The 115,343-nt window shown below is 58.2% G+C and carries 105 protein-coding genes, 4 tRNA genes, 1 rRNA gene and 1 riboswitch (1 of these 111 running past the window's edge); of the genes, 74 read left to right on the forward strand and 36 right to left on the reverse strand.

Going from position 1 to position 115,343, the window contains the following annotated elements:
• Positions 1-141 (reverse strand): 16S ribosomal RNA (locus tag A9G06_RS09580); the annotation flags it as partial.
• 620 nt (positions 142-761) lie between these two features.
• On the opposite strand from A9G06_RS09580, the gene A9G06_RS09590 reads away from it, so the two are divergent.
• Entirely contained in the window at positions 762-1,253 is a 492-nt protein-coding gene (locus A9G06_RS09590) for an RNA-binding protein (RefSeq protein WP_069555079.1), read from the forward strand.
• A 7-nt stretch (positions 1,254-1,260) separates the two neighbouring features.
• On the opposite strand, the gene murI is transcribed toward A9G06_RS09590, so the two are convergent.
• From murI to A9G06_RS09605, 3 genes are all read right to left on the reverse strand, one after another.
• Complete coding sequence (gene murI, locus A9G06_RS09595) at positions 1,261-2,064, reverse strand: glutamate racemase (protein ID WP_069555080.1); 804 nt, start codon at positions 2,062-2,064, stop codon at positions 1,261-1,263.
• A gap of 111 nt (positions 2,065-2,175) precedes the next feature.
• Complete coding sequence (locus A9G06_RS09600; protein ID WP_069555081.1) at positions 2,176-3,999, reverse strand: TonB-dependent receptor; 1,824 nt, start codon at positions 3,997-3,999, stop codon at positions 2,176-2,178.
• A gap of 51 nt (positions 4,000-4,050) precedes the next feature.
• Positions 4,051-4,229, reverse strand: a riboswitch (cobalamin riboswitch).
• Positions 4,230-4,264: 35 nt separating this feature from the next.
• The gene (locus A9G06_RS09605) at positions 4,265-5,167 is read right to left on the reverse strand and encodes a LysR family transcriptional regulator (RefSeq protein ID WP_069555082.1); all 903 of its coding nucleotides are present in this window, start codon (positions 5,165-5,167) and stop codon (positions 4,265-4,267) included.
• Positions 5,168-5,276: 109 nt separating this feature from the next.
• Here A9G06_RS09605 and A9G06_RS09610 point away from each other — a divergent pair, with 109 nt between their 5' ends.
• From A9G06_RS09610 to A9G06_RS09625, 4 genes are all read left to right on the forward strand, one after another.
• Positions 5,277-6,203, forward strand: coding sequence for a sodium-dependent bicarbonate transport family permease (locus A9G06_RS09610; protein ID WP_005342109.1), 927 nt, complete (start codon positions 5,277-5,279; stop codon positions 6,201-6,203).
• Positions 6,204-6,207: 4 nt separating this feature from the next.
• Positions 6,208-6,510 (forward strand): transcriptional regulator, encoded by a 303-nt coding sequence (locus tag A9G06_RS09615; RefSeq protein WP_069555083.1) that lies wholly within the window; start codon positions 6,208-6,210, stop codon positions 6,508-6,510.
• Positions 6,511-6,573: 63 nt separating this feature from the next.
• Positions 6,574-7,083 (forward strand): 5-(carboxyamino)imidazole ribonucleotide mutase, encoded by a 510-nt coding sequence (gene purE, locus A9G06_RS09620; protein ID WP_069555084.1) that lies wholly within the window; start codon positions 6,574-6,576, stop codon positions 7,081-7,083.
• Complete coding sequence (locus A9G06_RS09625; protein ID WP_069555085.1) at positions 7,080-8,204, forward strand: 5-(carboxyamino)imidazole ribonucleotide synthase; 1,125 nt, start codon at positions 7,080-7,082, stop codon at positions 8,202-8,204. Before purE ends, A9G06_RS09625 begins: the two co-directional genes overlap by 4 nt.
• Positions 8,205-8,277: 73 nt before the next feature.
• Here the strand turns inward: A9G06_RS09625 and A9G06_RS09630 are convergent, their stop codons facing one another.
• The 6 genes from A9G06_RS09630 to fabV form a co-directional block, all read right to left on the reverse strand.
• On the reverse strand, positions 8,278-9,468 hold the full coding sequence (locus tag A9G06_RS09630; protein ID WP_040069602.1) for an MFS transporter: 1,191 nt from the start codon (positions 9,466-9,468) through the stop codon (positions 8,278-8,280).
• Positions 9,469-9,577: 109 nt separating this feature from the next.
• Positions 9,578-10,321 carry a LytTR family DNA-binding domain-containing protein gene (locus A9G06_RS09635; RefSeq protein WP_069555086.1) on the reverse strand — a complete coding sequence of 248 codons (744 nt, stop codon included), beginning with the start codon at positions 10,319-10,321 and terminating at the stop codon, positions 9,578-9,580.
• Between the two features lie 129 nt (positions 10,322-10,450).
• A complete protein-coding gene (locus tag A9G06_RS09640; protein ID WP_069555087.1) occupies positions 10,451-12,124 on the reverse strand; it encodes a sensor histidine kinase in 1,674 nt (557 codons plus the stop codon).
• A gap of 81 nt (positions 12,125-12,205) precedes the next feature.
• A complete protein-coding gene (locus tag A9G06_RS09645) occupies positions 12,206-13,390 on the reverse strand; it encodes an NAD(P)/FAD-dependent oxidoreductase (RefSeq protein ID WP_083243762.1) in 1,185 nt (394 codons plus the stop codon).
• Positions 13,391-13,539: 149 nt separating this feature from the next.
• Complete coding sequence (ftnA, locus tag A9G06_RS09650; protein ID WP_005339225.1) at positions 13,540-14,064, reverse strand: non-heme ferritin; 525 nt, start codon at positions 14,062-14,064, stop codon at positions 13,540-13,542.
• A 92-nt stretch (positions 14,065-14,156) separates the two neighbouring features.
• Positions 14,157-15,344 (reverse strand): enoyl-ACP reductase FabV, encoded by a 1,188-nt coding sequence (fabV, locus tag A9G06_RS09655; protein ID WP_069555089.1) that lies wholly within the window; start codon positions 15,342-15,344, stop codon positions 14,157-14,159.
• Positions 15,345-15,756: 412 nt separating this feature from the next.
• On the opposite strand from fabV, the gene A9G06_RS09660 reads away from it, so the two are divergent.
• Together A9G06_RS09660 and trpS are read left to right on the forward strand one after the other, a co-directional pair.
• Positions 15,757-16,194, forward strand: coding sequence for a universal stress protein (locus tag A9G06_RS09660; protein WP_005339229.1), 438 nt, complete (start codon positions 15,757-15,759; stop codon positions 16,192-16,194).
• A gap of 192 nt (positions 16,195-16,386) precedes the next feature.
• Complete coding sequence (trpS, locus tag A9G06_RS09665) at positions 16,387-17,400, forward strand: tryptophan--tRNA ligase (RefSeq protein WP_069555090.1); 1,014 nt, start codon at positions 16,387-16,389, stop codon at positions 17,398-17,400.
• On the opposite strand, the gene A9G06_RS09670 is transcribed toward trpS, so the two are convergent.
• Positions 17,379-18,338 (reverse strand): LysR family transcriptional regulator, encoded by a 960-nt coding sequence (locus A9G06_RS09670; protein WP_069555091.1) that lies wholly within the window; start codon positions 18,336-18,338, stop codon positions 17,379-17,381. The genes trpS and A9G06_RS09670 overlap by 22 nt on opposite strands.
• A 91-nt stretch (positions 18,339-18,429) precedes the next feature.
• Between A9G06_RS09670 and A9G06_RS09675 the strand changes: the two genes are divergently transcribed.
• Together A9G06_RS09675 and A9G06_RS21925 are read left to right on the forward strand one after the other, a co-directional pair.
• The gene (locus A9G06_RS09675) at positions 18,430-19,329 is read left to right on the forward strand and encodes an EamA family transporter (RefSeq protein WP_005357113.1); all 900 of its coding nucleotides are present in this window, start codon (positions 18,430-18,432) and stop codon (positions 19,327-19,329) included.
• Entirely contained in the window at positions 19,314-19,475 is a 162-nt protein-coding gene (locus tag A9G06_RS21925; RefSeq protein WP_005339236.1) for a hypothetical protein, read from the forward strand. The genes A9G06_RS09675 and A9G06_RS21925 overlap by 16 nt, the downstream gene beginning before the upstream one ends.
• A gap of 124 nt (positions 19,476-19,599) precedes the next feature.
• On the opposite strand, the gene A9G06_RS09680 is transcribed toward A9G06_RS21925, so the two are convergent.
• Complete coding sequence (locus A9G06_RS09680) at positions 19,600-20,058, reverse strand: DUF6314 family protein (RefSeq protein ID WP_069555092.1); 459 nt, start codon at positions 20,056-20,058, stop codon at positions 19,600-19,602.
• A 42-nt stretch (positions 20,059-20,100) separates the two neighbouring features.
• Here A9G06_RS09680 and A9G06_RS09685 point away from each other — a divergent pair, with 42 nt between their 5' ends.
• A complete protein-coding gene (locus A9G06_RS09685; protein WP_069555093.1) occupies positions 20,101-20,955 on the forward strand; it encodes a carboxylate/amino acid/amine transporter in 855 nt (284 codons plus the stop codon).
• 6 nt (positions 20,956-20,961) lie between these two features.
• On the opposite strand, the gene A9G06_RS09690 is transcribed toward A9G06_RS09685, so the two are convergent.
• Complete coding sequence (locus A9G06_RS09690) at positions 20,962-21,825, reverse strand: sensor domain-containing diguanylate cyclase (protein WP_069555094.1); 864 nt, start codon at positions 21,823-21,825, stop codon at positions 20,962-20,964.
• Positions 21,826-21,894: 69 nt separating this feature from the next.
• On the reverse strand, positions 21,895-22,608 hold the full coding sequence (locus A9G06_RS09695; protein WP_005339249.1) for a 3-deoxy-D-manno-octulosonic acid kinase: 714 nt from the start codon (positions 22,606-22,608) through the stop codon (positions 21,895-21,897).
• Positions 22,609-22,830: 222 nt separating this feature from the next.
• Between A9G06_RS09695 and A9G06_RS09700 the strand changes: the two genes are divergently transcribed.
• From A9G06_RS09700 to A9G06_RS09740, 8 genes are all read left to right on the forward strand, one after another.
• Positions 22,831-23,883: a glycosyltransferase family 9 protein gene (locus A9G06_RS09700; RefSeq protein ID WP_069555160.1), complete on the forward strand. Its 1,053-nt coding sequence runs from the start codon at positions 22,831-22,833 to the stop codon at positions 23,881-23,883.
• A gap of 303 nt (positions 23,884-24,186) precedes the next feature.
• Positions 24,187-24,813 (forward strand): guanylate kinase, encoded by a 627-nt coding sequence (gene gmk, locus A9G06_RS09710; protein ID WP_069555095.1) that lies wholly within the window; start codon positions 24,187-24,189, stop codon positions 24,811-24,813.
• A gap of 79 nt (positions 24,814-24,892) precedes the next feature.
• Positions 24,893-25,168 (forward strand): DNA-directed RNA polymerase subunit omega, encoded by a 276-nt coding sequence (gene rpoZ, locus A9G06_RS09715; protein ID WP_005307060.1) that lies wholly within the window; start codon positions 24,893-24,895, stop codon positions 25,166-25,168.
• 131 nt (positions 25,169-25,299) lie between these two features.
• Complete coding sequence (gene spoT / locus A9G06_RS09720) at positions 25,300-27,417, forward strand: bifunctional GTP diphosphokinase/guanosine-3',5'-bis pyrophosphate 3'-pyrophosphohydrolase (protein WP_005339255.1); 2,118 nt, start codon at positions 25,300-25,302, stop codon at positions 27,415-27,417.
• A gap of 44 nt (positions 27,418-27,461) precedes the next feature.
• Positions 27,462-28,193 (forward strand): tRNA (guanosine(18)-2'-O)-methyltransferase TrmH, encoded by a 732-nt coding sequence (trmH, locus tag A9G06_RS09725; RefSeq protein ID WP_042063570.1) that lies wholly within the window; start codon positions 27,462-27,464, stop codon positions 28,191-28,193.
• Positions 28,193-28,852 carry a CatB-related O-acetyltransferase gene (locus A9G06_RS09730; RefSeq protein WP_069555096.1) on the forward strand — a complete coding sequence of 220 codons (660 nt, stop codon included), beginning with the start codon at positions 28,193-28,195 and terminating at the stop codon, positions 28,850-28,852. Before trmH ends, A9G06_RS09730 begins: the two co-directional genes overlap by 1 nt.
• Entirely contained in the window at positions 28,852-29,892 is a 1,041-nt protein-coding gene (locus A9G06_RS09735; RefSeq protein WP_069555097.1) for an alpha/beta fold hydrolase, read from the forward strand. The genes A9G06_RS09730 and A9G06_RS09735 overlap by 1 nt, the downstream gene beginning before the upstream one ends.
• 89 nt (positions 29,893-29,981) lie before the next feature.
• Positions 29,982-30,797 carry a Cof-type HAD-IIB family hydrolase gene (locus tag A9G06_RS09740; RefSeq protein ID WP_005339262.1) on the forward strand — a complete coding sequence of 272 codons (816 nt, stop codon included), beginning with the start codon at positions 29,982-29,984 and terminating at the stop codon, positions 30,795-30,797.
• 35 nt (positions 30,798-30,832) lie between these two features.
• Here A9G06_RS09740 and A9G06_RS09745 read toward each other — a convergent pair whose 3' ends face one another.
• From A9G06_RS09745 to A9G06_RS09765, 5 genes are all read right to left on the reverse strand, one after another.
• Positions 30,833-31,348: a ricin-type beta-trefoil lectin domain protein gene (locus tag A9G06_RS09745; RefSeq protein WP_069555098.1), complete on the reverse strand. Its 516-nt coding sequence runs from the start codon at positions 31,346-31,348 to the stop codon at positions 30,833-30,835.
• A 179-nt stretch (positions 31,349-31,527) separates the two neighbouring features.
• Positions 31,528-31,604, reverse strand: a tRNA-Pro gene (locus A9G06_RS09750).
• 76 nt (positions 31,605-31,680) lie between these two features.
• Positions 31,681-31,766, reverse strand: a tRNA-Leu gene (locus tag A9G06_RS09755).
• Between the two features lie 20 nt (positions 31,767-31,786).
• Positions 31,787-31,862, reverse strand: a tRNA-His gene (locus A9G06_RS09760).
• Positions 31,863-31,913: 51 nt separating this feature from the next.
• Positions 31,914-31,990, reverse strand: a tRNA-Arg gene (locus tag A9G06_RS09765).
• Between the two features lie 232 nt (positions 31,991-32,222).
• Between A9G06_RS09765 and A9G06_RS09770 the strand changes: the two genes are divergently transcribed.
• The 10 genes from A9G06_RS09770 (at position 32,223) to A9G06_RS09815 (ending at position 48,986) form a co-directional block, all read left to right on the forward strand.
• Complete coding sequence (locus tag A9G06_RS09770; RefSeq protein WP_069555099.1) at positions 32,223-32,819, forward strand: TetR/AcrR family transcriptional regulator; 597 nt, start codon at positions 32,223-32,225, stop codon at positions 32,817-32,819.
• Positions 32,816-33,949, forward strand: coding sequence for an efflux RND transporter periplasmic adaptor subunit (locus A9G06_RS09775; RefSeq protein ID WP_005339268.1), 1,134 nt, complete (start codon positions 32,816-32,818; stop codon positions 33,947-33,949). The genes A9G06_RS09770 and A9G06_RS09775 overlap by 4 nt, the downstream gene beginning before the upstream one ends.
• Positions 33,950-33,964: 15 nt before the next feature.
• The gene (locus tag A9G06_RS09780) at positions 33,965-37,045 is read left to right on the forward strand and encodes a multidrug efflux RND transporter permease subunit (protein WP_005355755.1); all 3,081 of its coding nucleotides are present in this window, start codon (positions 33,965-33,967) and stop codon (positions 37,043-37,045) included.
• A gap of 118 nt (positions 37,046-37,163) precedes the next feature.
• On the forward strand, positions 37,164-39,131 hold the full coding sequence (locus A9G06_RS09785) for an ATP-binding protein (RefSeq protein ID WP_069555100.1): 1,968 nt from the start codon (positions 37,164-37,166) through the stop codon (positions 39,129-39,131).
• 76 nt (positions 39,132-39,207) lie between these two features.
• Complete coding sequence (gene gorA, locus A9G06_RS09790) at positions 39,208-40,557, forward strand: glutathione-disulfide reductase (RefSeq protein WP_005355760.1); 1,350 nt, start codon at positions 39,208-39,210, stop codon at positions 40,555-40,557.
• Between the two features lie 562 nt (positions 40,558-41,119).
• A complete protein-coding gene (gene kdpA, locus A9G06_RS09795; protein WP_069555101.1) occupies positions 41,120-42,814 on the forward strand; it encodes a potassium-transporting ATPase subunit KdpA in 1,695 nt (564 codons plus the stop codon).
• A gap of 67 nt (positions 42,815-42,881) precedes the next feature.
• Complete coding sequence (gene kdpB / locus A9G06_RS09800) at positions 42,882-44,939, forward strand: potassium-transporting ATPase subunit KdpB (RefSeq protein ID WP_069555102.1); 2,058 nt, start codon at positions 42,882-42,884, stop codon at positions 44,937-44,939.
• A 62-nt stretch (positions 44,940-45,001) separates the two neighbouring features.
• A complete protein-coding gene (locus tag A9G06_RS09805) occupies positions 45,002-45,529 on the forward strand; it encodes a potassium-transporting ATPase subunit C (protein WP_069555103.1) in 528 nt (175 codons plus the stop codon).
• A gap of 126 nt (positions 45,530-45,655) precedes the next feature.
• Positions 45,656-48,244 (forward strand): sensor histidine kinase KdpD, encoded by a 2,589-nt coding sequence (locus A9G06_RS09810; protein ID WP_069555104.1) that lies wholly within the window; start codon positions 45,656-45,658, stop codon positions 48,242-48,244.
• 58 nt (positions 48,245-48,302) lie between these two features.
• Positions 48,303-48,986, forward strand: a complete 684-nt coding sequence (locus A9G06_RS09815; RefSeq protein ID WP_033115265.1) for a response regulator — start codon at positions 48,303-48,305, stop codon at positions 48,984-48,986.
• Between the two features lie 4 nt (positions 48,987-48,990).
• On the opposite strand, the gene A9G06_RS09820 is transcribed toward A9G06_RS09815, so the two are convergent.
• The gene (locus tag A9G06_RS09820; RefSeq protein ID WP_069555105.1) at positions 48,991-50,118 is read right to left on the reverse strand and encodes a multidrug effflux MFS transporter; all 1,128 of its coding nucleotides are present in this window, start codon (positions 50,116-50,118) and stop codon (positions 48,991-48,993) included.
• Positions 50,119-50,210: 92 nt separating this feature from the next.
• On the opposite strand from A9G06_RS09820, the gene A9G06_RS09825 reads away from it, so the two are divergent.
• On the forward strand, positions 50,211-51,035 hold the full coding sequence (locus tag A9G06_RS09825; RefSeq protein ID WP_069555106.1) for a helix-turn-helix transcriptional regulator: 825 nt from the start codon (positions 50,211-50,213) through the stop codon (positions 51,033-51,035).
• Here the strand turns inward: A9G06_RS09825 and A9G06_RS09830 are convergent.
• Positions 50,965-51,198, reverse strand: a complete 234-nt coding sequence (locus tag A9G06_RS09830) for a hypothetical protein (protein ID WP_069555107.1) — start codon at positions 51,196-51,198, stop codon at positions 50,965-50,967. The genes A9G06_RS09825 and A9G06_RS09830 overlap by 71 nt on opposite strands.
• Positions 51,199-51,491: 293 nt before the next feature.
• On the opposite strand from A9G06_RS09830, the gene A9G06_RS09835 reads away from it, so the two are divergent.
• Entirely contained in the window at positions 51,492-52,742 is a 1,251-nt protein-coding gene (locus A9G06_RS09835; RefSeq protein WP_069555108.1) for a valine--pyruvate transaminase, read from the forward strand.
• A 72-nt stretch (positions 52,743-52,814) separates the two neighbouring features.
• On the opposite strand, the gene A9G06_RS09840 is transcribed toward A9G06_RS09835, so the two are convergent.
• Together A9G06_RS09840 and A9G06_RS09845 are read right to left on the reverse strand one after the other, a co-directional pair.
• Complete coding sequence (locus A9G06_RS09840) at positions 52,815-53,255, reverse strand: Hsp20 family protein (protein ID WP_005339297.1); 441 nt, start codon at positions 53,253-53,255, stop codon at positions 52,815-52,817.
• A 92-nt stretch (positions 53,256-53,347) separates the two neighbouring features.
• Positions 53,348-53,761, reverse strand: a complete 414-nt coding sequence (locus tag A9G06_RS09845; RefSeq protein ID WP_005339298.1) for an Hsp20 family protein — start codon at positions 53,759-53,761, stop codon at positions 53,348-53,350.
• Between the two features lie 280 nt (positions 53,762-54,041).
• Between A9G06_RS09845 and A9G06_RS09850 the strand changes: the two genes are divergently transcribed.
• The 4 genes from A9G06_RS09850 to A9G06_RS09865 all read left to right on the forward strand — a co-directional run bounded on the left by A9G06_RS09850 (position 54,042) and on the right by A9G06_RS09865 (position 57,077).
• Complete coding sequence (locus tag A9G06_RS09850; RefSeq protein WP_069555109.1) at positions 54,042-54,812, forward strand: MBL fold metallo-hydrolase; 771 nt, start codon at positions 54,042-54,044, stop codon at positions 54,810-54,812.
• A 91-nt stretch (positions 54,813-54,903) separates the two neighbouring features.
• On the forward strand, positions 54,904-55,863 hold the full coding sequence (locus A9G06_RS09855; protein ID WP_069555110.1) for a helix-turn-helix domain-containing protein: 960 nt from the start codon (positions 54,904-54,906) through the stop codon (positions 55,861-55,863).
• A gap of 65 nt (positions 55,864-55,928) precedes the next feature.
• On the forward strand, positions 55,929-56,633 hold the full coding sequence (locus A9G06_RS09860) for a YafY family protein (protein WP_069555111.1): 705 nt from the start codon (positions 55,929-55,931) through the stop codon (positions 56,631-56,633).
• 66 nt (positions 56,634-56,699) lie between these two features.
• Positions 56,700-57,077: a VOC family protein gene (locus A9G06_RS09865; RefSeq protein ID WP_069555112.1), complete on the forward strand. Its 378-nt coding sequence runs from the start codon at positions 56,700-56,702 to the stop codon at positions 57,075-57,077.
• Between the two features lie 123 nt (positions 57,078-57,200).
• On the opposite strand, the gene gyrB is transcribed toward A9G06_RS09865, so the two are convergent.
• The 4 genes from gyrB to dnaA form a co-directional block, all read right to left on the reverse strand.
• A complete protein-coding gene (gene gyrB / locus A9G06_RS09870; protein WP_005357188.1) occupies positions 57,201-59,612 on the reverse strand; it encodes a DNA topoisomerase (ATP-hydrolyzing) subunit B in 2,412 nt (803 codons plus the stop codon).
• Positions 59,609-60,712 (reverse strand): DNA replication/repair protein RecF, encoded by a 1,104-nt coding sequence (recF, locus tag A9G06_RS09875; RefSeq protein WP_069555113.1) that lies wholly within the window; start codon positions 60,710-60,712, stop codon positions 59,609-59,611. Before recF ends, gyrB begins: the two co-directional genes overlap by 4 nt.
• Before the next feature lie 2 nt (positions 60,713-60,714).
• Positions 60,715-61,818, reverse strand: a complete 1,104-nt coding sequence (gene dnaN, locus A9G06_RS09880; RefSeq protein WP_005339306.1) for a DNA polymerase III subunit beta — start codon at positions 61,816-61,818, stop codon at positions 60,715-60,717.
• Between the two features lie 83 nt (positions 61,819-61,901).
• Positions 61,902-63,272: a chromosomal replication initiator protein DnaA gene (gene dnaA / locus A9G06_RS09885; protein WP_042063291.1), complete on the reverse strand. Its 1,371-nt coding sequence runs from the start codon at positions 63,270-63,272 to the stop codon at positions 61,902-61,904.
• Positions 63,273-63,581: 309 nt separating this feature from the next.
• On the opposite strand from dnaA, the gene A9G06_RS09890 reads away from it, so the two are divergent.
• From A9G06_RS09890 to A9G06_RS09925, 9 genes are all read left to right on the forward strand, one after another.
• Complete coding sequence (locus A9G06_RS09890) at positions 63,582-64,340, forward strand: amino acid ABC transporter substrate-binding protein (RefSeq protein WP_005339308.1); 759 nt, start codon at positions 63,582-63,584, stop codon at positions 64,338-64,340.
• Positions 64,341-65,009, forward strand: a complete 669-nt coding sequence (locus tag A9G06_RS09895) for an amino acid ABC transporter permease (protein ID WP_019445518.1) — start codon at positions 64,341-64,343, stop codon at positions 65,007-65,009.
• A 12-nt stretch (positions 65,010-65,021) separates the two neighbouring features.
• A complete protein-coding gene (locus tag A9G06_RS09900) occupies positions 65,022-65,756 on the forward strand; it encodes an amino acid ABC transporter ATP-binding protein (protein WP_069555114.1) in 735 nt (244 codons plus the stop codon).
• Positions 65,757-66,026: 270 nt separating this feature from the next.
• Positions 66,027-66,161 (forward strand): 50S ribosomal protein L34, encoded by a 135-nt coding sequence (gene rpmH / locus A9G06_RS09905; RefSeq protein ID WP_005307156.1) that lies wholly within the window; start codon positions 66,027-66,029, stop codon positions 66,159-66,161.
• Complete coding sequence (gene rnpA, locus A9G06_RS09910) at positions 66,161-66,520, forward strand: ribonuclease P protein component (protein WP_005342318.1); 360 nt, start codon at positions 66,161-66,163, stop codon at positions 66,518-66,520. The genes rpmH and rnpA overlap by 1 nt, the downstream gene beginning before the upstream one ends.
• A complete protein-coding gene (yidD, locus tag A9G06_RS21465; RefSeq protein WP_075116235.1) occupies positions 66,487-66,735 on the forward strand; it encodes a membrane protein insertion efficiency factor YidD in 249 nt (82 codons plus the stop codon). Before rnpA ends, yidD begins: the two co-directional genes overlap by 34 nt.
• A 5-nt stretch (positions 66,736-66,740) precedes the next feature.
• On the forward strand, positions 66,741-68,387 hold the full coding sequence (gene yidC, locus A9G06_RS09915) for a membrane protein insertase YidC (protein ID WP_069555115.1): 1,647 nt from the start codon (positions 66,741-66,743) through the stop codon (positions 68,385-68,387).
• Positions 68,388-68,486: 99 nt separating this feature from the next.
• Positions 68,487-69,848, forward strand: coding sequence for a tRNA uridine-5-carboxymethylaminomethyl(34) synthesis GTPase MnmE (gene mnmE, locus A9G06_RS09920; protein ID WP_042063286.1), 1,362 nt, complete (start codon positions 68,487-68,489; stop codon positions 69,846-69,848).
• A 162-nt stretch (positions 69,849-70,010) separates the two neighbouring features.
• A complete protein-coding gene (locus tag A9G06_RS09925) occupies positions 70,011-71,150 on the forward strand; it encodes a site-specific integrase (RefSeq protein WP_069555116.1) in 1,140 nt (379 codons plus the stop codon).
• Positions 71,151-71,351: 201 nt separating this feature from the next.
• On the opposite strand, the gene repC is transcribed toward A9G06_RS09925, so the two are convergent.
• From repC to A9G06_RS09940, 3 genes are read right to left on the reverse strand one after another with little or no spacing between them, the layout of a single operon-like run.
• Positions 71,352-72,191 carry a replication protein C, IncQ-type gene (repC, locus tag A9G06_RS09930; RefSeq protein WP_083243764.1) on the reverse strand — a complete coding sequence of 280 codons (840 nt, stop codon included), beginning with the start codon at positions 72,189-72,191 and terminating at the stop codon, positions 71,352-71,354.
• Positions 72,178-73,050: a helicase RepA family protein gene (locus tag A9G06_RS09935; protein WP_367141881.1), complete on the reverse strand. Its 873-nt coding sequence runs from the start codon at positions 73,048-73,050 to the stop codon at positions 72,178-72,180. The genes repC and A9G06_RS09935 overlap by 14 nt, the downstream gene beginning before the upstream one ends.
• A complete protein-coding gene (locus tag A9G06_RS09940; RefSeq protein WP_069555118.1) occupies positions 73,037-73,372 on the reverse strand; it encodes a helix-turn-helix domain-containing protein in 336 nt (111 codons plus the stop codon). The genes A9G06_RS09935 and A9G06_RS09940 overlap by 14 nt, the downstream gene beginning before the upstream one ends.
• A 250-nt stretch (positions 73,373-73,622) precedes the next feature.
• Here A9G06_RS09940 and A9G06_RS09945 point away from each other — a divergent pair, with 250 nt between their 5' ends.
• The 8 genes from A9G06_RS09945 to A9G06_RS09980 all read left to right on the forward strand — a co-directional run bounded on the left by A9G06_RS09945 (position 73,623) and on the right by A9G06_RS09980 (position 84,537).
• Complete coding sequence (locus A9G06_RS09945; RefSeq protein WP_253182324.1) at positions 73,623-74,219, forward strand: restriction endonuclease subunit S; 597 nt, start codon at positions 73,623-73,625, stop codon at positions 74,217-74,219.
• Between the two features lie 39 nt (positions 74,220-74,258).
• On the forward strand, positions 74,259-75,824 hold the full coding sequence (locus A9G06_RS09950) for a type I restriction-modification system subunit M (protein WP_069555120.1): 1,566 nt from the start codon (positions 74,259-74,261) through the stop codon (positions 75,822-75,824).
• Entirely contained in the window at positions 75,814-76,971 is a 1,158-nt protein-coding gene (locus A9G06_RS09955) for a restriction endonuclease subunit S (RefSeq protein ID WP_083243765.1), read from the forward strand. Before A9G06_RS09950 ends, A9G06_RS09955 begins: the two co-directional genes overlap by 11 nt.
• Positions 76,968-77,657: a UPF0149 family protein gene (locus A9G06_RS09960; protein ID WP_069555121.1), complete on the forward strand. Its 690-nt coding sequence runs from the start codon at positions 76,968-76,970 to the stop codon at positions 77,655-77,657. Before A9G06_RS09955 ends, A9G06_RS09960 begins: the two co-directional genes overlap by 4 nt.
• Positions 77,658-77,722: 65 nt before the next feature.
• A complete protein-coding gene (locus tag A9G06_RS09965) occupies positions 77,723-79,669 on the forward strand; it encodes an RNA-binding domain-containing protein (RefSeq protein WP_069555122.1) in 1,947 nt (648 codons plus the stop codon).
• On the forward strand, positions 79,662-82,952 hold the full coding sequence (locus A9G06_RS09970; protein ID WP_069555123.1) for a type I restriction endonuclease subunit R: 3,291 nt from the start codon (positions 79,662-79,664) through the stop codon (positions 82,950-82,952). The genes A9G06_RS09965 and A9G06_RS09970 overlap by 8 nt, the downstream gene beginning before the upstream one ends.
• A gap of 24 nt (positions 82,953-82,976) precedes the next feature.
• Positions 82,977-83,708 carry a M48 family metallopeptidase gene (locus A9G06_RS09975; protein ID WP_069555162.1) on the forward strand — a complete coding sequence of 244 codons (732 nt, stop codon included), beginning with the start codon at positions 82,977-82,979 and terminating at the stop codon, positions 83,706-83,708.
• A gap of 511 nt (positions 83,709-84,219) precedes the next feature.
• Complete coding sequence (locus A9G06_RS09980) at positions 84,220-84,537, forward strand: hypothetical protein (protein WP_069555124.1); 318 nt, start codon at positions 84,220-84,222, stop codon at positions 84,535-84,537.
• 2 nt (positions 84,538-84,539) lie between these two features.
• Here the strand turns inward: A9G06_RS09980 and A9G06_RS09985 are convergent, their stop codons facing one another.
• A complete protein-coding gene (locus A9G06_RS09985; protein ID WP_069555125.1) occupies positions 84,540-85,157 on the reverse strand; it encodes a recombinase family protein in 618 nt (205 codons plus the stop codon).
• A 907-nt stretch (positions 85,158-86,064) separates the two neighbouring features.
• On the opposite strand from A9G06_RS09985, the gene A9G06_RS09995 reads away from it, so the two are divergent.
• From A9G06_RS09995 to A9G06_RS10020, 5 genes are all read left to right on the forward strand, one after another.
• The gene (locus A9G06_RS09995) at positions 86,065-86,319 is read left to right on the forward strand and encodes a helix-turn-helix domain-containing protein (protein WP_021140474.1); all 255 of its coding nucleotides are present in this window, start codon (positions 86,065-86,067) and stop codon (positions 86,317-86,319) included.
• Positions 86,319-87,644, forward strand: a complete 1,326-nt coding sequence (locus A9G06_RS10000) for a type II toxin-antitoxin system HipA family toxin (protein ID WP_069555127.1) — start codon at positions 86,319-86,321, stop codon at positions 87,642-87,644. The genes A9G06_RS09995 and A9G06_RS10000 overlap by 1 nt, the downstream gene beginning before the upstream one ends.
• Before the next feature lie 26 nt (positions 87,645-87,670).
• Positions 87,671-87,958 (forward strand): hypothetical protein, encoded by a 288-nt coding sequence (locus A9G06_RS10005; protein ID WP_069555128.1) that lies wholly within the window; start codon positions 87,671-87,673, stop codon positions 87,956-87,958.
• 269 nt (positions 87,959-88,227) lie between these two features.
• Positions 88,228-89,340, forward strand: a complete 1,113-nt coding sequence (locus A9G06_RS10010) for a type VI secretion system PAAR protein (RefSeq protein ID WP_069555129.1) — start codon at positions 88,228-88,230, stop codon at positions 89,338-89,340.
• A gap of 476 nt (positions 89,341-89,816) precedes the next feature.
• The gene (locus tag A9G06_RS10020; protein WP_069555131.1) at positions 89,817-90,098 is read left to right on the forward strand and encodes a hypothetical protein; all 282 of its coding nucleotides are present in this window, start codon (positions 89,817-89,819) and stop codon (positions 90,096-90,098) included.
• Positions 90,099-90,659: 561 nt separating this feature from the next.
• Here A9G06_RS10020 and fhuB read toward each other — a convergent pair.
• From fhuB to A9G06_RS10045, 5 genes are all read right to left on the reverse strand, one after another.
• Positions 90,660-92,642 carry a Fe(3+)-hydroxamate ABC transporter permease FhuB gene (fhuB, locus tag A9G06_RS10025; RefSeq protein WP_069555132.1) on the reverse strand — a complete coding sequence of 661 codons (1,983 nt, stop codon included), beginning with the start codon at positions 92,640-92,642 and terminating at the stop codon, positions 90,660-90,662.
• The gene (locus A9G06_RS10030) at positions 92,639-93,523 is read right to left on the reverse strand and encodes an ABC transporter substrate-binding protein (protein WP_069555133.1); all 885 of its coding nucleotides are present in this window, start codon (positions 93,521-93,523) and stop codon (positions 92,639-92,641) included. The genes fhuB and A9G06_RS10030 overlap by 4 nt, the downstream gene beginning before the upstream one ends.
• A 33-nt stretch (positions 93,524-93,556) precedes the next feature.
• Entirely contained in the window at positions 93,557-94,321 is a 765-nt protein-coding gene (locus A9G06_RS10035; protein ID WP_069555134.1) for an ATP-binding cassette domain-containing protein, read from the reverse strand.
• Positions 94,322-94,367: 46 nt separating this feature from the next.
• Positions 94,368-96,014 (reverse strand): multidrug ABC transporter permease/ATP-binding protein, encoded by a 1,647-nt coding sequence (locus tag A9G06_RS10040; protein ID WP_069555135.1) that lies wholly within the window; start codon positions 96,012-96,014, stop codon positions 94,368-94,370.
• 79 nt (positions 96,015-96,093) lie between these two features.
• The gene (locus A9G06_RS10045; protein WP_069555136.1) at positions 96,094-98,190 is read right to left on the reverse strand and encodes a TonB-dependent siderophore receptor; all 2,097 of its coding nucleotides are present in this window, start codon (positions 98,188-98,190) and stop codon (positions 96,094-96,096) included.
• Positions 98,191-98,586: 396 nt separating this feature from the next.
• On the opposite strand from A9G06_RS10045, the gene mioC reads away from it, so the two are divergent.
• The 18 genes from mioC to A9G06_RS10135 form a co-directional block, all read left to right on the forward strand.
• Positions 98,587-99,036 carry an FMN-binding protein MioC gene (gene mioC, locus A9G06_RS10050; RefSeq protein ID WP_069555137.1) on the forward strand — a complete coding sequence of 150 codons (450 nt, stop codon included), beginning with the start codon at positions 98,587-98,589 and terminating at the stop codon, positions 99,034-99,036.
• A 508-nt stretch (positions 99,037-99,544) separates the two neighbouring features.
• A complete protein-coding gene (gene mnmG / locus A9G06_RS10055) occupies positions 99,545-101,434 on the forward strand; it encodes a tRNA uridine-5-carboxymethylaminomethyl(34) synthesis enzyme MnmG (protein ID WP_069555163.1) in 1,890 nt (629 codons plus the stop codon).
• Between the two features lie 21 nt (positions 101,435-101,455).
• Positions 101,456-102,082: a 16S rRNA (guanine(527)-N(7))-methyltransferase RsmG gene (gene rsmG / locus A9G06_RS10060; RefSeq protein ID WP_041202839.1), complete on the forward strand. Its 627-nt coding sequence runs from the start codon at positions 101,456-101,458 to the stop codon at positions 102,080-102,082.
• A 26-nt stretch (positions 102,083-102,108) separates the two neighbouring features.
• Entirely contained in the window at positions 102,109-102,912 is an 804-nt protein-coding gene (locus A9G06_RS10065) for a ParA family protein (RefSeq protein ID WP_005357226.1), read from the forward strand.
• Positions 102,909-103,817, forward strand: a complete 909-nt coding sequence (locus A9G06_RS10070; RefSeq protein WP_005342343.1) for a ParB/RepB/Spo0J family partition protein — start codon at positions 102,909-102,911, stop codon at positions 103,815-103,817. Before A9G06_RS10065 ends, A9G06_RS10070 begins: the two co-directional genes overlap by 4 nt.
• Before the next feature lie 190 nt (positions 103,818-104,007).
• The gene (locus A9G06_RS10075; protein ID WP_019445506.1) at positions 104,008-104,418 is read left to right on the forward strand and encodes an ATP synthase subunit I; all 411 of its coding nucleotides are present in this window, start codon (positions 104,008-104,010) and stop codon (positions 104,416-104,418) included.
• 8 nt (positions 104,419-104,426) lie between these two features.
• Positions 104,427-105,209, forward strand: a complete 783-nt coding sequence (gene atpB, locus A9G06_RS10080) for a F0F1 ATP synthase subunit A (RefSeq protein WP_005342348.1) — start codon at positions 104,427-104,429, stop codon at positions 105,207-105,209.
• Between the two features lie 58 nt (positions 105,210-105,267).
• Entirely contained in the window at positions 105,268-105,510 is a 243-nt protein-coding gene (gene atpE / locus A9G06_RS10085) for a F0F1 ATP synthase subunit C (protein WP_005307205.1), read from the forward strand.
• Between the two features lie 54 nt (positions 105,511-105,564).
• Complete coding sequence (gene atpF, locus A9G06_RS10090) at positions 105,565-106,035, forward strand: F0F1 ATP synthase subunit B (RefSeq protein ID WP_005339336.1); 471 nt, start codon at positions 105,565-105,567, stop codon at positions 106,033-106,035.
• Between the two features lie 13 nt (positions 106,036-106,048).
• The gene (gene atpH, locus A9G06_RS10095) at positions 106,049-106,582 is read left to right on the forward strand and encodes a F0F1 ATP synthase subunit delta (protein WP_005339341.1); all 534 of its coding nucleotides are present in this window, start codon (positions 106,049-106,051) and stop codon (positions 106,580-106,582) included.
• A gap of 15 nt (positions 106,583-106,597) precedes the next feature.
• Complete coding sequence (gene atpA, locus A9G06_RS10100) at positions 106,598-108,139, forward strand: F0F1 ATP synthase subunit alpha (protein ID WP_005339342.1); 1,542 nt, start codon at positions 106,598-106,600, stop codon at positions 108,137-108,139.
• 43 nt (positions 108,140-108,182) lie between these two features.
• Complete coding sequence (atpG, locus tag A9G06_RS10105) at positions 108,183-109,049, forward strand: F0F1 ATP synthase subunit gamma (RefSeq protein ID WP_005339343.1); 867 nt, start codon at positions 108,183-108,185, stop codon at positions 109,047-109,049.
• Positions 109,050-109,082: 33 nt separating this feature from the next.
• A complete protein-coding gene (gene atpD / locus A9G06_RS10110) occupies positions 109,083-110,471 on the forward strand; it encodes a F0F1 ATP synthase subunit beta (protein ID WP_005339344.1) in 1,389 nt (462 codons plus the stop codon).
• Between the two features lie 18 nt (positions 110,472-110,489).
• Positions 110,490-110,918, forward strand: coding sequence for a F0F1 ATP synthase subunit epsilon (locus tag A9G06_RS10115; RefSeq protein ID WP_005339345.1), 429 nt, complete (start codon positions 110,490-110,492; stop codon positions 110,916-110,918).
• 94 nt (positions 110,919-111,012) lie between these two features.
• A complete protein-coding gene (gene glmU, locus A9G06_RS10120) occupies positions 111,013-112,380 on the forward strand; it encodes a bifunctional UDP-N-acetylglucosamine diphosphorylase/glucosamine-1-phosphate N-acetyltransferase GlmU (RefSeq protein ID WP_069555138.1) in 1,368 nt (455 codons plus the stop codon).
• 20 nt (positions 112,381-112,400) lie between these two features.
• Positions 112,401-113,804 (forward strand): undecaprenyl-phosphate glucose phosphotransferase, encoded by a 1,404-nt coding sequence (locus tag A9G06_RS10125; protein WP_069555139.1) that lies wholly within the window; start codon positions 112,401-112,403, stop codon positions 113,802-113,804.
• Positions 113,788-115,146: an outer membrane beta-barrel protein gene (locus A9G06_RS10130; protein ID WP_069555140.1), complete on the forward strand. Its 1,359-nt coding sequence runs from the start codon at positions 113,788-113,790 to the stop codon at positions 115,144-115,146. Before A9G06_RS10125 ends, A9G06_RS10130 begins: the two co-directional genes overlap by 17 nt.
• 1 nt (position 115,147) lies before the next feature.
• Positions 115,148-115,343: the 5' portion of a polysaccharide biosynthesis/export family protein gene (locus A9G06_RS10135; RefSeq protein WP_069555141.1), read on the forward strand. 344 nt of this gene lie beyond the right edge of the window; only the first 196 of its 540 coding nucleotides appear in the window; the start codon lies at positions 115,148-115,150; its stop codon lies off the right edge, out of view.

Consider the following 115,343-nt stretch of genomic DNA (forward strand, 5'->3'; position numbering starts at 1 on the left):
TTGGGCAGATCCCCAGGCATTACTCACCCGTCCGCCGCTCGCCGGCAAAAGTAGCAAGCTACTTTCCCGCTGCCGCTCGACTTGCATGTGTTAGGCCTGCCGCCAGCGTTCAATCTGAGCCATGATCAAACTCTTCAATTTAAGTTTGGTTGCCACTCTTTGTTACCAAGGAGTTGGCGGCTCAATGAATTGCTGAATTAACTGCTGCAACTAAAAGTTGCTTTGGTCACTTCATCAGACATTGAAAATCAAAAATTGTTTTTGATGCTCGATGCTGTGAGTGCCCACACAGATTGCTTGATTCAAATTGTTAAAGAGCGTCACGCTTATCGCGTTGAGGAGGCGCATATTACGCTTCTCACTTCGAAAGTCAAGCGATTGTTTTCGCTTTTCTTTGCGGCGCCGGATTCGCTAGGAAGCGGGCTCATCAGGTTGGCGTGTTCCGCCGTGCTGGTAGGGGCGCATTATAGGGAGCCGCGCCGCGATGACAATAGTTTTTTTGAAGAAAATCACGAAAATTTCAAATTATTCAATTAGAAACAGCTTATTCAGTGTATATATACAAGGTTATCCACAATCCAGCTGTTTCACTCCCCTTTTAGCGTCATTTATATCGCCGCCAGAGCCTTTGGGAGTGCCATACTGGAGCCGATAACCTCTTCCGAGTGGACCATGGTAGCGCCAATCAGGAAAGCTGGTTACCATGGAGGTGAATACAGTGTTGCACCTTTTTTGCTTTCATTTACAAAAGGTCTTTTAAGATGAATTTATCCAAGTTTCCCGTCTATATGCAGGCCGCAATCCTTGCTCTGGTATTGGCAGTGGTTGGCTACCTGGTTGCCCAGGCCCTGCAATTCTCTTTGAAAGCGGAAGTCATTTTTGCAGCAGGTCTGGCGATTGGCGGTTTTGTGGTACCGCTGCTCCTGAAAAGAACCCCGGCTAATGCAGCCGAAGCGATCGCCAATCAGGAGACTTGCACCTTATATGTAGGCAACCTGCCATATCGCGCCAATGAGATCGCAGTGCGCGAATTGTTTGCCGAACAGGGCCAGGTAATTTCCGTGCGGTTGATGAAGGACAAGGCAACCGGCAAGCGCAGAGGTTTCGGTTTCGTGGAGATGCCCGCCGCCGATGCCGCCAAGGCGATTGCCGCGTTGAATGATAAAGAGTACCAGCAGCGCACCCTCAAGGTGCGTGAAGCGAATGACAAACGTGATAAAGAGGAAAGAGAAGGTAGCGAAACTGACGCCTAACCGCTCGTCAGTACTTCACCTCTTCCAGTGATGACAGCCCCCATGCTTGCAAGGGGGCTGTCGGTTTTTGAGCCTCCCCATCCAGCCGGGTACAGTAAGCCCTGGCAATTACCTCTTCTATATGTACAGGCTGCACGGTGGCATGCCCGCCATTACTCAGCAACCAGGCCACCCGTTTGGCAACTGCACTGCCTGAGTCGATCAGCTGACATTGCGGCATCAGCTGCCCAATCTCTTCATTGAGTAGCGGGAAGTGGGTACAACCGAGCACCAGCGTATCCGGCTGCTCTTCCCCCTCCAGCCAGTCAGCCAGCACTTCACGCAGCAGCGCCATATTGACCGGTAGGCCCGCCAGCTTGTGCTCTGCTTCTATTACCAGCTCGGTGGTGCCCTTGAGCAACACCCGCTTGCCGGGAGCAAACTGGGCGATCAGTTCGTGGGTATAGTCGCGGCTGACGGTACCCGGTGTGGCCAGCAGACCGATACAACCGTTGCGAGTCTGCGCAGCTGCGGGCTTGATGGCTGGCACCACCCCCACCACGGGAATATCCAGAGCCTCGCGCAGGGCCGGCAGCGCTATGGTGCTGGCCGTGTTGCAGGCAATCACCACAAGATCGATCTGATGACGGGCCACCATGGTAGTAACCAAGCGGGAACAGGCTGCGATGAGAGCGGGCTCACTCAATTCACCATAGGGGAAGTTGGCATTGTCGAAGCAGTAGAAATAGTTGTGTACCGGCAGAACGCGACGGATCTCGCGGTAGATGGTCAGGCCACCCATACCGGAGTCAAACACGAGAATATTGGCCACTTGACCTCCCCCTTTGGTGCAAGGCGGCGATCATACTCCCGCCTGCCGCCAATAGAAAAGGCCCTGCCAATGGCAGGGCCTCGGTTTTTCAAAGATGAACCGAATAAAGCATCAGAAGCGATAATCGGCAGTCACTTTGAACTCGGTACCCGGTGAGGCATAACCATAGGCAGGGGCGTAATCACGATCGAACAAGTTATCTATACGCCCCCCCAAGGTAAATTGCTGGGTCACCTCGTAACTGGCGGCCAGGTTTAACAACGTATACGCACCGAGCTCTACCCGTTGGTTTGTCGCCCAGTTATTGTCATAGCGCTTACCGACATAGAGCAGCTCAGTCGTCAGTGTTGTGGCATCGAATCGGGTTTCTGCGATCCAACTACCCTTATGCTTGGCTCTGCGCAGCAACTGCAAATCCTGATTACCCTTGTCTTTAGCTCTGGTGTAGTCGTAACTCAAACGATGATGCACGGGCCCGGTATCGATACCGATTTCCGTTTCCACCCCTTTGATATCCGCCGTGGTATTTTTGGGATTGCATGTGTAGCTCATGCTGGTCAGGCAATAAATCAGATTATCGATGCGGTTGCGATACAGATTTACAGACCAGTCCCAGGCCGAATAGCGGCCTGACAGACCCAGCTCCAGGTTTTTGCTCTCTTCCGGCTTGAGTGTCGGATTCTCAGACCCTGGATAATAGAGCTGGTTGAAGGTGGGCGCTTTGAAGCCAGTACCGTAGCTCAGCCGGACATTATGGTTTTCATCGATATCCAGCCCGCTGGCCGCAGACCAGGTGTTGTGACGGCCATATTGCTGGTTGTCATCGGTACGACCTGACAGCTCCCACAGCAGCGCCTGCCAACGGTAGCTCCCCACGGCAAACAGACCGGTATTGTCGCGATCAGGTGCGCTGAAGGTTTTGCCATAGCTGCGGGAGTCTGATTTCATCTCCTCACGCTGCCAATCTGCGCCACCGGTCAGATTCATCCCTTCGATGCCGCTCCAACTGTTAATCCAGGAGAAGCGGGTTAAACCTGTATGAATAGGCTCACCGCTAGCCTCTCCTTTAGCCTCCTGCCAAGTCTTCAGCTTGTTCTCACCGTAACTGGCTTCAAGTCGACTGATCAGATCCTTACCCTGGAACTTGAGACCACCATCATATTGGAAAGCCTGTACCCGACTCTGGTCCGTGCTGCCATCTGTGTCGGTGAGATTGTCATAGCCCTGAGCATTGAAGTCCGCACTCCAAGCATCATTAAAAGCGTGGTTCAAACCAATTTGGCCATTACGGCTAGCAAAACCATCCCGATCCGGCTGTTTGGTATTGGCTACGACATCAAAACCATCGGTACGCTCGTAGCCGATCAGCATGTTCATATCGGTTTTTTGACCCAATGACTGAACCGTTTTGAGCTCGCCCTGACCATAGCCATGGCTCCCAGCACCGCCCTTCAGATGTGTCTCGCTGCCATTCTTGGCGGATGTTTTGGTGATGAGGTTGATCACCCCGCCGATGGCATCGGAGCCATACACAGCCGCGCGTGGGCCGCGGATATACTCGATGCGCTCGATATTGCCGAGCGGGATTTGGCTGAGATCAGGCGTGCCCGCCACCATGGCGGCAATCGGACGACCATTCATCAAAACCAGCGAGTGGTTGGAGTTGGTTCCACGGATAAACAGGCTGCTGATGTGACCCCGGCCTCCCAGTGTCGCCATCTGTACACCGGGCAGGGTCTTCAGCAGATCGGGCAAACTCTGAACCTGACGAGATTCGATCTCTGCGCGATCGATCACCACAACGGGCGCCAGCACCGAGCTGACCGGTTGTTCCACGCGGTTGGCCGTAATGACCAGAGTTGGATTGATGGGGATGGTGGTTTGGGCAAACGCCGCCGTCGGCAACAGGGCAGCCGCCAAAAATTTCTTCGACATGAGAGATCCTTAAGTTCGCGTAAGTATCTACTTCGTGGCCGGTTTCTCTCGGCCCGAAATACGAACTCTGGCAGGTCTTCGGGCTCGGGGGCTGATAGCCTACGGCGACGGCTTCCCGCCTGACGGCAGTGCCCTGATGTCGCTTCGTTCCCCCTTACCGCTGCGCGCCAGCTCCGGATTCTCACCGGATTCCCTATTAAGCATGATGCGCCAAAGCGGGAGGATTATAGGCAGAGCAAAGCTGGATGTATAGCCATCCAGATTTCTATTTATTGCCAGCCAGCACCGCCAGCCGCTGTTGGGCCCCCTCCATCACCGCCTGCACCCCGGGATGAGAGAGATGGCGCCCTGCCGAGACCAGATAGTAAGAGAGGGTAACGTCGGCCAGAGTCGCAATCCGCTCCACTCCGTAGAGGCGGCCAATCTCGTCGGCCATCGCCAGCGGCGCTGGGAAGATCCCCATCCCTGCCTTGCCGAACGACTTCATCAGGGTGGAGTCATCAAACTGCCCCACCAGATGGGGATGAATGCCCTGCTGACGATACCACTCCAGCAGCCGATCGTGGGTGGCCGACTTCTCTCCGGGGATCAGCAACGGCAACCCCTCCAGCGAGGCGGGAAAGCCGTCCCGCGCCCGCGCCGCCAGCTCCGGGCTGGCAAACAGCGCCAGCGGGCTACGCCCCAGCTCGTGGTTATAGCCACGCACGCCGCTGTCGGGAGGGAGCGGGCGATCAATCAGCACCATATCCAGCTTGTGACGGGCCAGCTCGCTGAACAACTGCTCGGCCCGCTCCTCGTGACACACCAGCCGCAGCGGCGTCGCCAGCGCCATGGCGGGAGCCAGCAGCTCAAACGCCAGGGTGCGAGGGACCGAGTCGGCGATCCCCACCTGCATGGTCAACTCCTCACTGGCGTGGCGTAGGGTATGCTCCAGCTCGGCGCCGAGCGAGAAAATCGCCCCCGCCTGCTCCTGCGCCTGCCGTCCGGCGGCGGTCAGCACCAGACGCCGACCCACCCGGTTGAACAGCGCCACACCTAGGGACTGTTCCAGATCTGCAACCTGACCGCTGATGGTCTGCGGCGTGAGATGCAGCTGTTCGGCGGCCTGCGTCACGCTGCCGCTGCGTGCCACATGCCAGAAGTAGTAGAGCTGTTTGTAGTTGAGCATGTCGTTCCCTATCAGTTTTTATCGAACAACTATCAGCGAGAATCTGATTTTATCGAAACATTGCGGGCTCTAGCATGCAACCATTATCTGAACTGCCCTGCGAACCATCATGCTGGACGTTGTTGTACTCTTCTTTCTGTTTGGTCTGCTGGCCGGTCTGGTGCGCTCCGAGCTCAAGCTGCCGCCCGCCCTCTACGACACCCTCTCTCTCTTTCTGCTACTGGCCATCGGCCTCAAGGGCGGCGTCGGTCTGGCCCAGCAATCCCTGCAACCCCTGCTGCCGCAACTTGCGCTGGTGATCCTGCTCGGCGTGGTGCAGACCCTGCTCGGCTTTGCCGTGCTGCGCCTCAAGATGAACCGGGTGGATGCCGCCGCCACTGCCGCCCACTACGGCTCGGTCAGCGTCGCCACCTTCGCGGTCGGAGTGAACTGGCTCACCGAACGGGGCATCAGCTTTGAATCCCAGCTATCCATCTTTCTCGCGGTGATGGAGATCCCCGCCATTCTGGTGGGCATAGTGCTGGCCCGCGGCATCAGTCGCGAGACCCGCTGGCGCATGCTGGCGCACGAGACCTTCCTCGGCAAAGGGGTAACCCTGCTGCTGGGCGGCATGGCCATCGGCTATCTGGCCGGGCCGGATGGAATTGCTCCGCTCAAACCGCTGTTTGTCGACCTGTTCAAGGGGGCGCTGGCGCTGTTCCTGCTGGAGATGGGCCTCATCGTCGCCCGCCAGTGTCAGGATCTGCGCCGCCATGGCCTGTTCCTGCTCGGCTTCGCCCTGTTGATGCCGCTCGCCTCGGCGGGACTGGGACTGGCTGCTGGCCAGCTGATGGGGCTCTCCCTCGGCGGCCTGACCCTGCTGGCCACCCTGGCGGCAAGCGCCTCCTATATTGCCGTGCCGGCCACCATGCGCATCGCCGTGCCTCAGGCCAACCCGGGGCTCTCTCTCAGCGCCGTGCTGGGGGTCACCTTCCCGTTCAACATCATGCTGGGGATCCCGCTCTACCACAGCTGGGCCCGCCACTTCACGGAGTAGCCACATGCAGACCGAGACCCGCACCCTGCTGACCATCATCACGGAAGCCAATCTGGAGCCGACCCTGCTGCGCACTCTCACCCGCGAGGGGCTGCGCGGCTACACCATCACAGATGCCCGCGGCAGGGGGGATCATGGCGAGCGCAACGCCAGCTGGAGCGAGAGCGGCAACATCAGGCTGGAGGCGATCTGCAACCGGGAGCAGGCGGAGCGGCTGCTGGCCCACCTGCAGAGTCGTTACTACCCCGATTACGCCATGATCGCCTTTCTGCAACCGGTCGAAATCGTGCGACCCGAGAAATTCTGAGCCGGCTTGCCGGCTCTTTTTGTTTACCAAAAGCAAACGTTTAACAACAAGGATTCAGAGAAAATGAACACCCCTCCCCTGATCGGCCTGGTAATGGGCTCCGACTCCGACTGGCCCGTGCTGCAGGCTGCCGCCCGCATCCTCAAGGAGCACGGCGTACCCTACGAGGCGCAGGTGGTCTCGGCCCATCGCACCCCGGATCTGCTGTTCGAGTATGCCGCCACTGCCCGCGAGCGCGGCCTGCGCGCCATCATCGCCGGAGCCGGTGGCGCCGCTCACCTGCCGGGTATGGTCGCCGCCAAGACCACATTGCCGGTGCTGGGGGTGCCCATCCCCTCCCGCCATCTCAAGGGAATGGACTCCCTGCTCTCCATCGTGCAGATGCCCAAAGGGGTACCGGTCGCAACCTTCGCCATCGGCGAGGCGGGGGCTGCCAACGCAGCCCTGTTTGCGGTCTCTCTGCTCTCGGTCGCCCGGGATGACGACGCCCCCCGCTACCGGCAGCAGCTCGACGACTTCCGCACCCACGAGCGAGATCGGGTGCTGGCGCTGCAACTGGAGGAGCCGACATGATCCTGCCTCCCGCCACCCTCGGTATGCTCGGTGGCGGTCAGCTTGGCCGCTACTTTGTGATGGCCGCCCACCGCCTTGGCTACAAGGTGGTGGTGCTGGATCCCGACCCGGCCAGCATCGCCGGTGCCGCCGCCGATCACCATATTGTCGCCCCCTATGACGACCAGACCGCCCTGCACCAACTGGCACTCCGCTGCGATGCCATTACCTGCGAGTTCGAGAACGTGCCCGCCGCCCCCCTCGCCCTGCTCGAACAACAAAAGCCGGTACGCCCGGGCGCCAGCGCGGTGCGCATCTGTCAGGATCGCCGTGAAGAGAAAGCCTTTCTGCGCGGAGCTGACATCACGGTCGCCCCCTATCTGGCGCTACTGCCGGAAGAGCCCATCCCCGCACAGGCCAGCGAACTCTTGCCCGCCATTCTCAAGACGGCCCGCGAAGGGTACGACGGCAAGGGACAGTGGCAGGTGAGTAATCTGGATGAGCTGGCGAGCGCGCTGGCAGCCAGTGGCGTGCCCTGCGTGCTGGAACAACGGCTGGCACTGGAGGGGGAATTTGCCCTGACCCTGGCCCGCAGTCCGAGCGGCGCCATCAGCGCCCTGCCGCTGGTGCAGAACTGGCACTGCGGCGGCATCCTCGATCAGACTCGCTCCCCGGCCAATGTGCCGGTGCTGGAGAGCGAAGCCAAAGGAATCGCTGAGCGGCTGATCGCTGCCCTCGATTACGTCGGGGTGCTGACGGTGGAGTTCTTTCTGGTGGAAGGCCGCCTGCTGGTCAACGAGCTGGCGCCCCGCCCCCACAACTCGGGTCACCCCAGCCTCGACAACGCCGCATGCAGCCAGTTCGAGTTGCAGGTGCGGGCCCTGTGCGATCTGCCGCTGCCAGAGCAGATCGCCGTGCGCCCCGCCCTGTTAATCAACCTGCTGGGGGATCTCTGGCAAAACGGCACGCCAGACTGGGCTGCCCTGCTGACGCTGCCCGGCCTGCATCTGCACCTCTACGGCAAGGGCGAACCCCGCCCCGGCCGCAAGATGGGCCACATCACGGTAACCGGTGACGACTGGTCAACGGTGGAGGAAACCTGCTGCAAAGCCCGCCAGCTGCTGGGACTGGCGCCACGCTGATCGAGCATCGGAAATGCAAAGACCCGGGCATGGCCCGGGTCTCTGTTTTTGCTTGCGGTGGCAGGGAGGCTTGTCAGGCCCGCTCGACCGCTACCGGTGCCGGCAGGCGAATGGTGAGGGAGAGCACCAGCGCCACCACCAGCAACACCAGGATCAGGTGGAAGGTCGCCATAAAGCCGCCAAACAGAGAGGCCACGATGGAGCCGATGATGCTGCCCAGACCAAAGCCCAGATAGATGACGCCGTAGTTCTTGGTCAGGTTGTTGAGACCGAAGAAGTCGCTCACCAGCGAGGGGTAGACGGTGATGGTACCACCGAAGCTGAACGCCACACAGGCCACCGCCACGAAGAACAGATTGGCATTGAGCGGCACGAACAGCAGCAGCGCCATGCCCGCCAGGGTAATCAGCTGGGCAATGGTGATAACCCGGATGCGGGACATCTTGTCGGAGAGGATCCCCAGCACCAGACGGCCACCCAGGTTGGCCATGGCGATGATGGCGACGGCATTGGCAGCCACCACTGCTGGCAGACCCACCATCTTCTCGCCGATATCCTTGGCCACGCCGATGACATAGAGGCCGCTCATGCAGGCGGTGAGGAACATCAGCGCCAGCATCCAGTACTGCGGCTTGCGCATCGCCTCGGCCAGAGTGAAGTCACGGCTCTCGCTCTGCTGCACGGAGGCGGCCTGCTTGGGCGCATCCTTCATCAGCATGCCGCCCACCAGCACCATGGACATGGCGATCAGCCCCCACAGCTGGAAGGTGGTCTCAAGGCCGGAGCTGGAGAGCAGCAGCAGGTTGATGTATTTGAAACCGAGACTGCCGAGACCATAGGCCCCGATGGAGCAGGCGGAGATGAGCCCCTTGCGCTCCGGGAACCACTTCACGCAGTTGGAGAGGGTCATCAGGTAGCCGGTACCGTCGGCAAAACCGACCAGAATGCCCGCGCAGAGGTAGAGCATCGCCAGATTGCTGGCATGGGCGGTGAGGAAGAAACCGATGCCGAGCAGCACGCCAGCGCCCAGGGTCACGTTGCGCACCCCGAACCGCTCCTGCAGCTTACCCGCCATGGAGGAGGCGACAGCCAGCGAGAGGCTGAGCAGGCCGAAGGCGAAAGCGACCTGACTCACCGGCTCGTCCAGCTTGTCGGAGAGCTGGGCGTTGAACAGGCTCCAAGTATAGACAGAACCCAGTGCAAACTGGGTGATGATGGTACCGATCAGTGTCAGGTACCGGGTGCGGTTCATCTCTTTGGTCATGATGCGTCTCGGTCGATGGCCTTAAGGAAATTGAGGCCACTATAGGCAAGGCGCAGCTCGCGCCGATCGATTAAGGCATGAAATGCAGATCGGCGGGAATGAATGACAATCAGAGCCGCATCAGCTGACGGAACGCCTTGATGTTGCTGCGACTGACCGGCACCTCGAACGGCAGATCATGGAGCCGGATGAGATAGGTGCTGTTGAACCAGGGGACGATTTCGCGGATCTTGTTGATGTTGACGCAGTAGGAGCGGTGACAGCGGAAGAACCCCTCGGCTGGCAGCCGGCTGACAAACTCGCTGATGGTCATGGTCATCACGTAGCGATCGTCGCGGGTGTAGACATAGGTGAGCTTCTCGTCGGCTTCCGCGTAGTAGATCTGCTCGCAGGGGGTGACGATGATGCGCTCCCCCTTCACCAGATTGACGGTGCGATTGTGGGGGCTGCTCCCCTCGCCGCTCGCCTCCCCTGTGGTGGCTGGCTGCGACTTGCCCGCATGCTCGAGCTTTTGCAGCAGATTGATGATGCGGGGCTCGTTGTAGGGCTTGAGGATGTAGTCGAACGCCTCCAGCTCGAATGCCTCCACCGCGAACTCCTTGTAGGCGGTGACGAAGACGATGTGGGGCGGATGGCTCGACTTGTGCAGGTTCTTGGCCAGCAGCAGGCCATCGATGGAGGGGATCTGGATATCCAGGAACACCACATCCACCTCGTGATCCTGAAGATATTTGAACGCCTCCAGCCCATCCTCGAAGCTCGCCACTATCTCGATGGTGCTGTGCTGGTTCACCAGATAGGCCAGCTCCTCGCGAGCCAGATATTCATCTTCCACTATGATCGCTTTCAGCATGAGATTGCCCCCTGAAGGAGCACAGTTGAGGCAAGCTCCTCCCGTATCAAACATTCGTCTTCCACAATGATCGCTTTCAGCATGACAACACCTCTCGCGGCACACACTTATCCTCAACCATGATGGCACTCAGCATGGCATCGACTCCTGATCCGGCAGATAGAAACTCACTTCGGTACCCGGTTCCAGCCGTTTGAGGTGCAGGCCATCGCCATAGAGCAGCTTGACCCGCTGATGTACGTTCATCAGGCCGATGCTGCGGCTCTCCACCCGCCCGGCAGCCACCCCGTCGATCACCTCCTGACTGATGCCGTAACCGGTATCGCGCACCGATACCCGGATGCCGCCCGCCAACTGTTTCACCTCGATGGTGACCCGGCCCGGCGCGCTGCGTGGCTGGATGCCGTGCAGGATGGCGTTTTCCACCAGCGGCTGCAACAGCAGGCTCGGCACCTGAATGTGCACGTCGTCCACCTCGAACACCACCTCCAGCTTGTCGCCGAAGCGGGCCTGCTCGATGGCCACGTAGTCGCGCACCTGCTGCAGCTCCTCCTGAATGTCGATGAGTTCATCCCCCTTGTTGAGGTTGTAGCGCAGGTAATCCGCCAGATTGGCGATGAGCTGGCGCGCCTGCTGGGGCCGGATGCGGATCAGCGACGAGATGGCGTTGAGGGCATTGAACAGGAAGTGCGGGTTGATCTTGCTCTGCAGGGCGGTGAACTCCGCCTTGCGGGTCATCTCTTTCAACTGCTCGATGCGTGACACCTCCATCTGGGTGGAGATGAGCTGGGAGAGGCCGACCGCCATCTCCCGCAGCGAACTGGTGATGCTGTGGGTGCGGCGGTAGTAGATCTTGAGGGTGCCGCTGACGGCGCCGTTCTCCCGCAGCGGAATAATGATGACCGAGTGGAAGTCCGCCAGATGGTACTGGCGCAGATCGTTGTTGATGATGATCTGGTCGAGCAGCACCGCCTGCTGGGTCATGCCGCTGATGGCGTGGTGCTCCTCCAGCTCGTAGTAATCCTTGCCCACCCCGACATAGGCCAGCACGTCATGGGTATCTGTGATGGCCACCGCATCGGCGCTGATGTCGCGCCGAATCACATCGCACACCTGACTGAGGGAGTGGCGATCGATGTTCTGGAAGAAAGGCAGCGTCTTGTTGGCGATATCGAGCGCCAGCTTGGCCTGCTTGGCAGCAATCAGCTCCTTCTCGTCATCCAGATCCTGCACCAGCTTGATGATGAGGCCGATGCAGAGCGCCCCTGCGATCATCGGATAGGCGATATGGTTGACGATCTCCACCCCGACTTCGTGGGGCTCGGTCAGCAGCCAGATCAGCAGCATGGTCAGCCCTTCGCACAGCATCCCCGCCAGAATGCCGTAGAGCCAGAGCCGCGACTTGCGGCAGCGCAGGTGCAGCCAGGTGGCGAGCAGGCCGGCAATAATGCTGGCGATAAGGCAAGGGATGGAAGTGTGACCATCCATGTCGATGAGATAGCGGTGCAGACCGGAGATGACCCCGGCCGGAATGCCGACCCAGGGGCCGAACAGGATGCCGCCGGAGATGATGGCAATGATCCGCACGTTGATCAGCGCCCCCTCAACCGGAATACCGGTGTAGGTGCTGAACACCGCAAACAGACAGAAGATGGCGGCCACCAGCACCAGCTCGGCCGGGGTGTGATCCCGCTTCTGGAACAGCCGCTGGAACGGCCGGGTGCGGGTCAGGAAGAAGAGGGTCATCAGCATCAGCGCCGCCCGTTCGAACACCGCCAACAACATCATCTGATTCTCAAGCATCTGCGCCCCCTTGCGGCAACCCGACCGATCACCATAACCCTGACCAATAAATCGGGGCCGGATAAACCAGCCCCTGTGACATCAACAGTACTGACCGGCCACCCAGCCGGAGGACCAGGCCCACTGGAAGTTGTAGCCACCCAGCCAGCCGGTCACATCCACCACTTCGCCGATGAAGTAGAGGCCCGGTACCTTGCGCGCTTCCATGGTCTTGGAGGAGAGCTCGTTGGTATCGACGCCGCCCAGGGTCACTTCGGCGGTGCGATACCCCTCAGTGCCGTTGGGCAGGATCTGCCAGTCTCCCAGCAGGGTGGCGATGGCCTCCAGCTCCCGCTCGTTGTACTGGCGCATCGGCTTGCTGTCGAGCTGGCCCATCTCCACCAGCTTGTCGACGAAGCGCTTGGGCAGCTCGCGTCCCAGCACGGTTTTCAGCTCCTGGGCCGGATGGGCCTGCGCCCACTCACGCAGGGCGGCCGGAATATCCCGCTCCGGCAGCAGGTTGATATGGATCTTCTCGCCGGCATGCCAGTAGGAGGAGATCTGCAGGATGACGGGGCCGGAGAGGCCGCGATGGGTGAACAGCATCGCCTCCTTGAAGCGAGTCCCATCCTCGGCGGTCACCGCCACCGGCAGGCTGATGCCCGCCAGATCGGCGAACGCCTCTTTCTCCGCCTGATGGAGGGTAAAGGGCACCAGACCGGCGCGGGTCGGAATGACCTTGAGGCCAAACTGCTCCGCCAGCTTGAAGCCATAAGGGGTCGCCCCCAGCTTGGGCATGGAGAGGCCGCCGGTGGCGATGACCAGCGAATGACAGCCGATCTCCCCCTTGCTGGTCGTCAGCACGAAGCCCTCGTCCTGCTTGCTGACGGTGAGGATCTCGGTCTGGAACTGCAGGGTCACCCCGGCCCAGTCGCACTCGGTGAGCAGCGCATCGACGATCTCCTTGGCGCTCTCGAGACAGAACAGCTGCCCCAAAGTGCGCTCGTGATAGTTGACCCCGTGGCGATCCACCAGATCGATGAAATCCTGCTGGGTGTAGCGAGCCAGCGCCGACTTGCTGAAGTGGGGATTCTCCGACAGGTAGGCGTGAGCGCCAGCCTGATGGTTGGTGAAGTTGCAGCGACCGCCGCCACTGATGAGGATCTTGCGGCCCGGCTTCTTGGCGTTGTCGAGCACCAGCACGGAGCGGCCACGGTAGCCCGCCTGCGCCGCACACATCAATCCGGCCGCACCGGCCCCGATCACCACCACATCGACCTGCTTCATCATCACTCACTTATCAAAATAGAAACGGCACCTGGCCAGAACCGAGATTGCCTCTGGCTGACATCACAACGGTGACTGCACACCAGAATAAACAACGGCCCTTAAAAGGGCCGTTATTGTACTGGCTGAACACTAAGTGTCCACGACTATCAGGCGTTGCTGTCCATGATGCTGGCAGGAGCGCCCTTGGCCAGTTCGGCCAGCTCCTTGTCGATGAAGTAGAGGCCTTTGCCATCTTCACCCACCAGACCGAGACGGTCGACGATGCTCTTGAACAGCTTCTCCTCTTCATGCTGCTCGGCCACATACCACTGCAGGAAGTTGAAGGTGGAGTAGTCCTGGGTGGTGAAGGCCACGTGGGCCAAGCCATTGATGCATTTGGTGATGTGATACTCGTGCTCCAGGGTGGTACGGAACACGTCGCCCAGCGACTTGAACTCGTGGGGAGGGGCATCGATGGCACCCAGCTTGGGCATGGCGCCGGTCTCGCTCACATAGGTGAACAGACGCTCCATGTGCTGGCGCTCCTCGACGGCGTGCTGGCGCAGGAAGGTCGCCGCCCCTTCAAAGCCCTTGTCTTCGCACCAGGCGCTCATCTGCAGATAGAGATTGGAGGAGTAGAACTCCAGGTTAATCTGCTCGTTCAACTTCTCGATCATGGCTTGGGCCAGCATCTTGTTTCTCCTCAGTGATTTGGTATCGATTGTCGCCACACTCCCGCCGCGAATCAACCCGCCAACGAGAGGGAGATCCCGTTTCTTTCAGCTCAGGGGGTCAGCTCCCCAAGGGAGGCGACATCCACCGGCGCAGCATAATCGACGCCCGGCAGCTCGAAGCCGTTGAGTTGCATGAAGTCCTGCCGCAGCCCTGCAAAGTCCCCCAGCGCGTGGAAATTGTCCGGCGTCACCTTGGGCCAAAGCGCCGAAACGGCAGCCTGAATGGCCGGGTCGAGCTCGTGGTCATCCATCCGGATCAGCCGGTTACCATCGGCCACCACCCCATTGGGCCCGTACATCTTGGCGGCGAACAGTCGCTGCATCTGCTCGATGCAACCCTCATGGACGCCGCGCTCCTTCATTACCCCCATCAGCAGGCCCAGATAAACCGGCAGCACAGGAATATAGGCGCTCGCCTTGGTTACCAGCGCCTTGCAGACCGACACCCAGGCGTGGCCGCCAATCTCGGCCAGTTGCAGGTTGATGGTCTCGGCGGTGGCATGCAGATGCTCCTTGGCATAACCGATGGTGCCATCCCGATAGAGGGGATAGGTGGATTCGGGGCCGATATAGGAGTAGGCCACGGTTTGCGCGCCGGGAGCGAGACAACCGGCCTGCTGCAACGCCTGCATCCAGAGCTGCCAATCCTCGCCACCCATCACGGTGACGGTATCGCGGATCTCCTCCGGCGTGGCAGGCGCAAGCGACTGCTGCACCAGCGTATCGCGCTCCAGATCCAGCCCCCAACCGCTGAACGGCTGGCCGGTGGTCTTGAGCACCGAACGCACTTGCGTACCGTCGGGCAGCACCCGGATGCCGCTCGCCAGCGAATAGATCACCAGATCCACCTGCCCCAGCTGCTGGCGGATGGTGTCGATGGCCTGCTGGCGCATGCCGTCGGAAAAGGCATCACCAATCAGGTTGATGGCGATACGCCCCTCTTGCTCCGCCTCCTTGCGAAACCAGATGTTGTTGTACCAGCCGGCGCTACCCAATCCTTTGTCGGAGGGGCCACGCTCGAAGGAAATGCCGATAGTGTCGGCACCGGCACCGAAGGCGAGCGCAATGCGCGACGCCAGTCCGAACCCGGAGGAGGCCCCCAGCACCAGCACCCGCTTGGGCCCATTGAACGGGCCCGCGGCCTTGATGCGTTCGATCTGCTGCTGCACGGCGGCGCGACAGCCGATGGGGTGACAGTTGCGGGCAACACAACCTTGAATCTGGGGATGAATGATCATGGGAAGGCCTCCAAAGAAACTGGCTACAGCATAACCAAATCGCAGGAGATTAACTTGATGCCGGATCGCTATCAGTCAGAAAACGGCAAGAAAAGCAGCAGGAAATGAGGCAGAAAAACAAAAGGGAGCACGTGGCTCCCCAAAGCGGTATTCAGATGCTTTTTGTTGTTTTGTGTTCATTGCGAAGCACGGGCCCATCCTATGCCTCCCCCCCCTGATCGGCAAGCCGAGGGGTGTGACCGGCGTCAAACTCTTGTTTAATTTATAGGCGAACAGTGGTTAATAACTGAGTGGCTGACCCTGTATCACACGTCATTAAACTCATTTAAATCCCAAAACTGTGCCTGAGGCACCATTTTAGTTTCAGCAGAGATTGGTATAGTGGGCTGAAGGATCGGTAAGGAGAACCCCCATGAGTGGAACAACCTATTACAAGCATATTCTGGCCGCGATCGACCTCTCTGAAGACAACCGCAAGGTGATCGACAAGGCGGTGGACAGAGCCCGCTCCAACGGCGCCAAGCTGTCGGTTATCCATGTCGATGTGGACCTCAAGGATCTCTACACCGAGATGATCGATATCGACATCGACAACGTGCAGGATCAGGTGATCGCCGAAGCGAAAGAGAAGCTGGAGGCATTTCTGGCCTCGGTGGACTACCCCATCGAGAAGAAGCTGGTGATCTGCGGCGATCTGAGCGAGCGGGTCAATCAGGCGGTCAAGGAGTACGAGATCGACCTGCTGGTGTGCGGCCATCGCCAGAGCTTCTGGAGCCTGCTCACCTCCAGCGCCCGTCAGCTGATGAATACGGTGCCCTGCGATCTGCTGGTCGTCCCCTTGCAGAAGTAATGAAACCGGCGTAGTTTGATTTGCCATGAATATGACCTCATTCAATCACAACTACTGGTGGTGCTGCTCCTAAACAGGCGGCACCGCGTTTCTATTGTAAATTTCCCAAAGAAAACACCGTGACCGCCGAGAGGCGGTCAACTGTTTTTATCCCTTTGTCGCCTCCCGGCTCACCCAACTGGAGAGAGTGACATGCACAACCCCGTAATCCTGACTGGCGATCGTCCCACCGGCAAACTGCACATCGGCCACTATGTCGGCTCCCTGCGCCAGCGCGTCGAAGCCCAGCACCACTACCGTCAATTCGTGATGATCGCCGACCTGCAGGCGCTGACCGACAACGGCCACAACCCGGCCAAGGTGACCGACAACGTGCTGGAGGTGATGGCCGACTATCTGGCGGTCGGCCTAGACCCGGCCAAGACCACCTTCTGTTTGCAGAGCGCCCTGCCCGCCCTCGCCGAGCTCACATGCTACTACCTCAATCTGGTCAGCGTCGCCCGGCTGGAGCGCAACCCCACCGTCAAGGCAGAGATCCAGCAAAAAGGGTTCGAACGCACGCTGCCGGCCGGTTTTCTGGTCTATCCGGTCAGTCAGGCCGCCGACATCACCGCCTTTCGCGCCAGCCATGTGCCGGTCGGGGAGGATCAACTGCCGATGCTGGAGCAGACCAACGAGATCGTCCGCCGCTTCAACTCTCTGGTAGGCAAAGAGGTGCTGACCGAATGCCAGCCGATCCTGAGCGACACCGGCCGCCTGCCCGGCATCGACGGCAAGGCCAAGATGTCCAAATCCCTCGGCAACACCATAGAGCTCGGCATGTCGGCGGAAGAGGTCAAGCAGGCGGTGTTCGCCATGTATACCGACCCCAACCACCTCAAGGTGAGCGATCCGGGCCAGGTGGAGGGAAATACGGTGTTCGCCTATCTCGATGCCTTCCACCCCGACAAGGAGCTGGTCGCCGAGATGAAGGCTCACTACCGGCGCGGCGGACTGGGGGATATGCGCTGCAAGCAGGTGCTGAACGACTGCCTGCAGACCCTGCTCGCGCCGATGCGGCAGCGCCGTGCTGCGGCCATCGCCGACAAGAGGATGCTGCTGGAACTGCTCTATCAAGGCACCGAGCAGGCCCGCATCATCACCGATGAGGTGTTGGCGGAGGTGAAAAGCGCCATGGGGCTCGACTACTTCGCCAACATCCGCTGAGCGGGCGTACCGAGCGCATCGGCGCCGTAGAGGTCGAACACCAGCTGGTGCAGCAGGCTCTTGAACCAGCCGATCGCCTCGTCGTGGGCGGTGAGCGGGTGCCCTGCCATCAGGTAGACGATCGGGATGGCGGGGTCGAGCTGGTGCATCCGCAGCGGGTAGTAGCGGCAGAAGTGGCGCCCGATCATCTCGGGCACCACCACCAGATAGCGGCCGGTCGCCATCAGCGGCGGCACCGCCATAAAGCTCGGCAACCGCACGCCCAGCTCCCGCTCCACCCCGAAGCGGGCCAGCCAGAGCTCCACCATCGCCTGACTGTGACCCCAGCTGGAGGTGTGGATGTGGGGACGGCTCACCAGCTCGACCGGTGTCAGCACATCGGGCAATTCGCTGCCGAGCGGCGACAGGCAGACCAGCGGGTTGTTGAACCACTCCTCCCGCCATAAGCGGGGTGAGAGATGATTCGCCCCGGCGAAACCGATCACCAGATCCAGCTCACCCTTTTCCAACTCCCGCTCGTAGTTGCTATCGGCCAGCTCGCACACCTCAAGCCGACAGTGAGGGGCCTGCCGATGGAGCCGCTCCACCAGCACCGGCACCAGCCCGTGCTCCACCGAGCCCGGGGTGGCGATGCGGAAAATCCGCCGCGCAGTGGCTGGATCAAACCCCTTGGCCTGCCGCAATCCCTGCTCCAGCATCGCCAGCGCCTGGCGCACCGGCCCTGCCAGCGCCTTGGCCCGCTCGGTCGGCATCATCTCGCGCCGACTCATCACGAACAGCGGGTCATCCAGCGCCACCCGCAGCCGCCCCAAGGCGTGACTGACGGTGGATTGGGAGAGATGCAGCCGTTCGGCGGCACGGGTGACGTTGCGCTCCTGCATCAGCATGTCGAATACGGCGAGCAGGTTGAGGTCGAGACGGGCGAGCGAGCTATCCATCGATATTAGCCATAGTTAAATGCCAACAATTCATTTTTACCATAGTAACAGATTGCCTAGAATGCGCTGGCTTAATACATCGGAGATTCAAATGCGTAGCTATCTGTTATTGCTGGCCATTGGCCTGCTGTGGGGTTCCCAATTCATTTTCATGCACCAGGCCGTTGCCGAGTTGCCACCCATTCTGGTGGCTGCCGGTCGTGCCCTGTGCGGCAGCCTGACCCTGGGTCTGCTCTGCCTGTTCATGCGGCTCAAGAGTGAGCACACCCCGTGGCGCACCTATATGCTGATCGCCCTGCTGGATGCCACCATCCCCTTCATCATGGTCGCCTGGGGCCAACAGTATGTGGATAGCGCCATCGCCGCCGTGGTCATGGGTTGTATCCCGTTTGTGACCATTCTGGCTGCACCGCTGTTTATTTCTGGTGAAAGAATCACCAAAACCGGCCTGCTTTCCGTGATCATCGGCTTTGCCGGTGTGCTCACCCTGTTCTGGCCGAAACTCTCCCAGGGCATGAACGCCGGTCTGCTCGGTGCCATGGCCATCCTGCTGGGTGCCAGCTGCTTCGCCATCGGCCTGCTGATGATCAAGCGCTTCGCCAAGGACCATCCGGTCGTGGTCGCCCGCAATATCCTGATCTCCTCGGCAATCCAGTTGCTGCTGGTCGCCCCCTTCATGGTTGACCTCGGCAGCCTGACCCTGCCGAGCACCCAGGCTCTGAGCGCGATCACCGTGCTGGGTACCCTCTGTACCGGTCTGGTCTATTTCCTCTACATGGCGCTGATCCAGAAGGCCGGCCCGACGTTCGCCTCCTTCAGCAACTATTTGGTGCCGTTGTTCGGCGTGATGCTGGGTGCCCTGTTCCTTGGCGAGCAGATCCACCCCACCACAGGTGTTGCTCTGGCCCTGATCCTCGGCTCGGTCGCCATGAACCAGTGGGCGCAACAGCGTCGCATGCAGCGCGAGGTCTCCCTATGTCAGGCATCCTGACCACACTGTGCGGTGGTCTGGTACTGATTGCCGGCTGGCAATATCGCCAGCGGCTGGCCGGGATCCTGGGCCTGCTGATGGTACTGCTGCCCTGGTTCTTCGATAGCAAGCTGCAAGCCATGCTGAGCTATGCCCTGAATGCCTGAAGTCCATCTCTGAATGTGTGACGAGAGTCTATCTCTCCTGTTTTTGGGACTGTTTTAAAAAACCTCCGATTTGTCCCCCGCTACCGGCGCTCTGCGCCGGTTTTTTTATGCCTGCCAGCCGGCGTCAGACCAGATAGCGATAGCTGAGTCGCTCGTTCTTGCGCGGCCCGGTGATCTGCCAGCTCAGCAAAAAACCGCCGTCGATCTCCGTGAGCTCGGCGCTGTAGTGATCCGCCCCGCACAGATGGGGCTCGGCGGTCAGCCAGCGGCCATCCCCCTGCGGCAGCAGCTCGAACAGTTCGACCGGCGCTTGATAACGCAGATGGGAGAGACGGATCCCCCGTTCGCTGCGCTGCCACCAGAAGCGGTTGTGCATGGCGAGCTTCCTACCATGAGGCGTGATGTAACGGCCCTGCTCGTTAAACAGCCAGCCCCCCTGATGATCGGTCACCGCCACAACCCCCTCGCCGCGACCATTCCAGTCGGTCGCCGACCCCTCGCCATTGCTGGCGGTAAAGGAAAATGCTCCGACCTGTGGCAATCGCGCCCATAAACGCTGGATTGCCGCTTCCATCTCGGCCATCATAGCCCCCTTAAAATTGACAACTGACGATAAATCAAACACATGAACTACTTGATAGGGGTCACCCTGCTCTGGTCATTCTCCTTCAGCCTGATCGGGGTCTACCTCGCTGGTCAGGTCGATGCCTACTTCTCGGTGCTGACCCGCATCGCCCTCGCCAGTCTGGTGTTTCTCCCCTTCCTGCGCCGCCGCTGGCTGCGCCCCGATCTGGTGGCCAAGCTGATGGCGCTGGGCGCCATCCAGCTCGGCATCATGTATCTCTTCTACTACCACTCCTTTCTGCTGCTGACGGTGCCGGAAGTGCTGGTCTTTACCATCTTCACCCCCATCTACGTCACCCTGCTCCACGATCTGCTGGAGGGGCGCTTCAAGCCCACCTATCTGTGGGGCGCCCTGCTGGCGGTGCTCGGGGCTGCCGTCATCCGCTTCGACGGCCTGACCGAAAGTTATGTGCTGGGATTTCTGGTGGTGCAGGGGGCCAACCTCTGTTTCGCCCTGGGTCAGGTGGGCTACAAGGTACTGCTGGCGCGGGAGGCGGAGCAACCACCGCAACTGGCGGTGTTCGGCTGCTTCTATCTGGGGGCGCTGGTGATCGCACTGCCCGCCTGGTGGCTGCTGGGCAAGCCGCAATACCCAACGTCAGGGTTGCAGTGGGGCATTCTGCTCTGGCTGGGGGTGGGTGCCTCCGGCCTGGGCTACTTCCTCTGGAACAAGGGGGCGACGCTGGTCACCAGCGGGGTGCTGGCCATCATGAACAATGCGCTCATTCCGGCCGGCTTGCTGGTCAATCTGCTGCTCTGGGGCAAGGACACCGACCTGACCCGGCTGACCATCGGCGGCCTGCTGATGCTGGCCTCGCTCTGGGTCTGCCAGCGTGACAAGCGCGGCCAGCCCTGACCACACTCAGCCGACGACGGTGTTGTGCTCCCGTCTGGCCTGACTGTGACAGCTGGCCAGCCGGGCCAGCAGATGATCGAGCTGCTCGCCGGTCTGGCTCTGCACCAACCCGATGCTGACGGTGACCGGTCGCTGTGACAGCAGGCTGGCATCGGCAATCTCGAGGCGCAGCCGCTCGGCGATCTCCAGCGCACTCATCCGCTCGGTCTGGGAGAGCATCAGGATAAAACCGTCTTCATCCCAGCGGGCGAAGGGATCTTCCCGCCGCAGTTCGTGACGTACGATACGCGCCAGCTTGGCCAGCATGGCGTCGCAAGCCACTTCACCAAACAACTGCTGGATTTTGGCCATGTGATCGACCGAAAACTGCAGCAGACTGAAAGTGCCGCTCTCGGTCGCCAGCCGCTCTTCAAGCAGTTGCTCGAAACGGCCACGGCTCTCCAGTCCGGTCAGCGGATCGGTGCCATGTCGCTCCTCCACCAGCACGGCAGCGGGATCGAGGTGACGGACAACCCCCAGCAGATAGCCCCGCTCATCGCGACGCATCCGCTCTTCCAGCCGGATGTAGTGACCGTGATGATGCAGAATGCGGTATTCGAGGCGCAGACCGCTGCTGCGGCCGCTCTGGCAGGCGAGCAGGGCATCTTCCAGCCGGGCAACATCGTCGGGATGCACCCGATCCAGCCAGCCGAGATCATCCGGCCAGCACTCTCCCAATCCCAACAGGCGCAGGCAGGAGGGATCACGCTGCAACCCATGTTGGGCTGACCAGGTCCAGATCCCCGCCTCCAGCAGCGCCATGGCATCAGACAGCAGACCCGTATCAAGCCGGGCAGTCACATCGACCAAAGGTGTCTTGAGCATTTCCATGGAGCGCCTCGAAACAGGATCTGATATCTGCTCAATAAGTAACATTGGCGTTCACGCCGAGCAACAGGGTCAGAGCGCTTTTCCCTGATACCCGTTCATCAAGGTCTGCCAGTTCTCCGGTACGAAGTGGAAACTGGTATGCAGTTGAGACTCTTTATTGAATGAACGGAGCAAGCGTTCCAGATTGGCCTTCTGCCATTCGCCGGGGGAGCGGATCGCCCCCTTGTCAAAATCGATCACCCACACCTTGCCCTCTTTATCGAGCAGCAGGTTGTGGCTGTTGAGATCGGCGTGATAGACCCCGGCATCGTGCAGTTGGCGCACCGTCTGGCCTATCTTGTGCCATACCTCGGTCGCCACCGGCCCCTGCTTGAGCAGCGCCACCATATCCTTGGCACCGCGAATTCGCTCAATCAGGATATCGGCACGATAGAAGGGGCCCTGTTTGACCATGCGGGCACCAAACGGACGCGGCACCGGCAGCCCCAGCTCGCACAGCTTGGCCAGCAGGGTGTATTCGGCCATGGCACGGCTCGACTCGACCCCTTCGAACCAGAAGCGATCCCGCACCACCTTGCCCACCATGCCGCCGCGATAGTAGTGGCGCAGCACCAGATGGCGGGACTCATCCTTAACGAACCAGGTCACCCCCCGCCCGATGGAGGTTCCCACCACCTGACGGTTGTTCTGCCACCAGGCAGGATCGAATAACTGGGGAGAGGGGTCGCGAAAGGCCCCTTCGGCATACCAGCAGATCTGGTTGTGTTCGGTCTGTACTCGCATCGTGGAGATCCCGCTCGGTGGGTCATGGATCGCAATTTTTCAATTGGCGATGAGGCTGCCGCTCTGGCATGCCCGCAATAGTGGCCTTTAATCAACGACGTGCAGAAACAGGTCATGGCGCAGGGCCCGGCCTATCCCGGTTGACGATTGTGCGCAATTTTACAATCCAGAGGGGAGTTTGCATAATGCCATCCACCCTTTTTGCCAGCCGTGCGCCACAACATGCCGCTATTTCAAACGCCCCCCTCCTCCATCTGCATCCTGCGGCTCTCCGCCATCGGGGATTGCTGCCACGCACTGGCGCTGGTGCGCGTCATCCAGCGGGAGTGGCCACAGACCCGCATCACCTGGATCACCGGCAAAATCGAGGCAACCCTGTTTGCTGATCTGCCCGGCGTCGAAGTAATCCCCTTAGACAAGAGCAAGGGGTGGCGCGGCTATCGCGATCTCTGGCATACCCTCAAGGGGCGCAAATTCGATGCCCTGCTCCACCTGCAGGCAGCGATGCGAGCCAGCATCGCCACCCTCGGCATCAGCGCCAAGGTCAAACTCGGGTTTGATCGGGAACGGGCCAACGACGGCCAGTGGCTGTTCACCAACCACAAGGTGCCTTCGCCTGCCTCTCCCCATGTGCTGGACGGTTTCCTCGCTTTCGCCAAAGAGCTCGGCATCAAGGATCTGACCCCGGACTGGCAACTGCCCATCAGCGCCGATCATCAGGCGTGGGCAAGGGAGAAGATTGGCGGCAAACCGACTCTGCTTATCTGCGCAGCCGCCAGCAAGGCATTCAAAAACTGGACGGCCGCAGGCTATGCCGCGCTGGCAGATCACGCCGCCAACAAGGGCTTTCAGGTCTATCTCTGTGGCGGGCCTGCCAAACTGGAGCGGGATCTGGCTGCCGAGATCCAGCGCTTAAGCCAGAGCAAACCGGTCGATCTGGTGGGGCAGACCAACCTCAAGCAGCTGCTGGCGCTGATTGGTGAGGCGAGTCTGGTGCTGGCCCCCGATACTGGCCCAACCCATATGGCTACCATAGTGGGCACGCCGGTGATCGGCCTCTATGCCCATCACAATCCGGCGCGTACCGGCCCATATCTCTGCCGCGACTACGTGGTCAGCGTCTATCAGGAGCTGGTCGAGCAGGAGACCGGCAAGCCGCTGGCCGAATTGAGCTGGCGCACCCGCCTCAAGGATCCGGAAGCCATGCGAAACATCACCAGCGAGCAGGTTATCGCCGCGTTCGAGCGGATCTGTGCAGATCGCCAGCTGCCGTAGTGACAGAGCACCTCGGGAATTCCGAGCCATCAGGCAGGGATAACCTGATAGCCTCTGCCCTCAGCCAAAGGCACAATGCAGGCTGATGTGGGTTACGCTCCCGCAGCAAGCTACGAATACTTTGATCGGCTGGAATATGATTCCGGCCGTTTTTTTATTCGCCGCATTCTGGTAAAATTCGCCGCCTTTACATCCTCCTGACTCAAGAATTTTCCGCGTTTTGCGTTTGGCTGTCTCCCTTTCGGGCACAAGACGGCGGTCTCTGCTACAACCAAAACAGCGGTTTCGATTAAAGGTAATAATATGGCGCAACAAGGCACTCTCTATATCATCTCTTCTCCGAGCGGCGCGGGTAAATCCAGTCTGCTCAATGCCTTGCTGACCAACCACAATCAAGCTGGCAAGATGCAGCTGTCGGTTTCCCACACCACTCGCGCCACCCGCCCTGGCGAAGAGCACGGCGTACACTACCACTTCGTCCAGGTGGAAGAGTTCAAGGCGCTGATCGAACGCGGTGATTTTCTGGAGTGGGCCGAAGTGTTCGGCAACTACTACGGCACCTCCCGCGCCGCCATCGAAGCCTGCCTGGCCAAGGGGATCGACGTATTCCTCGACATCGACTGGCAGGGTGCCCGCCAGATCCGCGAGCAGATGCCGACCAAATCCATTTTCATCCTGCCCCCCAGCCGGGAAGAGCTGGAACGCCGCCTGATTGGGCGCGGTCAGGACAGCGCCGAAGTGATTGCTGGCCGGATGGCGAAAGCCATTGCCGAAATGGTGCACTACGACGAGTATGACTATGTCATTATCAATGAAGAGTTCGAGCAGGCGCTGTTCCAGCTCAGGTCCATTATTGAGTGCCAACGGCTGGAGATGCGTCACCAGCAACAGGCTCAAAAAAACTTGCTGCAACAGCTACTGGCAGAGTAAGCCAAAAACAAGTAAACTTTTGCGTCATTTTTAAACACTGCTTTTCTAAATACAGAAAGCCCAAACACTGGAGTCCTGCATGGCACGCGTTACTGTAGAAGATGCTGTAAAACAGGTAGGTAACCGTTTTGACCTGGTGCTGGTCGCCGCGCGCCGCGCTCGTCAAATCGCGGTACAAGGCAAAGATCCCCTGGTCGACGAAGAGAACGACAAGCCGACTGTGATCGCCCTGCGTGAGATCGAGCTGGGTCTGGTGAACAATCAAGTGATGGACACCCAGGACCGCTACGAACAGCAAGAGCAGGAAGCCGCCGAGCTGGCTGCCGTTGCTGCCATCGCCGAAGGCCGCGGTTAAGTTATTCCTCCGGTTGGCACCCGCCCGGGTGCCGACTGTTCATCCCCATTTACAACCGCTCGAAAACCTCGCAAACTCAGGGCTATACCCTCAATTCCACGAATTGCCGTTTCACCGCTGCGGGGACTGTCTTGTATTTATTTGAAAACCTTAAAGAAATAGCCAGTTCCTACCTGCCGCCAGAGCAGGTTGAGAAGCTCAAGCAAGCCTATGTGGTGGCCCGTGATGCCCACCAGGGCCAGATGCGTTCCAGTGGCGAACCCTATATCACCCACCCCGTTGCCGTTGCCCGAATCCTGGGTGACATGCGCCTCGATCATGAAACCCTGATGGCCGCCGTGCTGCACGACGTCATCGAAGACACCTCTGTCACCAAAGCCGATCTAGCCGAACAATTCGGCAATGCGGTTGCAGAACTGGTGGCCGGGGTCTCCAAGCTCGACAAGCTGAAATTTCGCGATCGCAAAGAGGCGCAGGCCGAGAACTTCCGCAAGATGGTGATGGCAATGACCCAGGATATCCGGGTCATTCTGATCAAGCTGGCCGACCGCACCCACAATATGCGCACTCTGGGTTCCCTGCGCCCGGACAAACGCCGCCGCATCGCCCGGGAAACCCTCGAAATCTTCGCCCCCATCGCCAACCGCCTCGGTATTCACACCATGAAGAACGAGCTGGAAGAGCTGGGCTTCGAGGCGCTCTATCCGATGCGATCCCGCGTGCTGCGCGAATCGGTGCGCCGCGCCCGTGGCAATCGCCGCGAGATCATCGACTCCATCCAGAGCGAAATCAGCGGTCGCCTGAAAGAAGCGGGGATCGAACATCAGGTCAGTGGCCGCGAGAAGAACCTGTTCTCCATCTACAACAAGATGGAGAAAAAAGAGCTGCAATTTCATGAGGTAATGGATATCTACGCCTTTCGGGTAAAAGTGAAGGACATAGATACCTGTTACCGGGTGCTGGGGCAGATGCATAGCCTCTACAAGCCGCGCCCCGGCCGCTTCAAGGATTACATCGCCATCCCCAAGACCAACGGCTACCAGTCGCTGCACACCTCTCTGGTGGGGCCGCACGGGGTACCGGTCGAGGTGCAAATTCGCACCGAGTTCATGGATCAGATGGCCGATAAAGGGGTTGCCGCCCACTGGGCCTACAAGCAGGATGGCGACAGCTCGGGCACTACCGCCCAGATCCGCGCCCAGCGCTGGATGCAGAGCCTGCTGGAATTGCAGCAGAGCGCCGGCAGCTCCTTTGAATTTATCGAAGGGGTCAAGACCGACCTCTTTCCCGACGAAATCTACGTCTTTACCCCCGAAGGGCGCATCATGGAGCTGCCCGCCGGCGCCACGCCGGTGGACTTCGCCTACACGGTGCACACCGATATCGGCCACGCCTGCGTCGGTTCGCGGGTCGACCGCCACCCCTACCCGCTCAGCAGCCCGCTGCACTCGGGTCAGACGGTGGAGATCATCACGGCGCCAGGCGCCCGCCCCAACGCGGCCTGGCTCAACTTTGTGGTGACCACCAAGGCACGCTCCAAGATCCGCCAGTTCCTCAAGAACCTGCGCACCGAAGAGTCGGTGGTGCTGGGTCGCCGCCTGCTCAACCATGCGCTGGGCGCCAAGAATATCGAAGACATCCCCGAGCCGCGCATCAAGCAGGTGCTGGCCGATACCAAGCACGAGAACCTGCAGGGGCTGCTGGCCGATGTGGGCCTCGGCAACGCCATGAGCGTCATGGTGGCGCGCCGCATGCTGGGGGATGAACTGCCGCCGGAAGAGCAGCCCAAAACCAGCAGCAAGAAGATGCCGATCAAGGGTGCCGACGGCATGCTGGTCACCTTCGCCAACTGCTGCCGCCCGATCCCGGGAGATGCCATCATCGCCCATATCAGTCCGGGCAAGGGTCTGGTGATCCACCAGGAAGCCTGCCGCAACATCAAGGGCTACAGCAAGGAGCCGGACAAGTACTTGCCAGTGCAGTGGGAAGTGGACAAGGAGCAGGAACAGGAGTTCCGCACCGGTATCAGCATCGAGATCGTCAACCATCAGGGTGCACTGGCCGAGCTGGCCAACGTGATTGCCGCCACCGGCGCCAACATTCACGCCATCAGCACCGAAGAGAAGGATGGCCGGGTCTATCAGGTCAGCCTGCTCATCACCACCAAGAGCCGCATCCACCTGGCCAACATCATGCGCAAGATCCGCGTGATGCCCAACGTGCTCAAGGTGAGCCGACAGAAGAACTGAACACAGGCGGCGCAAGCCGCCTGCTGCTTTTATAGAGACAAGCCATGACCCCCGAACGCTTCAAGCGCATCACCGACATGCTGGCCCAGCGTCAGCTCGATTTGACCGTCTGCATGGAAGAGGTCCATAAACCTCACAATCTGGCCGCCATCGTGCGTACCGCCGATGCCATCGGCATCCACCGGGTACATGCCGTCTGGCCCAAAACCTGGATCCACAAGCGCAAGGGCACCGCCCGCGGCAGCCAGAACTGGGTCGATGTAAAATTGCACCCGGATATCGGCAGCGCGGTGGCCGAGCTGAAAGCCTCCGGCATGCAGATCCTGGCGACCCACCTCTCCGACAGCTCGGTCGATTTTCGCGCCATCGACTACACCAAACCGACCGCCATCCTGGTGGGTCAGGAGAAGCACGGCATCGGTGAAGAGGCGCTGGCGCTGGCCGATCACCATATCGTCATCCCCATGGTCGGCATGGTGCAGTCCCTCAACGTCTCGGTGGCCGCAGCCGCCATCCTCTACGAAGCGCAGCGCCAGCGCGAGCTGGCCGGCTGCTATCAGCGCGGCTGCCCGCTCACGCTGGAGGAGCAAAACAGCATCCTGTTCGAGGGGGGTTATCCTATCTATGCCCAGCTCTGCAAAGAGAAAGAGATGCCCTACCCCCAGCTCGGCCCGGCCGGTGAAATTCTGGCGGACGAAGAGTGGTGGCAACGGATGCAGCTGACCCGCAAAGGGTGGGCGCAGCAGAGCGAGCAGGACGATCCGCAGGAGGAGTGATGGATAACCCTTTTGGCAGCTGGCTGGAATCGCAAATCATCCGGGATCACCTGACCAACCCGAACATAGAGGCCGGCGACTACAGCTACTACTCCGGCTACTACCACGGCAAGCCGTTCGAGGATCACTGCGTCCGCTACCTGCTCGGCGATGGCTCGACCCGCGACACCTGGGAGAGCGGCCTCTGGGGCGAGGTGGATCGGCTGCTCATCGGCAAGTTCTGCTCCATCGGCTCGGGCGCCACCTTCATGCTGGCGGGCAATCAGGGCCACCGGCTGGATTGGGTTTCCACCTTCCCGTTCAACCCCGACACCTTTGGCGAAGGGGCCCGCGGCGGCTTTCTGCGCAAGGGGGATACCCGGATTGGCAACGATGTCTGGATCGGCTCGGAAGCGATGATCATGCCCGGCATCACCATAGGTGATGGCGCCGTCATCGCCACCCGCGCCGTGGTGACCAAAGATGTGGCCCCTTACACCATAGTCGGCGGCAACCCGGCCCAGCCGATCCGCCGCCGCTTCAGCGATGAGCAGATCGCCATGCTGCAAGAGATGCAGTGGTGGGACTGGCCCCTGCCCCGCTTGCAAGCCAGCATGGCGCTACTCTGCTCGGGGGATATCGCCGCCCTTTATCACCATTGGCAACAGGAGTGTGCCTGATGAAACCCCTCTCTCTTTCCCTGTTGGCCCTGACCCTGTTTTCTGCCGGAGCCCTTGCCGTGACCAATACCTATCAGCTCACCAGCGAAGCCGATGTACCCAGCCTCTACCAGCAAACCCTGCCCGACTTCTGGCGCCAGCATGCGGTTGAAGGGGAGTTCAAGGGCAAGGATGGGGTGACAATACGCTATGCTGCGCTGCGGCAAGCCAAGGTCGATCGCGCCATCCTGATCGTCAATGGCCGGGTCGAGAGCTACCTCAAGTATCAGGAGCTGGCGTGGGATCTCTGGCGTCAGGGCTACAGCCTCTATCTTATCGACCATCGCGGTCAGGGGATGTCCGGCCGGATGCTGAATGACCCGCAGAAGGGATATGTCGACAAGTTCGACGATTATGTGGTCGATCTCAAGCAGTTTCACGACCAGATCATCATGGTGGACCAGCCAGCCAAGCTGTTCCTGCTGGCCCACTCCATGGGCGGCGCCATCTCGGCCCGCTATATGGAACGCTGGCCCGATGATATCAAGGCAGCCGTGCTCTCCTCCCCCATGCTGGGCATCAATCTCGGCGGTCTGCCCAAGTGGCTGGCCAAGGGATTGGCCAGCACCATAGGCACGGTCGGCGGCTGGCTTGGCGAGCCCCCCTACGGCCCCGGTCAGGGCGCCTATCAGGATCACGGCTTTGCCGACAACGAGCTGACTCACAGCCAGTCCCGCTATCAGGTGTTCCGCCAGCTCTACGAACAGCATCCGCAGATCAAACTGGGTGGCGCGACCGCCCACTGGATTTATCAGGGGATCACAGGTGCCGATGCCGCCATCGCCGATGCAGGCGCCATCAAGACGCCGCTGCTGGTGCTGCAGGCTGGCAACGACAGCGTGGTGGACAATGCCGCGCAGGATCGCTTCTGCACCATTGCCAAGTGCGAAGGGGGCAAACCACTGCGCATCGAGGGGGCCTGGCACGAGCTGTTTATCGAATCCGATGACAAGCGCCAGCCCGCCCTGACCGCGATGGTCGACTTTTTCGCCCGCTTCTGAGCTGGCTATTTTTTGTAACCCTAAATAAATGGGGTGACAGTGCGGGCTAAGGTAAACTGCCCCTGTTTTCAATCGATGCCGAGGTAATGATGTTCAAAGTAGTTGTATCCGATCTCGATGGCACTCTGCTCAACAAGCAGCACCAGATCTCTCCCCGTACCCGGGATACCCTGCACCGCCTGGTAGAACAAGGTGTGAAATTCGTGGTCGCCACCGGCCGTCATCACGTTGACGTACGCAGCTTCCGCGATGCGCTGGGGATGGACATCTACCTCATTACTTCCAATGGCGCCGTGGTCCATGACAAACAGGATCAGCTGATTTTCAACCAGCCGCTGCCGACCGAAATCGCCGCCGAGCTGATTGCGCTGGAGCGTGACCCCTCTATCCACCTCAATGTCTATCAGGGTGATGACTGGGTGGTGGAAGAGGAGCTGCCCTGGCTGCTGCAGTTCCATGACGAGTCAGGGTTCACCTACCGCCTGGTCGATGACCTGAAGCAGGAACCGAAAGAGCAGATCAACAAGGTGTTCTACATCGGCGACCACGAGAAGCTGCTGAAGATCGAGGCGCACCTCAACCAGCGCTACGGCGACCAGCTCAACGTCACCTTCTCCCTGCCGGACTGCCTCGAAGTGATGCACGCCGGGGTGCATAAGGGCAATGCGGTGCGCGCCGTACTGGAGCAGAACGGTTTCGACATGTCGGAGGCGATCGCCTTCGGCGATGGCATGAACGACTTCGAGATGTTGACCATGGTGGGACGCGGCATCGTGATGGGCAACGCCCATGATCGCCTGAAAATGGCGCTGCCGGAGTATGAGCAGACCCTCACCTCTGATGAAGATGGCGTCGCCGTCTATCTGGAAAAACTGTTCGAGCTGGAGAGCGTCAGCGCCGCCTGATCCTCTTCAATCCCGACATTCGAATCAACAAAGCCTCACCATGTGAGGCTTTGTTTTTTCAGAGTCTCCAGCCAGGGATTGGGCCGCTGCCAGCTGAAGCTCTGGTTCGCTCCGCCGTAGCATTCGGCCAGCCGCAGCGGCGTGCCGGGGGTATGGCGTCGACCGGCCACATCGAGGCAACGGGCAACCTTGCTGTTGAACAGCCTGTCTTTCTGCCACTCCCACTGCGCCTGACCGTCACAGGGTGCCAGCATCACTTCGCTGTCGTTTTTGGCTTGCAAACAGAGATCCTGCAGGCGCAACTCACCCAGATCCCACTCGAACAGTTGATCGTCTTTTCCGCTGCAAGGTTGTGCCAACACCTTCTGCTGGGACACCGCAACGCAAAAATCACCGCTGGTCAGCAAGGGGGAGAGAGAACGCTCCTCCTGCGGTTGTGATGCAATGGAGCCCATCATCACATCGGTGGATGGCGGCTTGATGGTACAGCCACCCAGCAGCAAGGCAGCCAGCAGGGCGGGAGAGCAAGAAAAGGAAATTTTGTTATTCATGGAAAAATGCCTGAAATGGGCCGATGACATCCGCTTGTCAGTGACTCGAGGCTGAAGCATAACCGAAAGGCGGGGTGCGCTGCCCAAATAGAGTGTAAACAGACGTAACAGGGAGAGAGTGCTGGCGCAGCGGAGGCCAGAAAGCAAAAAACCTCGCCGAAGCGAGGTTTTTCTAAATGTGGTCGGTGATAAAGGATTCGAACCTTTGACCCTCTGGTCCCAAACCAGATGCGCTACCGGACTGCGCTAATCACCGAGGCTATTTCTTTCAAAATAGTTTACTTCAAAAAAACAAAGACGACCTGATGGTCATCCTCGTCATACAGCAAGTATGGTGCGAAGAGAGGGACTCGAACCCTCACACCCGGGGGGCACTAACACCTGAAGCTAGCGCGTCTACCAATTCCGCCACCTTCGCGTACCTGACAAGCTGTAAAATGGGGTGGCTGATGGGGCTCGAACCCACGACAACCGGAATCACAATCCGGGACTCTACCAACTGAGCTACAGCCACCACAGCTGTTTTCGTTCCACAACAACGCCCGTTTAACCGACGCACTTTTGATGGTGCGCCCGACAGGATTCGAACCTGTGACCTCTGCCTCCGGAGGGCAGCGCTCTATCCAGCTGAGCTACGGGCGCTACGCTGTCGAACGGGGCGCATTATTAATGATGGTTGCTGGTTTGTCTACACTTTTCTGTCACCGAAACACTGTTCGTTGTTTTTTCAAGCACATTGCGCACTTTTCTTCCACTATTCCCCAGCTGACAGCCGAAAAGGGGCAGATCGCAGTCGCAAATCGCCTTGCTGCCTTGACTTGATTTGATGCCCATCTAGAATGAATGAACGTTCATTCAATCGAAAGTCACACTGATGATTCTGGATAAAAAAGAGAGCATCTTCAACGCGGCCCATGAGGTGCTGGGTGAACGGGGTTTTCATGGTCTGTCGATTGCAGAAGTCGCCAAGAAGGCCAATGTTGCCACCGGCACAATCTATCGTTACTTCAGCGACAAGGATGATCTGATCCGGCAACTGCACCAGCACACTATCTTGCAGTGTGTGCCCATGGTCATGGCCGATGTAGCAATCGATAAAGTTTCATTTCAACAATTTCGCCAATTATGGCTCAATATTCATGCCATTTTTGTTAACGAACCCAACGCTATCCGGTGCAAATTGCAGTACGAGAGCTCTCCGCTAGGGGCAGAATTGGAGACCAATCCTGTCATTCTGGCTGCCTGGGAGCCTCTGGACCGATTTTTTGAACAGGGCGTTGAACAAGGATTGTTTATTGATTTACCGATACGGGCACTCCAGGTGTTGAGTCTGGACAGTGTCATGCATCTGGCCCTGCAGTGCAGGGTGCACAACATCACGCTGACCGAATCGCAGTTGGAAACCGCGATCCGGGCCAGCTGGAATGCCATTTTATCCCCCAATCTTTCCACCTCAGGAGCCTGTTCATGAAAAAGTGGATGGCCATTATGTTGCTGATAGCGATCGCCTTGTTTGGCAGCGTCATCGGCTTCAATTTGTTCAAACAGAAGATGATTGCCCAGTATATGGCCAACCGGCCGGAACCCGAGTTCCCCGTCACAGCCATGGTGACCAAGGCGCAGGATTGGGTACCGACCATCGAAGCGATCGGCTTCATCGAGCCGAATCAGGGGGTGACCCTCTCCACCGAACTGGCCGGCACCATTGATGCCATCACCTTCGAGTCGGGCAAACCGGTCAAGGCTGACCAGCTGCTGCTGAGCCTGGACTCCACCGTGGAGCGGGCCAATCTGCGCGCCTCCCAGGCCAAGCTGCCGGCGGCAAAAGCCAAGTTCGATCGTTTCCAGAACCTCTACAAGACCAGCTCCATCTCCAAAGAGCAGCTGGATGAGGCGGAAGCGGCCTATCGCTCACTGGAAGCAGATATCGAGAGTCTGAAGGCGACCATTGCCCGTCGTGAAGTCCGTGCGCCCTTTAGCGGCGTGGTCGGCCTGCGCAATGTGTTCCTCGGTCAGTATCTGCAACCGGGCACCGATATCGTGCGCCTGGAGGATACCAGCGTGATGCGCCTGCGCTTCACCGTGCCCCAGACCGATATCTCCAAAATCAAGCTGGGCCAGACCATCAAGATCAATGTGGATGCCTATCCGCAAACCCAGTTTGATGGTCATATCACCGCCATCGAGCCTGCGGTCAACTTTCAGAGCGGCCTGATCCAGGTACAGGCAGACATTCCGAACAACGACGGTCAGCTCCGTTCCGGTATGTTCGCCCGCGCCAGCATCATTCTGCCGACGGTGAAAGATCAGATTGTGATCCCGCAGAGCGCTATCTCCTTCACCCTTTACGGTCAGAACGTCTACGTGCTCAAAGAGGGCGAAGAGACCGACAAAGAGGGTAACAAGGTGAAAGTGCTGCGAGCCAAGCAGGTTGTGGTCAAGGCCGGTGAGCGCCGTGGCAACGATGTGCATGTGCTCTCCGGCATCCAGGCCGGTGACCAGATCGTACTGTCGGGTCAGGTTCGCCTGAGCAACGACACCAAGGTGCATGTGGTCGAGAACGATGCCCTGGCCGTTCCGGCACAAACCCCGATGCTGTAAGCGCGGAGATCTGCGATGCGATTTACTGACATATTTATAAAACGGCCTGTGCTGGCGATATCGCTCAGCTTCCTGATCGCCTTGCTGGGCTTTCAGGCCATCTTCAAGATGCAGGTACGGGAATACCCCGAGGTGACCAACACGGTGATCACCGTCAGCACTGGCTACTATGGCGCCAGTTCTGATCTGATCCAGGGGTTCATCACCCAGCCGCTGGAACAGGCGGTCGCGCAAGCCGACAACATCGACTTCATGACCTCCTCCAGCCAGCTGGGTAGCTCAACGATCACTGCGTACATGAAGCTCAACACCGACCCCAACGCCGCGCTGTCCGACATCCTGGCGAAGGTGAACTCGGTGCGCTCCCAGTTGCCGAAAGAGGCGGAAGACCCTTCGGTCACCTCCTCCACCGGTTCGACCACGGCGGTGCTCTACCTCGGCTTTACCAGCCCGGAGCTCAATTCCAGCCAGATCACCGACTATTTGGAGCGGGTTATCAAGCCGCAGCTCTTTACCGTGGGCGGGGTCTCCAAGGTTGACCTCTACGGCGGTGTCGAGTTTGCCCTGCGGGTATGGCTGGATCCGGCCAAGATGGCGGCCTTCAACCTGACGGCCAGCGACGTGATGACGGTGCTCAACAGCAACAACTATCAGTCCGCGACAGGTCAGGCGACCGGTTACTTTACCCTGTTCAACGGCAACGCCGAGACCCAGGTCAAGGATGTCGACGAGCTGAAGCGTCTGGTTGTTGCTACCCGTGACGGCAAGGTGATCCGCCTTTCCGACATTGCCAAGGTAACCCTCGAGAAGAGCCACGACATCTATCGCGCCAGCGCCAACGGCCGCGAAGCTGTGGTCATGGCGGTCAACGCCGCGCCGACAGCCAACCCCATCAACATCGCACACGATGTGCTGGCGTTGCTGCCGAGCCTTGAGCGCAATATGCCGAGCACCATGCGTCTCAACGTGATGTATGACTCCACCGTGGCGATCAACGAGTCCATCCACGAGGTTATCAAGACCATCCTGGAGGCAGCCGCCATCGTTCTGGTGGTCATCACCCTGTTCCTCGGTTCGTTCCGCGCGGTCATCATCCCGATCATCACCATTCCGCTCAGTCTTATCGGCGTAGTGATGATGATGGATATGTTCGGCTTCTCGATAAACCTGATGACCCTGCTGGCGATGGTGCTGGCGATCGGTCTGGTGGTGGATGACGCCATCGTGGTGCTGGAGAACGTCGACCGCCATATCAAGGAGGGGGAAGAACCGTTCCGGGCCGCCATTATCGGTACCCGCGAGATCGCGGTACCGGTTATCGCCATGACGGTCACCCTGGCGGCGGTATACGCGCCTATCGCCCTGATGGGGGGCATCACAGGCTCCCTGTTCAAGGAGTTTGCCCTGACGCTGGCTGGCGCCGTGTTCGTCTCGGGCATCATCGCCCTGACTCTGTCACCGATGATGTGTTCCAAGATGCTCAAGGCCAACGAGCAACCGGGCAAGTTCGAGAGCACAGTCCACCACCTGCTGGAACGGATGACCGATCGCTACGACAGCATGCTGCACGCCGTGATGAAAAAGCGCCCCGTCATCGTGGTGTTCGCCGTCATCGTCTTCGCCAGCCTGCCGCTGCTGTTCAAGTTCATCCCGAGCGAACTGGCACCGTCAGAGGACAAGGGGGTAATGGCCGTGCTGGGTACCGCACCGTCCAACGCCAACCTGGACTACATCGAAAACACCATGGCGGATGTGAACAAGATCCTGGACGACCAGCCCGAGATCGCCTTCTCCCAGGTCTTCTCAGGGGTGTTCAACGCCAACCAGGCGTTCGGTATCGCCTCCATGGTGCCCTGGAGTCAGCGTGAAGCGAGCCAGAAAGAGGTGCTGGATCGGGTCGCCAATCTGGTGAAAGACATCCCGGGTATGGCCATCACCACCTTCCAGTTCCCGGAACTGCCGGGCGCATCGAGTGGTCTGCCGATCCAGTTCGTCATCACCACCCCGAACAGCTTCGAAAGCCTGTTCCTGGTGGCCGGTGAAATTCTGGCAGCGGCGCAGAGTAACGGTCAGTTCGTCTATTCGGATCTCGATCTGAACTACGACTCCGCCACCATGAAGATCCGCATCGACAAGGACAAGGCGGGTGCCTACGGCATCACCATGCAGGATATAGGTATCACCATGGGCACCATGATGGCGGACGGTTACGTCAACCGTATCGACCTTGATGGCCGCTCCTACGAGGTGATCCCGCAGGTCGAGCGCAAGTACCGTCTCAATCCGGAGTCCATCAAGGGCTATTACGTGCGGGCCGCAGATGGCAAATCGATCCCGCTCGGCAGCCTGATCAGCATTGAAGTGGTTGGCGAGCCCCGCGCCCTGCCCCACTTCAACCAGCTGAACTCCGCCACCATAGGCGCCGTTCCGGCTCCGGGCGTGGCCATGGGTGATGCGATCAACTGGTTCCAGACCACCGCCGACGAGAAGCTGCCGCAAGGCTACCGTTACGACTTCATGGGGGAAGCCCGTCAGTTCGTCACCGAAGGCAATGCACTCTATGCAACCTTCGCGCTGGCACTGGCCATCATCTTCCTGGTGCTGGCCATCCAGTTCGAGTCGGTGCGTGACCCGCTGGTCATCATGGTCTCTGTACCGCTCGCCATCAGCGGGGCCTTGATTGCCCTGGCATGGGGTATGGCGACCATGAACATCTACTCCCAGGTGGGCCTCATCACCCTGGTGGGTCTGATTACCAAGCACGGTATCCTGATCTGTGAAGTGGCGAAGGAAGAGCAGCTGCTGCGCGGCATGAACCGGATGGAAGCCGTGATGCAGGCTGCCAAGGTGCGTCTGCGTCCGATCCTGATGACCACGGCCGCCATGATTGCCGGTCTGATCCCGCTGCTCTACGCCGCTGGCGCCGGTGCGGCACAGCGTTTCAGTATCGGTATCGTCATCGTGGCAGGTCTTGCCATCGGCACCCTGTTTACCCTGTTCGTGCTGCCGGTGATCTACACCTATCTGGCTTCCGAGCACAAACCCTTGCCGGTATTCGATGAAACCATTCCGCCCAAAGCAAACGGCGGACATTAATCATCAATGACATGCAAAGGCCCCGTATCGGGGCCTTTTTTATGCTTCGCAGGAAAGACGACATAAGTGCATGAAGCAGTTAAACTAAAAAACACCACATCCAGACCGCAAGGACGCCATGTCAGGACTCTTCTCCAAGACCGCCAGGGCCGTAGGCCGCAACGGACTCTCATATCGCCTGCTCTCCTACATTCTGGTCTGCAGTACCGTATTGGCGATGATCATTACGGCGCTGCAACTCGCCTGGGATTACCGCAAGGATGTTGCCGTCATCGAAGACAGCATCGGCCAGATCGAGGCCTCGTTCCTGCAACCCATCGCCGCCAGCTTGTGGAACCTGGATGAAGAGCAGGTCAAAGTGCAAATTGAAGGGATCATGAACCTGCCCAATATGCAGTTCGTGATGGTCAAGGAGATGCTCGGCAACTCCGAAGTCCCGCTGCTGACCCAGGGGGTCGAGCGGGAAAGCTATGATATCTCCCGAGAATTCAACCTCACCTATCAGGGGGAGATTGTCGGCAAGCTGTTCGTTGCCGCCTCTCTCGAGCAGATCTACCAGCGCCTCATCGAAAAATCGGTGCTGATCATGGTCAGCCAGACCATCAAGACCCTGGTAGTCTCATTTTGCATCCTGATCATCATTTACTATCTGGTGGTCAGGCACATCAACCGCATCGCCAACTACGCCCAGAAGTTCAACCTCGATCGGCTCGACATGGAGCTGGAGCTGGAAGGCCGCCCGCAGCCGCGCAAGAAACCCGATGAGCTGGATACCCTGGTCTCCACCCTCAACCAGATGCGTACCCGGCTGCGTGACGAGCTGGTTGCCCGCCATCAGGCGGTCGAACAACTGCAAAAGGAGCGGGACTTCTCCGCCACCCTGATCAACTCCGCCAACATGGTCATCTGCTGCATGGAACCGGATTTGACCATCGCCAGCATCAACCCGGCTGCCATCCTGCTGACCGGATACCACCAGCAAGAATTGTTGCAGCACAACTGGCTGGATCTCTTTGTCAGCCCGGCACAACGGGAAGAGCTGAACGATATTCTGGCAGCGGAAGGTTCACTGTCAGACAAAGAGGTCATCATGCATGACCAGCAGGCCCATGAGCTGGTACTGCAATGGACCTTCGTCCCCTTCTACGATGGCCCCAACCTCAAGTACCAGATCGGCTTCGGTTACGACATCACCCAGCTGAAAAAGGTCGAGCGGGAGATAATCCAGCTCAACGAGCAGCTGGAAGGCAAGGTGGTTGAACGTACCCGCAGCCTGAGCGAAGCCAACAACCAGCTCGGCAAGGCGTACGACGACCTGAAACAGGCCCAGCAGACCCTGGTGGAGTCGGAGAAGATGGCCTCCCTCGGATCGCTGGTGGCCGGGGTGGCACACGAGATCAATACCCCCATCGGCATCAGCGTGACCGCCTCCTCCTACCTGCAGGAGCGGGTCGCCGACTTCAAATCCCATATCGACTCCAAGCAACTGTCGCGCTCCTATCTCAACGAGTTCACCGTCAACCTCGACGAGTCGATGCAACTGCTGCAGAGCAACCTGCGGCGCGCCTCCGAGCTGATTGCCAGCTTCAAGCAGGTGGCTGTCGACCAGTCATCGGAAGCACGCTACAACTTCAGCCTCGCCGACAACCTTCATCAGGTGGTGGTATCTCTCGGTCACAAACTGAAAAAGAGCCAGTGCGAAGTGGATATCCAGTGCGATCCCAAGCTGTCGATCTTCTCCTTCCCGGGCAGCTTTACCCAGATCTACTCGAACCTGATCCTCAACTCTATCAACCACGGGTTCGACAGCTGGGACAAACCGAAGAAGATCACCATCAAGGTGGAACAGCAGGGAGAGGAGCTGTTTATCGACTATTCGGACAACGGCCGCGGCATCCCGCCAGAAATCTTGCCGCGCATCTTCGATCCCTTCGTCACCTCCAAGCGGGGTCAGGGCGGCAGCGGTCTGGGCACCCACATCATCTACAACCTGGTGGTGCAACTGCTGAAAGGCCGTATCAGCTGTGCCAGCGAACCGGGCCAGGGCGCCCAGTTCCATATTCGCCTGCCGATCCAACATAACTGAGCGCTGGCTCTTGTGAGCCAGCCGCTTTATCCCCATCATGCTGTGATTGCATTCTTAATGAGCGGAGAACCTCGCAATGGCACAGCATTTTGACTATATCGCCATCGGCGGCGGCAGCGGCGGTATTGCTTCTGCCAACCGGGCTGCCATGTACGGTAAGAAAGTTGCCCTGATTGAAGCCAAAGAGTTGGGTGGAACCTGCGTCAACGTAGGCTGCGTACCGAAGAAGGCCATGTGGTATGCAGGCCAGATCGCCGATGCCCTGAAATATGGCGCCGACTACGGCTTTGACACCACCCTCAACCACTTCAACTGGGCCAAGCTGGTCGAGTCCCGCCAGGCCTACATCGGCCGCATTCACCAGTCCTATCAGAACGTGCTGGGCAAGAACCAGATCACCGTCATCAAGGGCTTCGCCCGCTTCGTCAGCAGCAACACCATCGAGGTCAATGGCGAGCACTACACGGCCGATCACATTCTGATCGCTACCGGTGGCCGCCCGGAAATTCCGGCGATCCCGGGTGCCGAGCTGGGTATCGACTCCGATGGTTTCTTCGATCTGCAAAGCCAACCCAAGCGGGTTGCCGTAGTGGGTGCGGGCTACATCGCAGTCGAGATCGCAGGGGTGATGCAGGCGCTCGGCTCAGAGACCCATCTGGTGGTGCGCAAGCACGCGCCGCTGCGCAATTTCGACCCCATGATCCACGAGACACTGGTCGAAATCATGGCGCAGGAAGGGCCCAAGCTGCACACCCACGCCATTCCCAAAGCCGTGCTCAAGAACGCTGACAACAGCCTGACCCTGCAACTGGAAGATGGTCGCCACCTCACCGTCGACTGCCTGATCTGGGCCATCGGCCGGGTACCGGCTACCGACAACCTGAATCTGGCCGCCGCAGGCATCGCGCTGGACGAGAAGGGCTTTATCCCGACCGACAAGTTCCAGAACACCACCGTCGCCAACATCTATGCAGTGGGTGACAACACGGGTCGCATCCAGCTCACCCCGGTGGCCGTCGCTGCGGGCCGTCGCCTCTCCGAACGGCTGTTCAACAACAAGCCGAACGAGCACCTCAACTACGATCTGGTACCGACCGTGGTCTTCAGCCACCCGCCCATCGGCACCATCGGCCTGACCGAACCGGAAGCCATCGCCGAATACGGCGAGGACCAGGTGAAGGTCTACCGCAGCCAGTTCACCGCCATGTACTCGGCACTGACTCAGCATCGCCAGCCCACCCGGATGAAGCTGGTCTGCGTCGGCCCGGAAGAGAAGGTGGTCGGTCTGCACGGTATCGGCTTTGCGATGGACGAGATCCTGCAAGGCTTCGGCGTCGCCATGAAGATGGGTGCCACCAAGGCGGACTTCGACAACTGCGTGGCTATCCATCCGACCAGTGCTGAAGAGTTCGTGACAATGCGATAGGTACGTTTGAAGTTGGCCTGTCATTATCAGGCCAACTTCAACAACTGCGTTCCCATGCCTCATACCACCAGCGCGGAAGAGTTCGTCACTATGCGTTAAGGGCAGATGAAGTTGGCCTGTCACGAGCAGCCGGCGTCTACAGCCATGTAGCCCCTTCCCCCAAACCCGGCTCAGGCCGGGTTTTTTGATCTCTCCTCGCCATTTCTCTCGCAAATCCGTCGTTCTTTACGCCGATTTTACGCCTGCCACATGGCGCTTTATGGCGCCTTTACGCCTGTTTTACATACCCTTTTCAGCGTCAATGACACCAACAGAGTCGATATGGTCTTACATCGGCTCTCGCAGCTAATTATCTCAATGGAGTCGATATGAATTGGCTATATCTGCTGCTCGTCCTCGCCTTGATGGCCTATCTGATGCGCGCACTCACGCGCAGTCACGAGTGAGGGACTACCTATATGCAGCAAGAAATTATCTACCCTGTGGCCAGCAAACTGCCGAGCCTCGTGAACAATCCAATGCGTGCCCTGACGCACCGTGACCACGAGTGAGGAACTAGAACATGTGGCAAGAAATAATCTATCCGGTGGCCTTCGTGCTGCTGGTTCTGCTGCCGGCACCGCTGCTGGGCAACTACATCTACCGGGTATTTGAAGGCAAAATCCACTGGTTGGCACCGGTCGAGCGCGCCACGCTGGCTTGCTGTGGCACCGATGGACGGGAGCAGGACTGGAAGTCCTACGCCCTCAGCCTGCTGGCCTTCAACGGCGCCGGTTTCGGTCTGCTGTTCCTGATCCTGATGGCGCAGGGGTTGCTGCCCCTCAACCCGCAACAACTGCCGGGTCTGAGCTGGCAACTGGCATTCAACACCGCGGTCAGCTTTATGACCAACACCAACTGGCAAGCCTATTCCGGTGAGGCCAGCCTCTCCTACTTCAGCCAGATGGTTGGGCTGACCACCCAGAACTTCGTCTCCGCAGGGACGGGCGCCGCCGTCGCCATTGCCCTGTTCCGCGGCATCGCCCGCCAGCAGACCATCAACCTTGGCAACTTCTGGCAGGATCTGGTGCGTTTCTGCCTCTATGTGCTGCTGCCCATCGCACTGATCATGGCGCTGGTGCTGGTATGGCAAGGGGTGCCGCAAAGCCTCTCCGCCTATCTGCCGTTCCACGGCGTGGAAGGTCAGGAGCAGCTGCTGCCCCTCGGCCCGGCGGCCTCGCAGATCGCCATCAAGCAGCTTGGCTCCAACGGCGGTGGCTTCTTCGGCATCAACTCCGCCCACCCGTTCGAGAACCCGACCACCCTCTCCAACTGGCTGGAGATGGTCGCTCTGCTCACCATCGCCGCAGCCATGGTCTTTACTCTGGGCCGCTATGTGAAGGACATGGCCCACAGCCGCGCCATTCTCGGCGCCATGACCCTCATGCTGGTGCTGGGGCTCTTCGTCTCCCTCTCCCAGGAGCTGAAACCGGATCCCGCCCTCGCCCAGCTCACCACTGACACCAGCAACATGGCTGGCAACTGGGAAGGCAAGGAGAGCCGCTTCGGCCCTGTGCTCTCCAGCATCTGGGAAGTGGCGACCACCGCCGCCTCCAACGGTGCCGTCAACGCCATGCACGACAGCTTTACTCCGCTCGGCGGCATGGTGGGCATGATCAACATGCTGCTGGGTGAGGTCATCTTCGGCGGGGTCGGCTCCGGTATCTACGGCATGATGCTGTTCGTACTGCTGACCGTGTTCCTGTGCGGCCTGATGGTGGGACGTACCCCGACCTATCTGGGCAAACGCCTCGGCATAACCGAGATGAAGTGGGTCGTCGCCAGCATGCTGGTGATGCCGGTGGGGGTTTTGGTGATCGGCGGCTTCACCCTGCTGATGCCGGATGCCAGCACCATCATCGGCCATGATGGCCCGCACGGTCTGTCACGCCTCATCTATGCCTACGCCTCGGCTGCCGGCAACAACGGCTCCGCCTTCGCCGGTTTTGCCGCCGGTGACAACTGGCAGTGCATCGCCATCGGTCTGGCCATGCTGCTCGGTCGCTTCGGCTACATCATTCCGGTACTGGCCATCGCCGGTCAGCTGGCCCGCGCGCCCCGTCAGGAGACGAGCGAAGGAGACTTCCCCATCAGCGGCCCGCTGTTCGTTACCCTGCTGATCATCACCGTCCTGCTGATAGGTGGCCTCTCCTTCCTGCCGGTGCTGGCACTGGGCCCGGTGGCCGAACACCTGAGCCTGATCGGAGGGGCATTCTGATGAACCTGACCCTGTCGATCACCATCCGGATGCCAATGGCCAACTATCTGATGCTGGGAGCTTTCCAATGAGCAAGTCCACTGCAATGAGCACCGACACCATGTTGGTGAAGGGCAAAAAACAGAAATCACAGATCATCCAGGCAATGATTGAGGCCCTCTATCGCTTCAATCCCAAGGCGCTGTTTGGCAGCCCCATCCTGTTCACCCTCTGGCTGGCCGCAGTCATGGCGACCGTGGAGTCCCTGCTGGGGCAGCCTCTCTCCGGCGTCGCCCCCTCGCTGGCCTGGCAGTTGACCGCCTGGCTCTGGCTCACCCTCTGGTTTGCCAACTTCGCGGAAACCCTGGCCGAGGGGCGCGGCAAGGCCCGCGCCGACAGCCTGAAAGCGGGCATGAGCCAGCTCAAGGCCCGTCGTGTGAAGAATGCCAAAGATGGTCAGGGCGAGTGGGTACCCGCCACCAGCCTGATGAAGGGGGATCTGGTGCTGGTACGCAGCGGCGAGATGATCCCGGCCGACGGTGAAGTAATCGCCGGCATCGCCTCGGTCAACGAGGCGGCCATCACCGGTGAATCCGCCCCCGTCATCCGCGAGTCAGGTACCGACCGCAGCGGCGTGACCGGCAACACGACGGTCGTCTCCGACGAGATCTGGGTGCGCGTCAGCAACAATCCGGGCGAGAGCACGCTAGATCGGATGATTGCACTGGTGGAAGGGGCCAAGCGCCAGAAGACTCCCAATGAGATGGCGCTCGACGCCCTGCTGGTGGGCTTGACCCTGATCTTCCTGCTGGTAGTCGCCACCCTGCCCTGGTTCCTCGACTACAACGGCACCCAGGTCCCGCGTCTCTACCTGATCGCGCTCTTTATCACTCTGATCCCGACCACCATCGGCGGCCTGCTCTCCGCCATCGGCATTGCCGGTATGGATCGACTGGTGAAGCTGAACGTCATCGCCAAGTCTGGCCGTGCCGTCGAAGCGGCCGGTGATGTGCGCACCCTGCTGCTGGACAAGACCGGCACCATCACCTTCGGTAACCGGATGGCGGATGAGCTGATCCCGGCACCGGGCGTCGACCCCGCCCTGCTGGCACAAGCCGCCATGCTGGCCTCGCTGGGTGACAACACCCCGGAGGGCAAATCCATCCTGACTCTGGCCAGCAAGAGCATGGCCAAGCCGAGCCAGCTGGAGAGCGACAAGGTGATCCCCTTCAGCGCCGAGACTCGCCTGAGCGGGCTGGATCGCAATGGTCACCAATATCGCAAGGGGGCTGTCGATGCGGTACTAAACTACCTCTCCCTCGACCGCAAGGCGGTGCCGGAGCTGGTGCTCAAGTCAGTCGACAGCATCGCCCGTCAGGGTGGGACTCCGCTGCTGGTCTGCACGCAGGAGAAACTGCTGGGGGTGGTCTACCTCAAGGACATCATCAAGCCCGGTATCAAGGCTCGCTTCCAGATCCTGCGCCATATGGGGATCCGCACCGTGATGATCACCGGCGACAACCCGAAAACCGCCGCTGCCATCGCCGCCGAAGCCGGGGTGGATGACTTCATCGCCGAAGCGACGCCGGAGAAGAAGCTCGCCTATATCCGTCAGGAGCAGGCCGATGGCCGTCTGGTCGCCATGTGCGGTGACGGCGCCAACGATGCGCCCGCACTGGCGCAGGCTGACGTGGGGCTGGCCATGAACGAGGGCACCCAGGCCGCCAAGGAGGCGGGCAATCTGGTGGATCTCGACTCCAACCCCACCAAACTGCTGGATGTGGTGCTGGTCGGCAAACAGCTGCTGGTGACCCGTGGCGCCCTGACCACCTTCTCCATCGCCAACGACGTGGCCAAGTACTTTGCCATCCTGCCAGCCCTGTTCATCGCCGCCTACCCGCAACTGGGGGCACTGAACCTGATGCAGCTGGGCAGCCCGCAGAGCGCCATCCTGTCGGCCATCATCTTCAACGCCCTGATCATTGTGGCGCTGGTGCCGCTGGCCCTGCGCGGTGTCGATCTGAAAGGCTCGGCCGCCAGCCTGCTGCGCCGCAACCTGTTGATCTACGGTGTCGGCGGCCTGCTGGTGCCGTTTATCGGCATCAAGCTGATCGATCTGGTCATTACCGGCCTGGGTCTGGTGTAACGACATAACCGGGATGCGGGGCAGACCCGCATCCCCAGCCATCCTTTTGGAGCAAGAGAATCATGATAGCAATCAGAACCCTGTTGACCCTGACCCTGCTGCTGGGAGTGGGTTATCCGCTGGCAGTGACCGGGCTGGCCCAGCTGTTCTTCCCCTGGCAAGCCAACGGCAGCCAACTGACCGACAGCAAGCAGCAACTTATCGGTAGCGCCCTGCTGGCACAGAAATTCGAGCGGGCTGACTACTTCCACCCCCGCCCCTCCGCCAGTGATTTCAACACCATTGGCGGCAGTGCCAGCAATCTGGGGATGAGCTCACCGCTGCGGGCAGAGTTCGCCGAACAGGCAGCCAAGGCACAACCGGGAACCAGCTCCCCCGCCATGCTGACCCGCTCCGCCTCCGGCCTCGATCCCCACCTGCCGCTGGATGCGGTGCTGGCTCAGGTCGACCGCGTCGCCAAAGAACGTGGACTGGATCCCGCCCAACTGACGGAGCAGGTCAAGTCGGCCACACAAGCTGGTATCCTTGGCCCGCAGGTGGTCAACATTCTCCAGCTGAATCTGCAACTGGATCATCAAAAGGGCGCCTGATGGTGCCCATTCCGGTTTGGTGATGACCTCGATTTTCGAAACGGGCGGTTGGCTCGATAGGGATAACAATGGCTGATGTAGCAAGCGCTGACGCCCTGCTGACGAGTCTGATGCAGGAGCATGGGGATGCGTGATGAGGTAAGGGCCGACGCCCTGCTGGCGAGCCTGGAACAGGAGCACAAGGGCAAGCTGAAGGTGTTTCTCGGCGCCGCTCCCGGCGTCGGCAAGACCTACGCCATGCTGCAGGCGGTGCGGGAACAGGCCAAAGAGGGGGTCGACATCCTGATCGGCGTGGTGGAGACCCACGGCCGTCAGGAGACGCTGGCCCTGCTCGACAAACTCGCCATCATGCCGCGCAAGATCCACATGCACCGCCAGCAGCGACTGGAGGAGATGGATCTCGACGGCCTGCTCGCCCGCAAACCGGCCATCGCCGTGGTGGACGAGCTGGCACACAGCAACGCCCCCGGCAGCCGCCACGAGAAGCGCTGGCAGGATGTGGAGGAGCTGCTCAACGCCGGGATCGACGTCTACACCACCCTCAACGTGCAGCATCTGGAGAGCCTCAACGATCTGGTGTGGCAGCTGACCGGGGTCAGGGTGAAAGAGACCCTGCCCGATCAGGTGCTGCTGGAAGCCGACAGTCTGGTGCTGATCGACCTGCCCCCCAAGGAGCTGCTCGGCCGTCTCAAGGAGGGCAAGGTCTATGTGCCCCATCAGGCCAAAGCGGCGCTGCAATCCTTCTTCTCCCTCAACAACCTCACCGCATTGCGGGAGCTGGCGATGCAGACCGCCGCCAGCCATGTGGAGGGCGATCTGCAACTGCAGTGGCAGGCAGCAGGCAAGAGCACCTTGCCACTGCGGGGCAAGCTGATGGTTTGCCTCGGCGACCTGCACGGCTCGGCGCTGGTGCGCTATGGCCACCGCTTCGCCCAGCGCCGTCAGCTCCCGTGGCTGGTGGTGCATGTCGACAGCAATGGCCGCCGCTCTGCCGATGTGGAGCAGGCGCTGGCGCTCGCCTCCCACCTCGGTGCCAAGGTGCTGACGCTATCCAGCCCGGCGGTCGCCAACACCCTGCTGGAGACTGCCGAACAGCAGCAGGTATCCCAGCTGCTGCTCGGCAAACCGCACAAGGCGCCGTGGCGTCGCTCGCTGGTGCAGCACCTGCTCAAGCAGGCACAGGGGCTGGAGATCACCCTGGTCGATACCGAGAAGCAGAAGCCCGAAGTGGGGGTGCGCGTCCCGACCCCGAAGGATATTCACCACAGCCTGCTGGCGGTGACCATCATGGGGATCACCTCGGCCGCCGCCTGGGGGCTCTCCTACTGGCTGCCGCCTGCAGCTTTGCCGCTCATCTTCGTGCTGGGGGTGCTGGCGACCGCCCTCACCACCAGTCTGGTGCCCGCCACGCTGGCGGCTGTGCTGGGCTTTATCGCCCACAATCTGCTCTTCACCGCCCCCTACTTCTCCCTGAGCGTCGCCAACCACAGCGACCTGCTCACCCTGTTTGTGCTGCTTATCGTCGGCATGACGGCGGGACGGCTCGCCTCCCGCCAGCGGCAACAGCTGATCGGTCTGCGCGAGACCCAGCAGCTGGGCAATGCCCTGCTCTCCCTCAGTCAGGGGTTGGCCACCGCCAGCAGCCCGGAGGAGGTTTTGAGACAAGGTGCCCAGGCCATTTCGCTGGCGCTCGGCCAGCCGACCGTGGTGATCGACAAGGAGTTCAACGATCGGCTCGGCAACGAGAAGCACAGGCCCGGCCAGACCGACAAGGCGGCCATCGACTGGTGTCTGGCCCAGAAGCAGAGCGCCGGAGCCCACACTGCGACCCTCAATGCCGCCGAGGCCCAGTATCACCACCTCAGCGATGATCTGGTGATCGGCATAACGCTGGCCAATCCGCTCTCCTCCTCTGCCGAACACCAGCTGCAGGCGCTGCTCACCGACATTCGCGCCGCGCTGGCGCGGATCGACCTCAACGAGCGGCTGGCCGACAGCCAGTTGCAGGCGGAGACCGACCGGATGCGCGCGGCCCTGCTCTCCTCGGTCTCCCACGATTTGAAGACGCCATTGGCGACCATCATGGGGGCAGGCAGCACTCTGCTGGAATATGGTGACCGGATCCCCGCCGAAGACCGCGACGAACTGCTCCACTCGGTGCAGGAGGAGGCGCGCCGCCTGCACAGCTATGTGCAGAATCTGCTGGATATGACCCGCATCGGCTCCCCCGACTTCCAGCTGAAACGGGACTGGGTCGATCTGGCGGATTTGGTGGAGAGTGCCCGCAAGCGGCTCGACTCCTCCTGGCGTCAGCACAAGCTGCTGGTCCATTTCGATCAGCATGTGCCCCAGCTCTATGTCCATGGCGCCCTGATCGAGCAGGTGCTGGTCAACATCCTCGACAACGCCTCCCGCTACTCGCCGGCAGGCACCCCCATCGAGTTCAAGGTGATGGTGGCCGAACCCGACCTCATCATCGATATCATCGATATCGGGGTCGGTATCGCCGAATCGGATCGGGAGAAGATCTTCAACCTCTTCTACACCCAGCCGGTGGGTGATTGCGGCAGCCGTGGCACCGGGCTTGGCCTCGCCATTTCCCGCGCTATGATAGAGGCCCACGGCGGCAAGATTTGGGCCTTCTCCGGCCCCAATGGCAACGGAACCTGCATGCGCCTCTCCCTGCCGCTTGCTCTCAATTCACCGGAGGTCTGATGGCTGACCGCCTGATCGGGTCACTCGGCCCCTCCCACCATTCGCCTCTGGAGGTTCGATGGCGCACATTCTGGTCATAGATGATGAAGCGGCGATCCGTCGCTTTCTGCGGATCAGCCTGATTGCCGAGGGGCATCAGGTGAGCGAAGCGGTCAGCGTCACCGAGGGGCTGGAGCAGTATCGCCACCTCAACCCCGATCTGGTGATCCTCGATCTCGGTCTGCCGGATGGCGATGGTATTCAGGTACTGCAGGCCATTCGCGAACACCACCCCAACCCGGTGCTGGTGCTGTCGGCCCGCGATTCGGAGCAGGAGAAGGTGCGGCTGCTGGATGCCGGCGCCAACGACTACATGAGCAAGCCGTTCGGCATTGGCGAGATGATGGCTCGTATTCGCGTGCTGTTGCGCCAACGGGCTGGCGTCAGCAGTGGCGAACGGCGCCACTTCCCCCAATGCGGCCTGACGCTGGATATCAGCAGCCACAAAGTGACCATGAAGGAGGAGGAGATCCCTCTTTCTCGCAAGGAGTTCGCCCTGCTGCAGGCGCTGGTGTGCCACCCCGGCAAGCTGGTGATGCAGACCCAGCTGCTCAACGACATCTGGGGGCCGAGCCACAAGGAGGACACCCACTACCTGCGCATCGTTATCGCCAGCCTGCGCAAGAAGCTGGGGGATAACCCCCAGCAACCGACGCTTATCGAGACCGAATCAGGTATCGGCTACCGCTTTATCGGCAACTGACGTTTCACGTGGAACGACGCCAGCTGCAAAGCAGCACCAGCAAGCCACAGCCACTCAGCAACAGGCCGAGATCCTGCAATCCGGCCGCCACCGCCAACCCCAGACTAAGCAGCAGGTAGTAACCAAGCCCGAACAGGGCGCCTGCACTGCCTGCTACCTCGCGATAGGCCAGCAGCGCCTGACTCAGCACGTTGGGGATCGCCAGTCCGAAGGCCACCACGATTCCCATCATGGGCAGCAGGAACCAGAGGCTAGCCTGAGTCGTCCAGACCAGCAGCCCGGCAACCAGCGCCAGAGCGCAAGCCAGTCTGATCAGAGAGGACGGCAGCCACCCCCTCCCCAGCAGATGCTTGTTGAACAGGCTGCCAACCAGGGTCGCCAGCGCCAGCAAGATCCCCGAGTAACCAAACTCGCCGGTACTCAATCCCAATCCGGCAAACAGGAACGGCGCCAGACTGTAGTAACCAAACAGCATGGTGTTGAACAGAGCCACCAGCATGGCACTGCGCCAGAGCCCACCATCTTTTATCATGCGGCACGCCAGCGGCCAGAGTGCGACTCGCTGGGTAGTAACCGGGCGGGTTTCCGGCAGTTGCCAACAGGCAACCAGCAGCAAGCCTACAGCCAGTATCAGCAAACCACTGAACACCCCGAGATAGCCGAACCAGCTCGCCAGCTGACCGCCACTGAGCAACCCCAGCACCGGACTCAGTGAGAGCGCTATGCCCATCACCGAGAAGACCCGCGCCAGATCGCGGCCCTGATAGCTGTCGCGCAGCATGGTCTGGGTCACCACGGATCCCACCGCGGCGCCAAAGGCCGCGATAACCCGGGCCAGCAGCAGGGTTTCAAACTGGTTAGCCAGCAGCGCCAGCAGGGTGCCGACGCCATAGGTGAGCAGACCCGCCAGCATGGCGGGACGCCGCCCAATCAGATCGCAGAGCCGTCCCCAGCAGACCACACCCACCGCAAACGCCAGAAAATAGACCGACAGGGTCTGGGATGCCTGCCCTTCGCTCACCCGAAACTGGGTAGCGATGTGGGTCAGTACCGGGCTGTAGATGGTCTCCACAATTTGGGGAAACATCATCAATCCCACCACCAGCCAGAGCGGTGGCAACTTGTTGTTCATGACAAACCTCCTTCACAAGAGGTCGCCATTCTAGAGAGATGCCACCTGTCTGATTACAATAAGCAGGACTATAAACATCAAAAATCGGACATATGGCCTTTATTCTTCCCGATCACCCTTTTGACCCCGACCAGCTGACGGGCAGCGTGATCGGCATTGCCTCCGCGCTCGGTTGGCACGACTCGGGTCTGCATCAACATCAACGCCATCAGCTGCTGTTCGCCCAATCCGGCTGCATGACCATGGAGCTGGAAGGTCGGGTCTGCCTGCTGCCACCTACCCGCGCCGCCTGGCTGCCAGCAGGCACCGCCCACCGGGTACTGATGCGCGGCGTGGTGGCCTACCGCTCTCTCTACTTCCAGCCGCACCCCGAGTTGCCCGGCACGGTGGAGGTGCTGGCGGTCAATCCACTGCTGCACGAACTGATCGAGCGGATGGCGCTCTGGCCGTGGGACAAACCGCAAGAGCAGCAACAGCGGACGGTTGCACTGTTTATGGAGGAGTTGGGGCAGGCGCCGCGGGAGTCGTGGCAGTTGCCGCTGCCGACCGATCCCAGACTGGGCGACTGGCTACAGCAGTTGAAACGGGGGGATGCCCTGCCCGATCGGCTCAACCGGCTGGCCGAGCGGGTGGGTGCCAGTGACAAGACCATTGGCCGCATCTTCATGCGGGAGACCGGCATGAGCTATCAGGCGTGGCGTCAGCAGTGGCGGCTGTTGCGCGCCATGGAGCTGCTGGCAGAAAGCGAGCCCATCAGCCGGATTGCCGCTGCGCTGGAGTTCTCCAGCGACAGCGCCTTCATCAGCTTCTTCAAACAACATACGGGACAGACCCCCCTGCGCTACCTCAACTCTCGGGGTGAGTCGCCACAGCCTGGCTCGCCTCCACCACCAGGGTATCCAGCGCCAGCGGCTTGAGATTGTGCAGCGCATCCTGCATCACGGCGTGGGATGCCTGTTGCAACTCGCTCTGCACATCTTGCTCCAGCTGGGCACTCTCCAGCTCGGGCCGCGGGTTTTCGTTGGCCATCACGTTCAGGCTCAGGACACTCACAATCAGGGTAGCGATCAGGCTTTTCATCTGGTTTGCTCCGGTATGGTTGAGATGACCAGATAGATATTCCAATAGTTGTGCCAATCCTCACGCAATTCATAACATGATGATTTTGTTTAAATTAACTATATCTCGATACCAAATTGAGTCGCAAAACGCATCCCGCTCGGTCATTTTTAAACCAACAGTTGGTGCTTTTAACCACGCTTGATTTTTGCACCATGTTCCACGTGGAACGTCCCATCTTTTTGATCGACACCCGCTTTTAAACTGAGCTATGGTGCTACATCCCCGTAACTCAAATCTGGATCTGTCACTGAATGGAATTTTCCTTGTTCGGCGAGAAGTTCACTCGCCACGCCGGTATTACCCAACTCATGGATGACCTCAATCAGGGGCTGACCAATCCGGACGCCATCATGCTGGGTGGCGGCAATCCGGCCCCCATCCCCGCCATGCTGGAACGCTTTCAAGCCGAGGCCAAGAGCCTGCTCGACAACGGCGAGCTGGTCAAAGCGATGGCCAACTACGACGGCCCACAGGGCAAAGACAGGTTCACCAAAGCGCTGGCAGCCCTGCTCAGCAAGGAGCTGGGCTGGGATATCTCGGCCCGCAATATCGCCCTGACCAACGGCAGTCAGAATGCCTTCTTCTACCTGTTCAACCTGCTGGCTGGCGAATTTGCCGATGGCCGCAAGAAGAAGGTGCTGTTCCCGCTCGCTCCCGAATACATCGGCTATGCCGACTCGGCGCTGGCCGACGACTACTTCGTGGCCTACAAGCCCACCATCGAGAAGCTGCCCGATGGCCAGTTCAAATACCACGTGGATTTTGAGAGCCTGCAGGTGGGTGACGATATCGGGGTGATCTGCGTCTCCCGCCCGACCAACCCGACCGGCAATGTGCTGACCGACGAAGAGATCGAACACCTCGATCAGATCGCCCGCGACAAGGGGATTCCGCTGCTGATCGACAACGCCTACGGCGTCCCCTTCCCGGGCATCATCTTCAGCGAAGCCAAACCGTTCTGGAACGCCAACACCATCCTCTGCATGAGCCTCTCCAAGCTCGGCCTGCCAGGCACCCGCTGCGGCATCGTCATTGCCGACGAGAAGATCATCCAGGCCATCACCAACCTCAGCGGCATCATCAATCTGGCACCGGGCAGTCTGGGGCCTGCCATCACCATCCCGATGATCGAGAGCGGCGATATCATTGCTCTCAGCGAACAGGTGGTGAAGCCCTTCTATCAGCAGAAGGCGGAGCTGGCGGTGCAGCTGCTACGCGAAGCGATCCCCGACCCGCGCTTCCATATCCACAAGCCGGAAGGCGCCCTCTTCCTCTGGCTCTGGTTTGAAGGCTTGCCGATCCACTGTCAGGAGCTCTATGAGCGACTGAAGGCGAAAAACCTGCTGATCGTGCCGGGGCACTACTTCTTCCCCGGCATCGATGACCCCGAGTGGCGCCACAGCCAAGAGTGCATTCGCCTCAACTACTCCCAGAGCGAGGAGCTGGTGCGCCGTGGTATCGCCATTCTGGCGGAGGAGATCAACGCCCTCTATGCTGGTTAATCCAATCCAGCGATACAAAAACAGAAAGGCCTGCAGATGCAGGCCTTTGTCGTTTATCGCGATCCGATTTACTTAGCCGGGCAGCGCCAGCTGCTCGGGCTTGCCGATGGGGATGGCTCTGGGCTTGAGCGCCTCCGGCAGTTCGCGTGCCAGATCGATGGTCAGCAGACCATGCTCCAGCTTGGCGCCCTGCACTTCCACGTGCTGGCTCAGCTTGAAGGCGAGCTCGAAGTCACGCTCGGCAATCCCCTGATGGAGGAACTGACGCTCACCGGCCGCAGCCCCTTTGCGCCCCTTCACCTTGAGGGTACCATTTTCGGTCTCCAGCTCCAGCTCTTCGCGCTCGAAGCCAGCCACGGCGACCGTGATGCGATAGCCATCCTGATCGCGCTTTTCAATGTTGTACGGGGGGTAAGCGGCGGTCTTCTGCTCGAACAGACCTTCCAGCTCACGGGCCATCCGCTCGAAGCCGACGGCGTTGGAATAGAGATGAGAAAAATCGAGGTTACGCATAATCCTATCCTTCTAATAAGCAACAGGTTCAACTCTCCACAGGCCCGTCATCGGCACCCGGGAAATTTTAAAATCGCAGTGTATTCAGGCTATCAGCCGTTGATCTCAATCTTGCGCGGCTTCATCGCCTCGGGCACTTCACGCACCAGCTCGATGTGCAGCAAGCCGTTTTTCAGGTCGGCCCCTTTCACCCGCACATAGTCGGCCAGCTGGAAGCGGCGCTCGAAACCACGTTCGGCAATCCCCTGATAGAGATAGTTGCGCCCGGTGTCGGCCTGCTTGTTGCCTTTTACCGTCAGCAGATTTTCCTGGAAGCTCAGCTCCAGCTCTTCCTGGGTAAAGCCCGCCACCGCCATGCTGATGCGGTAGTCGTTGTCACCCAGCTGCTCGATGTTGTAGGGGGGATAACCGGCATTGCCATTGCTGGCCGCAGATTCGATGAGATTGGCCAGACGATCGAAACCGATGGCAGAACGATAGAGCGGAGAAAAGTCGATAGAACGCATAGTATTACCCTCTTGTGAGCGATAACGGATTGTTTGCCCTCCTTATGGACGGGCGCCTGGTCGAAACCTCTGTCGAGCGTTCCGGCCTTGTTACCTATATAGGGGCTCACTTTTTCCTTTCAAGGGGATTTTTTTAAATTTTTTAAATGGCCTCGCCGACCTTTGGCACATCAACCAGTTGGCCCGATAGTGATGATAATCGACCCGTGGGCCACTGATGGCAATGCGCTCCGCACCCCATAATTGGTTGCATATCCACCAGCCAACATGGAGCCATCCCATGAGGATTACCCAGATTCGCAACGCCACCTTGCTGCTCGACTATGCCGGCACCCGCTTTCTGATCGACCCCATGCTCTCGGCCAAGGGGGCCTTCCCCGGCTTTGAGGGTACAGCCAACAGCCAGCTGCGCAATCCGCTGGTCGAGCTGCCGCTGCCGATCGATGAGCTGGTCGATGTGGACGCCGTTATCGTCACCCACGACCATCCCGACCACTGGGATGACGCCGCCAGAGCGCTAATCCCCAAACATCTGCCGCTCTTGGTACAACATCAGAAAGATGCCGATGCCATTCGTGCCAGTGGCTTTGAGGATGTGCGGCTGCTGAGCGACCAGCCCGAGTTTGCCGGCATTCGCCTGCAACAGACCGGTGGCCAGCACGGCAGCGACCAGTTGATGGCGGTACTGGGCGAGCGCATGGGAGAGGTATGCGGCGTGGTCTTCTCCCATCCCGATGAACAGAGCCTCTATCTGGTCGGTGATACCATCTGGCATCCCTCGGTCGAGCAAGCCCTGCAACAGCATCAACCCGAGGTCATCATCCTCAACTGCGGCGATGCACAGGTGCCCGGACTCGGTTCCATCATCATGGGCAAGGAGGATGTCGCCGCCGTTTATCAGGCCGCACCGCAAGCCACGCTGATCGCCAGCCATATGGAGGCGGTCAACCACGCCGTGCTGTCACGCCAGGAGCTGCACGACTATCTGGTGGACCGGGGCATGACGGATCGGGTACGGGTGCCGGAAGATGGCGAGGCGATATCGCTGTGATCCGCAGGGGGGCCATGCCAGACATGGCCCTTCGGCTTTCACTGCCGAACGCTTATGATGAGTGGTCTGAGCGCAGAGAGGAGCCAACACCATGACCACCCCGATCGTTGCCGTGGTGACCTTCGATCACTTCAGCCCTTTTCACTGCGCCGTCCCCTGCCTCATCTTCGGCGATATCCTGCCGGGCCAGCCGCTGTTCGAGCTCAAGATCTGCTGCGGTGATGGCAACCCTCATTCACACTCGGCGCAAGGCTTCACCATTCAGACTCCCCATGGGCTGGAGGTGCTGGCCGAGGCGGAGATCATCGTTATTCCCTTCTGGCACGACCCCGCGGCACGACCACCAGCAGCGCTGCTCGATGCCCTGATTGCCGCCAGAGCCAGAGGAGCCCGACTGGTCGGGCTCTGTCTCGGCACCTATGTGCTCGCCTACGCCGGGCTGCTCAATGGTCGCAAGGCATCGACCCACTGGGAGTACGAACAGGATTTCTGCCACCGCTTTCCCTGCGTGCAACTCGATACCAACGCCCTCTATGTGGATGACGAGGGGCTGGTCACCTCGGCAGGCACTGCCGCCGGGCTGGACTGCTGCCTCTATCTGGTACGCCAGTACCACGGCTCGGCCATCGCCAACAAGGTGGCGCGGCGGCTGGTGATCCCGCCTCACCGGGAAGGGGGGCAGGCCCAGTTTATCGAGCAGCCAGTACCCGCCTCCACCCGCGATCTCAGGATGAACCAGTTGCTCGACCACCTGCGTGCCCATCTGGCCGAGCCTCACACCCTGGACTCTCTGGCGGCCCATACCCTGATGAGTCGGCGCACCTTTACCCGCCGTTTTCATCAGGCAACCGGCCTCTCGGTGGGTGAATGGCTGCTGGCGGAACGGCTCAGGCGCAGTCAGGAGCTGCTGGAGGTAAGCGGCCATTCCATCGATCGCATTGCCGAGCTGGTCGGCTTCAAAAGTGCCACCTCTCTGCGCAATCACTTTCGTGCCCGCTTTGCCATCTCTCCCAGCGAGTGGCGAAGATCTTTTCGTGGCAACAATGTCTGATGACATCCTCTATACCCGCTCACTCCGCTATGGCAGGCTAACCAGAAATCCCGAGGAGTCATCCCATGTCCCGTTCCGAACGCCTGCTGGCCCTGCTCCAGCTGCTGCGCGGCCACCGTTACGCCATCACTGGCACAGAACTGGCCAGCCAGCTTGGCATCAGCCTGCGCACCCTCTATCGGGATATCGCCACCCTGCAGGCGCAAGGTGCCCATATCGAGGGTGAACCAGGGATCGGCTATGTGCTGCGTCCCGGCTTCATGCTGCCGCCATTGATGTTCAGTGAAGAGGAGCTGGATGCACTGGTGCTGGGGTCGCGTTGGGTCGTCGCCCACGGTGACGAAGCCTTGAGTGCATCGGCCAGCAGTGCGCTGGCCAAGATAGAAGCCGTGCTGCCCGCCGACTATCGCCAGCAGCTCCAGAACAATGCCCTGCTGATCGGCACCTCCCGCAGCGACAACCACACAGATGAAGCCCCGCTGCGCAGCGCCATCCGCAAGCAACGCAAGGTGATCCTGGGCTATCGCGATCTCAAGGATGAGGCCTCTGAGCGCACCGTCTGGCCCTTTGCCCTCGGCTACTTCGAACAGGTACGGGTACTGGTGGCCTGGTGCGAACTGCGTCAGGGCTTTCGCCACTTTCGGGTCGATCGCATTACCCGGATGCAGCCGCAAGATTGCCGCTATCCAAAAAGCAGAGAGAGCCTGCTGAAGGAGTGGCGCGCCACCCAGCAGATCCCGCAGCCGAAATTCATTGCTGACAGAAACTGACAGCAGGTAGCGCCATGCTGACGGGGTCGGCGCCGATGCGCCATCTCATCAGCAAGGAGCATCACCATGTTAGTCCCCCAGTTCACCATCCTCTACGTTACCAATCCGACCCGCAGCGCGCTCTTCTACCGCGAGTTGTTCGGGCGTGAACCAGTGGAGGAGTCACCTACCTTTGCCATGTTCGTATTCGAGTCAGGCGCCAGACTGGCGCTCTGGTCCAGTACCACCGTCGAGCCAGCCGTTACCCAAAGTGCTGGCGCCATGGAACTGGCCTTCTCGCTGCCTGATGAAACCAGTGTCGATTCTGGCTTGTCAGAGTGGCAAGCTCGTGGCCTGACCATCATCCAGCAACCAACCCGGATGGAGTTTGGCTATACCGGCATGGCTGTTGATCCCGATGGCCATCGCCTGCGACTCTACTGCCTGGCACCAGAACTGAGCTGAGTTATAACCATCAACACCAAGCAGTTTCATGTTTCACGTGGAACGTGCCATTTCCCCGCCCCTGAAAATAAAAAAAAGCCGCTCACAGGGAGCGGCTTTTGTATATCGAGCTGATAGCGTCGATTATACGTCGAGGTTGGCCACGCGCAGGGCGTTGGTCTCGATAAAGTCGCGACGGGGCTCAACGGCATCACCCATCAGGGTGGAGAAGAGCTGGTCAGCGCCGACGGCGTCGTCGATGGTGACGCGCAGCATGCGGCGGGCTTCCGGATCCATGGTGGTTTCCCACAGCTGGTCCGGGTTCATCTCACCCAGCCCTTTATAGCGCTGGATGTAGATGCCGCGCTTGCCTTCGCCCATCAGCCACTCGACGGCTTCCACGAAGTTGGCAACCGGTTTGACCTTCTCGCCACGCTTGATGAAACCACCTTCCTCGATCAGGTTGGCGATCTCCTTGCCCAGCGAAACCAACTGACGGTACTCACCGGACTGCAGGAAGTCGTAGCTGAGCGGATATTCGCGATCGACACCGTGCTGACGTACCACGGCGTGCGGCACGTACAGGCTGCGCTCTTCGTCACGACGAACCTGGATCTGGTACTGGATACCGTGGTTGCTCTCGTTGAGCACGGCTTCCATCCCCTGACACCAGGCCAGCAGATCGCTCTCGCTGTTCAGCAGCGCTTCGTTCAACTCCGGCTGATAGATCAGTTGGGTCAGCACGGCTTCCGGCGCACGACGAGACATGCGGGTGATCAGGTGAGTCACCGAGCGGTGCTGGTTGACCAGACGCTCCAGTGCCTCGCCACCGATGGCCGGGGCAGACTCGTTAACGTGCAGGGTAGCACCATCCAGCGCCATGGCGGTCTGGTACTGCAGCAGCGCGTCTTCGTCTTTCAGATACTGCTCCTGCTTGCCCTTCTTCACTTTGTAGAGCGGCGGCTGGGCGATGTAGACGTAGCCACGTTCGATAATTTCCGGCATCTGACGATAGAAGAAGGTCAACAGCAGGGTTCGGATGTGCGCACCATCGACGTCCGCATCGGTCATGATGATGATGTTGTGATAACGCAGCTTGTCCGGATTGTACTCGTCGCGACCGATACCGCAGCCCAGTGCGGTGATCAGGGTGCCCACCTCTTGCGAGGAGATCATCTTGTCGAAACGGGCCTTCTCTACGTTCAGGATCTTGCCCTTGAGCGGCAGGATGGCCTGGTTCTTACGGTTGCGACCCTGCTTGGCGGAACCGCCAGCAGAGTCCCCTTCCACTATGTAGAGTTCGGAGAGAGCCGGGTCTTTTTCCTGACAGTCAGCCAGCTTGCCGGGCAGACCGGCGATATCCAGCGCGCCTTTGCGGCGGGTCAGTTCGCGAGCCTTGCGGGCCGCTTCACGGGCACGGGCCGCATCGATGATCTTGTTGACCACGATCTTGGCATCGCCCGGGTTTTCCAGCAGGAAGTCAGCCAGCTTCTCACCCATCGCCTGTTCAACGGCGGTCTTCACTTCGGAAGAGACCAGCTTGTCTTTGGTCTGAGATGAGAACTTGGGATCCGGCACCTTGACGGAGATAACGGCAATCAGACCTTCACGCACGTCGTCGCCACTGGCGGCAGACTTGGCCTTCTTGCTGTAGTCCTCTTTGTCCATATAGGAGTTCAGAGTACGGGTCAGCGCGGTACGGAAACCAACGAGGTGAGTACCACCATCCCGCTGCGGGATGTTGTTGGTGAAGCAGTAGACCCCTTCCTGATAGGCGTCGTTCCACTGCATCGCCACTTCAACGCCGATACCATCCTGCTCGGTAGTGAAATGGAACACCTTTGGGTGGATCGGGGTCTTGTTCTGGTTCAGGTATTCAACGAATGCCTTGATGCCACCCTCGTAGCAGAAATGCGCCTCGCGGCCATCACGCTCGTCTTGCAGACGGATGGAGACACCGGAGTTGAGGAAGGAGAGCTCACGCAGGCGCTTGGCCAGGATCTCGTAGTGGAACAGGGTATCGCTGAAAATGGCCGGGCTCGGCCAGAAGCGAACTTCGGTACCGGTGCCGGTGCTGTCGCCAATCTGCTTGAGCGGCGCTTGCGGCTCACCCAGATGATAGGTCTGCTCGTAGACGTGGCCGTTACGACGAATGGTCAGCAACAGCTTGTCAGAGAGGGCGTTAACTACCGAGACACCCACGCCATGCAGGCCGCCGGATACCTTGTAGGAGTTGTCATCAAACTTACCGCCAGCGTGCAGCACGGTCATGATGACCTCTGCGGCGGAGCGGCCCTCCTCCTCGTGCATGTCTACCGGGATACCCCGGCCATTGTCACGCACAGAGACAGAACCGTCGGAATGGATCTTGACCAGAATATCGGAGCAGTAGCCAGCGAGCGCCTCGTCAATGGAGTTATCGACGACCTCGAACACCATGTGGTGCAGACCCGAGCCATCATCCGTATCGCCGATATACATCCCCGGGCGCTTGCGGACCGCATCCAGGCCCTTCAGCACCTTGATATTCGAGGAGTCGTAAGTATTTTCACTCATAGCTTACTCTCTGCCTTCTCTAACGTTTCGGAGATTTTACCCTGTTCCACGTGGAACAACTTACAGTCATTCGCATCCATCATGTCTGCGAGCTGACCGGTGTCGATGGCGGTGATAAACACCTGGGACGCACACTGCTTCAGCCTTGCGGCCAGCAAGCGGCGCTTGTCGACATCCAGTTCAGAGGCAAAATCGTCAATTAAAAAAATACAGCCACGGCTGCTATGTTGATTCAAATAGAGCCCTTGGGCCAGTCGCATGGCGCAGACCAGCAACTTCAGCTGACCCCGGGACAAAATATCCTGAGCGGGTACCCCGTTCGCCTTGAGGCGCACATCGGCTTTCTGCGGACCGACACCGGTGTAGCCCAGCGCCCGATCCCGCTCAAACCCCGCCTCCAGCAGTTCGTTGAGGGGGGTATCTTTCTCCCAGCCCCGGTAAAAACCAAGACCGATATCGAATTCCGGCAGAAAATCCGCCGTCATCTCCTTGATCAGGGGCGTAATGGCCTGACAATAACTGGCGCGAAACTCTGCCAGCTCACCACCCAGCCGCACCAATTCCTGATCCCAGAACGCCAGCTGGCGGTACTGGGTGCTCTGGCGCAACAGCGCATTGCGCTGTTTCAGCAGCCGCCGCACTCGTCCCCAGAGAGCAAAGAAGGTCGGCTCCTGATGAAAAACGCCCCAATCGAGCCAGGCCCGGCGAGCCTGAGGCCCGCCCGTCAGCAGGTTGAAGCCATCTGGATGGATCAACTGCACCGGCAACAGCTCCGCCAAATCGGCCAGCCGCTGGGCCTGCGCCCCGGCAATCTTGAGCTGGGTCTCGCCACTCTTGTCTTTGGCAAGACCGATCGGTACCTGACGCCCCTCCAGCTCGCACTGGGCAAACAGGGTAAACGCCCTCTCCCCCTGGCGGATAACCCGCCCGGTCAAATGAGTGCGAAAGGAGCGCCCCAGACCAAGGTAGTGAATGGCTTCCAGCACGCTGGTCTTGCCGCTGCCATTGCACCCGACCAGAATGTTGAGGCCGGGCGACAGCTTGAGACTGGCTTGCTGGATATTGCGAAAGTCGCTGAGCTGGAGTTTGACCAGGGACACGACTAGATCCGCATCGGCATCACCACGTACTGAGCATCCTGATGTTCAAAATCCTCAATAATGGCACTGCTGATGGAATCGCTCAGGCTAATCCGAATTTGGTCACATTTTAACGTATTCAGCACGTCGAGCACATAAGAGACGTTAAAGCCGATCTCCATCTCGCCAGCGGCATATTGTACGTCAAGCAGCTCTTCGGCTTCTTCCTGTTCCGGGTTGTTGGCGGTGATGCGCAGCAGGTTTTCCTGCAGATTGAGACGCACCCCACGGAATTTTTCGTTGGAGAGGATGGCGGCACGGGCAAACGCCTGACGCAGATCCTCGCGACCGGCGATCAGGGCCTTGTCGCTGTTGCGCGGAATGACGCGGCGCCAGTCCGGGAAGCGGCCATCCACCAGCTTGGAGGTGAAGATGAAGCCGTCCAGCGCAGCACGCAGGTTGCTGCGGCCGATCTGCAGACGTACCGGCTTGTCTTCTGCTTCCAGCAGACGCACCAGCTCCAGTACCCCTTTGCGCGGCAGGATAACCTGATGATCGGGCAGCGATTCCCCTACTACCTCGCGGCGGCAGGTGGCCAGACGGTGACCGTCGGTCGCTACGGTACGCAGACCGTGACCTTCACTCTCGAACAGCATGCCGTTCAGGTAGTAACGCACGTCCTGGCTGGCCATGGAGAACTGGGTCGCATCGATCAGCTTCTTCAGCTCCAGCTGGCTGATATCGAACTCGAGCACGGATTCCCAATCCTCGATGTTCGGATACTCGGTCGCCGGCAGGGTCGAGAGGTTGAAGCGGGAGCGACCGGATCGGATGATCAGGCGCTCGCCTTCGGTATTGAGACGGATCTCGGCGCCTTCCGGCAGACCACGGCAGATATCCAGCAGCTTGCGCGCCGGTACTGTGGTGCGGCCATCTTCGCTGGCCCCGTTCAGATAGACCTGACCGATCATCTCTACTTCGAGATCGGTACCGGTCAGTGACAGCAGACCGTTGCTGACATCAAGCAGCACGTTGCCGAGGATCGGCAGGGTCGGTCGGCCGCCGAGGGCGCCGGACACCAGTTGCAGAGGACGTAACAGGGCCTCACGGCTAATTTCGAGCTGCATCTGTGCTCTCCGTTGTGATTAGGAGGAAAAGATTCGGATCAGGTTGGAATATTCGCGCTGCATCTGTCCACTCGATTCCGTTATCAGGAAGAAAGGGTACGGATCAGGTTGGAATAGTCCTCCTTGATGTCGTGACTCTCCTCCTTCAGCTGCTCGATCTTGCGGCAGGCATGAAGAACGGTAGTGTGGTCACGGCCACCAAAGGCATCACCTATCTCCGGCAAACTGTGGTTGGTCAGCTCCTTGGCCAGTGCCATCGCCAGCTGACGCGGACGGGCAACAGAGCGGGAACGCCGCTTGGAGAGCAGATCCGCCAGTTTGATTTTGTAGTACTCCGCCACCGTCTTCTGGATATTGTCGATGGTGACCAGCTTCTCCTGCAGTGCCAACAGATCGCGCAGCGCTTCGCGCACGAAATCGATGTTGATGGCACGACCGGTGAAGTTGGCGTTGGCGATCACCCGGTTGAGGGCACCTTCCAGTTCACGGACGTTGGATCGCAGACGTTTGGCGATGAAGAAGGCCACTTCGTCCGGCAGATGAACCTGGTTCTCGTCGGCCTTGCGCATCAGGATCGCGACGCGGGTCTCCAGCTCCGGTGGTTCGATCGCCACGGTCAGACCCCAGCCGAAGCGGGACTTGAGGCGATCCTCGACACCGTTGATCTCCTTCGGATAGCGATCCGAGGTCAGGATGATCTGCTGGTTACCTTCCAGCAAGGCATTGAAGGTATGGAAGAACTCCTCTTGGGAGCGCTCCTTGTTGGCGAAGAACTGGATATCATCGATGAGCAGGGCATCGACGCTGCGGTAGTAACGCTTGAACTCTTCAATGGCGTTATTTTGCAGCGCTTTCACCATGTCCTGAACAAACCGCTCGGAGTGCATATAGATGACTTTGGCATCTTTTTTACTCTCCTTGATGGCATTGCCAACGGCGTGCAGCAGGTGGGTTTTACCCAAGCCGGTGCCGCCATAGAGGAACAGCGGGTTGTAAGCACCACCCGGATTGTCCGCTACCTGACGGGCAGCCGCACGCGCCAACTGGTTGGACTTACCCTCGACGAAATTCTCGAAGGTATAGTTCACGTTGGTGTTGCTCTTGTGATTCGGCTCTGGCTTGGTTTCAGCCTTGCGTTCCCAGCTCTTCTGCAAGTTATTCACAGGCGCGGCCCCCTGCACTGGCGCTCTGGCGACAGCGACGGGATGGGGACGATTGCCTATATCAAAACGCAGGGTGGGGCCGTCGACCCCATAGAGTTCATTGATGATGCCGTTAACCCGGATGAGATACTTATCTCGTACCCAGTCCAGAACAAAGCGATTCGGTGCATACAGGGTCAGAGTATTGTCACTCAACTCCGCTTGAAGCGGCCGGATCCACATGCTGAATTCTGCCGAGGGCAACTCATCTTGCAGCCGGTTAAGGCACTGCTGCCATAGCGAAGCAGTCACTCTAAACTCCTGTCGATTGATTAACTAAAGACCGGCTATTCTACGTTTTTAGCCGCCGGATCTCCAGCCATCGCCCGGTGGATCCAGCAAATAAGATCCTTGACTTTCAAGGATCCAGCGCCTTTGGATCGGATTTCATCCCCAAAGTTACCCACAGCTTGATCCACCGTCCGGATTGGTCGATCCCGTGCTTCTCTCCTGTTATTTCATATAACCAAATGTCATTTATTTTTTAAATTTTATTCCAATAACATCAGGGCCAAACCAGTTATTACAACTACAAATACAAGACATTGAGAGAGAAACACCATGAAAACATCCATCAAACTGATTTCCGGCGCAGCCATCCTGCTCGCCACCCTGTCCGGTCAGGCCATCGCCCAGGAGACCATCAAGGTCGGCATGTCTGGCAAATATTTCCCGTTCACCTTCGTCAAGCAGGACAAGCTGCAAGGCTTTGAAGTGGATATGTGGAACCAGATCGGCGAGCGCACCGGCTACAAGGTCGAATTCGTGACCGCCAGCTTCTCCGGCCTGTTCGGCATGCTGGAAACCGGCCGCATCGACACCATCTCCAACCAGATCACCATCACCGACGAGCGCAAGGCGAAGTACGACTTCTCCCAGCCTTACGTCTATGACGGCGCCCAGATCGTGGTACGCAAGGGCAACAGCACCATTCATGGCATCAAGGATCTGGAAGGCAAGAAGGTGGCCGTGAACCTGGGTTCCAACTTTGAAGAGCTGCTGCGCAAGAACGACCCGAACAAGAAGATCGACATCCGCACCTATGACTCCGCCTTCGAGCAGGATGTCGCCCTGGGTCGCATCGATGCCTTCGTGATGGACCGCGTCTCCACCGCCCAGCTGATCAAGGAGTCCAAGCTGCCGCTGCAACAGGCTGGCGCACCGTTCGAGACTATCGAGAACGCCCTGCCCTTCCTGAAGACCCCGGAGAAACAGGCGCTGCTGAAGAAGGTCGACGAGGCCCTGACCGCCATGCGCAAGGATGGCTCCCTGCGTCAGATCTCCGAGAAATGGTTCGCTTCCGACATCACCGACAAATAAATGATGGAATTTGACCTCGAATACACGCTGGGGCTGTTTCCCATCCTGCTCAAATACCTGGGCACCACGATGGAGATGGCCCTGTGGGGATTCGTGCTGGCACTCGTACTCTCGCTGGCCCTGGCGATAGTACGGGTGTTTCGCGTCCCCGCGATTCACTGGCTGGCGATGCTCTATATCTCGTTCTTTCGGGGTACACCGCTACTCGTTCAGCTGTTCCTGCTCTACTACGGACTGCCGCAACTGTTCCCGATCTTCGTGGGAATGGATGCCTTTACCGCCGCCATCGTCGGTCTGACCCTGCACTTCGCCGCCTACATGGCCGAGTCGATCCGCGCAGCCATCCTCGGCATTCACAAAAGCCAGATGGAAGCGGCGCTCAGTATCGGCATGAGCCGTTATCAGGCGATGCAGCGGATCATCCTGCCGCAGGCGGCACGTATCGCCACCCCGTCGCTGATGAACTACTTCATCGACATGATCAAGAGCACCTCGCTCGCCTTCACGCTGGGAGTGGCCGAGATAATGGGCAAGGCGCAGATGGAAGCCTCCTCCTCCTTCAAGTTCTTCGAGAGCTTTATGGCGGTGGCGCTGATCTACTGGGTAGTGGTGATCTTCTTTACCCGCTTGCAGCATTTGCTGGAAGTTCGTCTCAACCGTGCCTATTAAAGGAGGGCTCTCATGATCAAGCTAACCGGCCTCTCCAAGGCATATCACGGCAATCAGGTGCTCAACAGCATCGATCTGGAGGTCAAAAAGGGGGAAATTGTCGTCATCATCGGCCCCTCCGGCACCGGCAAGTCAACCCTGTTGCGCTGCCTGAACCTGCTGGAGACCCCGGATGCGGGCACCCTTGCCATCGACGATCTTGAGCTGAATCTGGCCAAGGCCAGCGAACAGCAGGCGATCGAGCTGCGTAAACGGGCCTCCTTCGTGTTCCAAAATTATGCCCTGTTTGCCAACAAGACGGCGCTAGACAACATCGCCGAAGGACTGATCACCGTCTGGAAGCAGCCAAAAGCGGAGGCCCGCGCCACAGCGCTCGGCATCCTCAAGGATATTGGTCTTGCCGACAAGCAGGATGCCTATCCGGCCTCCCTCTCCGGCGGCCAGCAGCAGCGGGTCGGCATTGGCCGCGCCATGGCGGCACACTCCAAGGTGATCCTGTTTGACGAGCCCACCTCGGCCCTCGATCCCGAGTGGGTCGACGAGGTTTTGGGACTGATGAAAGAGTTGGCCCGCCAGCACCAGACCATGGTGGTGGTGACCCATGAGATTGAATTTGCTCGTGATGTTGCCGATCGGGTGATCTTCATGGAAGGGGGGCGGATCGTCGAGCAGGGCCCACCGGATCAGATATTGGTCGATCCCAAGGATCCCCGTACCCGGGAGTTCTTGCGGAAAGTCCTTAAATAGCTCTCTCTTTGGCGGCCTGGCCGCCTTTTTTATTGAGGGATCCCTTGTTTAACCCCGGGTTGCCAGTATAATCCGGAGCCCTTGATCCTCTGGATCCTCACGCTCGGCAGTGGCCCTTTCAAGGCCATGGCAGGATGAGAGGGAACGGCGGATTGACTAAAAGCCGAACTCTGTTTAGAATTCGGCCTCTTTTGCTAGTCGTCACACGCTATAGCTGGCGCGTCGGCTAAGTGTGACAATCAAAACTGTACAGAAATACGGAATCGAATCATGAAACGTACTTTTCAACCGTCCAACCTGAAGCGCAAGCGCTCTCACGGTTTCCGCGCCCGCATGGCAACTGCCAACGGTCGTAAAGTTCTGGCCGCTCGTCGTGCCAAGGGTCGTGCCCGCCTGGTAGTCTAATGCCTACCCAGCACACCTTCTCTCGGGAGTTACGTCTGTTAACTCCCGAACACTTCAAACGCGTTTTCGCCGAGCCTGTCCGGGCCGCCTCTCCGCAGATTACCCTTCTCGCTTCTCCCAATTCGCTCGAACACCCTCGTCTTGGTCTCGCTGTGCCCAAAAAAGCACTCAAGCGTGCCGTTTGGCGTAATCGTGTCAAACGGGTGGTTCGGGAAAGTTTCCGCCTCAAACAACATCAGCTGCCCGCTATCGACATCGTGGTGATCGCCAAGGCCGGTGTGAAAGAGATGGATAACGAGGAACTGTTCAAGTTACTGGAAAAGCTATGGCGCACCCTGTCACGCCGTTGCAATGGGTAGCTATCAAACTGATACGCCTGTATCAGCTAATCATTAGCCCTCTGCTCGGGCCGCGCTGCCGTTTTACCCCGACTTGTTCCCAATTTGCGATAGAAGCCATCCGACTTCACGGTTTCATAAAAGGCGTTTGGTTAGCCAGCAAACGTCTATTAAAATGCCATCCCTTATCCGAGGGTGGTTATGACCCGGTTCCGCAACCAAAGCGAAGAAACTGAAAACTATGGAATCACAACGCAATCTACTCCTGATCGGTTTGCTGTTCGTGAGCTTTCTGCTCTGGCAACAGTGGGAGTCCGACAAGGCTCCGAAGCCGGCCCCGACTACCGTGGCCCAAACCGAACATTTCGTACCTGAAGCCGGTCAGACCGGTGATATTCCTCAGGTTTCCGAGCAAGCCAACGCGACTGCCGCACGCAAGCTGATCACCGTCTCCTCTGACGTGCTCAAGCTGACCCTGGATACCCAGGGTGGTGACGTCGTGTCTGCCGAACTGCTGTCTCACAAACTGGAAGAGGGCAAGGACCAACCGTTCGTGCTGCTGACCAGCCAGCCTGAGCACCTCTATATCGCCCAGAGCGGTCTGGTGGGTCGCAACGGTCCGGACAGTCAGGCCGAAGGTCGTCCTACCTATGAAGCCGTCCAGACCAGCTATCAGCTGGCCGATGGTCAGGATCAAGTCGTCGTTCCGATGACCTGGACCGACAGCAAGGGTGTGGTCTTCACCAAGGAGTTCATCCTCAAGCGTGGCGACTATGCCGTTGGCGTTGATTACAAGATCGACAACAAGTCTACCGAGCCGGTTCAGGTGCAGTTCTATGGTCAGCTGAAGCAGACCGTAGCAACGCCGAAGGATCAGGAAGGTCATGCCATGGTAGCCAGCGCTTACCGTGGTGGTGCCTTCTCCACTGAAGATACCCGCTACAAGAAGTACACCTTCGACGAGATGAAGGATGCCGACCTGAACAAGACCACCAAGGGTGGTTGGGTCGCCATGCTGCAACACTACTTCGTCTCAGCCTGGGCTCCGAATGCCGACGATACCAACAGCTTCTACAGCCGCGTGATCCCGGGTAAAGGCCAGGCCATCATCGGTTACAAGGCGCCGATGGTTGACGTGGCTGCCGGTCAACAGGCCGAAGTGACCAGCAAGCTGTGGGTCGGTCCCAAGCTGCAAGACCAGATGGCCAAGGTGGCTAACCACCTCGACCTGACCGTCGATTACGGCTGGTTGTGGTTCATCGCCCAACCGCTGCACTGGCTGCTGACCGTGTTCCACGGTTTCGTCCAGAACTGGGGTCTGGCCATCATCATGCTGACCCTGCTGGTGCGCGGCATCATGTTCCCGCTGACCAAGGCCCAGTACACCTCCATGGCCAAGATGCGCATGCTGCAACCCAAGATTGCGGCCCTGCGTGAGCGCTTCGGCGATGACCGCCAGAAGATGTCTCAGGGCATGATGGAGCTGTACAAGAAGGAGAAGGTCAACCCGCTGGGTGGCTGCCTGCCGATCCTGGTTCAGATGCCGATCTTCATCGCCCTCTACTGGGCACTAATGGAGTCCGTTGAACTGCGTCACGCGCCGTTTGCCCTGTGGATCACTGACCTGTCAGTGAAGGACCCCTTCTTCGTGCTGCCAATCCTCATGGGTGCCTCCATGTGGTATCTGCAGAAGATGAGCCCGACCACCGTAACCGACCCGATGCAGCAGAAAGTGATGCAGTTCATGCCGATCATCTTCACTTTCATGTTCCTCTGGTTCCCGGCTGGCCTGACTCTCTACTGGCTGGTGAGCAACGTCATCTCCATCATCCAGCAGACCATCATCTATCGTCAGCTGGAGAAGAAAGGACTGCATTCACGCAGCTAATCTTCCCGTGATGACAAAAGAGGCGGCCTTCGGGCCGCCTTTTTTATTACAATGTCTCCCACTACGTTTTCCTATCAGCGAACAAACGAGCCAAGCAAGATGACAACAGATACGATCGTGGCCCAGGCCACCGCGCCAGGCCGTGGTGGCGTCGGCATAGTCCGGGTCTCCGGCCCCGCCGCCGAACAGGTCGCCGGGATAGTGCTCGGCAAGCTCCCGCGGGTGCGCTACGCCGAATATCTGCCGTTCAGGGATGAGCAAGGCCAGGTACTGGATCAGGGCATCGCCCTGCTGTTCAAAGCCCCCAACAGCTTCACCGGCGAGGATGTGCTGGAGCTGCAGGGCCACGGCGGCCCCGTCATCATGGACATGCTGATCCGCCGCATTCTGAAAATCGACGGCATTCGTCCTGCCCGCCCCGGCGAGTTCAGCGAGCGCGCCTTCATCAACGACAAGCTGGATCTGGCCCAGGCCGAAGCTATCGCTGACCTTATTGAAGCCTCCAGCGAACAGGCCGCCCGCAGCGCCATGCACTCCCTGCAGGGGCAGTTCTCCAGCAAAATCCAGCAACTGGTGGAGAGCCTGATCCGGCTGCGCATCTATGTGGAAGCGGCCATCGACTTCCCGGACGAGGAGATCGACTTCCTCTCCGACGGCAAGGTGGCGGGTGACCTCTACGCCATCATGTCCGAGCTGGACGACGTGCGCGGGGAAGCCAAACAGGGAGCTCTGCTGCGGGAAGGGATGAAGGTGGTGATCGCCGGTCGTCCCAACGCTGGCAAATCGAGCCTGCTCAACGCCCTGGCGGGGCGCGAGTCGGCCATCGTCACCGAGATTGCCGGAACCACCCGCGACGTGCTGCGCGAACACATCCACCTCGATGGCATGCCGCTGCACATCATCGACACCGCCGGTCTGCGCGACACCCAGGATAAGGTGGAGCAGATCGGTATCGAACGCGCCTGGGCCGAGATTGAACAGGCCGATCGGGTGCTGTTTATGGTGGATGGCACCACCACAGATGCGGTTGACCCGCGGGAGATCTGGCCGGAATTTGTTGATCGGTTGCCAAAAAACATCGGCCTTACCGTCATTCGCAACAAGGCCGATCTGACAGGCGAGGATCTGGCACCGAGCCAGGAGCAGGGCCACGCCGTCTACCGCATCTCCGCCAAAACCGAGCTGGGGCTGCCCGCCCTGCGCGAGCACCTGAAAGCCTGCATGGGCTTCCAGGGCAACACCGAAGGGGGCTTTATGGCCCGCCGCCGCCATCTGGATGCGCTGGAGCGTGCCGCCGAGCGCCTGCTGGTAGCCAAAGAGCAGCTGGAAGTGTTCGTGGCTGGCGAGCTGGTGGCCGAAGAGTTGCGCCTAGCGCAGGAGTCCCTCTCCGAGATCACCGGCGAATTCAGCTCCGACGATCTGCTGGGCCGCATCTTCTCCAGCTTCTGCATCGGCAAGTAATGTGGTGAAAAATCAGCAATAAAAAGCAGCCAGTTAGAACATAAGACATTGTAAATATTGGACTTTGTTTTTTACTGGCTATTCTTGCCTGATCTTGTTTCGTGAGAATTTACCCCGAGAGTACCCCAACGTAACCTCTTGGGGTACTTTTGGGGGACACTTATGAAGATCAGCATCGAATACCGCGCACCGGACGCCGAAGGCAAGCGCGCTCTGCGCTTAACCTACTACGCCGGCTCCTACCTTGACCCAACCACGGGCATCCGCAAGCACAAACGCAGCAGAGAGACCCTGGATCTCTTCCTGTACGACAAGCCGCGTACCCCAGCACAGCGGCTCCACAACAAAGAAACCCAGCGAGCAGCCGAAGCCATCCGCGCCAAGCGACTCTTCGAGTACGAGACTGGTAAACACCATCTGGATTTCTCGAACGCCTACAAGGCCAGCTTCTTCGAGTACTTCCAAGAGGTTACAGACCAAAAAGCGGCAGGCAGCAAGAGCAACCATTCCATCTGGATATCAGCCCTCAAGCATTTACGCCAGTACCATAAGCTGCCGGAGCTGACTTTCGAGGAAGTAGATCAGCTGTTCCTGGAGGGATTTCGGCATTACCTGATGCACAAGGCCCGCACCAAAAGCGGCACACCATTGAGCCGCAACACCCAGAGTGCCTATTTCAACAAGTTAAGGGCGGCCCTGAACCAGGCGGAGCAGGAACGGCTGCTACCGGATAATCCGGTACGACGTGTCAAAGCTATCCAGGGGGAGAAGAACAAACGGGTTTACCTGACCGAAGAAGAGGTACGAGCCTTGGCCCAGGCCGAGTGCCGGTACGACGTTCTTAAGCGCGCCTTTCTGTTCTCTTGTTGCACTGGCTTGCGCTGGTCCGACATTCACAAGCTGACCTGGGCCGAGCTTGAGCCCTTCTATGGCCATTACCGTATCGTCTTCACCCAGAAAAAGACCAGCGGCCTGCAATACCTGGATTTGAATGACATGGCGATGCAGCTGATGGGGCGCCTAGGCAAGGCAACAGAGCGGATCTTCAAGGGCCTCAAGTACTCGGCTTGGCACAACATGGAGCTCACCCGGTGGGCGTTGCTGGCGGGTATAACCAAGAAGGTAACCTTCCACAGCGCGCGTCATACCTTCGCCGTCATCCAGCTTAACCGCGGCGTCGATATCTATGCCCTCTCCCGCTTGCTGGGGCACAGTGAGCTGAGAACCACCGAGATCTACGCCGACATTCTTGAATCGCGGCGCCGAGATGCCATGCTCGATTTCCCCAATGTCTTGGGGTGATAGAAGCACCCTCGACAAGATCATGGCCAGGAAGAGCCAACAAATAGGCCAGCGCAACCATGCGCTGGCCTAGATTATCTTAGATAATATAGATCGGATTTCAGGATCGCCCTGCAGCCCAAGCGGTAACTGGGTTTCACTGAATTGGCTTGTGACCGTTATCGTGAACTTTGTGACCACTTTCGTGATAGTTTGTGACCGTTATCGTGATAGTGCAGGCCTGCCGATGGTAAACCGCCCTTTGGCATGTTCGCAGATAGACCAGCCCAAAGCAGTCAGCTCATCCAATGCCTTGCGAACTCGTGATTGCCGCTTGCGATGGGTGGCCGTGCTGACCTCATCGGGGAAGGCATAAGCGACCAAGGTGTCTAACTGCACTGCCCTTTTCTGACCACAATCCACCCAGGCACATAGCCGCTGATGCAACAACCGAGCGATGCTGCCATTCAAGTGCCGAACTTCTGTCATGTCGATACGAACATGGCGGCCATTACCCATAATGGCGTAGGTCAGCAAGGGATTAAGCGCCACAAAAAGTCCATCAGTCTGAGTGTCACTGACATAATTCGCCAATAAGCGAAATCCGCTACGCTGGCCAGCCACCTTTGCGATCACCGACACCTTCCACAATCGCTCGATACAGCAACGTACAGTATTGGTATCCCGAGGATTGGCGTATCCAATCTCCTTGGCCAGTTTGCGCAGGCTGCTTCTGACCACCAATACCCTTTGCTGGTTGGCAGCCCAACGAAGATCCAGAAGATCTCGCAATATCGTCCCAGTTTCGCTCACTGCAACTGGCTTAATCTCGTTACTTTGTGACTCAAGTCCAGCCATGGCAACCAACCCCTGAAGCACACGGAGGTCATCTGCACCCAACGGCTCAGGCCCGGAGAACTCGATCTGATTGCCACCACCGAAACGGTAAATCACCTCCAGCTTGTCACGGCGGCGTTGGCCATGCGAGATCGCCCTAAACAACCCGGGAGCAAGGCAGTGCATATGGTCGTGCCTAACATGGGTCAATTCAAAGCAAGACACGTTTACCTCCAGCCTGGCGTATTACGTCCAAACCAGCGGGGTGCAGCACACCACCTTCCCCCCGCACCAACCAGCGCTCTGGTAGTGGCGGCCCATAATTGCTTTTGCTTACCCCAAACCGCACGTAAAGCTGGCTCTTCTCTACCGATACACCCAGCTTCTGCGCCTCTTTCTTGGTCATAGTGGCGAGATAGGCCTGCCAGCGAACGTTGTCCACCAGTACCGACGAACCACGGCTTGCCTGCTGCAGATCGCCAGCTTCTTGGAATGCCGCAGGTTTACTGGTGTGGTGTACAAACAGCACAGCGCATCCCAGCCCCATGGCCAGCCGTTCCAACTGACCTAGTACCTGCGTCATGGCACAGGCCGCATTCTCGTCGGCATCGTGGAAGCGCCTCAAAGTATCGATGACAATCAACCTCACCCCTTTAGCCCAAATAGCAATCGCTTCCCACCAATGGCTATCCAGCACATTCGGGCTGGCACCCTGAAGCAATATCAAACGAAGGCCTCGTTCAACGTTGGCACGAAGTTCAGCATCAAGGCCTCCGCCCAAGGCAAACAAGCGCTGGTGCAGTACAGGCCAAGGGTCCTCGGCAGGCAGGTAGAGCACAGCCCCCCTGCCCAGCTTGCCAAGTTCAATCCAATCCGGCCCACCGGCGATCTGCATTGCCAGTTGCAATGCCAACATCGACTTGCCCACTCCTCCCGGTGACACCAAAGCACCAACGCAGCCCACCGGCAGCCCTGGGAGGACAAAATCGAGGGGTTTCGGTGGTTCAATAAAAGCCGACCGGAGATCCTGAGGCCAGTGAGATGCTATGAGATCTCGTTCCATAACAGCCTCACAACCGCCCATGGCTAGCTTGCCGCACACGCTTGGTTACATGCTCAGTGAGTTCGGCGTCCGGTGAAATGCGGTGGGAGAGCAGCCAATCGAGCAACTCGGCCCGCTTAAAGTAGATCTTTTTGCCTTGTGGCTTGTAATGCGGCAGACGCTTTTCACTGGTCAGCCGGTACACATAGCTGACAGAAACCCCCAGCAACTCAGCGCACTCCTCGGCAGAAAGCACCTCTTTTTGCGCCTGTCCTTGCTGGATTACCAGCAGCTTAAGCTCATAAAGCTCTTTCAGGATTGCCCCATTGTTGTCACCGTAAAGCGGCGGATTTTGTTCACGCATGCAGATGGTCTCCTCGTAGCAATCATCAGCATGCAAGAGCGTATCGGGGGGCTGGCGAAATCCTCGTCGCTGTAGTTGTCCAATTTGGGCACCAAGAGCGTTTTTTACGGAGGGAAAACTTTCACATGTGAGAGCCACACAAAAGATTCATCGCCATTGATGCAAAAAAAAGTTCGAACTTTGTCTTGACGGAACAAAGTCTCATCAGAGACACTAATCATCAGCATCATTAGCGATGACGAGATTTTTTGTGAAATTACACCTGAACCAAATCGCCACTATCAGCGCTGGTTATCCGTTTCGCGGCAAGATCCCCGAGTATCCAGAGGGGAATCTGGCCGTTGTGCAGATGAAAGACACCTCGTCAGAGTTCGGTGTCGACTGGATGAGCTGCTTGCGCAGTGAGGCAACTGGCAAAAAAGCACCGGACTGGCTGCAAACTGGAGATATTCTGGTGGCAGCACGGGGCAACCAAAACTATGCCGTGCTGGTTGATACCCGGCATGCCTCACTGCCAGCTGTGGCGGCCCCCCACTTTTATGTGGTACGACCACAATCTGATGCACTGATCCCGGAGTTCCTCGCCTGGCAGCTCAATCAGCAGCCCTGCCAGCGTTACTTCGAACTGCATGCCGAAGGCACCCTGACCAAAAGTATTCGCCGCCAGGTGTTGGAAGAGGCCTTGATTGGGCTTCCATCACTGACAGAACAACAAACCATTTTGGCAATAGCTCGCACGCTGCAGGAGGAGCGCCAATTGATGCAGCGCCTCCTGCACAATGGCGAGCAGATGATGCATGCCATCGCAACTCGCCTACTTGAACAATCCGATGCAGATGCCTCTTGAGGCTCGCATACCCGTTATTACGCCAAGGAAACCCCCTTTATGACCGAGCAGATCAATCAGGACGTTATCAACAACACCGTTTGGGGTGCCTGCGATATCTTCCGTGGCACCATAAGCCCAGATACTTACAAGGATTTCATCCTCACCATGCTGTTCCTGAAGTACATCTCCGATGTCTGGCAGGACCATTACGACAGCTACAAGAAGCAGTACGGCGATGCGCCAGAGCTTATCGAAGAGATGATGAAGAGCGAGCGCTTTGTGCTGCCCATCGCCGAAATCAAGGATCAGGATGACAAGGTAGTTCAGTCCTTCAAGGCTAACTTTTACAGCTTGTACGAGAAGCGATTCGAACCCGGTAACGGCGAGCGCATCGACGTCTGCCTGCACGCTATCGAAGAAGCCAACGGCACCAAGCTCAAAGATGGCAACAAGAGCGTGTTCCAGGACATTAGCTTCAACAGCGATCGCCTCGGCGAAGAGAAGCAGAAAAACACCATACTTCGAGACCTGCTGGAGGTGTTTGCAAATCCAGCTCTCGATCTGCGGCCAAGCCGGGTCGGCAACCTCGATGTGATTGGCAACGCCTACGAGTACCTGATCGGCAAGTTTGCTGCCAACAGCGGTCAAAAGGCTGGCGAGTACTACACCCCGCCCGAGGTCTCCGACCTGATGGCCGAACTGCTGGATCCGCAGCTTGGCGATACCATCTGCGATCCCGCCTGTGGTTCTGGGTCGCTCTTGATGAAATGCGGCCGCAAGGTGGTGCAAAACCACGGCCAGAAACGTTACGCCCTCTACGGGCAGGAGGCCATCGGCTCCACCTGGTCGCTGGCCAAAATGAATATGTTCCTGCACGGAGAAGACAACCACAAGATCGAGTGGGGCGACACCATCCGCAACCCCAAGCTGCTGGATAAAAACGGCGATCTGATGCACTTCGATATCGTGACCGCCAACCCGCCGTTCTCACTGGACAAGTGGGGTCATGACGAGGCTGGAATTGATAAACATGGCCGCTTCAAGCGCGGCATTCCACCCAAGACCAAGGGGGATTACGCCTTTATCCTCCATATGATCGAGACCCTGAAACCCAAGAGCGGCCGTATGGGTGTCGTAGTCCCTCATGGCGTGCTATTCAGGGGCTCCAGCGAGGGCAAAATCCGCCAGCAGCTGATCGACGAGAACCTGCTCGATGCGGTGATCGGCCTGCCGGAGAAACTGTTCTTTGGCACCAGCATCCCCGCCGCCATCCTGATCTTTAAAAAAGAGAAGGTGGACGACAATGTGCTGTTTATCGACGCCAGCCGTGAATTCAAGGCCGGCAAGAACCAGAACGTGCTGAGTCCGGAGAATATCGCCAAGATCGTCGCCACCTACCGCAACGGCGGCAATGTCGAGAAATACGCCTATCTTGCCTCGCTTAAAGAGATTAAAGAGAACGACTACAACCTCAATATCCCCCGCTATGTGGATACCTTCGAGGAAGAGGAAGAGATCGATCTGCTGGCGGTGCGTGCCGAGCGTGAACAGCTAAAAACTCAGCTGCTCGAGTTGGAAACTGAGATGGCCAACTATCTGGAGGAGTTGGGTTATGGTGCCTAATGGGTGGAGCCAAAAAACGCTTGAAGATTTATCAATAGTTGAGCGAGGTAAATTTTCTGCTCGGCCAAGAAATGATCCAAGATATTTTGGTGGGGAAATGCCATTCGTACAAACTGGTGACGTTACTGGTTCAAAGACATATCTAAATAGTTTTACGCAAACACTGAATCAAGATGGTATCGGAGTTAGTAAGGTTTTTCCTAAAGGAACTATTCTGATTACTATTGCTGCAAATATTGGTGATACGGCAATAACTTCATTTGATGTTGCATGTCCTGATAGTGTTGTCGCTATTCAGCCGTACTCGACTAAAGCAGACACTTATTGGCTAAAGAATGTCCTCGATACAAAGAAGGAAGATTTAGATTCACAATCCACTCAAAATGCACAAAAAAATATTAACCTACAGGTGTTAAAACCTCTTGTCATTCTGACGCCACCACTCTCAGAACAAAAGAAAATAGCCAAAATCCTCTCCACTTGGGATAAGGCGATCAGCACCACCGAGCAACTGTTGGCCAATAGCCAGCAGCAGAAAATGGCGCTGATGCAGCAACTGCTTACCGGCAAAAAACGCCTGCTTGACAGCAATGGTGTGAGGTTTAGTGGGGTGTGGTCTGAACGCCTACTTGGTGACATATCAAAAATAACGACGGGCAGTTCAAATCGTCAAGATTCCCATATGAACGGCGCGTACACATTTTTTGACAGATCGGAAGATATCAGAACCAGTGATACATATTTATTCGATTGCGAGGCTGTTATTGTCCCCGGAGAAGGACAGGACTTTATACCGAAATATTTTTTAGGGAAATTTGATCTTCACCAACGAACATACGCAATCATGGATTTTCCTGAATGTCACGGGAAATTCTTATTCTATACAATCCATTACTTCCGTTCGCACTTTTTGTCTCAAGCAGTAGGATCAACCGTGAAGTCTCTCAGACTTCCTATGTTTCAGAAAATGAAACTGAATCTACCTACGATGGAAGAACAGCAGAAAATAGCTGCAGTTCTCTCCACCGCCGATCAAGAAATCTCTGCTCTGCAACAAAAACTCGCTGCACTAAAGCAAGAGAAAAAAGCGCTGATGCAACAACTGCTGACCGGCAAACAGCGGGTAAAGGTGGAGGAGGCCGCATGAAAAAAGTGACCATTCACCCCATGACAGAGGCCGAAGTGGAGTGGTTGGAGCAGCGGCTGATGGACCATGGCAACGACGACTCGATGCTGAGTTTGTCGGCGCTCGACGGCTTGCTGACTGCGGTACTCTCCGGCCCCGAGCTGGTGCCACCCAGCCAGTGGTGGCCGGTACTCTGGGGCGGCACGCCCCCGGAGTGGTCGTCCGAGCATGAGATGAAACGGGCGCTGGATTTGATCCTCGGCCATATGAATATTCTGGCCCATACCCTCTGTTATCAGCCCAAGCACTTTCTCCCGGTGCTGATGGCCAACTATGTCGAAGGGCAGGAGATCTGCAACGCCGAGGAGTGGTGCTTTGGCTATCTGCGTGGCATGGCACTGGGAAACTGGCCAGCTTTGCCAGAGGAGCTGGATAGCTCGCTTGAGGTGATCCGCCTGCATGGCAGCGATGACCGGCTGCCACAGCTTGCCAGCCTGTCGCTACCGGAGCATCAACAGAGCGTGGCCGAGGTGGGCACCGCCGCCTTGCGACTGCACGCCCATTTTCTGGCCCAACGGGGAGCGCCGATAGCCGCACCAGCCCTCACACCAGTAACCCTGCCGGTTAGAGCGGCCCCCAAGATCGGGCGCAATGACCCCTGCCCCTGTGGCAGCGGCAAGAAGTTCAAACAGTGCTGTTTGCACTGAGTTGAGATGGCAAGACCCCGAACAGACGCCATCGGTAGCACACAGTTGAAGGAGCGTTCAAAGGCATGATCGAATTTACCCCGGAGCAGTTGCTGGCTCAGTTGCGCGAGCTGGATGAGTGTCCCCGTATCGAGGCCAAGCGGGGCAGCGACATCGGTTCATCCGTCATGCAGTCGATCTGTGCCTTTGCCAATGAGCCTGGCCTTGGTGGTGGCTATCTGCTGCTCGGGGTTAACGAGCCAGATGAAACACACGACACCTTTTCGGTATGCGGTGTCAACCACAGTGACCAGCTCCTCAACACGCTGCAGACCAACTGCCGTGACCAGTTTGAACAGCCGATCCCGGTACAGGCGCAAGCCCATCAGCTGGAGGGCAAGCGTGTGCTGGTTGTCTTTGTCCCCGAACTGGAGCCGGCAGCCAAGCCTTGCACCTTTAAGGGGAAGTTCGACAGCAAGAACAAGCGCAAGAGCGGCGTCTGGCGACGGGGATTGAACGGTGATTACGAATGCTCCCAGCTGGAGCTGGAGCCCTTGCTGCTCGCCAAAAATGGCCTGGGGTTCGAGCAGGTTCTGCTGCCTGATGCCCACTGGGATGATCTCGATCCCCACGCCATCGAGCTCTATCGCACGCTGCGCAGCAAGGTTCGCCCTCATGCTGAAGAGCTGCAGGCCAGTGACAGTGAGATGCTCCAATCCCTCAATCTGGTGAAAAAGCGCCAGGGTGAATGGGTACCCAATATCGCCGGCTTGTTGCTCCTTGGCAAACCGCTGGCGCTGCGAAGACTGTTACCCGCCATGCGCGTGGACTATGTGCGCGTCGCCGGCACTCAGTGGGTGGAAGACCCTCAACAGCGCTTCGACATCACGCTGGATCTGCGTGAACCCCTGCTGACGCTGATCCCCAAACTGGAAGCCACCATTCTGGATGACTTGCCAAAGCATTTTCGTTTGGAAGAGGGCAAAACCCAACGAGACGACCAGCCCTTGCTGCCACAGAAGGTGATTCGCGAAGCGGTGGTCAACGCCGTCATGCACCGTGATTATCAGGTTAATCAGCCCATCATAGTGGTGCGCTTTAGCAACCGTCTCGAGATACGCAACGCCGGCTACTCTCTCAAGCCCGAGGCGATGCTGGGGGAGATGGGCTCTATCCTGCGCAATCCGGTGCTAGCTTCTGTGCTCTACGACGTCAGCTTTGCCGAGACCAAAGGCTCCGGCATCCGCACCATGCGGCGTCTGCTGGACCAGGTGGGTCTGACTGCACCTGTTTTCATGAGTCAGGTCATCCAGAACCAGTTTCTGGCAACCTATCTATTGCATCAACTGATGGGCGAAGAGCAGTTGGCCTGGCTCAAACAGTTCGCTCATTTCACCTTGAACAACGATGAAGCCAAAGCACTTATCCTGGCCAAAGAGACGGGAGCGGTGGATAACGCAGGCCTTCGCGCCATTACCGGCCTTGATACGCTCGCTGCCAGCCAGATACTGGGAAGATTGCATCATCAGTACCAGTTGCTGGTCAAAGGGGGGGCAGGCCCCTCCACTTACTACGAGCTGTCAGCGCCTCACGAACTCCCACTGTTTGCTGCAGCCAATGATGAGGGCCCCCGCTCAAATGCGGGTGACCCCGTGGCAAATACGGGTGACCTCGACGCAAATACGGGTGACCTCGCGGCAAATAGAGGTGACCTCGGCTCAAATGCGGGTGACCTCCCGTCAGATCTGCTCGCTCGTATAGACCAGCTCACCCCCAAAGCACGCAGAAATAACCTGTGGCCAGTGATTCTGTGGCTCTGTGCCATGCGTCCTTACAAGACTGAGCAACTGGCCAAAACGCTGAACCGGCGGGAAAACGCACTAAAGGCGTCCCATTTGAACATTATGCGGGAACAAGAGGGCTTGATTGGCTATGCCTACCCGGAAGTGCCCAATCATCCGGAACAGGCTTACCAAACCACAGAGAAAGGGCGCCAATGGCTCGCTGCACGGGGAATTGAACTCAATGACTGATCATCACCACGCACCCAAGTTTCAAGAAGAGTTCAGCGCCAAGATCCCGGCCCTGACCCTGCTGACCCAGCTGGGTTGGACTTTTCTGCCCCCCAAGCAGGCGCTGGCGGCCCGTAACAATAAATATGACCAGGTCGTGCTGAGCCAGATTCTGCGCGAGGAGCTGAGCAAACGATCCTTTGTGTATGCCGGCAAGAGGTATCCGCTCTCGGCCAAGTCAGTCGACAATCTGGTGAGTGAGCTGTGTACTCCAGCGCTTAATGAAGGGCTGATGACCGCCAATGAACGGATCTATAACCATTTGCTCTACGGCATGTCGGTCACCGAATTCATCGATGGCAAGAAGGTGAGCCCAACCATTGCCCTGATCGACTGGCATCACCCGCACAATAACAGCTTCACCTTTACCGAAGAGTTTCATGTCACCCGAGCCAGTGGCATAGAGTCGCGTCGCCCCGATATCGTCTGCTTCGTCAATGGCCTGCCATTGGCGGTGATCGAGGCGAAACGCCCGGATAGCAACGCCAAGAAGGGACCTACCGTCAAGGAGGGGATCTCCCAGACTATTCGCAACCAGCTACACGGTGAGATCCCGCGGTTGTTCGCCTATAGCCAGTTGCTGCTCTCCATCAGCGGAATCGAAGGACGCTATGGCACCTGCGGCACACCGGAAAAATTCTGGGCAGCCTGGCGTGAAGAGGACATAAGCGACGCGCAGATGGCCGAGATCAAGAATCGGCCGATTCCCCAAGATACCCTCTCGACACTGTTTGATCATCGCCCACCGGCCACGCAGGATTGGTACCAGACCCTATTGGCCGCCGGCGAGTTGGCGGTGACGGACCAAGATCGGCTGCTTATCAGCCTGCTGTCACCTGATCGGCTGCTGGAGATGACCCGTCTGTTTACCCTGTTTGACAAGAAGGCCGGCAAGATAGTGGCCCGCTATCAGCAGGTGTTCGGCATCAAGCGACTGATCGAGCGGATCAGCCACAAGCGCCTTGATGGCGGCCGCCAAGGTGGGGTGATCTGGCACACCACAGGCTCAGGCAAGTCGTTCACCATGGTCTTCCTGAGCAAGGCGATGATCCTGCATGATGCGCTGAAAGCCTGCCGCATCATTGTCGTGACCGACCGGGTGGATCTCGAAAGCCAGCTCAGCAAGACCTTCTCATCCAGTGGTGAACTGGCTGGCAAGAAGGACAAGGACGCGGCGATGGCCACCTCCGGCAAGCGACTGGCCGAGCAAATTGGCAAGGGTACCGAGCGCATCATTTTCTCGCTGATCCAGAAGTTCAACACTGCCACCAAATTGCCTGAGTGCGTCAACAAGAGCCCGGATCTCATCGTGCTGATCGATGAGGGGCACCGTAGCCAGGGGGGCGAAAACAACATTCGCATGCAACTGGCCCTGCCCAATGCCGCCTTTGTGGCCTTTACCGGCACCCCACTGCTGAAAAACGACAAGACGACCAACAAGTTTGGCCCCATCCTGCACGCTTACACCATGCAGCGAGCCGTTGAGGACAAGGCGGTCACCCCCCTGCTCTATGAAGAACGCATCCCGGATCTCGATGTGAACGACAGGGCGATTGATGCCGGTTTTAACCGCATCGCCACCAACCTGACCGAGGAGCAAAAGGCTGACCTGAAGCGCAAATACACGCGCAAAGGCGAGCTCTACAAAGCCGATGACCGGCTCCAGCTTATCGCTCGCGACATAGCCGAGCACTTCGACAAAAACATTCCGGAAGAGCTGAAAGGTCAGCTCGCCTGCGACAGCAAGTCTTCCGCCATTAAGTACAAGCAATATCTCGATGAGGTTGGATTGTTCGAATCTGCCATTGTTATCAGCTCCCCCGATAGCAGGGAGGGCAATACCGATGTTGATGAATCAACCCTCCCTCTGGTCGTGCAGTGGTGGAAAGATAACGTGGGTAGCCAGGATGAGCAGCTCTACACCAAGCAGATTATCGAACGCTTCGCCGACAAGGATGATCCGCTCAAGCTCTTGATCGTGGTAGACAAGTTACTGACCGGTTTCGATGAGCCCAAGAATACGGTGCTTTACATCGACAAACCCTTGAAGGAACACAACCTGATCCAGGCCATCGCCCGGGTTAACCGGTTGCACCCGGACAAAGAGTTTGGCTTGCTCATCGACTACCGCGGCATTCTCTCGGAGCTAGATACCACTATCGCCAAGTATCAGGATCTCGCCTCACGCACTCAGGGTGGCTACGACCTTGACGACATCGCCGGCCTCTACAACCAGATGAGCTCTGAATACAAGCGCCTGCCACAGCTCTACAAGGACCTGTGGAACATCTTTGCCGGGGTAAAGAACAAGCAGGATATAGAGCAACTGCGCCAGGTGCTGGTACCCCGAATGGAAGAGGTAGAGGGAGAGCTGGTAGATGTGCATCTCAAGGTGCGTGAAGACTTCTATGAGGCACTCTCCCGCTTTGCCAGTTGCCTGAAAGTAGCTCTACAGTCGGCCTCGTTCTTCGAAGACACCGCCTTTACCGAAGCGGATCGCCGCCATTACAAAGAGACGCTGCAGCAGTTCTCCAGCCTGCGGCAGACAGTGCAACAGGATGCAGGTGAACGAGTCGACTACGACGAGTACGCCCAGCAGGTGAAAAAGCTGCTCGACAAGCATGTGGTTGGCGTCGAGGTCAAAGAGCCCGGTGGTGTGTATGAAGTCGGCAAGATGGGACTGCAAAAACCGCCGGAAGAGTGGAGCAAAGAGAAGACCCGCAACGAGACTGACATCATAAAGACTCGCGTCACGCGCATGATTGAGCAGGATCTCAGGGATGACCCTTATGCTCAGGAGTCTTTCTCAACCTTGTTGCGCCTCGCCATTGAAGAGGCGGAAAAACTGTTTGATCACCCTCTCAAGCAGTACATGCTGTTCCGCGAGTTTGAAGAGCAGGTACAGGAACGCCGCCTGAACGATATGCCTGATGCGTTTGGCGCTAACCGCCATGCACAGGCCTACTTCGGTGTCTTCAAAAAGAACCTGCCACAACTGTTTGACAGCCAAGATGCTCAGGTTGAAGAAAAGTGGGTCAAACTCGCCTTCGAGATCGACCGGTTGGTTGATGCCTCGGTCGCCGAACACTCTATCAACCCGCAAAATATTGAAGCCGATATTCGCAAGAAGCTGCTGCCATTGCTGTTCACCGAGTGCAAGTCCATCGGCTGTGGCATGGATCAAGCCAAGCGCATGGTGGAAATGGTCGTGCAGATTACCCGAGTTGGTCACAGTGGGATGTAACTGCAGATGAGCACCTCCGGCAACATGGCCAATAGGCTCCAGCACTTTTCCTATGGTGGCGAGCTTATCAGGTTCGAACGGCTCACCAGACCCAAGGCAGGCAAACTGCTGATCAAGGTGCATCCTGACTGCCGGGTTGAGGTGATGGCTCCGCCGCAAACGCCAGATGAAGAGGTGCTTGCGGCGGTAAAAAAGCGTGCCCGCTGGATCTACGAGCAGTTGCGTGACTTTCGTCAGCAGTTGGAATATGTCACGCCACGCCGTTATGTCAGTGGTGAGAGTCACCTTTACCTCGGCAAGCAATACCTGCTCAAGGTCATCGTTGCACCAAGCAGTGTGCAAGGGGTCAAACTGCTGCGAGGCAAGCTGGAAGTATCAGTCAGGAAGCCAGGACCCGAGACAGTGAAGGCTCAACTGACCCAGTGGTATAGAACCCGCGCCAGAGAGCTTTTCGCCAAACGTCTCGATGCCATGCTGGAACAAGCCTTGTGGGTTGTGGATCGCCCTCCGCTACGCCTGCTGAATATGCAAACCCAATGGGGAAGCTGCTCGCCCAATGGCCGGATCACACTCAATCCTCATCTGGTAAAAGCCCCCAGAGAGTGCATTGATTACGTCATCCTCCACGAGCTTTGCCACCTTGCCGAGCACAACCACAGCGAGCGATTCTGGCGTTTGCTCGGTCAGGTGATGCCGACCTGGGAGAAGACCAAACAGCTGCTCGACGGGATGGCCCACCGACTGCTGACATCCTGAAATATGAGGGGCAAAATTCCAGATAGATAGGAATCCGCCCCCATCAATTCCAGCACACCAAGGTCCATCATCCATTCAAATAAGACGACCAACATTCCAGAGCGAAAAACAACACGAACATTCCAGATAGATGGGAAGGCCCCTATCAATATTCCAGGTGCCCGTTCTGAAGCGACATTCCAGTATCTGGAATATCCTCACCAAGATTCCAGATAGATAGTTATGTGGAAAGGAATTGGACAGGACTTGGCCGGGGATAAGGGCGCTGATTCCACTGGTCAATAAGCCACTGGATTCCAGTACTCCAACTTTGTCACGAACGAACAAAGTCAATATTTTCAATAAGTTGATTGAATACTAATGCCTTCAGTGCCATGCTGAAATCATGTTCAGTGGTGGAGTAACACGATGGATGCGTTCAGTTGGGGAATGGTAGGCTTGCTGGCCTTCTTCACGCTTGTCTTCGTGTGGAGTCTGTATAGCTACAAGGCGCATGCAAAAGAGAGACACCATGAAACCGATCGCTGATATCGCCCTCATGGCGGTGGTTGCGCTGGGCTTGATGGCACTTGGCGACACGCTGTTTGCATGGCTGCTGATCTGCCTGCCACCGGTTTACTGGTGCTGGCCAATACTGGCCTGGGCCACCAGGCGCCCCATCACGGCCAGGTTGCAGTTAATGGCTCTTGCCGCACTCACCTGCTGGCACTGGCCCGCCGGGCTGTTCACTGCGCTGAGCATCGCTCTTATCTGGACAGCGAAAACCCTCAAGACAACCCCACGCCCAAAACGCAAGGGTGGGCCGGTCATCAAAAATTACTACTTCTGAAGCTAACTGCGCGCCTCCTTGGCCACACTGGCGATAAGGTACCTTGAGCAACCAAGCATCTCCTGAATCGCGGAATAACTGTGGCCTGTCACCAACAGCCTGGCGATGTGCTGACGTTTCTTCTCATCCTTCTGCCTACCACGGTATTTCCCTTCATCCCTGGCCTTGGCAATACCCTGCTGCTGCCTGCGACGGCGATCTTCATAGTCTTTACGAGCGACGGCTGCGAGCATATCCAACAGCATGCCATTTACAGCCTGCAAGATGGCGCTGGTGAACTCGGAGCGGCTGCCCCCCTGTAATGCCACCCAGGAAGTCGGAAGCTCAGGAGAAACTATGGAGAGCTGTTTCTGTGCCAAAAGCTGCTTCAGTGTTTGCCAATCCGTCTGATTGAGACGGGCCAGACGATCAATCTGCTCTACCAGCACAATGTCACGATCTGCAGCGTCGCGGATCAGCCTCATAAGCTCAGGCCTGTCCAGCGTCGCTCCAGACTCATTCTCCACATAGAAACTGGCAATCTGATGGCCATGCTCAGCAGCAAAACCAATCAGCAGCTCTCGTGCCCGCTCAGCATCCTGTTCCACAGTCGATGCACGTAAATACGCCCGTATGAACATTGAAACCCCCATCAGTCTGTTTAAAGTGGTTCCTAATTATTGGTTCAATATAAGTGGTTTCAATATTATTTTCGAGAGGGTATTAAGTGGTTTTAATGGGGTATACCTTTTTAAAACCACCGCATGACGATCAAAACACGACCTTTCGATAGCCTTTTGATCTGACAGCACAAACTTTAAGTGTGATCCGTCATCACAAAGTCGCTTTTGAGTTGTATTTGAGTATTTAAGCGACGTTGCTCACGATTCCTGATCTGCTGAATGGGCTGCCAAAGGAGGAAATCTACAGAAGCTGGGCTTTGAGGTGAGTCATCTTTTCGACTCGCCGAACAAGCCAGCAGCCAAGCGTAGCGCGGCAGTTCTTTACCCCATGGTTTGAGTGAGTAAGATGTATGATTTTTCAGCCCAAAATTAGTACATATGCTCGGATATGTACCTTTTCAGTTCTGACTTGAACTGCAATAATCAACGCGTAGCCCTAGTTTATGTCCTCTCCCAGCCACCTTACTGGTGATGATGCTAGGTTCTTTTGGCCCCACGCTCCAAGGCCGATTCAATTTCTTAATAGGTCCACCTTCTCGGGCCGCAAGGCTATCCCCTCTGACACTCTGCGCAAGCTCATTGGCCTGCGCAACGCGTTAGTGCACGATGACCTTATTATCGAACTCAAGATAATCTGCGGCCTGATCGCTCAGAACTAAAGTAACCAACTATTGACGTTTGCAGAGCAAGGTCTCAACTGGTTGGGTAATCTCCCCGTCTGCTGTTCTCTTACCCGCTATAGGGGATAAATGTTAAATACCGCCTATGGCGTGTAAATGACACTTACCCTCTATAACAGGTAAATATTGATATACCTGTCATAGCGTGTAAATTGGAAGAAGGCACGCTACCAGGTTGTTGAATCATGAAAGTAACCAGCGCCAAGCAACTGAGCGCCTGTATCAAGGATGCCAGACTTTCTCAAAAGCTCTCTCAAGGCAAAGTGGCCGAGAAAGTGGGGATTAGGCAAGACACAGTCTCCAGCTTCGAGCTCAACCCTGAGTCCACCAAGCTGGAAACCCTGTTCAAGATCCTCGCAGCACTCGAATTGTCAGTGGATATCAAACCCCGCAATGAGTCATCCGATAGTCCGGCATCGGGCTGGAAGGAGGAGTGGTAATGGCCAATCTGGCTGTCTACATGAACGGCTATCGGGTGGGCACATTCACCAAAACTACCAGCGGCGCCCATCAGTTTCAGTACCATGGGTCATGGCTAGCACAACCGGGCAGCCGTCCCATCTCACTCTCCATGCCATTGCGCCATCAGGCCTACCGGGGCGATGAAGCCTATAACTTCTTCGACAACCTGCTGCCAGATAATACGGAGGTGAGGAACAGGGTTGTAGCACGCTATCAAGCGGTATCAACCCAGCCCTTCGATCTGCTCAGTTGCATTGGCCAGGATAGCGTAGGGGCATTACAGCTGGTTACCGAAGGGCACGATGTTCCAGATGTCAGGCGAATCGACTACAAGGCACTTTCCGATGACGAGCTCGAGCAAATCCTGACCAGCTACAAATCAGGAATCCCTTTGGGGATGGTCAGGGAGCAAGAGGAGTTCCGGATCTCTATCGCCGGGGCGCAAGAAAAGACTGCGCTGCTCTATCTCGATGGCCGCTGGTACTTGCCACTCAACGCAACGCCGACAACCCACATCATTAAACTCCCTATCGGCAAGATTGAAAGCCACTCCTACTCGATAGACCTCTCCCAGAGCGTAGAAAACGAATATATCTGCACTCTGATTGCCAAGGAGTTTGGTCTACCCGTACCTCACTGCTTCATGATGCAGGTTGGCCAGGTCCAAGCACTTGCGGTGGAACGCTTCGACAGACGTTACGCTACAGATCGCAGTTGGATCATGCGCCTTCCCCAAGAAGATTTCTGTCAGGTATTGAATGTTCCGTCAGCACGGAAATACGAGAGCCATGGAGGACCGGGGATCACTGACATCATGAAAACCTTGCTGGGCTCTGCGACACCAGAACAGGATCGCTACCTGTTCATGAAATCTCAGGTCCTGTTCTGGCTGCTGGCGGCCACCGATGGCCATGCAAAGAACTTCTCGGTCTTTATTGAACCGGAAGGGCGTTTTCGCCTGACCCCTTTTTACGACATCCTATCTGTCTATCCAGTGTTTGGCGGCCGAGGCCTCAACCGAAGGGACGCCAAGCTCGCTATGGGCCTAGCAAGCAGCAAGGGAAAGAAGTACGCCATTGAGCAGATATTCCCGCGCCATTTCTTCCAAATGGCGAAAGCTGTGGGATTTGAGCGTTCTGCTATGGAAGAGATCCTGACAGAACTGGCCAACTCCGTTGATGATGTTATTGAACGCGTTACCCAGCAATTGCCGGCAGGCTTCCCCGATGCAATCAGCAGCTCCATTCTAGAGGGCCTAAAAGCCCGCTCTGCCAGGCTGATAAAAGGCTACACCGTCAAATAGCAGGGCCTTTGCCCTTTGGAGAAGCCATGTCAAAAACTGTTTTTGCCATCAAAGAGTGCCCGGACTTCGTCTTCTACAACCGCGATTGGAATAAGGTGATCGTGGACGGCTCTATGGAGGAGGCGAAAGAGGAGCTGGCGGAGCAGATGTATGAGGATAACCCTGACAGCGTACTCTCGGATAAGGATCGCATTTACGAGGCGAGCGGCATGATCGAGGTGCTCACTCAGAAACAGGTTCTCGAGGCAGCAGAGAAAGGGGAAGATTGGCCAATCAAGCATGAACTAGTGAAAAAGGTTCGGATGGATGACTAAGCAGAGATCAGTTTGTCCCACTTGCGGCAAGACCGGCGGGGAGATGGACTTCTTTGATGAAGGCAAAACCTGTCGCAAACCGGAGGTCTTGTCTCCATGTGCAGGTGACTGGATCTGTCTGGACAAGGCGAAACGTGGGAAAACTCCTCATATTGCTCAGTTAGCGAACGAATCCTCGGTGTGAGACACTAGAGGCTCCCATTATGTCGTGCCGACGGGAGCCTCTTTGCTTCTGTTGGCGCATCTTAAAGCTGAACGGAAGAGCCTCAATGAGCAAGAAAGCAGCCACCATTGGCGACATCGGCACAGACCACGACGGTTTCCCGCCAACCCCTATCATCACCGGTTCGCCGGACATCATCATCGACAACAAGCCAGCTGCCCGCGTAGGCGACTCTCTGGCGCCACACTCCAAGCCCGGCAGTTCGCCGCACCCGAGAACCATCTCAACCGGTTCAAGCACTGTTTTCTTCAATGGAAAGCCTGCAGCGTTGACCGGCAGTGGCATCGACTGCGGCGGGGTCATCATCGGCGGAGGCTCTGTGATCATCGGCGACCAAGCGCCTGCGGCTGCCTCCCGTGCGGCACCGGCATCACTCACGCCCGAGCAGGCCCAGACCATTGCTGACGGCACCCGGGGCGGATTCTGGCCACCGTACAACCCGATCACTGGCGAAGACCTGACGGCAAAGCTTAGGGATGTGCTCGAGGCCAACCACAAGAAGGCCATCATCTTCACCCTCGAGGACGCCATGGCCACCCTGAAGGACATGTGGCAGGAGAAAGGGACCGACGCGCTCAAAACGGCAAGCAGCACCAAAGACCTTGGCGACTACGGCATGACCATCTACAAGTCGTATGAGCTGGTGAAGCAGTTCGGCGACCTGGGTGTCACGGCCGAGGTGTTCAAGAGCAACGGCAAAGAGTACATAGCCATTACCACCAAGAACAACAGCAGCAAGGTTCTGCGGCACGTTCTGGTCAATGAGGTCAGGCTGAAGGTTAACGGGCACAAGTACCGGATCAACAACCCGAAAATCTCCCAGCTTGGCCTTTCACCTCAGAGCCGGGCGTCCGGTTTCAAGGGCGGCATGGCCGTCACCTTTGTTATCTCAGCCGCCATCAATACCAACGACCTGATCTTCAACGATCAATTCCACCTGGTTGATTGGTTCGGCAATGTCGGTGCCGACATGTTCAAGGCGCTTGTCCAGTTCGGGGCTGGGGAGGCTGTTCTTATTCTGGCCTTCGCGGCCGGGGCGCCCATTCTGGTCGGCACAATTCTTGTGATAGCCACCTATGTGATCATCGACATAGCGTTCGAGGAGTGGGAGGTATCCGAGAAGGTGGTGGGGGCGCTCAACAGTGCAACAACGGAATAGGCTCAAGCTGTCAGTCGCGATCGTCACTCTAACCCTGTTTGCGGTATGGGCATGGTGGTTTATCTCTTCGGCCGCACTCAAGCCTTACTTCGCTCTGCAAGCTGGTGAGGGGGTGGTGAAGATCGGACTTCACACTCTATGGGCGCCGGTAGGCCTTATTGGCGTTTTGTTGGTGCTGCTCGTCACCTCGCCTATTTGTCTCCTAAGAGGCGTTTTGATGAGCGACGTACTGACGGGCCGGAGGATGACCGTAGCCAATGTGGTTATGCTCGCGTTCCTGGCCGCCGGTGCGGTATCAGGCTTTATTGGGTACCAAAAGCTCAAAAGCCAGCTGGCTGATCAGGGGTACTCGTACTGCAAGGTCCTATCCAAAACGACGCCCAGTGGCAAATATGTGACCTATGTTAGAGAGCCAGGGCTATGCGTAAAGGCGCCAAAGCATTGAGAATTGCCTTGTCTGAGACCATTTCGGGGAAATGATGAAAATACTGGGGTACATCGCTATAGGGATCATCGCGCTGCTGATCATCGGCAACGCAATGAAGCCAAGCAAGGAAGAGCTTATAGCGCAAGGGGACTGGCTGTTCACGACCTGCATCAACGAGGCCAGAGCGAACGACAGGCTCGACCAGACTCAGCGGGAGATCTGCGGAACTGCGGCCGGCAGGATCCGGAGCGGTCAGGCGACGCTTAGCAAAGAGGCGATCGACAGCTTTGAGAAGGGGCTGGATTGGGACGGCAAGCCGTTGAAGGAATGAGTGAGGGGCCTTGGCCCCTTTTTTATTGCCTCACCGATGAGGCGGAAACTTCTCGACCTTTGCTCTCCAACTGTCGTATTTTCATCTCAACAAAGCGAAGCTGATACTCGCTCTGGGGATGCGAAAATCAGCGCTCTGAATCGACTACAGAGCTCGCCGAAAGCTTTGACTGCTGCGAAGATATGTCTCAGCTCAGGGAATCGCTCTAATCGCTTTCTGTGAAAATACTAAACTTGCTTCCAAGGAAGCTTTCTTTATTGCTGGAGTCATTATGTCGGTAGGCCGCAAGCCGGGCACCCCTGGTAAACAGGGCGGGGCTTATGGGAAGGCTGCACGATCGAGAATGGACTATGTGGGAACGCAGCACGATAGCAGAAACCTGTGAGCGGCCTCTCAATATGCTGTTTTAGTTACTTTTACCCCAAGTGGCCCCCGAAAAGTCACTAACATATTGAAGATAATAGATTATTTACATTCTGCATCGGCAAGTAAGCCTGTTAGGCAGACAATAAAAAGCCCGGGTTCGTCCCGGGCTTTCTTGTGCGTTTTTTATCCAAAAACCTAGAGGCGGCGCAGGCACCACATGAAGTAAGCGCCCCCTAACAGGGTGGAGACCAGCCCGACCGGCACCTCCTGCGGGAAGAGGATCTGCTGACCGACCCAGTCAGCCGACACCATCAACAGGGCGCCGGAAGCGGCGGCCCCAAGCAGGTGCCAGCGTGCCCGCACCAACCCCATCAGCTTGGCCATATGTGGCGCCAGAAGACCGACGAATGAGAGCGGCCCGACCACCAGGGTGGCGCTGGCAGTGAGCACGGCCACCAGCAGCAAGATGGCGAGCTGGGCACGGTTGAGGCGAATGCCAAGCGCAGTCGCGACAGCACTCCCCATCGGTAGCAGATCGAGCCAGCGGCTCACCAGCAGGCAGGCGGCCAGCATCAACAGCGCCAGCCCCACCAGCCCATAGGCCACCGGCAGGGTGACGTAGTAGGTGGAGCCGGACATCCAGGAAAGCAGTTGCTGCACCCGCATGTCGCCGTTGGCCAGCGCGATGGCCTGCAGCGGCTCGAACAGTGCCGTGATGGCGATACCGGAGAGCAGGATCCGCTCCGGCTGGAAGCCGTGCTTGCGATTGACCAGCACCAGCAGCAAGAGACAAGCGAAGGCCCCGATCAGGCCGCCCAGCAGCATTATGGGCAACGGCAAAGCTGGCAGCAGTAAGGCCGTCGCTATCACCCCCATAAAGGTGCCGCCGCTCACCCCCAGCAACTCCGGGCTCGCCATAGGGTTGTTGCTGACCCGCTGCAACAGGGTGCCCGCCAGCGCCAGCAGCACGCCAGTCGCCCCCGCCGCCAGAGTGCGCGGCAGCCGCCACTCCAGCTGGGCCTGCCAGCGGAGCCAGCTTGGCCAGCTCCAGCCCGTCATTCCCTGCCCAACCAGCAGGGAGGCGACCACGGCCAGCAGCAGCCCGGCCAGCAACAGGCCGATAAGGCGAGCCGGTGCCGAATGGCGAGCCACCAGCAGGCCGGCGTTTGCCTTAGGCGTACCCGACTTGATACCTAGGCGCGGGATCAGCCAGAGCAGCAGCGGCGCCCCCAGCAGGGCGGTCATGGCGCCAGTGGGGATCAAGACTGGCCAGAAGCGGCTCAGGCTCTGCAGCAACAGATCGGTCGCCGCCAGCAGCAGGGCGCCGAGGATCGGTGCCCACAACAGCCGCTGGCCGAGCTGGCGGATACCGAGCAGCCGCACCATGGCGGGCGCCGCCAGCCCGATAAAGCCGATCAGCCCCACCACGCTCACCACGCAAGCGGTGACAAACACCGCCAGCCCCAGTCCGGCAAAACGCAGATGCTGCAGGGAGACCCCCAGACTGCGGGCGCTGGCATCATCCAGCTCCAGCACCGTCAGCGGGCGCACCAGCACAACGGCCAGCACAGCGGCTGCCAGCAGGCGGGGTAACAAGTAACTCACCCCGCTCCAGCTGTTCTGCACCAGCGAGCCACTGCCCCACACCAGCAAGCCTTTCAGCTCCTCCTGAAAAAACAGCAAGAGTCCCATGCTGATGGCCGCCAGATAGAGGTTGATCACCAGCCCGGCAAAGACGATGACCACCGGATTGAGCTGGCGACGCCAGGCCAGGGCAAACACTAGTGCCATCGCGAGGCTGCCACCGGCCATGGCGATCCACTCCCGCCCCAGCAGCAACCAGGAGGGGGCAAACAGGGTCACCATCATCAACGCCAGTTGGGCACCGGAGGCCACCCCCAAGGTGGTCGGTGACGCGAGCGGGTTGCGCAGCACCTGCTGCATCAGGGTGCCCGCCAGCCCGAGCGCCGCCCCGGCCAACAGGGTGACCGCCAAGCGGGGTAGCCAGCTGAAATGCACCACCGCTTGGCTGACATCATCCAGATTGGGGGCGAGCAGGCTCTGCCACCAGAGCGCACTGGGCAGCTGGCGAGCCAGCTCCCAATACGCGAGCGAGAGGGTCAACCCCAGCAGGATCGAGACCGGCCGCAGCAGCGGCGATGTGAGCAGTCGCTTCATCGGCTAGCCCCCATACGCTCGGCATCTTGCAGCAATACATCGCTGAGCAGACCGGCGAAACGGCGGGCGGCAAGTACGCCACCAAAACTCCAGACCGCAGGCAGATGCAGCACAGGCGCCTGCCGTACCTGCGGCAGATGCTGCCACAGCCCAGGCTCCTGCAGCCGTTCGCTCACCCCTACCGGGATGGGATCGACCACCACCAGCCGCGCGGTTGGCAAGGTCATGAACTGCTCGATACTGACCACCGAGAAACCCCAGTCATTGGTCTGCTCCTGCCAACCATTACGCAGCCCGAGCCGCGTCATCACCGCATCGAACAGGCTGTGGCGACCAAACACCCGCACATGGCGCTCATCGATAAACTGCACCACCAGCAGAGGCGGCAGATCCGCAGGCAATCTGGCCTGCATGCTGGCGAGATCCCGATCCAGCCCGGCCAGCAGCCGTTCGCCCTCGGCGGTTTTGCCCACCATACGGGCGAGGGTCAGGGTCACCTCGTGCAGTCTCTGCCACAGATCGGTTTGCCCATCATAAAGGGCGATGGTGCTCACCGGCGCGATGCGGGAAAGGGTTGGCGCCAGCGGGGCCGCCAGCGGCGAGATGAGAATGCGATCGGGTTTGAGCTCCGCCAGCAGCTCGCGGTTGGGCTGGGTGCGCAGGCCGATATCCACTACCCCGGCGGGTAGCCGTGGCTCGCCAACCCATGCCTGATAGGGGCCTGCATCCCCCACCGCCAGCGGCGTCACCCCTAGCGCCAGCAAGGTTTCGGCAATGGTCCAGTCGACAGTGGCGATACGGGGTAGCGGTGCAGAGGCGATCGGGGATGTGTCGGCCTGCGCCGCTAGTGGCAGCAGCAGGCTAATAAGGCAGGGTGCCATCTTCTTCAATAAACGGTTCAAGAGAGCCCCCGGTCAGACGATGGCGATGGGATGAGCATGAGCCGGGTGGCGAATGACCTCCATCGGAATGCCATAGATAGCGTGCAGGGTCTCGCTGGTCATGAGCCCCTCAGGTTCGCCATGGGTGAGCAGGCGGCCGGAGTGGAGTGCCACCAACCGATCGCAGAAGCGGGAGGCCATATTGATGTCGTGAATGACGATGATGACCCCTAGGTTTAGCTGACGGCTCAACTGCTTGACCAGCGTCAGCACCTCCACCTGATGGGCCACGTCCAGCGCGGCCAGCGGCTCGTCCAGCAGGATGAAGCGGCTCTCCTGCGCCAACAGCATCGCCAGCCAGACCCGCCCCCGCTCGCCACCGGAGAGGGTATCCACCAGCCGATCGGCAAAGCGTTCGGTATGGGTAAGGGCGATGGCCCGATCGACCTGATGGTGATCCTCCGCCCCCATCCGGCCCAGCAGGCCGCGCCAAGGGTAGCGGCCCATCTCCACCAGCTCCCGCCCGAGCAGATTCTCGGCGCTCGGCAGATGCTGGGGCAGATAGGCCACCTGACGGGCAAACTCCCGGTTGCCCCAGTCGGCCAGTGGCTTGCCATCGAACAGGATCTCGCCGTCGCTGAGGGGTTGCTGGCGTGCCAGCAGCTTGAGCAGGGTCGATTTGCCCGAACCATTGTGGCCGATGAGGCCATAAACCTGTCCCTGCTCGAAACGCAGGTCGGTGGGGTGCAGCAGCGTGCGGTCATTGACCGTGAAGCTGGCTGATTTCATCTCGAACATAAGCAATTCCTGTGCTGGCTTGCCGCCAGTCTCATCGGTGCCGGCATCAAGCCGGCACCTCGCAATCCAGATGGGCGATCGCATCGCGGCTCACTGCGGCACGGCGCGCGCCGGTCAGTTCGGTGAGTTTTCCCTGCCGCATCTCCAGCAGGCGATCGGCCAGCGGGAAGTAGTGATCGTCGTGACTGATGGCAATCACCGTCTTGCCCATCTCCTTGAGGCGCGGCAACAGCACCTGATAGAAGATGCGGCGGAACTGGGGATCCTGATCCGCAGCCCACTCGTCAAACAGCATCACCTCGCGCTGCTCGGCCAGCGCCAGCAGCAGGGCGACCCGCTTGCGCTGCCCTTGGGAGAGATCGATATCGGCTATAAAGCCATCCTCGATGGTGAGCTTGCTGCCCATCTGCAACCGCTCCAGCCACTCGGCCACCAGCTCATCCTTGGGTTCCGGCCCCAGCAGGTGCTGGAACAGGTGATAGTCGGTAAAGATGGCGGAGAAGAGCGCCAGATAGCCATTGCGATCGGTGACCGGCTCACCATCCAGCAGGATCCGGCCCGATACCGGCTGGTAAAGTCCGGTCAGCAGCATGGCCAGGGTCGACTTGCCGGAGCCATTGCCGCCGATGATGAAGATCTGCTCCCCCTTTTCGATGACCAGATCGATGGGGCCAACGGCAAAACCGCCCTCCCCCTGATAGTGAAAGCTCACCTGCTCCAACTCGATGCGCTGCCAAGGGCGGATGGCGGGCGGCAGCGGGAAGTCCGCATCCGGCTCAGCCAGATTGAGGGCGGCGATCTTGTCGAACGCCACCTGAGCGGCAAGCAGGGTCGGCAGGGCGCCAATCCCCTGCAACAGCGGGGTGCGCAGGAACAGCAGGGTCAGCGCGAAGGTGGCGGCCACATTGGTGTTGGCCCAACCAAGGCCGTTGGCCAGGAAGAAGACCAGACCGATGGCCCCCAGCATCATGATATTCGACCAGTTCACCGCGCTCAGGTGATAGGTGTCGGCGCGAATGATCTGCTGGCGGTAGTCACGGGCATTTTGCTCATAGAGCTGGTGATAGACGAAGTGAGCCCGCTCGCGGTTGAGCGCCAGCTCCTTGCTGCCAGCGATGATGGCCTGATAGTTCTGATAGAGCCGATCTTCGGCCTGACGCATGTGGGAGAGATGGCGATAAACACGGTTCACCAGCAACCAGCCCACCACCATGGTGACGGTGACCCAGAGCGCAGTCACCCCGAGCAATGCAGGAGAGAGCCAGCCAAGGTAAAGGGCAGAACCCAGCGTGAGCACCAGCCCCTGCACCAGCTCAGGCAGGCGCACGAAGGCGATAGTGATCTGGCCGATATCGCTGGAGAGGGAGGCCAGCAGTGGCCCCTGACCAATCTGGCGGATGCGGGCGACATCGGTATCCAACAGTTGCTTGAGCAGACGGCCACGCAACCGGTAGACAAAATGGTGACCGAGAGTGGTCAGGGCCAGCTGAGATCCGAGAGTGATCACCAGCAGCAACACAATCAGGCCGACCAGCTGACCGAGGATCGGCAGCGGATCACCTATAGATTCGATAAGAGACTGATTGATAAAAGCAATGACGCCAATCCCGCTGACGGCACTGAGCAGACTGAGCAGGGTGATGGCGATAAAGGGCCAACGATATTGGCGATAAACCAGAGACAAGAGTTCCATAACGGACCGGTATTCCAGAGAGATCAGAACAACTGCGGGTGAAAAGAAGGGCGGGAATCTGGTTCCCACCCGACTTCGATTACCAGCGGTAGTTGATGCTGCCCACTACGCTGCGCGGCTCGCCGTAGTAGCAGTAGTAGTCACAACTGGCCACGTAGGTTTCACCCAGTAGGTTGTTGACGTTGAGCTGGGCACGCCAGTTCTTGGCAAAGTCATACCCGATCATCGCATCCCAGACGGTATGGGCCGGCACCTCGGCAGAGCCGTAGATGGGGGTATAGTCCGCATTCACGGCGCCAATACCCACGCTGGAACCGATATAACGCACACCGGTACCCAGCTCCAGACCCGAAGCCACCCCTTGCTGCACCTTGTAGTTACCCCAGAAGGAGGCCTGGTGGCGCGGGATCAGGCTGGCACGGCGATCGCCACTGCCGGTGTCGTTGGTTTTGGCATCGGTGTAGGTATAAGCAGCGGTCAGACGCAGTGCATCGGTCACCTGCACACTCCCTTCCAGCTCAATCCCCTGAGAGGTCACTTCACCCGCCTGGGTCTGCTGGCCGGAACCGGTAGAGACCAGCGAGTTGGTCTGGGCCAGATCGAACAGCGCCAGATTGATGTAACCGTCGAGGAAGGCAGGCGCATACTTCACGCCGGTCTCGTAGAGCTTGCCCTTGAGCGGCTTGTAGGAGTTTCGGGTGTTAGGATCGATCCCCGGCAGCACCTCAAACGACTCGGCATAGGCAAAGTAGGGAGAGAGGCCGTTGTCAGCCAGATACATCAGGCTGCCCGAGAGGGATAGCTCGTGATCGTACTGGCGCTCGTCCTTGCTGGTATTGGTGTTGTGGGTCTCCACATAGTCGAAACGGCCACCGGCAGTCAGCAACCAGCGATCGTCCCAGCGGATCTGGTGCTGAGCATAGAGGCCGCTCTGGCCCTTGGTGCTCTTCTGGTGAGTAGCCGTCGACTCATCAAAACCGGGGAAGCCGCTGTAATCCGGGTTCATGGTATTGATGGTGCCCATACCGTAGTTGTCGGCCTCGACCCCTTCATTGACGTGACGCTGCAGATCTACCCCCAACAGCAAAGTCTGCTCGGTGCTGTCGGTGTTCCAGTAGCCCACCATCTGGTTATCCATGGTGGCACTCTTGGTATTGCCATCACGGTAAACCAGGCCACGACTGGCGGTTGTGCCTTCATAAGTCGGGAAGATATAGGTCTGGCGCAGCAGCAGATCGTTGTAGTTGAAGCGGACGTTCTGCTTGAACTCCCAAGTCTGGTTGAGCTGGTGGGCCAGCTCGTAACCGGTGGAGATCTGGGTATTGCGGTTGCGATCGTAATCCGGCTGGCTCAGGTTGGTGGAGGGATCAATCTGGCCACCTGACGTATTCAGGGTGCCATAGACCGGGAAGAAGCCGTTGGTCGGGACCCCTTCGTCGTGCAGGAAACTGGCCAGCAGGGTCAGGCTGGTACGATCCGAAAGATCGAAGGTAACGCTGGGCGCCAGATAGACGCGATCGTTGTAAGTACCGGTAAGCACACCATCACGCTCTTTATAAAGAGCAACCATGCGGTAGCGGCTGTTGTCGGAGAGCGAATCAGATACGTCCACCCCGACCTGACGATGATCCCGGCTGCCAAGCTGCAGATCCACCTGCCCTTGCGGCGTGGCGGTCGGTCGCTTGCTGATGGCATTGATCACCCCGCCCGGAGGCGCCTCACCGTAAAGGATCGAGGCTGGCCCCTTCAGCACTTCCACACTCTCCAGACCGAACGGTTCCGGCGTCCAGACGTAGTAGCCTGTGCCAAACAACCGGTTGCCATCCAGATAAGAAGCGGCATCGAAGCCACGCACCTTGAACCAGTCGGTGTTGTTGTCTGAGCCATAGAGGCCGGTCAATACGCCGGAACGGTAGCGAATCGCTTCATCCAGCTGCAACACGGCGTGCTGATCCAGCTCCTCGCGATTAACCACGGAGACGGCGCGAGGGGTCTCGGCCATCGGCACTTCCACCTTCATGGCCGTACCGGTCACCACCATGGTTTCGCTGGCTTTGGGCAGCTCAGCGGTGGTTTGTTCTGCCATCAGCGGCAGGGAGACGAGCAAACCGGAGAGCGAAAGCACGCCGAAGGCGCCCTTCTTGCCGGGTCCTGTAGTGTATTTTTGCGCAATCATATTAAAGTCTCGTTTATCAATGAGTTATGTTGTTTTAATTGTTATTTGTGGTCGTTTGTCACGACATCACCCTGTTCCATGGGCGAATAAAGCAGCGCAATCCTACTACAGGAGCCGTGATCGAATCGATTCAATAATTGCTAATCATTTGCATCTACATTGTTATCTGGCTGCATCGTTGGCAGGATTTTGCGGGAGATGGGACCCATCAGGAGAGCCATGAGCGGAGAAGAAAATGGAGAGGAATATAAAGAAGCAGAAAAAAGATCGGCAGGATGGATCCGGTGGCATTATCTGACTGGATCCATTATCCCCAAGCTTTATCCATATTTATCCACACCCTTTGGCGGTAGAATCCGGCTTTGCGTTTCTTTGTCTGAAATCAGGATCCATTCCATGGCCAAACTCAATCTCGTCGTCGGCTCCATGCTGGGCGCCGCCGAATATGTCGCAGACCACGTTGCCAACCTGCTGGAACAGGCTGGCCACCAGACCCGGATCCACAACCCGGCCAAGCTGGCAGAGTTGCTGGATGATGCGGGATCCATCCTGCTGGTGGTCACTTCCACCCATGGTGCCGGGGATGTGCCCGACAACCTGCAACCCTTCGCCAAGGATCTTGCCGAGCAGCATCCGGATCTTAATTCATTGAAATATGGAGTGATCGCCCTTGGTGACAGCAGTTATGACACCTTTTGCCAGGGTGGCAAGACGCTGGATCGACAGCTGGCCGAGTGCGGTGCCAGCCGGATCGGCGAGCGGCTCGACATCGATGTGACCCAACACGAGATCCCCGAAGATGCCGCAGAAGTGTGGATCCGCGACTGGATGACGCTGATCGCCTGATCAGCGTGCGGGAGATCCTGAAAAAAAGCTTGATCTCCCCACTTATCCCCAGATCGACTATCCACCATGTTATTAACAGATTGATCCGGGGGAGTTGTTCTACAAGGTTACCCACAACGCCCAGGGGTAATGTGCATAACTACGGTGTAAAGCTCTGCAAAACCTATAGTTATCCATGTATTAGATCCAGACTGACAAACCTCTGTGTATAAAAGTCCTGGTTATCCCCTCGTTCACCGGGCCAGGATCCAAGCTTTTCCACAAGCTAGGATCGCCCTTAAATTAATGATCTTTATGATCAAAAAGTGCTTATCAACAGAAAGGGCGGATCCTAATAAGAGATCCAGTAAAAGATCGATCTAAAGATCCTTAAGATCTAATTAGTGGATCCTCCCTTCATACTGAACGTTAAGTAGACGTTCCCCTCAGGACGCGAAACAGATAGAATGTTCCGCCCTTTAGCCCAGGCAAATAAAGATCTTCAGGCGTGCAGATCAAGGTGATCCCAATGCAATACCATGAACAATTTGATGTGATCGTCGTCGGTGGCGGTCATGCCGGAACCGAAGCAGCAACAGCGGCAGCCCGCATGGGCATGAACACCCTGTTGCTGACCCACAATATCGATACGCTGGGACACATGTCCTGTAATCCGGCGATCGGCGGGATCGGCAAGGGACACCTGGTCAGGGAAGTTGACGCACTCGGCGGGATCATGGCGCGTGCCATCGATCTTGGCGGGATCCAGTTCCGCACCCTCAACTCATCCAAGGGCCCGGCAGTGCGAGCCACTCGTGCCCAGGCGGATCGCCTGCTCTACAAGGCCGTCGTTCGCCAGATGCTGGAGAACTACCCGAACCTGAAGATCTTCCAGCAGGCTTGTGACGATCTGATCATGGACGGGGATCGTGTTGCCGGTGTAGTCACCCAGAGCGGGATCCGCATCAGCGGCAAGACAGTGGTGCTGACGGTTGGTACCTTCCTGAATGGTTTGATCCACATCGGGATGGAAAACTACAAGGGCGGTCGTGCCGGGGATCCTCCCTCGATCGCCCTCGCCCAGCGCCTGCGGGAACTGCCGCTGCGCATCGATCGCCTCAAGACGGGTACGCCGCCCCGCATCGATGCCCGCAGCGTCGATTTCTCCGTCATGCAGGAACAGCACGGCGACGATCCGCGCCCCGTCTTCTCGTTTATCGGCAATGCCAGCCAGCATCCCCGTCAGGTGCCCTGCTACGTCACCCACACCAACGAGCGTACCCACGAAGTGATCCGCAATAACCTGGATCGCAGCCCCATGTACGCCGGGGTGATCGAGGGGATCGGCCCGCGCTACTGCCCGTCGATCGAGGACAAGATCACCCGTTTCGCCGACAAGACGGCGCACCAGATCTTCGTCGAGCCGGAAGGCCTTACCACCCACGAACTCTATCCGAACGGGATCTCCACCAGCCTGCCGTTTGACGTTCAGGTGCAGATCATCCGTTCCGTGCGCGGCTTCGAGAACGCCCACATCACCCGTCCGGGCTATGCCATCGAATATGATTTCTTCGATCCGCGGGATCTCAAGGCCAACATGGAGAGCAAGTGCATTTCAAACCTGTTCTTCGCCGGCCAGATCAACGGGACGACCGGTTACGAAGAGGCGGCGGCACAAGGCTTGATGGCCGGTCTGAATGCGGCCTTGCGTGCTCAGGACAAGGATCCCTGGAACCCGCGTCGGGATCAGGCCTACATGGGCGTGATGATGGACGATCTCTCCACCCTGGGGACCCGCGAGCCTTACCGCATGTTCACCAGCCGTGCCGAATATCGCCTGCTGCTGCGGGAAGACAACGCCGATATCCGCCTGACCACCATTGGTCGCGAGCTGGGTCTGGTGGATGACGAGCGTTGGAGCAAGTTCAACGCCAAGATGGAGCAGGTAGAACTGGAGCGTCAGCGTATGCGCTCGACCTGGATCCACCCGCAGCATCCGTCACTGGAGGCGGTCAACGCCCTGGTCAATACCCCGCTGACGCGTGAGCAGAGCTTGGAAGAGCTGCTGCGCCGTCCGGAAGTGACCTACGATGCCCTGATGACCATCGACGGGATCGGCCCTGCCGTGGCGGATCCTGCCGCTGCCGAGCAGGTGGAAATCCAGATCAAGTACGCCGGTTACATCGATCGTCAGCAGGACGAAGTGGAGAAGCAGCTGCGCAACGAGAACACCCTGTTGCCGCTGGATCTCGACTATCACGATGTGAATGGCCTCTCCAACGAGGTGAAAGCCAAGCTCAACGATGCCAAGCCGCAGACCATCGGTCAGGCTTCCCGCATCTCCGGCATCACCCCGGCGGCCATCTCCATTCTGCTGGTGCATCTGAAAAAACACGGCCTGCTGCGTAAAACCGCCTGAGGATTCTTACCGTTGGAAAATATGCTGGAAAGATTGAACGGCCTGCTCATGCAGGCCGGAATTGTTATCACTGATACCCAAAAGAGCCAACTGGTGCAGCTGGTCGAGTTGCTGCACAAGTGGAACAAGGCTTACAATCTCACCTCGGTTCGTGATCCGGACGCCATGCTGGTCAAGCATATCCTCGACAGTCTGGTGGTAAGCCCCCACTTGCACGGGGAGCGCTTCATCGATGTGGGGACCGGTCCCGGCTTGCCTGGACTGCCGCTGGCCATCATCAACCCAGACAAGCAGTTCGTTCTGCTGGACAGTCTGGGCAAGCGGATCAACTTCATCCGTCAGGTGATCCAGGAGCTGGGTCTGACCAATGTGACGCCGGTCAAATCCCGGGTTGAAGAGTATCAACCCGAGGTGGGGTTTGATGGTGTACTGAGTCGGGCATTTGCCTCGCTGGAGGATATGCTGAGCTGGTGTCACCACCTGCCGTCAGAACAGGGCTGCTTCCTGGCGCTCAAGGGACAATATCCCGAGCAGGAGCTGGCCCAGTTGCCTGCCAATATCCGTCTGGTAGCCTGTCATGAGTTGCGGGTGCCGGAGCTGGAAGGCGAACGTCATCTGCTGGAATTCAAACATATCCAGCCCGAATAGGGTCGCAGTTTCATTTAGGGGATCGTGTGGGAAAAGTCATCGCCATAGCCAACCAGAAGGGTGGAGTGGGTAAAACCACCACCTGTGTGAATCTGGCCGCCTCCATGGCCGCCACCCGGCGCAAGGTGCTGGTGATCGATCTGGATCCGCAGGGCAATGCCACCATGGGCAGCGGTGTCGACAAGTATGACGTCGAGCGCACCGCCTATGAGCTGCTGATCGAGGATGCCCCCATCAGCGAAGTGATCATCCCCGAAACCACCGGGGGCTATCACCTGATTGCCGCCAACGCCGACGTGACCGCGGCCGAAATCCGTTTGATGGAATTTTTCGCCCGCGAAATCCGCCTGCGCAATGCGCTGGCCTCGGTGCGGGACAAATACGACTACGTCTTCATCGACTGCCCGCCCTCTCTCAACATGCTGACAGTGAACGCCATGGCCGCCGCCGACTCCGTGCTGGTGCCCATGCAGTGCGAATATTACGCGCTGGAGGGGCTCACCGCCCTGGTCGACACCATCAGCAAGCTGGCCGCTGTGGTCAATCCGGAGCTCAAGATCGAAGGGGTGCTGCGCACCATGTTCGATCACCGCAACCGGCTGGCCAATGATGTGTCCGATCAGCTAAAACAGCACTTTGGCGACAAAGTCTACCGCACCATCATTCCCCGCAACGTTAGACTGGCTGAGGCCCCGAGTTTCGGTGCCCCGGCCATGCACTATGACAAATCATCGGTGGGCGCCAAGGCCTACCTGGCACTGGCTGGCGAGATCCTGCGCCGCCAAGAGCAGGAACGTCAGGCGACCATCGCAGACCGAGAGAGCATATGACTCCGAAAAAACGTGGACTGGGCAAGGGGCTGGATGCCCTGCTCAGTACCAGCACGGCTGCCCGCCAGAAACAGGTGATGAGCGATCAACGTACTGAAGAGGCCATGGCCCCCACCAATCAGGGCGAGCTGCGCAAGCTGCCGGTGGAGTGGTTGCAGTCCGGCAAGTACCAGCCCCGCAAGGATATGTCCCAGGATGCACTGGAAGAGCTTGCCAACTCCATCCGCGCCCAGGGGGTTATCCAGCCCATCGTGGTACGCCCTCTCGGCGAACAATCCTTCGAAATCATCGCAGGTGAGCGGCGCTGGCGCGCGTCCCAGCTGGCGCGGCTTGAGGTGGTGCCCTGCATCGTCAAGGATGTACCCGACGAGGCTGCTGTCGCCATCGCGCTGATTGAGAATATTCAGCGGGAAGACCTCAATGCCATCGAAGAGGCGGTCGCTCTACAAAGACTGCTGACCGAATTCGAACTCACCCACCAGCAGGTGGCCGAGGCGGTGGGCAAGTCCCGCACCACGGTGACCAACCTGTTGCGTCTCAACCAGCTCAACGATGATGTGAAGCGTTTCGTCGAGCATGGCGACCTCGACATGGGCCATGCCCGTGCCCTGCTGGCCCTGAGCGGCCAGGCCCAGTCTGAACTGGCCAAGCTGGTTGCCCAGAAAGGACTGACCGTACGCGATACCGAGAAGCTGGTGCAAAAAGCGCTCGAACCGGCAAAAGCCAGGGTCGAACCGGCCCGTGATCCGCAGATCGGCTACCTGGAGCGCCAACTGGCAGAAAAAATTGGCAATCAGGTGCAACTTCAGCCTGGCAAGCGGGATAGCGGGAAGTTAGTAATAAGTTACGAGAATTTGTCCGATTTGGACCGTATATTGGGCTATTTTGGCGTGTCGGAATCGTGATTTTTACGCTTTTTGTAGTAATAAAACATCCATTCCTTTTGATATGACCATAACCCTGATTTGCCGCGGAAAGCCGCAAAAATTAAGGATTTTTGTCATATTGCAATAGCTGCCCTCAAGGGTATAATTTGACCGGCTTTAAGAGCTGTTAACATGGGGTCTTCGGATCCCGATTTTTTACAGTTCTGTAATGTTCAGGGGTAGGTTGGTGAAGCAGAAAATAGCCTTGGAAGGTTTGACACTGGCCTTGGTTATGCTCGTTTGTCAGCTCATCCTGATCCTGGCGATGAGTGCCGTCTGGTTTTACCTGACTGGTGCCAGCGCCGGTTATTCCGCTCTCTACGGAGGGGGGATGTACTGGGTTCCTCAAGCCTTGTTTACTGTCTGGGTGCTGCGCCGCAAGGTGACAACCGAGAGTGTGGGCCTGGTTTTGCGGGACTTTTATGGTGGGGCAGGGATTAAGCTCATTTCTACAACAGGTCTATTCGCCCTGATGTTTGGTGCGGGAGTCGAGGTCGTTACCGTCTCGTTTTTCGCCACTTATATCCTCGCCCTCGTTGTACAGTGGATGGTTTCATTCACGCTTAACAACCACTATTAGGAAAACTCATGTCTGCAACCGGAGAAGTCCTGACTCCTCAGGGATATATCTCCCACCACCTGACCCACCTTCAAGTCGGGTCCGGGTTCTGGACGGTCAATATCGACTCAATGGTATTTTCCGTCGTGCTAGGCGCCCTGTTTATCCTGCTGTTCCGCAAAGTAGCCGTTAACGCTACCAGCGGGGTGCCGGGTAAGCTGCAGTGCTTTGTGGAGATGCTGGTCGAGTTTGTGAATGGTAACGTCAAAGACATCTTTCACGGTCGCAACAAGGTCATCGCACCTTTGGGACTGACGGTGTTTGTGTGGATCTTCCTGATGAACCTGATGGATCTGATCCCCGTTGACTTTATCCCTCACGCTGCACAATTGATGGGTATTCCCTATCTGCGTGTGGTTCCCTCTGCTGACGTTAACATCACCATGTCCATGGCTTTGGGCGTGTTCTTCTTGATCCTGTATTACAGCATCAAGGTCAAGGGTATCGGCGGGTTTGTGAAGGAGCTGACGCTTCAGCCTTTCAACCACCCGGCGGCCATCCCGGTTAACCTCATCCTGGAAACTGTTACGCTGATTTCCAAACCTGTTTCTCTGGGTCTTCGACTGTTCGGCAACATGTATGCTGGCGAACTGATCTTTATCCTGATTGCGGGTTTGTTACCCTGGTGGTCACAGTGGATCCTGTCCGTGCCTTGGGCAATTTTCCACATCCTGATCATCACTTTGCAGGCATTCATTTTCATGGTTCTGACCATCGTCTATCTGTCGATGGCGCAGGAAGACCATGGTTGATGCAACTCAAATAATCCTTTTTATACAATCAATTACATCTAAATAACTGGAGATCCTCATGGAAAACTTGAACATGGACCTGCTGTACATCGCTGCTGCAATGATGATGGGTCTGGCTGCTATCGGCGCTTCCATCGGTATCGGTATCCTGGGTGGCAAGTTCCTGGAAGGTGCTGCTCGTCAACCGGATCTGATCCCTGTTCTGCGTACCCAGTTCTTCATCGTAATGGGTCTGGTGGATGCGATCCCGATGATCGCCGTTGGTCTGGGTCTGTACGTGATGTTTGCGGTTGCTGGCTAAGTCGTTACGACTCTCCAGGCATAACCCATTAACTAACTTAAGAGGACATCGGCTGTGAATATCAATGCCACCCTCCTCGGCCAAGCAATTGCTTTTTTCTTCTTCGTAGTGTTTTGCATGAAGTACGTATGGCCGCCGCTGATTGCAGCCATCGAAGCCCGTCAGAAAGCTATTGCTGACGGTCTCTCTTCTGCCGAACGTGCCAAGAAAGATCTGGATTTGGCCAAGGCCAACGCCACCGATCAGCTGAAAGAAGCCAAGCTGCAGGCTGCTGAAATCATTGAGCAGGCTAACAAACGTAAAGCCCAGATCATTGATGAAGCTGCCGCTGGTGCCCAGTCTGAGCGGGAAAAAATCCTGGCTCAGGGCCGTGCCGAGATCGAAGCTGAACGTCATCGTGCCAAAGAAGAACTGCGTAAGCAGGTTGCTGCTCTTGCCATTGCTGGTGCAGAGAAGATCCTGGCGCGTCAAATCGACCAGGCTGCCAACAGCGACATCGTCGACAAACTGGTAGCAGAACTGTAACGGGAACGGGGCTATGTCTGAACTGACTACAATCGCTCGCCCCTACGCCAAGGCTGCTTTCGAGTTTGCCGTTGAGCACAAGGCGGTTGACCAGTGGCTGGGTATGCTCGGTTTCGCTGCGCAAGTAGTAGAAAACGAGACCATGCACAACCTGGTAAACGGCTCTGTGGCCGCCGAAGAGCTGGCAACGCTGTTTGTCGGTGTCTGCGGTGAGCAACTCGACGTGCATGGCCAGAACCTGATCCGGGTGATGGCCGAGAATGGTCGCTTGGGTGTGCTGCCGGCGGTCGTTGCTGAATTTGTAGCGTTCAAAGCTGAACTGGATAAAGAGGTTCAGGCTGACGTGATTTCGGCGATCGAACTGACCGACCAGCAGAAAGCCAATATTCAGGCTTCTCTGGAACAACGTCTCGCGCGCAAAGTGAAGCTGAATTGCAGCATCGATGCGTCCTTGATGGCCGGGGTGCTCATCAAGGCCGGTGATCTGGTAATCGACGGCACAGTCCGCGGTAAGCTGGATCGCATGGCTGACGCGCTGCAATCTTGATTGGGGTATTAGAGCATGCAACTGAATTCCACTGAAATCGCCGAGCTGATCAAGCAGCGCATTGCGCAGTTTGATGTAAAGAGCGAAGCGCGTAACGAAGGTACTATCGTCTCTGTGAGCGACGGTATCATTCGTATTCACGGCCTGGCTGATGCCATGCAGGGTGAGATGATCGAGCTGCCGGGCAACCGCTACGCTCTGGCATTGAACCTGGAGCGTGACTCCGTCGGTGCGGTGATTATGGGTTCCTATGACGGTCTGTCAGAAGGAATGAAAGTAAAAGGTACTGGCCGTATTCTGGAAGTGCCGGTAGGTCGTGGTCTGTTGGGCCGGGTGTTGAACACCCTGGGTCAGCCGATCGACGGTAAAGGTCCGATCGACAACGACGGCTTCTCGCCGATCGAAGTGATCGCACCGGGCGTTATCGAGCGTAAGTCTGTTGACCAGCCGGTCCAGACCGGTCTGAAAGCCATCGATGCCATGATCCCAATCGGTCGTGGCCAGCGTGAGCTGATCATCGGTGACCGTCAGGTTGGTAAGACCGCCATCGCGATCGACACCATCATCAACCAGAAAGATTCCGGCATTAAGTGTGTCTACGTTGCGATTGGCCAGAAGGCCTCCACCATCGCCAACGTGGTGCGCAAGCTGGAAGAGCACGGCGCCCTGGCCAACACCATCGTGGTGGTTGCCTCTGCCTCCGAAGCGGCTGCTCTGCAATACCTGGCTCCGTATGCCGGTTGCTCCATGGGTGAGTACTTCCGTGACCGCGGTGAAGACGCGCTGATCATCTATGATGACCTGTCCAAACAGGCCGTAGCTTATCGCCAGATCTCCCTGCTGCTGCGCCGTCCGCCAGGACGTGAAGCCTACCCGGGTGACGTTTTCTATCTGCACTCCCGTCTGCTGGAGCGTGCTGCTCGCGTTAACGCCGAGTACGTAGAGAAGTTCACCAAGGGTGAAGTGAAAGGCAAAACCGGTTCTTTGACCGCCCTGCCGATCATCGAAACCCAGGCGGGTGACGTATCTGCGTTCGTTCCGACCAACGTGATCTCCATCACCGATGGTCAGATCTTCCTGACTTCACAGCTGTTCAACTCCGGTATTCGTCCGGCGGTTGACCCGGGTATCTCCGTATCCCGTGTAGGTGGTGCTGCTCAGACCAAGATCGTCAAGAAGCTGTCCGGTGGTATCCGTACCGCGCTGGCCCAGTATCGCGAACTGGCGGCATTCGCCCAGTTCTCTTCCGATCTGGACGAGGCGACTCGCAAGCAGCTGGATCACGGTGTGAAAGTGACCGAGCTGATGAAGCAGAAGCAGTACTCTCCGCTGAGCGTGGCTCACCAGTCTCTGGTGCTGTTCGCCGCCGAGAAAGGCTATCTCTCCGATGTCGAGCTGAACAAGATCGTCGACTTCGAAGCCGCTCTGCTCTCTTACGCCAATACCCAGCATGCCGAGCTGATGGCTGAAATCAATGCCAAAGCCGACTACAACGACGCGATCGTTGGCAAGCTGACTGCGTTGCTGGATAGCTTCAAAGCAACCCAGACCTGGTAAGCGTGTGTGGCAGCGTGAGCTGCCACTTGATGGAGAGTAAGAGATGGCCGGCGCAAAAGAGATACGTAACAAGATCGGGAGTGTGAAAAACACTCAGAAGATCACCGGCGCTATGGAAATGGTGGCAGCAAGCAAAATGCGCCGTGCGCAGGAACGCATGTCTGCCAGCCGTCCGTACGCTGAAACCATGCGCAAGGTGATCGGCCATATCGCTCAGGGGAACTTGGAATATAAGCACCCCTACCTCATCGAACGTGAGGTCAAGCGAGTGGGTTACATCGTCGTCTCCACCGACCGTGGCCTGTGTGGTGGTCTGAACATCAACCTGTTCAAGGCTGCCCTCAATGATATGAAGCAATGGAGCGCGAAAGGTGCCAAGGTTGACCTGGCACTGATCGGTAACAAGGCCTCCAACTTCTTTGAACGGCACGGCGCCAAGGTTAAAGCTCATGTCGCAGGACTGGGCGATAGTCCGAGCGTCAATGACCTGATTGGTTCAGTCAAGGTCATGCTGAAGGCTTACGACAACGGTGAGATTGACAAGCTGTATCTGGTGTACAACAAGTTCGTCAACACCATGGTGCAGCAACCACGGGTCGATCAACTGCTGCCTTTGCCCGTAACTGAAGACAGCAAGCTCGCCAAGAAACACCACTGGGATTACCTCTATGAGCCGGATCCCAAGAAGCTGCTGGATACCCTGCTGGTTCGCTATGTCGAATCTCAGGTTTACCAGGGTGTAGTGGAAAACTTGGCAAGTGAACAGGCAGCCCGAATGGTTGCCATGCAAGCCGCGACTGACAACGCCGGTAACCTGATTAACGATCTGCAACTGGTATACAACAAGGCCCGTCAGGCCAGTATTACCCAGGAGCTGACAGAGATCGTATCCGGTGCTGCTGCGGTGTAAGGCAAGGGTTATCAAAGGTTTAGAGGATTTGACATGAGTAACGGTTTCATCGTCCAAATCATCGGCGCTGTGGTGGACATCGAGTTCCCGCAGAATGCCGTGCCCCAGGTGTACGATGCACTGAAGGTCGTTAGCGAAGGTCAAGGCCAGGGTCTGGTGCTGGAAGTTCAGCAACAGATCGGTGGCGGCGTCGTTCGTTGCATCACCATGGGCTCCTCCGACGGTCTGCGTCGTGGGTTGGAAGTAGTGAATAGCGGTAAATCCATCCAGGTTCCGGTCGGTACTGCGACTCTGGGTCGGATCATGAACGTACTGGGCGAGCCAATCGACGAAAAAGGTCCGATCGGTGAAGAAGAGTGCTGGTCTATCCACCGCGCTGCCCCCAGCTACGAAGATCAGTCCAACAGCAACGATCTGCTGGAGACCGGCATCAAGGTTATCGACCTGGTATGCCCGTTCGCCAAGGGTGGTAAGGTTGGTCTGTTCGGTGGTGCCGGTGTAGGCAAAACCGTAAACATGATGGAGCTGATCCGTAACATCGCGATCGAGCACAGTGGTTACTCTGTGTTCGCCGGTGTAGGTGAGCGTACCCGTGAGGGTAACGACTTCTACCACGAGATGATGGAGTCCAACGTACTGGACAAAGTATCTCTGGTTTACGGTCAGATGAACGAGCCGCCCGGAAACCGTCTGCGCGTAGCGCTGACCGGCCTGACCATGGCCGAGAAGTTCCGTGACGAAGGTCGTGACGTGCTGTTCTTCGTGGACAACATCTACCGTTACACCCTGGCCGGTACTGAAGTATCTGCACTGCTGGGCCGTATGCCTTCCGCAGTAGGTTACCAGCCGACCCTGGCCGAGGAGATGGGTGTTCTGCAAGAACGTATCACCTCCACCAAGACCGGTTCCATCACCTCCGTACAGGCCGTTTACGTCCCTGCGGATGACTTGACTGACCCGTCTCCGGCGACCACCTTCGCCCACCTGGATGCGACCGTCGTACTGTCCCGTCAAATCGCGGCACTGGGTATCTACCCGGCCGTTGACCCGCTGGACTCTACCTCTCGTCAGCTGGATCCGCTGGTGGTTGGCAAAGAGCACTACGAGACCGCTCGTGGCGTTCAGACCGTACTGCAGCGCTACAAAGAGCTGAAGGACATCATCGCCATCCTGGGTATGGATGAACTGTCAGAAGAAGACAAACTGACCGTAGCCCGTGCCCGTAAGATCGAGCGTTTCCTGTCTCAGCCGTTCTTCGTAGCAGAAGTGTTTACCGGTTCTCCGGGTAAATACGTGCCGCTGAAAGAGACCATCCGTGGTTTCCAGGGCATCCTGAAAGGCGAGTATGACGATCTGCCCGAGCAGGCGTTCTACATGGTTGGCGGTATCGACGAAGTCGTCGAGAAATCCAAGAAACTGTAAGCCTCGACAGGAGGGCCCATGGCAGAGATGATCTCCTTTCACCTGGACGTGGTGAGCGCCGAAGGAAAACTGTTTTCCGGTCGCGTGCAATCCGCTCAGGTATCAGGCTCCGAAGGTGAGTTGGGTCTCCGCCACGGTCATGCTCCGTTGCTGACTGCCATCAAGCCGGGCCTGGTCCGCTTGGTGAAGCAGAACGGAACTGAAGAGGTGCTGTACATCTCCGGCGGTATGCTGGAGGTACAACCTGAATCCGTGACCGTGCTGGCGGACACTGCGATTCGTGCTGACGACTTGGATGAGGCGAAAGCCCAGGAAGCCAAGCGCGCAGCCGAAGAGCGGATCCACAGCTCCCATGGTGATATCGACTACGCCCAGGCTGCCACCGAGCTGGCCAAGGCGATGGCTCAACTGCGAGTCATCGATATCGTCAAAAAGAATTACCGCTAATAACGGTGATGTAAAAAGCGACCTTCGGGTCGCTTTTTTTTTACCCGTTGGATAGACTCCGCCGAGTATTTCCTCATGTTCCAAAGGTCAATTTATGTCCCTCAACGTCGTGATCCTGGCGGCGGGTAAAGGTACCCGCATGCGCTCTTCCCTGCCCAAGGTACTCCACCCGGTAGCCAACAAACCCATGGTTTCCCATGTGATCGATACCGCCCGTCAGGTCGGTGCCGAGCAGCTACATCTGGTTTATGGCCACGGTGCCGAGCTGCTGAAAGAGCGGATCGTGGCGGCCGATGTGAACTGGGTGCTGCAGGCACAACAGCTGGGGACTGGTCACGCCGTCGCCCAGGCCATCCCGTTCTGGAAGGATGAAGACGACGTGCTGGTGCTCTACGGCGATACCCCGCTGATCCAGCCAGAGACCCTGCAGCGACTGCTGGCTGCCAAGGCTGAAAACGGGATGGCACTGCTGACCGTGGTGCTCGACAACCCCACCGGCTATGGCCGCATCGTCCGTGAAAATGGTCAGGTGGTCGGCATCGTCGAGCAGAAGGATGCCAATGCCGAACAGCTGGCGATCCGTGAGGTGAATACCGGCGTGCTGGTGGCCAATGGGGGCCAGTTGCGTCAATGGTTGTCTCGTCTCGATAACAAAAATGCCCAGGGCGAGTTCTATCTGACCGATGTGATCGCCATGGCTCACGGCGATAATTGCCCGATTGCCGCCGTTCATCCAGAACGCGCCGCTGAAGTGGAAGGGGCTAATAATAGGGTTCAATTGGCCCAACTTGAGCGCAGCTATCAGCAGATGCAGGCTGAGAAATTGATGATTGCAGGTGCAACCATGATCGACCCCGCACGCTTTGATTTGCGTGGGGTTTTGGAAATTGGTGAAGAGGTCGTTATTGATGCAAACGTCATCATTGAGGGCAAGGTGACTCTCGGCAATCACGTTCGTATCGGCGCCGGTTGCGTACTTAAGGATTGTGTCATTGGCGACCACACCGAGGTGAAACCCTACTCGGTTATCGAGGGTGCACAGGTGGCAGATCAGTGCTCAGTGGGTCCGTTTACCCGCTTGCGTCCGGGGGCGGTTCTGGAGCAGGATGCGCACGTTGGCAACTTCGTCGAGATGAAGAAGGCCCGTCTTGGGGTTGGTTCCAAGTGCGGTCATCTGACCTATCTGGGTGATGCCGAGATCGGAGCCGGGGTGAATATCGGTGCCGGTACCATCACCTGCAACTACGATGGGGTCAACAAATTCCAGACCATCATCGAGGATGATGTATTCGTCGGTTCTGATACCCAACTAGTAGCGCCTGTTCGCATCGGCAAGGGGGCCACCCTGGGTGCCGGCTCTACTATTACCAAGGACGTGGGTGAAAATGAACTCGTGATAACCCGGGTGCCCCAGCGTCACATCAAAAACTGGGCTCGTCCGGTCAAGAAAACTGATAAGTGATATCAGTATGAAGGCGACCCATGAACAAACGAATTATCAAGCTCGCAGACGCGAGCCACAGTCTGTTTTCCCGCTTTGTCGATCTGGTGGGAATTTCAGTATCAATGGTGCTGCTTTCGCGGCACTTTGGTTTGTTTCATGGGTTGGACGAGATGTCACTGGCCACGCTGGGCATGGTGGTCTTCTTTCTGGTTTCCCAGAATACCGGGCTCTATTGCAGCCGGGTTCGTAAACATCTGGCGCAGTCTCTGCTGCGCCTCATCTTCTCCTGGTTGGTAACAGCTACCCTGCTCTACCTGCTGGTCTATCTGGTTCCCATCTTTAAACCCTACCACCCTTTCCCGCTTGAGCTGGCTGTGCTCTGGCTTGCCATGGCCTGTCTTATTTCCACCGGCTATCGGGTGCTGTACCGACTGGTGACACTCTGGTTCAGCGGTGCTTCCTGTTGTCGTCGTGTGGCCATCATTGGCGTGACTCCGGCTGGACTAGCGCTGGAGAAATCCCTCTGGGAGAGTCCGCGTCACGCTATCCAGATGCTCGGATTTTTCGATGCCCGCAGCGAAGAGCGCTTCGGTTACCCGACTCGCAGTCCTCTGTTGGGTGATGTCGACGAACTGCTCGAGCTGGCCCGCAAAGGGCTGGTCGACGAAGTCTATCTGGCGCTGCCCCTGACTGCCCGGGAGCGCATAAATCACTACCTCTACGAACTCTCCGATACCACGGTCGATACCTATCTGGTACCCGATTTTTACGAGTACGGCCTGACCGTATCCCACATCGATCAGGTGGGCGATATCTATACCTTCAGCTTTTTCGATTCCCCGTTTGAAGGGGGCGCCGCCCTGCTCAAACGGATTGAAGATCTGGTGCTGGGTTCACTCATCCTGCTGCTCATCTCTCCGGTCATGGCGCTGGTGGCGCTCGGGGTGCGTCTCTCTTCACCCGGACCTGTGCTCTTCAAGCAGGATCGCTACGGCCTGGGGGGAAAACGGATCCAGGTATGGAAATTCCGCTCCATGCGCGTCATGGAGAATGATGCCGTGGTGACTCAGGCAACCAGAGGCGATCCCAGAGTGACGCCATTCGGTGCGTTTTTGCGTCGTACCTCGCTGGATGAGCTGCCGCAGTTTTTCAATGTGATTCAGGGTTCCATGTCGATCGTTGGGCCGCGTCCCCATGCCGTGGCGCACAACGAGCAGTACCGCTCACTGGTGGAGCGTTACATGCTGCGGCACAAGGTGAAACCAGGGATTACCGGGCTGGCCCAGATAAATGGATTTCGTGGTGAAACCGACACCCTCGACAAGATGGAGATGCGGGTCAAGTTCGATCTCAAGTACATCCAGTACTGGTCGCTCGGACTGGATTTCAAAGTCATTTTCCTGACTGTATTCAAGGGGTTTGTCGGTGCATCCGCTTACTAGCCTCGTTTGCGCCGGACTGCTGCTCTCCCCCTCTCTTTCAGTCCGTGCCGAGGTCACCCCCGTATCCCATCAGGGGCCGCTTGGTCTGGAGATCCAGACCGAGGTGGAGAGCCGTGACGGCCACGACAGCAACCTGTTGTGGCAGCGTGACAATGGTCAGGCGATTGGCTCCGATTTCGTCGGGATCACCCCGGAATTTCGCATGGTGGGCGAACGCGGCCTGGATCGTTATAAGTTCAGCTATCTGGGTGATTATCGTCGCTATGGCAGCAGCCATGCGGATGACTATGCCGATCACCAGTTCCAGTTTGACGGCAGCTGGCGCTTCTCCCTGCGCAACGCCTTCAAACTGATGTACCAGTATCGGCTGGGCCATGAGGCGCGTGGCGAGGGGTTGACCGAAGGCTTTATGTTGCAGGGAGATGCCTCTCCTTGTCCCAGCGAGGTTGATGAAAAGAAAGGTCGTGCGCTCTGTGGTTATGCCACATTCGGCAGATTTCAGATAAATGAGCCGTTGCGCTTCAAACGCAGCGAAGTGGGTGGCCGCTACAGTTACGGCGCTCCCGATGCCAGAGGCAAGCTGGAGCTGGCGCTCTCCCACAAGGATCTGGGCTATCTCGACAAGCACCTCTACCTGCATGACTTTGAACGCTATATGGCCGAGCAGGAGTGGCAGGAGAACTCCGCCATCGTCGAGCTGTTCGATCAGGTGAGCCATGTCAGCCGTTTTCGTTACACCCTGCAGACCAATCTGCGACGCTACCCGGCCAATCCGCGCAAGGATTCCGACGAGTTTTTTCTTATCACCGGGGTGATGAGCCAGCTGACCGGCAAGACCCGGATCGATGCCAATATCGGCAGGATCTACAAGCGTTTCGTCAACGATCCGCAGGCGGAGAGTTTCAAAGGGCTGAACTGGGATCTGCGTCTGGAGTGGCAGCCGCTCGATTACAGCAAGCTCGTGCTGCTCTCCAGCCGGACCATTCGTGATCCGGGTGGTGACGGCGGCTATGTCAGCAGCCAGCTATATGGCGCCGAGTGGCAGCACCACTGGTCACCCGGAGTGGCGACCACGCTCTCTTATCACGATATCCGGGATGATTATCACCAGTCGGTGGTCTGTGGTAACGACAACCGCCACCGTCAGGATGACATCCATCGCTGGGGCATGGGCATCAGCTATGACATTCGTCCCTCCGTCAATCTGGGGCTCCACTACCAGCAGGCCGACTCTGGTTCCAGCTTTGCCGGGCAGCCCATCGACATCGGTGGCAAGTGCTATCGCCGGGCCCTCGGTTACGACAAACAACAGCTTTCTCTTTCACTCAAGGTAGCCATTTAACATGAACAAAAGCGTGATGGTGCTTCTGCTTGGCTGGTTGTTCAGCCTGTCTGTCTGGGCTGGCCTGGGCCCGCAAGGCAACGATTCCGCCTACAGGCTGGCGCCGGGGGACGAGGTCGAAATCCGGGTGTATGGCGAGCCGGATCTGTCGATGAAGTTCAAGGTCGATACCAGTGGCCACGTCAATTACCCCTATC

Source organism: Aeromonas sp. DNP9, from assembly GCF_001728955.1.
GTDB lineage: Bacteria > Pseudomonadota > Gammaproteobacteria > Enterobacterales > Aeromonadaceae > Aeromonas > Aeromonas veronii.

Excerpts from the sequence above, each read along its gene's own strand:
- A9G06_RS09590 (WP_069555079.1), top strand. The coding sequence starts at position 762 with ATGAATTTATCCAAGTTTCCCGTCTATATGCAGGCCGCAATCCTTGCT.
- A9G06_RS09600 (WP_069555081.1), bottom strand. The coding sequence starts at position 3,999 with ATGTCGAAGAAATTTTTGGCGGCTGCCCTGTTGCCGACGGCGGCGTTT.
- A9G06_RS09605 (WP_069555082.1), bottom strand. The coding sequence starts at position 5,167 with ATGCTCAACTACAAACAGCTCTACTACTTCTGGCATGTGGCACGCAGC.
- A9G06_RS09610 (WP_005342109.1), top strand. The coding sequence starts at position 5,277 with ATGCTGGACGTTGTTGTACTCTTCTTTCTGTTTGGTCTGCTGGCCGGT.
- A9G06_RS09615 (WP_069555083.1), top strand. The coding sequence starts at position 6,208 with ATGCAGACCGAGACCCGCACCCTGCTGACCATCATCACGGAAGCCAAT.
- purE (WP_069555084.1), top strand. The coding sequence starts at position 6,574 with ATGAACACCCCTCCCCTGATCGGCCTGGTAATGGGCTCCGACTCCGAC.
- A9G06_RS09625 (WP_069555085.1), top strand. The coding sequence starts at position 7,080 with ATGATCCTGCCTCCCGCCACCCTCGGTATGCTCGGTGGCGGTCAGCTT.
- A9G06_RS09630 (WP_040069602.1), bottom strand. The coding sequence starts at position 9,468 with ATGACCAAAGAGATGAACCGCACCCGGTACCTGACACTGATCGGTACC.
- A9G06_RS09635 (WP_069555086.1), bottom strand. The coding sequence starts at position 10,321 with ATGCTGAAAGCGATCATAGTGGAAGATGAATATCTGGCTCGCGAGGAG.
- A9G06_RS09640 (WP_069555087.1), bottom strand. The coding sequence starts at position 12,124 with ATGCTTGAGAATCAGATGATGTTGTTGGCGGTGTTCGAACGGGCGGCG.
- A9G06_RS09645 (WP_083243762.1), bottom strand. The coding sequence starts at position 13,390 with ATGAAGCAGGTCGATGTGGTGGTGATCGGGGCCGGTGCGGCCGGATTG.
- ftnA (WP_005339225.1), bottom strand. The coding sequence starts at position 14,064 with ATGCTGGCCCAAGCCATGATCGAGAAGTTGAACGAGCAGATTAACCTG.
- fabV (WP_069555089.1), bottom strand. The coding sequence starts at position 15,344 with ATGATCATTCATCCCCAGATTCAAGGTTGTGTTGCCCGCAACTGTCAC.
- A9G06_RS09660 (WP_005339229.1), top strand. The coding sequence starts at position 15,757 with ATGAGTGGAACAACCTATTACAAGCATATTCTGGCCGCGATCGACCTC.
- trpS (WP_069555090.1), top strand. The coding sequence starts at position 16,387 with ATGCACAACCCCGTAATCCTGACTGGCGATCGTCCCACCGGCAAACTG.
- A9G06_RS09670 (WP_069555091.1), bottom strand. The coding sequence starts at position 18,338 with ATGGATAGCTCGCTCGCCCGTCTCGACCTCAACCTGCTCGCCGTATTC.
- A9G06_RS09675 (WP_005357113.1), top strand. The coding sequence starts at position 18,430 with ATGCGTAGCTATCTGTTATTGCTGGCCATTGGCCTGCTGTGGGGTTCC.
- A9G06_RS21925 (WP_005339236.1), top strand. The coding sequence starts at position 19,314 with ATGTCAGGCATCCTGACCACACTGTGCGGTGGTCTGGTACTGATTGCC.
- A9G06_RS09680 (WP_069555092.1), bottom strand. The coding sequence starts at position 20,058 with ATGGCCGAGATGGAAGCGGCAATCCAGCGTTTATGGGCGCGATTGCCA.
- A9G06_RS09685 (WP_069555093.1), top strand. The coding sequence starts at position 20,101 with ATGAACTACTTGATAGGGGTCACCCTGCTCTGGTCATTCTCCTTCAGC.
- A9G06_RS09690 (WP_069555094.1), bottom strand. The coding sequence starts at position 21,825 with ATGGAAATGCTCAAGACACCTTTGGTCGATGTGACTGCCCGGCTTGAT.
- A9G06_RS09695 (WP_005339249.1), bottom strand. The coding sequence starts at position 22,608 with ATGCGAGTACAGACCGAACACAACCAGATCTGCTGGTATGCCGAAGGG.
- A9G06_RS09700 (WP_069555160.1), top strand. The coding sequence starts at position 22,831 with ATGCCGCTATTTCAAACGCCCCCCTCCTCCATCTGCATCCTGCGGCTC.
- gmk (WP_069555095.1), top strand. The coding sequence starts at position 24,187 with ATGGCGCAACAAGGCACTCTCTATATCATCTCTTCTCCGAGCGGCGCG.
- rpoZ (WP_005307060.1), top strand. The coding sequence starts at position 24,893 with ATGGCACGCGTTACTGTAGAAGATGCTGTAAAACAGGTAGGTAACCGT.
- trmH (WP_042063570.1), top strand. The coding sequence starts at position 27,462 with ATGACCCCCGAACGCTTCAAGCGCATCACCGACATGCTGGCCCAGCGT.
- A9G06_RS09730 (WP_069555096.1), top strand. The coding sequence starts at position 28,193 with ATGGATAACCCTTTTGGCAGCTGGCTGGAATCGCAAATCATCCGGGAT.
- A9G06_RS09735 (WP_069555097.1), top strand. The coding sequence starts at position 28,852 with ATGAAACCCCTCTCTCTTTCCCTGTTGGCCCTGACCCTGTTTTCTGCC.
- A9G06_RS09740 (WP_005339262.1), top strand. The coding sequence starts at position 29,982 with ATGTTCAAAGTAGTTGTATCCGATCTCGATGGCACTCTGCTCAACAAG.
- A9G06_RS09745 (WP_069555098.1), bottom strand. The coding sequence starts at position 31,348 with ATGAATAACAAAATTTCCTTTTCTTGCTCTCCCGCCCTGCTGGCTGCC.
- A9G06_RS09770 (WP_069555099.1), top strand. The coding sequence starts at position 32,223 with ATGATTCTGGATAAAAAAGAGAGCATCTTCAACGCGGCCCATGAGGTG.
- A9G06_RS09775 (WP_005339268.1), top strand. The coding sequence starts at position 32,816 with ATGAAAAAGTGGATGGCCATTATGTTGCTGATAGCGATCGCCTTGTTT.
- A9G06_RS09780 (WP_005355755.1), top strand. The coding sequence starts at position 33,965 with ATGCGATTTACTGACATATTTATAAAACGGCCTGTGCTGGCGATATCG.
- A9G06_RS09785 (WP_069555100.1), top strand. The coding sequence starts at position 37,164 with ATGTCAGGACTCTTCTCCAAGACCGCCAGGGCCGTAGGCCGCAACGGA.
- gorA (WP_005355760.1), top strand. The coding sequence starts at position 39,208 with ATGGCACAGCATTTTGACTATATCGCCATCGGCGGCGGCAGCGGCGGT.
- kdpA (WP_069555101.1), top strand. The coding sequence starts at position 41,120 with ATGTGGCAAGAAATAATCTATCCGGTGGCCTTCGTGCTGCTGGTTCTG.
- kdpB (WP_069555102.1), top strand. The coding sequence starts at position 42,882 with ATGAGCAAGTCCACTGCAATGAGCACCGACACCATGTTGGTGAAGGGC.
- A9G06_RS09805 (WP_069555103.1), top strand. The coding sequence starts at position 45,002 with ATGATAGCAATCAGAACCCTGTTGACCCTGACCCTGCTGCTGGGAGTG.
- A9G06_RS09810 (WP_069555104.1), top strand. The coding sequence starts at position 45,656 with ATGCGTGATGAGGTAAGGGCCGACGCCCTGCTGGCGAGCCTGGAACAG.
- A9G06_RS09815 (WP_033115265.1), top strand. The coding sequence starts at position 48,303 with ATGGCGCACATTCTGGTCATAGATGATGAAGCGGCGATCCGTCGCTTT.
- A9G06_RS09820 (WP_069555105.1), bottom strand. The coding sequence starts at position 50,118 with ATGAACAACAAGTTGCCACCGCTCTGGCTGGTGGTGGGATTGATGATG.
- A9G06_RS09825 (WP_069555106.1), top strand. The coding sequence starts at position 50,211 with ATGGCCTTTATTCTTCCCGATCACCCTTTTGACCCCGACCAGCTGACG.
- A9G06_RS09830 (WP_069555107.1), bottom strand. The coding sequence starts at position 51,198 with ATGAAAAGCCTGATCGCTACCCTGATTGTGAGTGTCCTGAGCCTGAAC.
- A9G06_RS09835 (WP_069555108.1), top strand. The coding sequence starts at position 51,492 with ATGGAATTTTCCTTGTTCGGCGAGAAGTTCACTCGCCACGCCGGTATT.
- A9G06_RS09840 (WP_005339297.1), bottom strand. The coding sequence starts at position 53,255 with ATGCGTAACCTCGATTTTTCTCATCTCTATTCCAACGCCGTCGGCTTC.
- A9G06_RS09845 (WP_005339298.1), bottom strand. The coding sequence starts at position 53,761 with ATGCGTTCTATCGACTTTTCTCCGCTCTATCGTTCTGCCATCGGTTTC.
- A9G06_RS09850 (WP_069555109.1), top strand. The coding sequence starts at position 54,042 with ATGAGGATTACCCAGATTCGCAACGCCACCTTGCTGCTCGACTATGCC.
- A9G06_RS09855 (WP_069555110.1), top strand. The coding sequence starts at position 54,904 with ATGACCACCCCGATCGTTGCCGTGGTGACCTTCGATCACTTCAGCCCT.
- A9G06_RS09860 (WP_069555111.1), top strand. The coding sequence starts at position 55,929 with ATGTCCCGTTCCGAACGCCTGCTGGCCCTGCTCCAGCTGCTGCGCGGC.
- A9G06_RS09865 (WP_069555112.1), top strand. The coding sequence starts at position 56,700 with ATGTTAGTCCCCCAGTTCACCATCCTCTACGTTACCAATCCGACCCGC.
- gyrB (WP_005357188.1), bottom strand. The coding sequence starts at position 59,612 with ATGAGTGAAAATACTTACGACTCCTCGAATATCAAGGTGCTGAAGGGC.
- dnaN (WP_005339306.1), bottom strand. The coding sequence starts at position 61,818 with ATGCAGCTCGAAATTAGCCGTGAGGCCCTGTTACGTCCTCTGCAACTG.
- A9G06_RS09890 (WP_005339308.1), top strand. The coding sequence starts at position 63,582 with ATGAAAACATCCATCAAACTGATTTCCGGCGCAGCCATCCTGCTCGCC.
- A9G06_RS09895 (WP_019445518.1), top strand. The coding sequence starts at position 64,341 with ATGATGGAATTTGACCTCGAATACACGCTGGGGCTGTTTCCCATCCTG.
- A9G06_RS09900 (WP_069555114.1), top strand. The coding sequence starts at position 65,022 with ATGATCAAGCTAACCGGCCTCTCCAAGGCATATCACGGCAATCAGGTG.
- rpmH (WP_005307156.1), top strand. The coding sequence starts at position 66,027 with ATGAAACGTACTTTTCAACCGTCCAACCTGAAGCGCAAGCGCTCTCAC.
- rnpA (WP_005342318.1), top strand. The coding sequence starts at position 66,161 with ATGCCTACCCAGCACACCTTCTCTCGGGAGTTACGTCTGTTAACTCCC.
- yidD (WP_075116235.1), top strand. The coding sequence starts at position 66,487 with ATGGCGCACCCTGTCACGCCGTTGCAATGGGTAGCTATCAAACTGATA.
- yidC (WP_069555115.1), top strand. The coding sequence starts at position 66,741 with ATGGAATCACAACGCAATCTACTCCTGATCGGTTTGCTGTTCGTGAGC.
- mnmE (WP_042063286.1), top strand. The coding sequence starts at position 68,487 with ATGACAACAGATACGATCGTGGCCCAGGCCACCGCGCCAGGCCGTGGT.
- A9G06_RS09925 (WP_069555116.1), top strand. The coding sequence starts at position 70,011 with ATGAAGATCAGCATCGAATACCGCGCACCGGACGCCGAAGGCAAGCGC.
- A9G06_RS09935 (WP_367141881.1), bottom strand. The coding sequence starts at position 73,050 with ATGGGCGGTTGTGAGGCTGTTATGGAACGAGATCTCATAGCATCTCAC.
- A9G06_RS09940 (WP_069555118.1), bottom strand. The coding sequence starts at position 73,372 with ATGCGTGAACAAAATCCGCCGCTTTACGGTGACAACAATGGGGCAATC.
- A9G06_RS09950 (WP_069555120.1), top strand. The coding sequence starts at position 74,259 with ATGACCGAGCAGATCAATCAGGACGTTATCAACAACACCGTTTGGGGT.
- A9G06_RS09955 (WP_083243765.1), top strand. The coding sequence starts at position 75,814 with ATGGTGCCTAATGGGTGGAGCCAAAAAACGCTTGAAGATTTATCAATA.
- A9G06_RS09960 (WP_069555121.1), top strand. The coding sequence starts at position 76,968 with ATGAAAAAAGTGACCATTCACCCCATGACAGAGGCCGAAGTGGAGTGG.
- A9G06_RS09965 (WP_069555122.1), top strand. The coding sequence starts at position 77,723 with ATGATCGAATTTACCCCGGAGCAGTTGCTGGCTCAGTTGCGCGAGCTG.
- A9G06_RS09970 (WP_069555123.1), top strand. The coding sequence starts at position 79,662 with ATGACTGATCATCACCACGCACCCAAGTTTCAAGAAGAGTTCAGCGCC.
- A9G06_RS09975 (WP_069555162.1), top strand. The coding sequence starts at position 82,977 with ATGGCCAATAGGCTCCAGCACTTTTCCTATGGTGGCGAGCTTATCAGG.
- A9G06_RS09980 (WP_069555124.1), top strand. The coding sequence starts at position 84,220 with ATGAAACCGATCGCTGATATCGCCCTCATGGCGGTGGTTGCGCTGGGC.
- A9G06_RS09985 (WP_069555125.1), bottom strand. The coding sequence starts at position 85,157 with ATGTTCATACGGGCGTATTTACGTGCATCGACTGTGGAACAGGATGCT.
- A9G06_RS09995 (WP_021140474.1), top strand. The coding sequence starts at position 86,065 with ATGAAAGTAACCAGCGCCAAGCAACTGAGCGCCTGTATCAAGGATGCC.
- A9G06_RS10000 (WP_069555127.1), top strand. The coding sequence starts at position 86,319 with ATGGCCAATCTGGCTGTCTACATGAACGGCTATCGGGTGGGCACATTC.
- A9G06_RS10005 (WP_069555128.1), top strand. The coding sequence starts at position 87,671 with ATGTCAAAAACTGTTTTTGCCATCAAAGAGTGCCCGGACTTCGTCTTC.
- A9G06_RS10010 (WP_069555129.1), top strand. The coding sequence starts at position 88,228 with ATGAGCAAGAAAGCAGCCACCATTGGCGACATCGGCACAGACCACGAC.
- A9G06_RS10020 (WP_069555131.1), top strand. The coding sequence starts at position 89,817 with ATGATGAAAATACTGGGGTACATCGCTATAGGGATCATCGCGCTGCTG.
- fhuB (WP_069555132.1), bottom strand. The coding sequence starts at position 92,642 with ATGAAGCGACTGCTCACATCGCCGCTGCTGCGGCCGGTCTCGATCCTG.
- A9G06_RS10030 (WP_069555133.1), bottom strand. The coding sequence starts at position 93,523 with ATGGCACCCTGCCTTATTAGCCTGCTGCTGCCACTAGCGGCGCAGGCC.
- A9G06_RS10035 (WP_069555134.1), bottom strand. The coding sequence starts at position 94,321 with ATGTTCGAGATGAAATCAGCCAGCTTCACGGTCAATGACCGCACGCTG.
- A9G06_RS10040 (WP_069555135.1), bottom strand. The coding sequence starts at position 96,014 with ATGGAACTCTTGTCTCTGGTTTATCGCCAATATCGTTGGCCCTTTATC.
- A9G06_RS10045 (WP_069555136.1), bottom strand. The coding sequence starts at position 98,190 with ATGATTGCGCAAAAATACACTACAGGACCCGGCAAGAAGGGCGCCTTC.
- mioC (WP_069555137.1), top strand. The coding sequence starts at position 98,587 with ATGGCCAAACTCAATCTCGTCGTCGGCTCCATGCTGGGCGCCGCCGAA.
- mnmG (WP_069555163.1), top strand. The coding sequence starts at position 99,545 with ATGCAATACCATGAACAATTTGATGTGATCGTCGTCGGTGGCGGTCAT.
- rsmG (WP_041202839.1), top strand. The coding sequence starts at position 101,456 with ATGCTGGAAAGATTGAACGGCCTGCTCATGCAGGCCGGAATTGTTATC.
- A9G06_RS10070 (WP_005342343.1), top strand. The coding sequence starts at position 102,909 with ATGACTCCGAAAAAACGTGGACTGGGCAAGGGGCTGGATGCCCTGCTC.
- A9G06_RS10075 (WP_019445506.1), top strand. The coding sequence starts at position 104,008 with ATGTTCAGGGGTAGGTTGGTGAAGCAGAAAATAGCCTTGGAAGGTTTG.
- atpB (WP_005342348.1), top strand. The coding sequence starts at position 104,427 with ATGTCTGCAACCGGAGAAGTCCTGACTCCTCAGGGATATATCTCCCAC.
- atpE (WP_005307205.1), top strand. The coding sequence starts at position 105,268 with ATGGAAAACTTGAACATGGACCTGCTGTACATCGCTGCTGCAATGATG.
- atpH (WP_005339341.1), top strand. The coding sequence starts at position 106,049 with ATGTCTGAACTGACTACAATCGCTCGCCCCTACGCCAAGGCTGCTTTC.
- atpA (WP_005339342.1), top strand. The coding sequence starts at position 106,598 with ATGCAACTGAATTCCACTGAAATCGCCGAGCTGATCAAGCAGCGCATT.
- atpG (WP_005339343.1), top strand. The coding sequence starts at position 108,183 with ATGGCCGGCGCAAAAGAGATACGTAACAAGATCGGGAGTGTGAAAAAC.
- atpD (WP_005339344.1), top strand. The coding sequence starts at position 109,083 with ATGAGTAACGGTTTCATCGTCCAAATCATCGGCGCTGTGGTGGACATC.
- A9G06_RS10115 (WP_005339345.1), top strand. The coding sequence starts at position 110,490 with ATGGCAGAGATGATCTCCTTTCACCTGGACGTGGTGAGCGCCGAAGGA.
- glmU (WP_069555138.1), top strand. The coding sequence starts at position 111,013 with ATGTCCCTCAACGTCGTGATCCTGGCGGCGGGTAAAGGTACCCGCATG.
- A9G06_RS10125 (WP_069555139.1), top strand. The coding sequence starts at position 112,401 with ATGAACAAACGAATTATCAAGCTCGCAGACGCGAGCCACAGTCTGTTT.